This is a genomic window from Variovorax sp. UC74_104, from assembly GCF_044055375.1.
Lineage (GTDB): Bacteria > Pseudomonadota > Gammaproteobacteria > Burkholderiales > Burkholderiaceae_C > Variovorax.
On the sequence record NZ_CP171978.1, the window covers coordinates 3150246 to 3258658 of the forward strand.

Sequence of the window (108413 nt, forward strand, 5' to 3'; positions counted from 1 at the left end):
GAAGCAGCCTTGGGACTACTACAAGGTGGTCCAGAAGCTGAAGGGCGAAGAGGTCTTCACGACCAAAGCCGAAAGCAAGTGCGCGTTATGGAAGTAACCCCCCAGGCTGCGCGCACTGCGTGTCGCTTCGCCAACCCCCCTTTGCAAGGGGGGCGGGCCGGCCGCTTCGGGCGGCCGTGCGCGGCGGCCCCCGCGAAAAAGAAGAAACGGCCAGTGGTGTCCTGAACTTTCTATGAACATTTCCCTTCCCGCCCTGTTGAGCCAGCTCCTCCTGGGGCTGGTCAACGGCTCCTTCTACGCCATCCTGAGCCTCGGGCTGGCGGTGATCTTCGGCCTGCTCAACGTCATCAACTTCGCGCACGGCGCGCTGTTCATGCTCGGCGCCGTCCTGACGTGGATGGCCATGGAGTATCTCGGCGTCAACTACTGGGTGATGCTGATCGCGGCGCCCATCGTCATCGGCATCTTCGGCGTGCTCATCGAGCGGCTGCTGCTGCGCTGGATCTACAAGCTCGACCACCTCTACGGCCTGCTGCTCACGCTGGGCCTCACGCTGCTGATCGAGGGCGTGTTCCGCTCGGTCTACGGCGTTTCGGGCCTGCCCTACGACGCACCCGACGCGCTGTCGAGCGCCACCGACCTGGGCTTCATGGTGCTGCCCAACTACCGCGCCTGGGTGGTGGTGGCGTCGCTGGTGGTGTGCTTCGCCACCTGGTACGTGATCGAGAAGACGCGCCTGGGCGCCTACCTGCGCGCCGGCACCGAGAATCCGCGGCTCGTGGAAGCTTTCGGCGTCAACGTGCCGCTGATGATCACGCTGACCTACGCCTTCGGTTGCGCGCTCGCCGCCTTCGCAGGCGTGCTGGCCGCGCCGGTCATCCAGGTGTCGCCGCTGATGGGGCAGAACCTCATCATCGTGGTGTTCGCCGTGGTCGTGATCGGCGGCATGGGCTCGATCATGGGGGCCATCCTCACGGGCCTCGGACTCGGGGTGATCGAAGGGCTCACCAAGGTTTTCTATCCGGAGGCATCCTCCACTGTCGTGTTCGTGATCATGGTCATCGTGCTGCTCATCCGTCCGGCCGGCCTGTTCGGCAAAGAGAAATAAGGCGAGCGGCATGAACACGAAAAAAATCTCCACCGTCGTCTACGCGCTGCTGCTGCTCGCACTCGTCTTGGCCCCGTTCTTCGGCGCCTATCCGGTGTTCGTGATGAAGCTGATGTGCTTCGCTCTCTTCGCGGCTGCGTTCAACCTGCTGCTGGGCTTTACCGGGCTGCTTTCCTTCGGGCATGCGGCCTTCCTTGGCGGTTCTGCCTACGTGGCGGGCCACGCGATCAAGGTCTGGGGCCTCACGCCCGAGCTGGGCCTGATCGCGGGCACGCTCACCGGCGCCTTGCTCGGCTGGGTCTTCGGCGTGCTGGCCATCCGCCGCCAGGGCATCTACTTCGCGATGATCACGCTGGCGCTCGCGCAGATGATGTTCTTCGTCGCGCTGCAGGCCAAGTTCACCGGCGGCGAGGACGGCCTGCAGGGCGTGCCGCGCGGCAAGCTCTTCGGCGTGATCGACCTGTCGAACGACCTCACGATGTACTACGTCGCGCTGGTCGTCGTCGTCGCGGCCTTCCTGCTGATCGTGCGCACCATCCATTCGCCGTTCGGCCAGGTGCTCAAGGGCATCAAGGAGAACGAGCCGCGCGCGCTGTCGCTGGGCTACGACGTGAGCCGCTTCAAGCTGCTGGCCTTCGTGATCTCGGCGGCGCTGTCGGGCCTGGCCGGCTCGCTCAAGACGCTGGTGCTCGGTTTCGCCACGCTGTCGGACGTGCACTGGACGGCATCCGGCCAGGTCATCCTGATGACGCTGGTGGGCGGCCTCGGCACGCTCTCGGGTCCGCTGGTGGGCTCGGCGGTGGTGGTGCTGCTGGAGAACAAGATCGGCGAACTCGGCAACTTCCTCGCACGCATCACCACGGTGGAGTGGTTCAACACGCTGGGCGAGTCGGTGACCATGGTCACGGGCCTGATCTTCGTGATCTGCGTGCTGGCCTTCCGCAAGGGGATCATGGGCGAGATCATCGCGTTCATCGACCGGCGACGGGCGAAGTAGGCAGGCGCGGACAAGCAGAAAGAAAAAGGGAGCCCGTCGGCTCCCTTTTCATTTGAGGCTCTGCAGGCCTGCGCCTCAGCAGTTGCCCTTCTTGGCCTGGCCGGGCGGGCAGAAATCGCCGCGGTCGCGATCGTGGCCGTGCCGGTGATCGCGCTCGTAGCGGTCGTGGCGGCGGTCTTCTTCCCACTCGCGCTCGCGGCGTGCCTCACGGCGGGCTTCGCGGCGCCAGTCGCCGTCGTTCCAGCGCCAGCCGCCGCGGTCCTCGATCCAGCGGCCCGGTGCATACACGTAGCCCGCGCGCGCCGGCTGCCAGCCGCCCGCATGCCATGCATAGGCCCGGCCGTCCCAGACCCAGCGGCCCGGCACCCAGACGAAGCCGCCGCGGGGCGGGGGCAGGGGCTCGTAGCGCGGCGGGGGTGGGGCCGTCATCACCAGCCCGGGCACGTTGATGTTGACGGAGACCTGCGCGGTGGCGGCAAGGGGGATCGTGAGAATGGAGAGCGCGCCGGCCGCGGCCAGCATTGCGATTCGGGTTTTCATGGGGGCTCCTCTGAGTCGGTTGATTATTTATGGGAAATTTTCCCAACGCATGTAGGCGGTGTTCGGTTGTCAGCCCCGGACCGAGGTGACAACAGTTACAGCTTCAGCGGCGCCGCGTAGCCGGTCATCTCGAGATAGCCGCGCCCGACGCGACGCCCCTGCGCATCGATCAGGTCGCTCACGCCCTCCCAGTACACGCCGCCGGTGGAGCCGCGGCTGTCCAGTTCCTGGTCGTCGAGCAGGGCGCGCACCTCGAAGCTGCCGGCGGGCGTCTGTACGCGCCAGCGGGTCGGGTACTTCGCCTGCGTGCGCGGGCTGTTCCAGGTCTCGAGGGCTCCGAAGCGCACTTCCTCGTTCCTGAAGATGCGCGCCGCGTCATCGCGCGGCCGGAACGAGCCGCCGGCCCACAGCGCGCTGCCGTCGCTGCGCCGAAGGTGAAAGGCGGTGAGGGCGCTGCCGTCGTCGAGGTTCATGCCGATCCAGTCCCAGCCCACGGCCTCGGGGTGCATCAGCGCCTCGCTCCATTCGTGGTCGAGCCAGGCGGTGCCGGCGATGTCCAGGGCCTGTCCCTTGAGCGTGAGCCTGCCCTGCGCCTTGAGCTGCGGCTCGCTGTAGTAGTAGCTGGCCTGCGATTCTTCCGGCCCCTTGCGCGAGAGCCCGGCATTGCCCTGCAGCAGCACCGGCTGCGTGGGCGTGAAGCGCAGATCGAGTGCGAACTCGCCCGCCGGAATGCGTGCGACATAGATGCCGTTCTGGCGCGCCAGAGACCAGTCGCGGATGCGCACGTCGGTGTCGGCCACCGAGGCCTCCGCCACGCCGAAGCCCGCGCGCGCGATGCGCTGGTCGTGCAGCAGCACGCGGCCTTGGAGGTCGGTGACGGCCGCGTGTGCAAACACCAGATGCTTCGCCGCGAAGGCCGATCGCATGCCCTGCGTGGCCTCGACGCGCGAACGGAAGAAGGTGAGCTGGTAGCCGAATTCGCGCCCGGCCGACGTCTTCGCATGGCCGGTGATGTACCACCACTCGGTGCGCAGGTCGGGATGGCTGCCGAAATCGCGCGGGAACTCCAGGCGGCGTTCGGGCAATGCCCACGCGGCCAGCGGGCCCGACGCGAGCGCGGCGAGCAGCAGGCTTCGGCGCGAAAGGGAGAAGGAGAAAGGTGCTTGCTGCATGGGTTCCAGTTCAAGAGTCGGGCCTTGCACGAATACGGTCATCGGCCTACCAGTCTTCCTTCACAGCCAGCACCACATCCTTGCCTGCTGCGGCGCGGCCGGCCAGCCAGGCAGTGATGGTCCCTGCCGCCACCACCGCGCCGCACAGCACCAGCAGGCGCGCCCATGGCACCAGCAAGTCCATGCTCCAGTGGAAGCTCTGCGGATTCACCACCTTCACGAGCACCACCGACACGGCCAGGCCGAGGCCCAGCCCCGCCACGGCGCCGATCGCGGTCCATGCCGCGCCTTCGCCCGCCACCACCGCCAGCACCTGCCGCCGCGTGAAGCCCAGGTGCGCGAGCAGCCCGAACTCCTTGCGCCGCGCGAGCACCTGCGCGCTGAAGCTGGCCGCGATGCCGAACAGGCCGATGGCGATGGCCACCGCCTGCAGCCAGTAGGTGACGGCGAAGCTGCGGTCGAAGATGCGTAGCGAGGTCGTGCGGATCTGGCCCACCGAGGCGATCTCCACCGATCCGGCCGAGCCGTCGTCCTGGCGCGCGGCGAGTTCGTGCACAGAGGCCTGGACGGCACCCTCCGATGCGCCGGGCGCGAGCCACAGCGCGACGTCGCTCACGTTGCGCTCGCCGGTGATGCGCTCGTAGTCGCGTGCGTCCATGGTGATGGCGCCGAACTGCCGCGCGTAGTCGCGCCACACGCCGGCCACGAAGAACGACGCCCGGGCGTTGCCCATCGCGCCCGACAGCGGCGCGAACGTCGTGCCCGGCTTCGCGCCGTAGAGCTCCACCATCGGCTCGCTCACGTAGATGCCGATTTGTCCATCCGGCACGGCAAGCGCGCTGCCCACGAGCGGCAGCGACTGCGCGGCGCCGCCTTCGAGGCTGCGCGCGATCAGCGTCACTGCGGGCCGCGTCGCATCCAGCTGCAGCGACTGCGTGCGCAGCGTGCCGGTGCGCGCCACGCCGGGCAACTGCGCCAGCGACTGCACGAAGGCAGGGGAGAAGGTCGCGGTGTCGGTGCTGCTGGCGCCGCCGCTGTTGCCGCCGCGGCCGCCCGAGGTGGCGCGCACGTACAGGTCGGCAGGCAGCACCACGTCGAGCCATTGCGTCACCGAATCGCGAAAGCTCGCGACCATCACCGTGAGCGCGACGGCAAGGCTCAGGCTCGCGACCACGCCGCTGACGGCCACGGCCGCCGTGCCGCGCATGCGCCGCGCGCGCTCCACCGCCAGCATCGGCAGCACGCGCCGCGCGAACAGCGGCGCGACGCGGTCGTACACCAGCGCGATCAGCCAGGGCAGGGCGGTGATGCCGCCCACCAGCAGGCAAGCCACCGAGAGATAGGCCGCCACCGGAATGCCGCCGATGGCGGGCAGCCTGGCCAGCACCGCGCCCAGGGCGATCAGTCCCAGCGCGAGCCAGTGGCCATTGCCCTGCGTGGGCGCCGCGCCAAGGCCCTTGAGCGTCTGCGCCTCGGGCAGCGCCTGCGCCGCGCGGGCGGGCCACCAGCCGCCGACCAGCGCGGCCACCACGCCGAGCCCGCCATAGAGCAGGGCAGCGCCGGCGCTCCAGTGCAGCGTGGGCGCCACGCCCTCGAAATACCCGCCGCCCAGGTCACCGCCCAGCACGCGCAGTGCGAAGGCCGCCAGCGCCGTGCCCAGCGCGAGGCCGGCCACGCTGCCGATCAGGCCCAGCACCAGCGACTCGGCCAGCACCAGCCGCAGCCGTTCGCGCGGCGTGAGGCCGAGCACGCCGAGCAGCGCGAACTGCTGCGCCCGCTTGGCCACGCTGAGGGCCAGCACCGAGAACACCAGGAATGCGCCGGTGAACAGGGCTACCAGCGCCAGCACCGTGAGGTTCACGCGGTAGGCGCGCGAGAGGTTGCTCACGCGCTGCGCCGCATCGCCGGGCTCGGCGAACTGCACGCCCGTGGGCCAGTCGGGCGACTTCTGCAGCGAGGCCATGAAGGCGGCCCGGTCGGTGCCGGGCGCGAGCCGCAGGTCGATGCGGCTCAACTGGCCGATGCGGCCGAAGAGTTCCTGCGCCGCCGCGATGTCCATCACCGCCAGGGCCTTGCCGCCCGCAGCCACGTGGCCATCCACCGTGAGCGAGTGCCAGGCGTCGCCGCTGCGCAGTTGCACTGTCTCCGTGGCGCCTTCGCCGGGTGCCTGCGCAGGCAGTCCCAGCGCGTCGCGTGCCGCGAGGTTGAGGAACACGCGGCCGGGCGCGAAGAGCGCGAAGCGGTCGGCGCCCGCGGCCACCTGCGGCATCAGCGCGGGGGCGATGGTCGGCAGCACCAGTGCGTCGATGCCGATCACGCGGATCGGCACCTGCCGCTCGCCGGCCAGCGCCAGTCCCTGGAACTCGAACACCGGGCTCGCGAGCGCCACCTGCGGATGCCGGGCCAGCCGCGCGAACACCGCTTCGTCGAAGCCGCCCTGCACGGCGCGCACTTCCAGATCGGGCTCGCCGTTGACCGAGCGCACCGCGCTGGAGAATTCGTCGAGCGCCGAGGCGTTGATCAGCTGCACGGAGAAGGCCAGCGCAACGCCGAGCATCACGGCCAGCACGGCCGCCGCGTTGCGCCAGGGATGGTGGCGGAGTTCCTGCCAGGAGAAGGTGCCGAGCAATGCGCGCATCGGGCCATTGTCGTCGCGGCGCGCGGGGGCATGGCACGATGGCGCTCTTCGAACGCTGAGGAATCCGACGATGCGGCTCATGCCCCATGCCTTGCCGTACCGCTCCTGGCTCGCGGGCTGGCTTCTCGTCCCCTTGCTGGCCGGCAATGCCGTCGCGCAGCTGCAGCCGCCGCAACAGCAGCAACAGCCCCTGACGCTGGCGAGCGACCCGGGCGTCCTGGCCAGGGCCGCGCTCGGCGCGGAACGCGGCACGCTGGTGGTGGGCACGCTGCGCAACGGGCAGGCCGCCTACGGCGCGGCCTACAACCCCGAGCCGCCTTCGGCCCCGCGCGCCATCGCATCGGGGAGCGCGGAGCAGCCGATGTTCGAGATCGGCTCCGTCACCAAGGTGTTCACCGGCCTGCTGCTCGCGCAGGCGGTGCAGCGCGGCGACCTGAAGCTGGACGACACGGTGGGCAAGCTGCTCGCCGGCAAGGTCGACGGCCTTTCGCCCGCGGTGGCCTCGGTCACGCTGCGCCAGCTCGTCACGCACACCGGCTGCATGCCGGTGATGGCCGATGGCGTGACCGGCGGCGCGCCGCTCGTCGAGCAGTTCCACTCCTTCGACAAGCCCATGTTCTGGGCCGCGCTCGCGCGCATCAGGCTCACGGCCGCGGCGCCGCCCTGCGAAGGCGCGTACAGCAACTTCGGCATGGCGCTGCTCGGGCAGCTGCTCGCCGAGCACTACGACACCTCGTGGGGCGAGCTGGTGCGCGCGCGCATCACCGAGCCGCTGGGCATGAATGACACCGTCATCACGCTGGGCGACAAGGCCTCGCGCATGGCCCCGGCCTTCGCGGGCGACCGCCGCCAGCCGCTGTTCGACATGCAGGCCTACGCGCCGGCCAGCGCGCTGCGTTCCACGGCGGCCGACATGATGACCTTCAGCCGCGCCATCCTCGCGGGCGCCAGCGGGCCGCTGGGCCCGGCCGCCGCGCGCGTGCTCACGCCGCTGGCGCGCTACGAGGGCGCAGAGATCGGCTATGCGGTGATGGTGCGCGGGCCCGAAGGCGGCCGTCGCACCTACTACCACGCAGGCGTCACCCAGGGCTACCGCACGCTATGGCTGCTCGCGCCCGACACCGGCGAGGCGCTGGTCGTGCTCAGCAGCAATGCGCACGCGCCGATGCAGACGGTGATGCTGGCCATCGGCAAGAGCCGCTATCCGGTGCCGACCGCGGAAGTGCCCATCGATCCGAAGCGGCTCGACGAATACAGGGGCGAATACCGCGTGACGCGCACCCAGTCGCTGAACTTCACCGTGCGCAGCGGCCGGCTGCTGGTGCGCGAGACAGGGCGCGGCTACAACGCGCTCACGCCCACGGGCACCGATCGCTTTGCCGTGACCGCCATCGGCGCGCAGGTCATGTTCAGGCGCGATGCGGCGAACGCGGTGATCGGGGTGTCGCTGGCGCAGGGGGGCAGCCAGCTCGATGCGCGCCGGGTGAGCGACGCGGCCGCCGTACAGCAGGAGTAGCTGAACTCAGGGCGTCGTCCCCCGCGCACGTTCGACGCGAAGCAATCCGCTGAAGTCGCGCAGCCTCAGAGCCGGTCCGACATCGCGTGCAGGTACGCACGCACGGCCGCGTTGGAGCTCAGCCCGATGGCGCGATCGAATGCCTGGCGCGCCGCGGAGCGTGCGCCACCGGTTGCGAGCAGGTGGGCGCGCGCCGCCCAGTACGGCTGATAGTTCGCCACGTCCTGCGCGGGAATTGCTTCGAGCGCACGTAGGCCGACCTCGGGACCGCGCGCGTTCGCGAGCGCGCAGGCGAGACTGACCTGTGCGCCGATGCTGCTGCGCAGTGCCAGCAGTCCTTCGTAGAGTGACACCAGCGCTTCGGGCGGCACCGGCGCGCCGACGCGGCGTTCGCAGTGGGCCGACTGGATCGCAGCTTCTAGCTGGTAGGCGCCGAGCGACTTCATTTCGGACGCGCGGCGCAGGCAGAGCTCGGCCTCGGCGAGCAGGTCGGGGTTCCAGCGCAACGGGTCCTGCTGATCGAGCGGCACGTAGGCGCCGGTGTCGCTGCGGCGCGCGGGCATGCGGGCCTCGCAGAAGAGCATCAGCGCCAGCAGGCCCAGCGGCTCGGGCTCGGCGGGCATCAGGCTGCAGAGGATGCGGCACAGGTCGATGGCTTCGGTGGTGAGGCCGCGCGGCAGGGCGTCGGCACCGTCGATGTCGTCCCAGCCGGTGCCGTAGGCGGCATAGATGCCGTCGAGCACATCCTGCAGCCGCTGCGGCAGGTCGCGCGCCTGCGGGTATTCGAAGGGAATGCCGGCCGCGCGGATGCGGGCCTTGGCGCGCACCAGCCGCTGGCCGAGGGTGGAAGGCGCGGTGAGGAAGGCGCCGGCCATGCGCGCCGCGTCGAGGCCGAGCACGGTCTGCAGCATGAGCGGCGCGCGCGCCGCCGCGTCGATGGCCGGATGCGCGCACACGAACAGCAGGCGCAGCCGCTCGTCGGGAATGGCGCTGCTGCCATCGGCGGCGTCGTCGACTTCGCCGGCGAGCAGCAGCAAGGTCTGGGTGGCCTGGTCCTGCACGCGGGTGTGGCGCCAGGCGTCGAGCTTGCGGTGCCGCGCCACGCTCAGCAGCCAGGCATCGGGCTGGTCGGGAATGCCGTCGGAGGGCCAGCGCTCGAGCGCCCGTGAGAAGGCGTCTGCGAGGGCGTCTTCCGATGCGGCGATGTCATGGGTGCGCGCCGAGAGAATGGCCAGCAGCCGGCCATACGATTCGCGCGCCGCCCGTTCGGCGGCCCTGTGAACCGCCGGATCGCTCATGCAGCAGCAGCCAGTGCCGTGGCCACGAAGACGGGCCGCACCTCCACCCCGCCACTGGTCGCGCAGGGCGCACGCGCGGCCCATTCGAGTGCGGCGTCGAGGTCGGGCACGTCGATCACGAAGTAGCCGCCGAGCTGCTCCTTGGTGTCGGCGAAAGGGCCGTCCTGCACCTGGCGCCGGTCGCCGCGCACGCGCAGCGTGGTGCCGGTCATGGGCGGAAAGAGGCCGTGGCCGCCGAGCGAGATGCCCGACTGGCGCACCGCGTCGGCATACGCGACCCAGCTGGCCCGGTAGGCCTGCGCGGATGCGTCTTCGCGTTGCTCGAATTCGGACGCGGGCTGATAGAACATCAACATGTACTGCATGGTGTCTCTCCGTCAAAGGAAAAGCTTGCTGAGCAGGATCGCTCACCACAATGACGGCCAGCCGGCGAGCATTTCGACACGGGCTTCGTGCCGAGCAGAACATTTTTTACGCGAAAGCCTCCCGCTGCAACGGTGCCTGCACCGAAGCGGAAAGTTCTCGGCCAGCCTTCAGGCGGCCTCTGCCCGTGCCGAGGGGGCGAACAGGGTTTCCATCTCGTTGCGCAGCCTGTAGGCGGCAGTGGTGGTGTCGATGGTCACGTCGGCCCAGCTCAGGCTCTGGCCCTTCTTCACCGGGCGCACCAGCCTGACGTTGTGCGCCAGCCCCAGTGGCAGGCCGCCCAGGCGCAGCGAGCGCTCGGCCGGCAGCAGCTTGCCCCAGACGGTGTAGCCGCCTTCGCCGTCGAGCATCTCGCCGGCGGCCAGGTCGCGCTTGGCTGTGGCGACCACGTCGGCGTTCCAGCAGGTGGCCACGCCGGTGGGCTCGCCGCGCAGCGCCACGCTGGCCACCGACATGCCGACTTCGAGCCCGATCAGGTGCCAGCGCTTATAGAGCGTGAAGTAGCGCCCGCTCGGGTCGGTGTGGGCGTTGTACTCCTCGAAGCAGTTCTTGATGTAGTCGGTCTCGGCCTCGACCGTGACCCACACGCCCATGCGGATGTCGTACGGGATCTTCCGACCGTCGGGTTCGAGCGAGGAAATCACCTCGACCATGCCCTTGCGCTCCAGCACGCCGCCTTCGCTCTTCGGCCGCGTGACGAAGGGAATGTCCTCCACGCTCGCGGGCGGGTAGAGCAGGCCGTCCGAGGGCACCGTGAGCCCGGTGGCGTTGGCCACCGCCGAGCTTTCGATCGAAGGCTTGGAGCCGTCGAGGAAGCTGTTGAACATCTTCGGGTTGAGCCCGCCGCGCCTGGCCTGCTCGGGCGTGAGGCCGTAGTTGCCCGCACACCGTCTCCGGCGTGGATTCGGTGAAGTGCGGCAGCCACTTGTGGCCGCGCCCGGCCGCCACCACCGGGAAGCCGCAGGTGCGCGCCCAGTCGACCAGGTCGCAGATCAGCGCGGGCTGGTCGCCGAAGGCCAGCGAATAGACCACGCCGGCCTGCAGGGCCTTGCGCGCGAGCAGCGGGCCGCAGAAGGCGTCTGCCTCCACGGTCACGTTCACCAAGTGCTTGCCGTGCGCGAAGGCGTCGAGACAGTGGTCCACCGCCGCGATGGGGTTGCCGGTGCACTCGACCACGATGTCGATGGAGGGCTCGCGCGTCACGGCCTGCCACTCGTCGGTGATCCAGGTGGTGCCCTGCTTCAGCGCCTCCTGCACCGAGGCGGCGGCGGCGCGGCCGGGCTCCCAGCCCACGCGCTCGAGGTTGACGCGGGCCGCGTCCGGCGACAAGTCGGCGATCGCCACCAATTGCACGCCGGGCGTGCGGGGAATCTGCGCGAGGTACATCGAGCCGAACTTGCCGGCGCCGATCAGGCCGATGCGGATGGGGCGGCCTTCGGCGGCGCGCTGCTGCAGGCGGGCGTGGAGGCTCATGTCGTTCAGGCCTCCACCGTGTCGAGCACGTCGGGCGAGGTGCGCAGGGCGCTTTGGGGCAGGCCGTTCTTCCACGGCACATCCACCGGGTAGGGATTCAGCAGGCAGTCGTCGGGCAGCAGCTCGATGGGCGTGAAGTCGCGGTGCGCGATGTACTCGGGCCGTTTGTGGCGGCGGATGTGGTTGCTGACGGCGCACAGGCTCAGGTACACCGCCACGCGGTTGAAGGGCGAGAGGTTGCTGCCAGAGGCATGCACCAGGCAGCTGTGGAACAGGATCATCGAGCCCGCCGGGCCCTTGGGCGAGACGATGCCGCCCTGCCTGCCGCCGGCGCGCTCCACCAGCTGGCGGATCAGGTCGTTGTCGACGGTCCACAGCGGGTAGCTGGTGGTGGTGAGGTCGTGCTTCGCGTCGACCACGCCCTTGCGGTGGCTGCCCGGGATGAACATCAGCGGGCCGTTGTGCTCGTTCACGTCGTCGAGAAAGATCGCGACGTTCATCGCGCGCTCGGTGGGCATCAGGTCGTCGTTGAGCCAGGTGCCGTAGTCCTGGTGCCACTGCCACACATCGCCTTCGAAGGCCATCTTCCCGTTGATCTTGAACTGGTGCATGTAGACCTCCTCGCCGAAGAGATCGACCACCGGCTCGACCATGCGCGGGTGGCGCGCGAGCCGTGCGAAGGGCTCGCTCACGAGGTGCGCGGCGAAGTTCGTGCGCACGGCATCGGAGCCTTTCTCGCGCACGTTGAAGGCCTCGCGCTTCGCGTAGAGATCGGGCACCGCGTCGGTCAGCACCTTGGTTTCTTCGGCCGAGAAGTGGCCGGGGAAGAACAGATAGCCGTCGCGCTCAAACTGCGCGCGCTGCTCGGGGGTGAGCTTCATGCCTTGTCTCCTTTTTGCCTGGGGGTGATGGCGGTGTCGGCGGATGCGGCACGTGCCAGCAGCCGCTCGCTCGAATGCCTCGCTGGCCCGCGAGACGTGTTCCTCGCTCAGGCGCGCGGCGCGGTCGGCGTTGCCTGCCGCGATGGCTTCGGCGATGGCCTCGTGCTCGTCCCACAGCGTCTCGCGCTGCGGCTCGGCCTGCAGCACCGCGCCCATCGCGCGGCGCAGGTGGCGCCAGTGCGGATCGGCGCTCTGTGCGATCAGCGGATTGCCCGACGCTTCGTAGATGGCCTGGTGGAAGGCCACGTCGGCATCGATCATGGCTTCCACGTTGCGCCCGCGCGCGGCGCGCCGGCCGCGCTCGATGAGCTTGGGGTCGATGCGAAAGCGCTGTCGCGCCGCCAGCCGTGCGGCCAGGGCATCGAGCGCACCGCGCACCTGGTAGACCTTCCGCATCGCCTCCGCTTCCAATGGAGCCACCAGCACGCCGCGGCCGGGCGCGTCGAGCACGAAGCCGTCCTTCTTCAGCAGGCGCAGCGCCTGTAGCACCGGCTGGCGCGACACCGAGAGGCGCTGCGCGATGTCTTCCTGCGTGATGCGCTCGCCGGGTGCGAGCGTGCCGCTGCTGATGGCGCCGAGCAGGGCGCGGTAGACCTGGTCGACGAGGTCGGGCGCGACCTCGATGCTGACGAGCTGGGCGGGCATGGTTGTCTCCTTGCGCCGGGTTTTTTGAACTCTGTATACAGAGTACGAAGTTCGGGGCTGCCGCGGGTAGCGGGTTTTTACCCATCGGGGCTGCAAAAGACCGGAAGCCGCCGCTAAGCTCGACCCCATGCAACTACCTACCTACGACGACGTCATCGCCGCGGCCGCGCGGCTCGAAGGCCACGCCCACCGCACGCCGGTGCTGCGCTCCACCACCGCCAACGAGCGCTGGGGTGCCGAGTTCTTCTTCAAGTGCGAGAACTTCCAGCGCATGGGCGCCTTCAAGTTCCGTGGCGCCTTCAACGCGCTTTCGAAGTTCGATGCCACTCAGCGCAAGGGCGGCGTGATCGCCTTCTCGTCGGGCAACCATGCGCAGGCCATCGCGCTGTCGGCGCGCCTGCTGCAGATGCCCGCCGTCATCGTGATGCCCAAGGACGCGCCGGCCGCCAAGGTCGCGGCCACCAAGGGCTACGGCGCCGAGGTCGTGATGTACGACCGCTTCACCGAGGACCGCGAGGCTCTGACCAGGAAGCTCGCGCAGGAGCGCGGCATGACGATGATCCCGCCCTACGACCACCCCGACGTGCTCACCGGCCAGGGCACCGCGGTGAAGGAGCTGATCGAGGAAACCGGCCCGCTCGACCATCTGTTCGTGTGCCTGGGGGGCGGCGGGCTGCTCTCGGGCTCGGCGCTGTCGGCGCGCGCGCTGTCGCCGCAGTGCAAGGTCTACGGCGTGGAGCCCGAGGCCGGCAACGACGGCCAGCAGTCGTTCCGCGCGGGGAAGATCGTGCACATCGAAACCCCGAAGACCATCGCCGACGGCGCGCAGACGCAGCACCTGGGCGAATACACCTTTGGCATCATCCGCCGCGACGTGGACGACATCTTCACCGTCACAGACGAGCAGCTCGTCGAAGCGATGCGCTTCTTCGCCGAGCGCATGAAGATGGTGGTGGAGCCCACCGGCTGCCTCGCCTTCGCGGGTGCGATCGCGGCGGGCAAGGCCATCGCAGGCCAGCGCGTGGGCGTGCTGATCAGCGGCGGCAACGTCGACCTGTCGCGCTTCGCGGCGCTGATCGCGCCGCAGTAGTCAAGCCTCAGGCGCGGATACCGCCGGCCGTCAGATGCAGCAGGCGGTCCCGCGCGGGCCGCCGCGCTTTCGGAGTGCGTCACCAGTACCAGCGACGCACCGTGCTCGCGGGTCTGGCCGATGAGCAGTTCCATCACCTTCGCCGCGGTGGTCGGGTCGAGGTTGCCCGTGGGTTCGTCGGCCAGCAGCAGGGCGGGGCGATGCACCAGTGCACGCGCAATGGCCACGCGCTGCAGCTGCCCGCCCGAGAGCGTCTGCGGCAGCCGCGCACCCATGCCGGGCAGGCCCACCGCCTCGAGCATGTGCGCAATGCGCTCTTCGTTCTCCTTCTGCTGCCCCAGCAGCATCAGCGGCAGCGCCACGTTCTGCGCCACGTCCAGGTGCGGCAGCACGTGGAAGGCCTGGAATACGAAGCCGACGTGGCGCCGCCGCCAGAGCGCGCAGGCCTCGCCGTCGAGCGCGCCGATGTCGGTGCCGTCGTGCGTCACCGTGCCCTGGTCCCAGCTGTCGAGGCCGGCCATGCAGTTGAGCAGTGTGGATTTGCCCACGCCCGATTCGCCCACGATGGCGACGAACTCGCCGGGCTCGACGGTGAGCGTCACGTTCTCGAAGACAGGCGCATCGCCGTAGTGCTTGCCGAGGTTTGAAATGCGAAGCGTCATCTGGGAGCGACGGCCTTTGCCATGAGTTGAACGGCGGCCTGCACCGCATCGGGTGCGTCGCAGGCGATCACGGTGCGCTGCGGCATGCTGCGCAGCCAGGTGATCTGCCGCTTGGCGAGCTGGCGCGTGGCGGCGATGCCACGCTCGCGCAGGTCGGCCATGGCCCTTGCGTCGGGCGCCGCGCTGCCGGCTGCATCGAGCGTTTCCCAGGCCTGCCGGTAGCCGACGCAGCGCATCGAGGGCAGGTCGGTCGAAAGATCGCCGCGCGCACGCAGGCCGCGCACCTCGTCGAGGAAACCGGCGGCGAGCATGGCGTCGAATCGCTCGGCGATGCGGCCGTGGAGCCATGCGCGGTCGGTGGGTTCGAGCGAGAACAGCGCGCCGCCGTCGACCGCGTTAGCTGTCTTGTTGTCCCTCGCGTGAAAACTCGACAGCGGCTGACCACTGCTTTCCCACACTTCGAGCGCGCGCTGGATGCGCTGGCTGTCCTGCGGCGCGAGCCGAGCGGCAGTGACCGGATCGACCTGCGCGAGCCGCGCATGCATGGCGGGCCAGCCCAGCGCGGCTGCGTCGGCGTCGATTCGCGCGCGCACGGCGGCGTCGGCCGCGGGCATGGCGTCGATGCCGTCGAACAGCGCCTTGAAATACAGCATGGTGCCGCCCACCAGCAGCGGCAGCGCGCCGCGCGAGCGGATCTCATCGATGAGCCGCGTCGCATCGGCCACGAAAGCGGCGGCGCTGTAGCTCTCGCGCGGATCGAGGATGTCGATCAGGTGGTGCGGCACGGCGGCCTGCTCGGCGGCAGTGGGCTTGGCGGTGCCGATGTCCATGCCGCGGTAGACCAGCGCCGAATCGACCGAGACGATCTCCACCGGCAGCAGGCGCGCGAGCGCCAGCGCAGCGGCCGTCTTGCCCGAGGCGGTCGGGCCTGCGAGTGCGACGTAGCGCGGGGGATTCGAGCGGGGAGCGGCGTCGGGAGATGCCGCCGTGGCGGCCTTTGCGGCCTTCGTGGCCGCTTCGGAACTGGGAGACATGGTGCGCCGAGCGTAGCAAATGGCGCGAGCCCGGCCGAATGCCGGGGCTTGGTGGCGTGGCCCCGGGTCAGATCGCCGAGGGCACCGGCTGCTCCAGCTTGCCGCTCACGTCCTGCGGGGTGAGCGTGCCGCCGGCCGTCGGCGGCGCCAGGCGCGGTGTCGGCCGCTGCACGCCGGCGTTGCTGGCGACCATGTTCTCCGGCTTCATGCGGAAAAGCTGCGTCAGCGCCGCGCGGTACTGCGCCTCGCCGATGGAGTTGGTGTTGTGGTGCGAGCCGCCCTCGACCAGCACGAACATCTTCGGCACGGTGGCCGCGTCGTACAGCTTGCGGCCCAGCGTCGGGTTGATGAGGCTGTCGGCGGTGCCGTGCACCACCAGCAGCGGCGCTCCGATGTCCTTGACCTTGTTGATCGCCTCGAAGCGCTGCGTGATGAGCGGACTGAAAGGCAGCCAGCCCCACTTGAAGCCGCTGACCACGTCGGCGATGGAGGTGAAGGTGCTCTCCACGATGGTGCCGCTCTCGTCGTTGACGTGCGCCGCCAGGTCGATGCCGATGGCGCCGCCCAGCGAGTGGCCGAAGATGTAACGGTGCTGCTTCGGGTGGCGCGCGGCCAGCCAGGTCCAGGCGGCGCGGGCGTCCTCGCGGGCCGATTCCTCCGAGGGCAGGCCCTTGGAGCTCTTCCCGAAGCCGCGGTAGTCGATGGCCAGGACGGAAAAGCCCAGCTCGTGCATGCGCTGGATGCGCGGTGCCGAGCCGGCCACGTTGTAGCGGGCTCCATGCAGGTACAGCAGCACCGGCGTGGCGGTGGTCTCGGGCGCGCCGCCCAGCCACAGGCCGTGCAGCCGCGCCGGCTCGCCGGTAATGGAGGACTGGAAGTCGATCCAGACGTCCTCCATGCCCTGGGTCATGGAGGCGGTGTTGCCCCAGCTGCGGTCGCTGGGCTGGAAGATCCATTCGCGCTGCTGCTCGTCGAGCGTCGAGCAACCGGCGGCGAGCAGGGCACACAGCGAGAGGACAGACGCGAGGAGGGTCCAGCGTTTCATCATGGGGTTGAGGGACAGCGAAGTCGGCTCGAAAGTTCACCTGCTTTCACCTTGATGCGCCGACACAGCATCAAGGTAACTCCCCGAAACAGCGCTCAACCGGCGCTTTACAGAACACATGCAACGTATGTGCCCACGCTTCCGCCGACTGAGGAAAACCCTAGAAAAAAGACCTAAAAAGTCCGAAAACCGCTGATTGGCCCCGTCAACCCCGTTTATCGGCCACGCATGAAGAGCGAGTCGAGCTCGCGCACCGAAAGCTGGCGCCAGGTCGGCCGGCCGTGGTTGCACTGGTCCGAACGCTCCGTTTCCTCCATCTGGCGCAGGAGGGCGTTCATTTCGTCGATGGTGAGCTTGCGGTTGGCCCGCACCGCACCGTGGCAGGCCATGGTGGACAGCAGCTCGTTCTGGGCGCGCTGCACGACGGTGCTCGCGTCGTGCTGGCCCAGCTCGGCGAGCACGCTGCGCGCCAGTTCGACCGGATCGCCGTCCGCCAGCGTTCCGGGCACGGCGCGCACCGCGAGCGTGCGTGCCGAGAAGGGCGTGATTTCCAGGCCCAGCGTCGGCAGCACCTCTGCACAGGCTTCGGCTGTGGCCACCTCCTGCGGCGTGGCCGCGAAAGTGGCCGGAATCAGCAGCGGCTGGCTGGTGATGGCTTTGCCGTCGAGCTGGGTCTTCAGGCGCTCGTAGACGATGCGCTCGTGCGCCGCGTGCATGTCGACGATCACCAGGCCCTGGCTGTTCTCGGCCAGGATGTAGATGCCCTGCAACTGGGCCAACGCGCGGCCGAGCGGCCAGGCTTCGTCGTTGGTGGCGATGGATTGCGCACCGGCGTTCGGCGCCAGGGGCAGGCCGGCCGGCGCCTGGAAGCCTGCCGGGGCCGCGCTCGCGGCGGGCCAGGGCGGCGGCGCGGCGGGCTCCGCCGCGTGCAGCGGAACCTGATCGCCGCTGCGCTGGGGCCACATGGCCTCGAAGTCGCCGGTGCCACGCTGCTCGCGCGGCGTGAAATCCATGGCCGGCTGGGCCCAGCCGGCGTTCGACGGCAGGGGCGCCGGCTTGAAGAAAGGCTGCGGCGCGCCAGGTGGCGCTACCGCGTCGCCGGCACGCGGTGCCGCCAGCGCGTCTTCCACGGCGTGGCGCACCGCCTGGTGCACCTCGCGTCCGTCGCGAAAGCGCACTTCGATCTTGGTCGGGTGCACGTTCACGTCGACCCGCGACGGATCGATCTCGAGGTACAGCGCATAGACGGGCTGGCGATGGCCGTGCAGCACGTCTTCGTAGGCGCTGCGCACCGCATGCGACAGCACCTTGTCGCGCACGAAGCGGCCGTTGACGTAGAAGAACTGCTGGTCGCCGCGCGAGCGCGCCGCGTCTGGGATGCCCGCGCGGCCGACCACGCGCACCGGGCCGCCTTCGCGGTCGACCGCCACGCTCTGCGCCACGAACTCGTCGCTCAGCGCATCGGCCAGCCGCTGCTCGCGCGTGGAGGCGGCGCGCCATTGCTCGACCAGCTTGCCGTCGTGCCAGATCGAGAAGCCCACCTCGGGCCGCGCCAGCGCATGGCGGCGCACCGCCTCGATGCAATGGGCCAGCTCGGTGGCGTCGGTCTTCAGGAACTTGCGGCGCGCCGGCGTCGCGAAGAACAGCTCGCGCACCTCGACCGTGGTGCCGGTGGAGCGCGCCACCGGCCGCAGCTCGCCGGTGCGCCCGTCGAGCGCGAAGGCGGTGTCGGCACCGGCGAAGCGCGAAAGAATGCTGAGTTCGGCAATCGAATTGATGGCCGCCAGCGCCTCGCCGCGAAAGCCCATCGTGCCGACCGTCTCCAGGTCGACGAGGCTGGCGATCTTGCTGGTGGCGTGGCGCCGCAGCGCCACGGTGAGTTCTTCGCGCGGAATGCCCAGGCCGTCGTCTTCCACCGAGATCAGCCGCACGCCGCCCGAGGCCAGCCGCACCGTGATCTGGCTCGCGCCCGCATCGAGCGCGTTGTCCAGCAGCTCTCGCACCACCGAGGCCGGACGCTCGACGACTTCACCGGCGGCGATCTGGCTGATCAGCTCGTCGGGGAGTTCGCGGATGGGGCGGCGTTCGGCGGGGGTGATGGAGGTGGGGAGGGCGCTCACCGGGGCATTCTAAAAGCGCGGGTTCCGGGGCGTCGGCTCAGGGCTGCTGCAACTGCTTGAACATGACGTACGCATCCACGAAACCATGCCGTGGATGCCTGAACGCCCCAGGCAGCGTGCCGACGATCGCGAAGCCCATCTTGCGCCACAGGCGCACAGCGGCTTCGTTGGTGGACACCACGAAGTTGAATTGCATCGCGCGAAAGCCCATGCGCAGGGCCTCCTGCTGCGAGTGTTCGCACAGCGCCGATGCCACGCCCATGCCGCGCGCCGCATCGGACACCACGTAACCGCAATTGCTTACGTGCGAGCCCTGGCCGGGCTGGTTGGGGCGGATGACGTAGGTGCCAAGCACCATGCCCTCGTCGTTGCAGGCGACGAAAGTTGCCGTGGGTACTTTCATCCACGAGTCGCGCGCCTGCTCTTCGGTCACGTCGGGGGGATAGGTGTAGGTATCTCCGCGGCGAAAGGTCGGCTCGAGCACCGACCAGATGGCGGGCCAGTCAAGCTCGGTGGCGGCGCGTATGTGCAGCATGGGGTGATTCACGAGGGCGTGGGGGCGAGCAAGGATAATCCGCGGCCATGGAAATCATCAGCTTTCTCGTCGACTTCATCCTTCACGTCGACAAACACCTCGAGGCCTTCGTCATTGCCTACGGCCCCTGGGTCTATGCCTTGCTGTTCCTCATCGTCTTCGTGGAAACCGGCGCGGTGGTGATGCCGTTCCTGCCCGGCGACTCTTTGCTCTTCATCGTTGGCGCGCTGTGCGGCGCGGGGCTCATGAACTATCCGCTCGCCTGCGCAATACTGATCGCGGCGGCGATCCTGGGCGACCAGTGCAACTACTCCATCGGCCGCTACTTCGGGCCGAAGGTGTTCCAGTGGGAGAACTCCCGCTTCTTCAACCGCAAGGCCTTCGACCAGGCCCATTCGTTCTACGAGCGCTACGGCGGCATCACGATCATCCTCGCGCGCTTCATGCCCTTCATTCGCACCTTCGCGCCCTTCGTGGCGGGCGTGGCCGAGATGAGCCGCGCGAAGTTCACGATGTTCAACGTGGTGGGTGCATTGATCTGGGTGCTCGGCATCGCCACCGCCGGCTACTTCTTCGGCAACCTGCCGTTCGTGCGCCAGCATCTCGACAAGATCATCTGGGCGCTGATCTTCGTGCCGGGGCTCCTGGCCATCTATGGTGCCTGGAAAGCCTCCAAGGCCGAGAAGGCGCGCGAGGCGCAGCAGGCTTCGCAGGCCTGATCTTCCGATCTCATCAAGCAACGAAAAAGCGCGCCCCAGGCGCGCTTTTTCATTCAGGCCCGTTCAGCGTTCAGGCCGCATCCCGGATGCCTCAGTAGTTCGGGCCGTTGCCCGGGTAGTAGCCGCTGCCACGCGGATAGCGCTGCTGGTTGTAGTAGTTGCGCTCGTCGGCGTTGCGGCCGACCTGGTTGCCGATGATGCCGCCGATGGCCGCGCCACCCACCGTGCTCGCGGTGTTACCGCCAATGGCATTGCCCACCAGCGCGCCGCCCACCGCGCCCACGCCGGTGCCGAGGTTCTGGTTGGGGCCGCTCGCGCAACCCGCGATCGTCAGGGCCGAAGTGGCTGCAGCAGCAGCGATCCAGAGACGTGTGTTCATGATGTCCACCTTTCGAGGAAGTGATGCTTCATCATCACCAACAGGCGGGCCCATGCCGTGTAGGAACCTGCCGCACGTGCCTGTGCGCTCTCCTGGGGCGTCCGGCGTGGGACAGGAGTGCACGCTTTGGCTTTACACGGAAAGCCAAGGCGTGGAAACGTGGAACTACAGCTGCCTGCTGCGCGCCAGCGGCGGGTTCTGCGCGAAGTAGCGCTGGATGCCGCGCATCAGCGCATCGGCCAGGTTCTCCTGGTAGTCCACGCGGCGCAGATTCGCTTCTTCTTCCGGATTGCTGATAAAGGCGGTTTCCACCAGCACGCTCGGAATGTCGGGCGCCTTCAGCACCGCGAAGCCGGCCTGTTCGACCTGGCCCTTGTGCAGCCGCGCGCCGATGCCCTTGATCTCGCCGAGCATCGCGCCGCCGAGCTTCAGGCTGTCGTTGATCTGCGCGGTGGTGCTCATGTCGAGCAGCGCGCGCTGCACCTGGGCCTCGTGATTGCCCACGTTCACGCCACCGACGCGGTCGGCGTCGTTCTCCTTGTTGGCGAGCCAGCGCGCGGCGCTGCTGGAAGCGCCGCTCTGGCTCAGCGCGAACACGCTGGCGCCGCGCGCGGCGGGGGTGGTGAAGGCGTCGGCGTGGATGCTCACGAACAGGTCGGCCTGCACGCGTCGCGCCTTCTGCACGCGCACGCCCAGCGGCACGAAGAAGTCGGCGTCGCGCGTGAGGAAGGCGCGCATCGGGCTGCCATTCACACTGCTCGCGTTGATGCGCTGGCGCAGGCGGTGTGCCACCTGCAGCACGATGTCTTTCTCGCGCGTGCCGTTGGGGCCGATGGCACCGGGGTCTTCGCCGCCGTGGCCGGGGTCGAGCGCCACGATGATGATGCGGTCGGTGCGATTGGCCGTGGCGGCAACCGGTGGTGGGGGCGGCGCGGACGGTGTAGGGGGCCTGGCGGGCGCGGCGGCCACCACGGGAGGCGGTGGCGGCGTCAGGGGCCTGTCGCCGCCGGCCGCTGCGGCGGGAGGCGGCGATTGCGGGCCGGGCCGCATCGACTGCTGCGCCATCAGGTCGCCCAGCGGGTCCGTGGCCGGCGCAGGCGCGGTTGCCGGCGGTGCAATGGCGACCGCGGAGCCGCCACCCGAGGTGCGCGGCGCATCGCGCAGGCGCTCGGCGATCAGCGCCTCCATCGGGTCCACCGCCTGCTCGGGGTAGAGGTCGAGCACCAGCCGGTGCTTGTACGCGGCCACCGGCGCGAGCGAGAACACCTGCGGCACCACGGCCTGCTTCAGGTCGAACACGATGCGCACCACCTTCGGCGCGTTCTGCCCGACGCGCAGGCCGTTGATGAACGGGTCGCCCGGCTTGATCTTGCCGACGAGTTCGCGCAGTTCGGGGTTGAGGTCGATGCCCTCGATGTCGACCGCGAGCCGCGGGGGGCTGCCCACCACGAGCTGCTGCGAGTTGAGGCGTGCGTCGGATTCGATGGTCACGCGCGTGTAGTCGGCGGCGGGCCACACGCGCACTGCGAGGATGCTGGCTCCGCGCGCGATCTGGTGCACGCCGAGCATCAGCGCGATGCTGCCGCCCTGCAGCAGTACGCGCCGTTTGAGGCCGCCCGCCTTCATGCGGCGATGCGCGCCAGCAGATCGCTGCCGCGAGCGGTGTTCGCGAGGAGGGTCACGCTGCGTGTGTCGTCAGTCATTGCTTCTATTTTAATAGCGAGGTCGGCAATTGGCGTACGGCCCGCGGCGTTGTCCGGCCATTCGGCCAGCTTGAGGCCCGGTCCCGCGAAGATGTCGCGGAAGCCGGCGTCGTCCCATTCGCGCGGATCGGCGAAGCGATAGAAGTCGAAATGGAAGATCTGCAGCCCGTCGGGCGCCTCGTGGGGCTCGACCACCGCGTAGGTGGGGCTCTTGATGCGTCCGGAGATGCCGAGGGCGCGAAGCAGGTGGCGTACGAAAGTGGTCTTGCCGGCGCCGAGGTCGCCATGCAGTTCGATGAAGGCGTTGCTCAATGCGGGCGCCGAGGCCAGCTTCTGCGCGAATGCTTCGGTGTCGGCTTCGCTGCACCAGCGCAGGCTGCGGGTGCTCTTGTGCGTTTCTACAATCGGCAAGTGATCGTCAGCCATCCACTCGTTGTTCGTATTCAGGCCTTGGCCCGGGAACTCGGATTCTCCCAAATCGGAATCGCGGGCGTCGATCTATCGAGCGCCGAGGCCGGTCTGATGCAATGGCTGGCCCATGGGTTCCATGGCGAGATGCAATACATGGAAACGCACGGCACGCGCCGCGCGCGTCCTGCCGAGCTGGTGCCGGGCACGGTGAGCGTGATCACCGCGCGCATGGACTACCTGCCGCGCAGCACCGAGCCCGAATGGCAGGCCATCGAGTTCGATCGGCTCAAGCGGCCCGGCGAGGCCATCGTCTCGGTCTACGCACGGGGCCGCGACTATCACAAGGTGCTGCGCAACCGTCTGGCGAAGCTGGCCGAGCGTATCGCCGAGGAGGTCGGCCCCTTCGGCCACCGCGCCTTCACCGATTCGGCCCCCGTGCTCGAGGCCGAGCTGGCCTCCCGCAGCGGTCAGGGCTGGCGCGGCAAGCACACGCTGGTGCTCGACCGCGACGCGGGCTCGATGTTCTTCCTGGGCGAGATCTACGTCGACATGGAACTGCCGCCCAGCGAGCCCGTCACCGCGCACTGCGGCAGCTGCAGCGCCTGCATCGACGTGTGCCCGACGCAGGCCATCGTGGCGCCGAAGAGGCTGGATGCACGCCGCTGCATCTCGTACCTCACCATCGAGCATGGCGGGTCGATTCCGCTGGAGCTGCGCCCGCTGATGGCCAACCGCATCTACGGCTGCGACGACTGCCAGCTGATCTGCCCCTGGAACAAGTTCGCCAAGAAGAGCACGCTGCCCGATTTCGACGCGCGCGAGGAACTCACCGGCCGCACGCTGGCCGACCTGTTCGCATGGACCGAGCAGGATTTCCTTCGCCGCACCGAAGGCAGTCCGATCCGCCGCATCGGCCATGAACGCTGGCTGCGCAACATCGCGGTGGCGCTGGGCAATGCGGTGCGTTCGGGCGAGGGCGGTGCGAAGCAAGCGCTGGCGACGCGTGCCGAGCACCCGAGCGAGCTGGTGCGCGAGCACGTCGCCTGGGGTCTCGCGCAGGACCCCGCGAACTGAGGCTTCAGGCCGGCAGGATCTCGCGCACGCGCTCCCACGGCCGGCACATCAGCGTGCCGCGAGGCGACACCACGATGGGCCGCTGCAGCAGGATCGGGTGCTCCACGATGAAGTCGAAGATCTGGTCGTCGGTCCATTTCGGATCGGCGATGTTCAGCTCCTCGTAGGGCGCTTCCTTGGTGCGCAGCAGGTCGCGCGCGCCCATGCCCATGGCCTTGGAGAGCTCGCGCAGCTTCTTCTTCGAGGGCGGTGTTTCAAGATAGAGAACGATCTCGGGCTCCACGCCGCTTTCGCGGATCAACGACAGCACGTTGCGAGACGTGCTGCAGTTGGGCTTGTGGTAGATCGTCATCGGGTAGGCGGTGGTGGGGGTTCGTGCGGTCATGGTGCCGATGATAGAAAACAGGCGCCGCTCAGCTTTCCTGCGCGTCCATCGAGAACGGGAAGCGCGCCGCCCAGAACTCCGCCAGGCGCGGGTCGGCATCCACGCGGCGCACCACCCGAGCCATGCGCGGCGCCACGCGGTAGAAGCGCCTGCGGCGCGGCGTCCAGCGCGACACCACGGTCACGTACAGGTCGAGCATGCTGCTCTTGTCGCCCAGCAGGTAGGGCGCGGGCTCGTCGATCTGCGAATCCATCAGCTGCCAGCAATGCGCGATGCGCTCGGCGGTGCGTTCGAGCATCGCCGGCTGCGCGGCGGGGTCGGGCACGAGGCGCGAAGGCTCGTCGCGCACCCAGAACATCGAATAGATGGCGGCCGGCAGGTAGACCATCCAGCGCAGGTAGCGCGCACGCAGCGGGTCGTCGGACGCGGGGCAGAGTTGGGCCTCGGGATAGCGGTCGCCCAGCCAGATCAGGATGGCTGCGCTCTCGGTCATCACCTCGCCCGAAGGCAGCACGAGCGCCGGCACCTGCCGCATCGGGTTGACGCCGGCGACCCGCTCGCGCTCGGCCTCGCCCTCCCAGGGGGCGATGTCGATGGCCTCCACCTGCGCGCCGATCAGCGTGAGCGCGGCGTGGATGGGCGTGGCGCCCGAGCCGGGCGCGCCGTAGAGGGTGTAGCGGTCTTCGCGGGCGGAGGCGGATGAGGTACTCATCCGCGCAGGTTACGCAGGCCCGCTGCCGCTGTCACGTAGGTCAGGCGGCCAGAAGCGCGTCCACCTTCTTCAGGCCTTCGAGCGTCTTGAAGCAGGCCTCGGCGACTTCGGTGCCCTTGACCGCGAAGTGGCGGTGGAAGTACTTGCGGTGCTCCACGTGCTCGTGGAAGTGGTGGGGCGTGAGCACGGCCGAGAAGATCGGCACGTCGGTTTCCAGCTGCAGCGACATCAGCGTGCTGACCACCGTGTTCGCCACGAACTCGTGGCGGTAGATGCCGCCGTCGACCACCAGCGCGCAGCCGATGATGGCCGCGTACTTGCCCGAGTTGGCAAGGCGCTTGGCGTGCAGCGGGATCTCGAAGGCGCCCGGCACGTCGAAGATGTCGATGAGATCGCGCGCCACGCCGAGGCGGTCCATCTCCTCGAGGAAGGCGTCGCGCGCCTGGTGGACGATGTCGGAATGCCACTGCGCCTCGACGAATGCGATGCGCGTGCCGCGTGGCGAACCCGACGCGGTGACGGCGGAAAGGGGAAGGTCGTTGATCTGACTCATGGTTTGCCTCTGAGAAAGCAGGTTTCCTGAATCAGGGCGCACGAAACCGCAAGGCAGCTCGCGCGCGGGCCAAAACCGGACGCGCGGGCAGACCCGCATTTCGCGCTCTCTTTCATCCGGACTGTGACCGTCGGCTTCGGAATCGCACCGAATCTGCTGACCCCGAAGCTCGTTGCAAGCTCCGGGCGCTCGCGGGCTTGTGCGGCTTTTCCTTTCGGAAGACGCCGCCATCACCGCCGGTGGGGAGTTTCACCCCGCCCTGAGAACGCTTGCCGCCCGGCGAACCGCGCGGCGGGGGCGATTCTAGGCGGCGCCTGCCGCACGAGCCTGTCGCCCCTGCGCCAGACCTTCACCCGGCCGGGGATTTTCTTCAGAAGCGATACGTGGCCGCCGCAGTCACGGTACGGCGCTGGCCGTAGAAGCAGTCGCCGCGCGCCAGGCAGGTGGTGAGCTGCACCTTGTCGGTCAGGTTGCCCACGTTGAGCGACAGGCGCAGCGGGCCGTTGTCCCAGGCGAACATCGCGTCCAGCAGGGTGACCGCAGGCACCGGGTTGGCGTCCATGCCGTCGTACGACTTGCCGATGTAGCGCACGCCGCCGCCCACCGAGAAGCCAGGCACGCCGCCGATGGAGAAGCGCCGCATCAGCCAGGCCGAGGCCGTGTGCTTCGGCACGCCCGAGATGCGCTTGCCCAGGTCGGTGCCGGTGCTGCGCGAGACGCGCGCGTCGGTGTAGGCGTAGGAGGCGACCCAGTCCCAGTCGCGGCCGATGCTGCCCTTGTATTCGAGCTCCAACCCCTTCACGTGTACCTCGCCCAGCTGCACGCTGTTGAGCGGGTTGGTCGGGTCGGTGGTCTTGCGGTTGGTGTCGCGCAGGTCGTACACCGCCGCCATGAACGAGGTGCGCTGGCCTTCGGGCTCCCACTTCACGCCGGCTTCCCACTGCTTGCCGCGCTGGGGCTTGAAGGGCGTGTTGTTCACGTCCACGCCGCCCAGTGGCAGGAACGACTCGGCATAGCTCAGGTACGGAGCCCAGCCGCCGTCGGCCAGGTACACGAGGCCGGCGCGCTTGGTAGTGGCCTTGTCGTCGACCGCTGCGGCGGGGCGGCCCTCGGTGTCGGTGGTGGCCTTGTCGTGGCGCAGGCCCAGCAGGCCGATCCAGCGGCCGTACTTGACCTGGTCCTGCAGGTAGACGCCGGCCTGCTTCTGCAGCACCGCGGGCTGCCGCGTGAGGAAGGTGGGCGCCGTGTAGTTGCCGTACACCGGTGCATACACGTCGAGCGCGCCCGCGCGGCCGCGGCCGGTGAGCTGCGAGGTCTCGTTGCGTTGGAAGTCCGCGCCGACCAGCAGCGTGTGCTCCACCGCGCCGGTCTTGAAGTGCGCCTCGGCCTGGTTGTCGAGCAGCAGCATCTTGCCGCCGTTGAGCTGCACGATCAGGTCGCGCTCGATGGTGCGCTGGTCGGCATTGAACACCGGCCGTGCCGGGCGCCCCGTGAGCCGGTTGGCAGTGAAGCTGGTGTACGAGGAGTTGTAGACCACCTTGCTCTCGGTCGAGCGCAGGTTCTGCCTGAAGGTCCAGGTGTCGTTGAAGCGGTGGCTGAACAGGTAGCCCAGCGAGGTGTTGCGCGTGTCGTAGCGGTCGAAGCCCGGCTCGCCGGTGAAGGTCGAGGTGGGAATCTGGCCGTACAGCGACGGCAGCAGCGTGCCCTGCCACGGGAAGAAGCCGATCAGCGAGCCGCTCTTGTCCTTCTGATAGAGCGCCTGCAGCGTGAGCGAGGTGTCTGCGCTCGGGCGCCAGGTGAGCGAGGGCGCGAGCAGGATGCGGTCGTCGGGCACGTGGTCGACCTGCGTGCCGCTGTCGCGGTTGACGGCCACCAGGCGGTAGAGCCACTTGCCTTCGGTGTCCAGCGGCCCGGTGAAATCGGCCGCGACCTGCTTGCGGTTGTGGCTGCCCAGCTGCACCTGCACCTCGCGCTGCAGCTCGGCCTGCGGGCGCTTCGACACCAGGTTCAGCACGCCGCCGATGCCCCCTTGCCCGTAGAGCACGGAAGAGGGCCCGCGCAGCAGCTCGACCCGCTCCAGCATGTACGGATCGGCGCGCGTGGTGTTGTAGGTGCCGTAGCTGCGCTGCAGCCCGTCGAGGTACTGGATGGCGTCGCCGCCGCGCACCTTGAACGAATCGACGCGGCTGTCGAAGTAGCTCGACACCACGCCGGCCGTGTAGTTGGTGGTCTCGCGCAGCGTGAGCGCGCTCTGCGCTTCCATCTGGTCGCGCGTGACCACCGAGATGGCCTGCGGCGTTTCGATCAGCGGCGTGTCGGTCTTGGTGGCGGTGCCGCCGCGCCTGGCGACGAAGCCGGTTACGGGGCCGGTCGCGCTTTCGACCGATTCACCGGTCACGGTGATGGTCGGCAGGGCCTTGCGGGTCTCGGCGGATTCGTCTTTTTCCTCGGCGTAGGCCGGTATGGCGGCGCCCAGCGCCATGGCGGTTGCCGCGAGCGTGGCGCGGCGGGTATGCGTGATGCGCCAAGTGGGGCGCCAAGCCGGGCGCCGATGCTTCTTCGATGTCATGTGCAGCTTCTCCTGTGTCCTGCGTTTGGGGGGAGTGGCTGCGGCGCGCGCCGAGTGCGGGCGCGCCATGGCTTCTCGTCTCTGATCCGGTTGATTCCGTCGATCCGGACGAGCGCAAACCGGCGGCTCGCTTCGGGCTGGCGGCCGGTGTGTTTTGTGGGTTCTAGTTGCGTCGTCGCGGGCAGCCGTTGCGGCTGCGGTCTTCGTTCCTTCGAAGACGGCTTGCGCGCCCGTTGCGGGCGGCTGGCTGAGCGGGCGGATTATAGGAAGAAAGGCATCAGCGCCCGGCGAGAAACTGCGTCATGCGCTGCAGTTCTTCGTCGAGCGCTGCGCGAAAGGCCGCATCGCGCGGCTTCCTGTCGGCGAAGCCGAAGGCCGGCTGCAGCTTGCCTTCCGGCGCGCTCACGTTGGCCCAGCCGATCACGCGGTCGTGCCACAGCATCGGCAGCGCGTAGTAGCCGAACTGGCGCTTCGGCGCGGGCGTGTAGGCCTCGAACTTGTAGGTCCAGCCCCAGAGCAGCTCGAAGCGGCGGCGGTCCCACACGACAGGGTCGAAGGGCGCGAGCAGGCGCACCGCGTCGTCGGGCGCGTGGCGGCGCGAGGCCGGGTTCTCGTCGGCGGGCCAGAACCAGGTGGTGCCGTCGATGCTGCAGCTGGCGAGCTCCTCGCGCGCGATGCGCAGCGCGGCCTGCGTCTGCGCCGAGAGATGCGGCGCACCGTAGCCGAGCAGGCGCACGAGGTAAGTGAGGCTCGATGCAGGCAGCGGCGCGTACTTGCGCACCACCAGTTCGATGAGCGCCGCCGCACGGCGTGCGCGGCCGGCGGGGCTGTCGTCCGCGGGCTCGTGCGTTACCGCCTCGTAGACGCGCGTGCCGCTGTCGCGGCGCACCACGCGCAGCATGCCGCGGTAGTGCATGCCGTCGAGCAGATGCGTGGTCGCGTTGCTGGAGCCGCCCCAGTAGTTCTTGACGCGGCCGTGCGCGAAATGCTGCTCGACCTGGCGCGGATGCACCGGGCCGTGCTCCTGCACGTAGGCGAGCACGTCGGCCGCCTTGCGCCGCGTATCGGCGTTCCATGCTTGCTTGGCCTCGCGCGGATGCATCAGTGCCAGATGCTCGCGCGGCAGGAAGCCGTAGTTGACGAGGCAGTCTTCCTCGACCGCGAGGCGCGTGTAGCGGCTTTCGAGATCGCCCGCGCGGTAGTCCTTCACGCGATGGCGCAGGGTCAGGTCTTGTGCTCGTGCGGGAGCGCGGATCGGATCGGCCTGCACGAAGCCTAGCTGGCGGATCGCGGCGGGTAGCGTTGTGGGCTTGAAGAGGGTGCGCGCGACTGCGTAGCGGCGCAGGTCGTCGAGGGTCGGGGCAGGCATCGGCGGATTGCAGCACAGGCGGGGCGGTTTCGCTTTGCTGGGTTTGTTTGTTGGCGCTGTTGTTCGGGGCTTGCTCACGCCGACGGGGTACCTTGCTCCGCGAATGTCCCCCGGCCTTCGGCCTCCTCCTTTATTTCGCTGCGCAAGGCACCCCATCGGCGTGAGCGTTCTGCGCTGCTGCGGCATGGGCTCACGGGGGCTCGCGCACTGCGCATTGCGGAAGCTGCATTTGTTGGCAGTCTCGGCGACTTCCTGCTGAGCGGAGCGGTGTCTTGCAGGGTTCTTCTCTAGAGTGAATGCCCCTGTCACTCAACACCCCGCCAAGGGGTGCAGAAAGGCGCCACCCACTCAAGTCACCCAGATGTTCGAAGGCTGCTTGCCTCGCGGCAGGTCGTCGGTGCGAAAGCAGCGATGCAGATGCGAGGTATCAAAAGGCGACGGCCAGGGTGTTACTAGCACCCCGACCGTCTAACCAAGTTCGTGCAACACCTTGGAAGGACCGCACAAAAATGGCTACCAAGACTATAGCCCGGCCTCGCACGCCGGTAGCTTCCGCAGAAACCGCCCAACAAGACCCGGCGGATCTTCTTGAAAACACCCTCACTCAGCTCGAAGCCCTCCTGTGGGTCTGCCATGGTGAAGAGATCGACTGGTGCAGCGGGGATGGGCCTCGGCAACTGAACAATCTGCTTTGGCTTGCGGCCGAGATGGCGCGCAAGGCGGGGGGAGTTGTTTCAGGTGAGCGAGAAGGCGCGGCGTGGGACGCCTGAGACCGGCGAGTAGCGGTCGGTCTGCGGGCCGCGGATTTCGCGGCCTGCGTGAAGGCTTCCTGGAGTGAGAGGCCCAGAGCCTGGCCCGCCCGAATGGCCGAGAGCAGGCGCAGGTCGGATTCGGTGAACTCCAGGTAAGGCCGAGACGCGCCGGCTGGCCCTGTGCGCGGCGACAGCAGGCCTTCGCGCAGTTAGTGCCTGACGGTCGTCTGCCTGACTCCTCGCGGCGCGCGAATCTCGACTGGCCACTCGGCAACGTGCAAGGCGCAGTCGTCCACGACGCCTTCGATCATGTCGCCAAGAAGTGGGGGCTACCGCTTCGGGCCTTCGTGCCATCTTGCGGCGAAGCGCCGACGACTGGACAGAAGCGGCGCGCGTGACGTTGAGAGTCAGTCGAAGGCAGCGGACCTCGACCTGCATTAACGCCAACTAGGGTCTCGACGAACGTTCCTCGAAGATCGGCCCCGATTTTCCGGCTGTAGATTTAAGCTGCGCGTCGGCGAGTTCTCCAAGATTTCTTATAGCCCCTTCCAAGCGCGGGTCGCCGAGATGCCCGTAGTTGATGCGCAGGTGCCGGGTGTATCGGCGGTCGGCTGAAAACAAATGGCCCGGCGCTACGCCTATGCCGAGCTGAAGAGCGTCCTGGTGCAGTGCGAGCGAGTCGACGCCTTCTGGCAGCGCGAGCCACAGGAAATAGCCACCCTCGGGGCGCGTGACCCGCGTTCCAGTCGGAAAGTATCGTTCGATAAGTCGCAAGCATGCAGCCTGCTGGCGGCTGAGCGAATGTCGCAGGGCGCGCAGGTGACGATCAAAACTCCTGTGTTGGAGGTACTCCTGCAACGCCAGTTGCGAGGGGAGTGCCGTCGCCAGCGAGCTCATCAACTTGTTCCGACCCAAAGTGGCTGCAAAGCGACCGCCCGCTACCCAACCGATGCGATATCCGGGTGCCAGGGATTTCGAGAAGGAACTGCAGTGCAGCACCCAGCCAGCCCGGTCCCAGGCCTTGGCTGGTGGCGGTCTCCGAGCCCCATGCGCGAGTTCGCCATACACGTCGTCTTCGATCAGCGGTATGGCGCGGGTGGTGAGCATGCTGACCAGTTGCTCCTTGGCTGCGTCGCTCATGGTGCAGCCCATTGGATTCTGGAAGGTCGGCATGAACCAGCAGGCCTTCACCGGATGCTGGTCGATCACGCGAGCAAGAGAGCTGAGATCTACGCCTGTACGCGGGTGGGTCTCGACCTCGACCGCGCGAAGACCTCGCCGTTCCAGTGCCTGCAACGCACCATAAAAGGTTGGCGTTTCGATCGCCACGACGTCGCCCGGTTGCGTCACCGATTCGAGTGCAAGATTGAGGGCCTCCATCGCCCCGCTGGTGATGACCAGTTCAGACGCAGGAACATCCATTCCGACGCTGCCGTAACGCAGGGAGATCTGATGGCGTAGTTGGGCGTTTCCTGGCGACAAATCTTCGACGGTCTGCCAGGGATCCATCCGCTTGAGCGCTCGCGTCAGGCCGGCGGCAAGTTGTTCGAAGGGAAACAGCTCTGGCGACGGAAAGGCCGAGCCCAGCGGGACCATGTCGCGCTCGCGAGCCTGCGCAAGGACCTGAAAGACAAGCGACGAGACGTCGACCGGCATGGACCGGAGGACAGGCTCGCTGGCGGCGAGTTCATTGGTCGGCATTTCCGCCCCTGCTCGAACGAAGTATCCGGACCGCTGCCGCGCTTCGACAAGCCCTTGCGCCTCCAGCAGGTAGTAGGCAGAGAACACGGTGGACGCGCTGATGCCCATTTGCGACTTCAGTTCGCGCACGGAGGGAAGGCGATCGTTCGCCTTCAGGCTGCCCGCGCGAATACGCTGGGCGATGTTGTCGGCAAGCTTCTCGTAGCGGTTCATGGGCATCTCTTTCTGATACGGGCGTTCTGGACCGCTCCTGAGATTGTCGTATCAGACGTCGGCCTGCCCGACACGACTACCGGCCTCCTTGCATCTGATACGGAGATTTTCAGCTGATCTGGTTCTATACGTATCAGCCTGCAAGATGAACACTCGACAGCACGATGAGAGTGCTTCTGTGTGCAGGCGGACTGCTCCGCCTTTCGACGCGTCTTGCAGACGCCCATTTAGCTGACCGCTACCGTTCGTTGGATTGATTAATCAACCAATTAATTAATCTTTCCGTTTCTTCATCGGTCTATTGAGCTACTCGCCGCACTCGGGCATTTCTCGGTCTGTCACCTGATGTCTTTTCAATCATGAATTCAATCCCTATCTCTTTTGTTATTTTTAAGGTTCTCGTGCTCAGCGTGGGCATGTATTTGGCCGTCAAGTGGCATTACGAACGGGGACAGAAGTACAAGAATCAAAAGACAGCTGCAGTGGTCCTGACATCCATCCAGGTGGGCTCGGCGTTCGTCGCTTCTGCGTTCCTCGTGCTCTTCCTCACCTTTGAGTTTTGCAATTGGATAGGTCTGGATCTGACCATGCGGTGATTGGAGGTTTACGGTCGATAGCCTGAATACGGTGCGACAAACGGCTCGATCCGCTGGATTGCTGAGCTATCGAAGGTGCCATCTGCCAGAACATAAGTGAAGCAGTGGCCTTGGTGCAGCAAGAAAACTGCTGCACTTGGTGGCAGGGTCAAAGATGCGCCGAGGCCACGATGCGCCGGGCATAGTCGCTCAGTTCGGCCATTCGCCGTGACTGGCGCAAAGCTTGGGTATCAGCAAACACGGGCATGAGCGGTCAGTCGCATTAGTAGTTGACGCGCGCGAGATCGAAGCGTCGTGCAGCGATACCCGCAGCGAAGTAAGGACGAGGGCGAAGCCCGGGGGGACATTCGCGGAGAGGCGTACCCGTGGCCTGTGCACTCGCCCTGAACAACGCGAGCACAGAGCAGTGTTAGACAGCCTGCTTGTGCCGCTCGATGCAGACGTCCAGCGTCTCATCCCCAGGCCGCTGCCACCAGTCGAGGTTCGAAAAAATCTCCACCTCGCTGAACCCTGCAAAGCCCGCGTCTTCCGCCCACCCGCGGATCTTTTTCAGCTCGACCACGCCATCGCCCATCATCCCGCGGTCACTCAGCAGATCGCGCGTAGGCGTGAGCCAGTCGCAGACGTGATACGCCAGCAGGCGCTCGCGGCCGGCGCGGACGATCTGCTGCTGCAGTTTCGGGTCCCACCACACGTGGTAGATGTCCAGGGCCACGCCGAGCATGCCGCTCCTGCCCGCGTCGAGTTCGTCGCACAGGTCGAGCGCATGTTCGAGCGTGTTGATGCACGCGCGGTCGGCCGCCTGCATCGGGTGCAGGGGCTCGATGGCGAGCGGCATGCCGACCTCGCGGGCGTATTCGAGCGAGGCGGCGATGCCGTCGCGCACTTCATTGCGGGCGCGGCCGATGTCCTTGTAGGCGGCCTTGCCTTCGAGCGCGCCGGGCAGGGCGCCGACCACCAGCACGAGGCAGGGAGCGTCGAGCGTCTTCGCCTCGTCGATGGCGCGGCGGTTGTCGTCGAGCGCGGCCTTCAGGCCGGCCGCATCGGGCGAGGGGAAGAAGCCGCCGCGGCAATAGCCAGAGAGGCCGATGCCGTGCGCCTTCAGCTGCTTCGCAACCTTGTCGAGGCCGACCGCCGCGACCTGGTCGCGCCAGGGGCTGATCGCGCGGATGCCGCGCTCGGCGCACTGGTCGATGATGCGGTCCAGCGGCACCTCGGCGCCCGACTGCTTGCGCACCGTGGCGGTGTTGATCGAGAGCCAGTCGTGGTTCTGCGAGAAGTCGCGCATGCTCGTCTTCAGCCTTCCACGCCGTGCAAAGCCAGCAGCGTCTTCATGCGCTGCACCGCCAGCTCGGGCTGCTCCAGCAGGTTGGCCGCGTCGGCCAGCCTGAAGAGTTCCGCGAAGTGCTGCAGCGAGCGCGTGCTCTGCTGGCCGCCGACCATCGTGAAGTGCTTCTGGTGGCCATTCAGCCACGCCATGAACACCACGCCGGTCTTGTAGAAGCGCGTGGGCGCGGCAAAGATGTGGCGCGACAGCGGCACCGTGGGGCCGAGGATGTCGTGGAACTTCTTTTCGTTGCCTCGCGCCAGCGCACCCAGGGCTGCGCTGGCCGCCGGCGCGATCGCGTCGAAGATGCCCAGCAGCGCATCGCTCTTGCCGTGCGTGGGTTCGCTGCCGACGCCGTCGCCCGCGATCAGCTCGGCGTAGTTGAAGTCGTCGCCGGTGTACATGCGCACGCCCGGCGGCAGGCGGCGGCGCATCGCGATCTCCTTGTCCTTGTCGAGCAGGGAGATCTTGATGCCGTCTACCTTGTCGGGGTGGGCGGCGATGATGCCCAGTGCCGTGTCCATAGCCGCATCGGCGTTCTTGGTGCCCCAGTAGCCCGCCAGCGCAGGATCGAACATGTCGCCCAGCCAATGCAGCACCACCGGCTGCTTCGCCTGGCTCAGGATGCGGTCGTACACGCGCTCGTAGTCGGCGGGGCTCTTCGCCACGCGGGCCAGCGCGCGGCTGGCCATGACGATCAGCTTGCCGCCGAGCGCCTCGATGGCGGCCATCTGCTCCTCGTAGCCGCGAATCACGTCGTCGACGCTCTTCACGCTGTCGATGTCCAGGTGGTCGGTGCCGCAACCCGAGGCGACCAGCGCGCCGGGCACGTCCTTCGCTGCGTCGAGCGAGCGGCGGATCAGCTCCAGCGAGGTGGGCCAGTCGAGGCCCATGCCGCGCTGCGCGGTGTCCATGGCCTCGGCCACGCCCAGGCCCAGCGAGAACAGGTGGCGGCGGTAGGCGATGGTGGTGTCCCAGTCGACCGCGCACTGCAGCCACGGGTCGATGGCGGCCGTCGGGTCGGCCACCACGTGGGCGGCCGAGTAGGCGATGCGGTTGAACTTGACGCCCGCATCGGGCTTCACCGGCGCGATGCCGCGCAGCGCGTAGGGTGCGAGCGTGCCGCTGGCGGTGGGGAGGTTCAGCGAAAGAGCCATGTCAGACTTTCAGCGTGGGCACGTCGACCCAGCGGCGGTCCTTCCACGACTCGAGCGCGGCCTCGACCAGCTGCACGCCCTTGGCGCCTTCGGGCAGCGTCCACTTGTAGGGCGCGTCTTCCACCACGTGGCGGATGAAATGCTCCCACTGGATCTTGAAGCCGTTGTCATACACCTGCGAGTCCGGAATCTCCTGCCACTGGTCGAAGAAGTTCATGGTCTGCTTCTCGTCGGGGTTCCATACCGGGCGCGGCGTGGCCACGCGCGACTGGGCGCGGCAGCTCGAAAGGCCCGCCACGGCCGAGCCGTCGGTGCCGTCGACGTGGAACGTCACCAGGTCGTCGCGGCGCACGCGCGTGACCCAGCTCATGTTGATCTGCGCGATGACTGGCTCGCCGTTGTGGCCGGTGAGTTCGCATGTGGCGTAGGCGGCGTCGTCGGCGGTGGCCTCGTAGGGCTTGCCGGCCTCGTCCCAGCGCGTCGGGATGTGGGTGGTGCCCAGGCAGCTCACCGACTTCACTTCGCCGAACAGGTTGTCGAGCACGTAGCGCCAGTGGCACATCATGTCCAGGATCATCCCGCCGCCGTCTTCCTTGCGGTAGTTCCAGCTCGGGCGCTGGATGGGCTGCAGGTCGCCCTCGAACACCCAGTAGCCGAACTCCAGGCGCACGCTGAGCATGCGGCCGAAGAAGCCGGCGCGGCGCAGCATGTCGAGCTTGCGCAGGCCGGGCAGGAAGAGCTTGTCCTGCACGGCGCCGTGCTTCAGGCCTTGGGTCTTCGTGGCTTCCTCGGCAAGGCGGGCGATCTCGACCGCCTCGTTGAGGTTGGTGGCGATGGGCTTCTCGCAGTAGACGTGCTTGCCGGCGCGGATGGCCTTGGCCAGCAGGGCGGGGCGCATCTGCGTGGTGCCGGCGTCGAAGAAGATGGTGTCGTCCTTGTTCTCCAGCGCCTTGTCGAGGTCGGTGCCCCAGCGCGGGATGTTGTGCGCCTTGGCGAGCGCTTCCATCTTCTCGGCGTTGCGGCCGATGAGGATCGGGTCGGGCATGACCTTGTCGCCGTTCGACAGCGTGACGCCGCCCTGGGCGCGGATGGCGCAGATCGAGCGGATCAGATGCTGGTTCATGCCCATGCGCCCGGTGACGCCGTGCATGATGATTCCTAGACGTTGGGTGGCCATCGTTTTCTTCCTTGGGTGCGAGAGATTGGTGCGGGCTGGACGCGCGCTTCAGTAGACGGAACGCATCGCGTCCCACGAGATGCCTGCGCCTGGCTTGCCGGTGGCGAAGCCGGGCGCGGCGTTGAGCGAGGACAGGTCGAGCTGCCCTTCGCGGATGGCGAGGCGCACTGCGCCGTCGCTGGTTTCGTAGAGCCCGGGGTGGGCGCGCAGCAGCGCCTGCTGCTCGGCCTCGGGCGCCGCCGCCAGGCCGTTGACGTAGTGGTGGCCGTTGCGCTCGACGTGCGAAAGGCCGAGCCAGGCGACGAGTGCCAGGTCCTGCTGCACGCCGATGCCGGCCTGCATGGTCAGGTCTTCGCCGGAGAGAAAGTAGCGCGGCTTCTCGAGCGCGGCATTCCACTGCGCGCAGCGCGCGGCATTGATCACCGACTTGTAGAAGCCCTTGCAGCTCTTGCTCGACACGCCGGTGTAGCCCAGTGCGCGAGCCTGCACGAAGGCGTCGAGCGAGGCGTCCGATTCGTCGATGAGCAGCGGAATGCGCTTGCCCAATGACACGTCGCGCTGCAGTGCCGCATCGCGGCGAATCGGCTGTTCGACGAACACCGTCTTCTGCGCGAGCTTCCACAGCGTAGGAGTGGAAAGCATGCGGTCGAGGAAGGTGGCGAAGTCGTCGGCATCCGCGTACTGCTCGTTGCCGTCGAGCGTGACCAACTGCGCCTGGCCGTCGATCACGCGGGCGATGCGCTGGAGCCGGTCGATGTCCTGCGCGGTGTTGCCGCACAGCTTGAGCTTGAAGTGGGTGTGGCCGTAGCGCTGTACGGCGGCCTGCAGAGTTGTGGGCAAGCCATCGGAGGGAGCGTCGGGCGAGGCGTCGTACTCGTCGATGGCGTCCGCCAGACCGACCGTGTGGCGCGCGGCGATGCGGCTGCGCGGTGACTGCTTCGCCAGGAAGGCCGGCATGTCGAAGCCTGCGAGGTCGTCGGCCAGGCCGCTGCCGGCGATGTCGATGCCGCAGAGGTTGCCGCTCATCGCCGCCGCGAAGCTCGTGCCGCTGTGCAGGCACAGCGCATCGAGCAGGGCGCGGTCGATCAGCGCCGGGCCGTAGCTCGCCACCAGCGGCTGCAGGCCCTTGGCCCTGGCGCGCGACTGCAGCGCGGCGTAGTTGGAGGCGAAGTGCGTCCAGGCGGTCTGCGCATCGGGCTCGGCGGTGTAGGCCTCGCGGGCGTCGCGCAGCGCGAAGCGCAGCTGCTCGAAGTTCTGCTCGTTGTTGAGTGCCGGGTTCTTGTCGAACCACTTCGGAATCATCATCTCCGCCGCACAGCCCTCGGCCGTGCGGCCGTCGGCGAAGCGGATGCGCGCCTTCACATAGACCTGCGGGCAGGCCGTGACGGTGGCGGCGCCGAAGCGGAAGGGCAGCCGCAGCGCCACGTTGCGCTCGGCGAAGCGGATCTCCTCGACGTGAAAGCGGATCGCGTCCATGGCCTGCATCTGCTCTTCAGTGGTCCAGGATGCCTTGCGAGTAGAAATGCGCGCGCACCAGCTTCGTGTAGGCGCCGAACTCCGGCGAGGCCATCACGTCGAGCGTGCGCGGGCGCGGCAGGTCGATGTCGTACACGGCGGCAATGGAGCCGGGGCGCTCGCTCATCACCATCACGCGGTCCGACAGGAAGATGGCTTCTGGAATGCTGTGGGTGATGAGCATCACCGTCTTCTTCGACGTCATCCAGATGCGCTGCAGCTCCAGGTTCATCTTTTCGCGCGTCATCGCGTCGAGCGCGCCGAAGGGCTCGTCCATCAACAGCACCGAGGGGTCGTGCAGCAGGGCGCGGCAGATCGACGCGCGCTGCTGCATGCCGCCCGAGAGCTGCCACGGGTACTTCTTCTCGAAGCCCTTGAGGCCGGTCATCTCCATCAGCTCGCGGGCGCGCGCCCTGGCCGACTCCATCGGCATGTGGCGCATCTCCGCCTGCAGCAGGATGTTGTCTTCCACGCTGCGCCAGGGCAGCAGCACCGCGCTCTGGAACACGATGCCCACGTCCTTCTGCGGGCCCTTGATCGGGTGGCCTGCCAGCGTGAGGCTGCCGCCGCTGATGGGCAGCAGGCCCGCCACCATCTTCAGCAGCGTGCTCTTGCCGCAGCCCGAAGGGCCGACGACGGAGACGAACTCGCCTTCCTTGATGGCGAAGTCGAGCGGCTTGAGCGACTCGACCGGGCCGTCCTTGCTGGGGTAGATCTTCGAGACGCCGCGCGCTTCGATCAGGTTGACTTGGGACATGGAATGCGTGAGAGGTGACTGCTGCGGAAGGCGCGCGGATTCAGGAGAGAGGGAAGGTCAGGGCAGGAAGTCGAGGGTCACATAGTCTTCGGGCTTGCCGCGCGTGGCGGCATCCATGCCACCGTACTGCACCAGCAGGTCGAGCGAGTCGTTGACGTTCTTCATCTGCACGCGGAAGGGACGCTGGTTGGCGGTCTCCTTCGTGTGATAGAGCGCCACGCTCTGCTTCATGCCCACGATGAGCGTGTCGCGCACGCCGGCCTTGGGGTTGGCCTTGAGCATCGCGTCGACCGCGGCCTCGGGGCTCTTCTCGGCGGCTTCGGCGGCCTTGGTGGAGGCGCGCATGAAGCGCTTCACCAGGTCGGGGTTCTCGGTCAGCAGGTTCTTGTTGGTGATGATGCCGGAGCTGATCTGGTTCACGCCAGAGTCTGCGAAGCGGATCGGCGTGACCGGCTTGCCGGTGGTGTCCTGCAGCTTGATGGCCTGGTCCATCACGTAGCCGAGCAGCAGGTCGGCCTGGCCGTTGATCACCGCATTGAGCTTGGTCTGCGCGTCGCCCGAGACGGTCTTGATCTGGTCGGGCTTGATGTCGTTCATCTTCAGGAAGAGCGGCCACATCTGCGACATCGAGTCGCCCGGTGTCACCGCCACGGTCTTGCCGATGATGTCCTTCGGCGTCTTGATGTTCTTCTCGGTGAAGCCCATCACCGACATCGGGCTCACCTGGAACAGCACGCCGGTCGACTTCAGCGGCGCGCCCTTGGCGGCGGCCTTGATCATGGTCGTGACGTCGATGTAGCCGAAGGTCGCCGACTTGGCGGCAACAGCTTGCGCCGTGACTGCGGAGCCGCGGCCTTCCTGGATGTCGAGGTCGATGCCTTCCTCGGCGTAGAAGCCCTTTTCCTTGCCCAGGAAGAAGGGCGCGTGCTCGCTGTACAGGTACCAGTTGAGCATCAGCGTGACCTTGTCCTTGGGCTTGTCGCCCTGGGCGTGCGCCGGGGCGACGGCGAAGGTGGCGAGCGCGGCTGCTGCGAGCAGCGTGGGGAGCAGTTTCTTCATGGTGTTGTCTCCGGGAGTTGTTGGCTTTTGCGAAGGAACTCGGTGAACTCAATGCGTGTGGCGCTGCGATGCGTGCCACGGAATCATCACGCGCTCGACCAGGTCGACGGCGACGAAAAGAATGACGCCGATGCTCGACAGCACCACCAGCGCGGCGAACATCAGAGGCAGGTCGAAGTTGCCGTTGGCCACCTGCAGCACGTAGCCGATGCCCGAGTTGGAGCCGACGAACTCGCCGACCACGGCGCCCACCACCGCCAGCGTGACCGACACCTTCAGCCCGCTGAAGATCTGGGGCAGCGCCTGCGGCAGGCTGATCTTGAAGAAGGTCTGCAGCCGGCTCGCGCCCATCGAGCGCGACAGGTCGAGCATGTCGGGCTCCACCGACTTGAAGCCCATCACCGTGGACACCACCACCGGAAAGAAGCCCAGCAGGAAGGCGCTGATCACCTTCGGGAAGATGCCGAAGCCGAACCACACCACGAAGAGCGGCGCGATCGCCACCTTGGGAATGCTCTGCGAGAACACCAGCAGCGGATAGACGTACGACTCGACGACGCGCGAGTAGGCGATGACCATCGCGATCGGAATGCCGATCAGGATGGTCAGCCCGAAGCCGCCGAGCGTGGCGAGCGTGGTCTTCCAGCTCTCAGCGAGCAGGCGCGGCCATTCGGCCACGAGCTGCTTCACGACCTCCCACGGCGGGGGAATGAGGTACGCCGGAATCTTGAACAGGCGGATCGCCAGGTCCCACAGCACCAGCAGCAACAGGATCAGGATGAAGGGGCGCAGGGCCGGGGAGAGCAGGAGCTTGCGGAACATGGCGGGAGCCGGGGCTTTCAGGAGGAGCGTTCGGGATGGCTTGCGTTGCTTACTGTTGGACCGAGAGGCCGGCGGCCTTCACGAGCTGAGCGTTGCTCGCGATCTCTTCCTTGATGTAGGCGTCGAACTGCTCGGGCTTGAGCGTCCACGGGTCGACGCCCAGCTTGGCGAAGCGCTCCTTCACCTCGGGTGTGGCCAGTGCCTTCGCCACCTCGGCGTGCAGGCGCTCGACGACGTCGCGCGGCGTCTTGGCCGGCGCCATCATTCCGATCCAGAAGTTGAACTCCGAGCCGGGCACGCCGGCTTCGCTGGTGGTGGGCACGTCGGGCAACGCAGCCGCGCGTTTGGGCGAGCCCACGGCCAGCGCCAGCAGCTGGCCTTCCTTGATCTGGCCGATGACCGGCGCGATGGGCGAAAAGTAGTAGTCGACGCGGCCCGAAAGCACCTCGGTCACGGCCTCGCCCGATCCCTTGAAGGGGATGTTGGTGGCATCGATCTTGGCGGCCATCTTGAACTTCTCGGCATTCAGGTGCGTGGCGCTGCCCTGGCCGGCCGAGGCGAAGTTCATGCTGCCGGGCTTGGCGCGCGCCGCGGCCAGCAACTGCGGCAGCGTCTTGATGTTCTTGCTCGGCGAGATCACCAGCGCATTGGGCAGCGAAGAGATCGGCGTGACGCCAGCGAAGTCGTGCACCGTGTCGAACGGCAGCTTGGCGAAGGTGGAGGGGCTCACCGTGTGCGACGACGAATGGATCATCACCGTGTAGCCGTCCGGCGCCGCCGCGGCCACGGCCTGCTGGCCGATGGTGCCGCTGGCACCGCCGCGGTTGTCGATCACCAGCGTCTGGCCCATGCTGGCGCTCATCTTGTCGGTGATCGCGCGGGCAATGATGTCCGTGGTGCTGCCCGCCGCAAAGGGAACGATCACGCGGATCGGCTTGTTCGGATAACCGTTCTGCGCCGCCGCCAGCCCCGGCAGCAGCGCCGCGATGCAGGTCAGCGAGGCAAGGACGGTGGTGCGTGCGGTGCTGCTGGCAATGAACTTCATGAATGTCTCCGCGCGGTCGGGCCGCATTCTTGGAATCGATCAATTCACCATTGAGTGAATTATTGATTGTAGGAACGGCCGCGCGGGAGCGTCAACGGGCGCTCCCTAGTGAATACCCGCAGGAGGAGGTTCAGTGGTTTTCGGGCGCAACTGCGCCGTTCACGACCGTTGGAACCGGCGCGGCCCAAGGCCAGGAACACCGTGGAACCGGCTTTGTCGGGCCACCGGTGTCGCCCCCGGTAGGGGGTGGCGAAGCGACACGAAGTGCGCGAGCCTGGGGGCGAACCTATTTCAGGACGTAGCCCAGGACCAGGTCGGTCATGTGCGAGAGGCGCTGCGCCATCGCCTTGGGTGCACGCAGGTCGCGGCCGAAGATGGCCGAGAGCGTGTGGTTGTTCGAGAGATAGAAGTAGCAGAGCGAGGCGATGGAGATGTAGAGCTGCACCGGATCCACGCCTGCACGGAACAGGTCGTCGCGGCGGCCGCGTTCCAGCACCGTGTCGAGCAGTTGAACCAGCGGCGAGTTCATCTCCTGGATGCGGTCCGAGCGTTTCAGGTGCGCCGCACAGTGCAGGTTTTCGCTGTTGAGCAGCGTGATGAATTCCGGGTGCTCGAGGTAGTAGTTCCAGGTGAACGACACCAGCTGGCGAATCGCCTCCACGGGGTCGATCTCTTCGAGGTGAAGGCGCTGCTCGGCTTCGCGGATGTCCGCATAGACGCGCTCCAGCACCGCGAGGAACAGGTCGTCCTTGCTGCCGAAGTAGTAGTAGATGAGGCGCTTGTTGAGGCCTGCGCGCTCGGCGATGCTGTCCATGCGCGCGCCAGCGAGCCCGCGTGAGGAGAACTCGTCGCGCGCCGATGCGAGGATGGCCAGCTGCGACCTGTCCGCATCGCGCGAGCGGGGTTCGATCGCTTCGATCGCGATGTCGGGCGTGGGGTCCTTGGGGGCCTTCATGGCGCGAATTTAACTGGTTGGGGAATTAACGCAAGGCGTCTGGAGCGGGCGCACATAATTGCCGGAGACATTCGTAGCGAGGTTTTTCTTCACATGAGTACATCACAACCCGCGGGCCACCTGATCGTGGAATGCCTGGTCGAACAGGGCATGGAGATCGCATTCGGCGTGCCCGGCGAGAGCTTCCTGGCGGTGCTCGACGGCTTCCACGCCTACCGCGACCGCGCGCGCTTCGTCGTCAACAGGCAGGAGGGCGGCGCCGCCTTCATGGCCGAGGCGCACGGCAAGCTCACGGGACGGCCGGGCGTGTGCTTCGTCACCCGCGGTCCGGGCGCGACCAATGCGTCGATCGGCGTGCACAACGCCTTCCAGGACTCCACGCCGATGGTGCTGTTCGTAGGCGACGTCGGCAGCGACTTCCGCGACCGCGAGGCCTTCCAGGAAGTCGACTACGCCAGCTTCTTCGGCCCGAGCACCAAGGGCTTCGCCAAGCGCGTGGAGCGTATCGACGACGCGAACCGCATTCCCGAATACATCGCGCGCGCCTTCGCCACCGCGATGAACGGCCGGCCGGGGCCGGTGGTGCTGGTGCTGCCGGAAGACATGCTGCGCAGCGAGACCACCGCGCGTCCGCTGGCGCGCGTGGAGGCGGTGGAGCCCTGGAGCGATCCGGGCGCGCTGCGCACCCTGCGCGAGCTGCTGCTGAAGTCGCAGCGCCCGCTGGTGATTGCCGGCGGCGGCGGCTGGACGGCGCAGGCCGCGCAGGCGCTGCAGCGCTTCGCCGAGAACTGGCGCCTGCCGGTGGCGAATGCCTTCCGCTTCCAGGACACCTTCGACAACCACCATCCGCAGTACGCGGGCGACGTCGGCATCGCCATCAATCCGAAGCTCGCGCAGCGCGTGAAGGACGCCGACCTGATCCTCGCCATCGGCCCGCGCCTCGGCGAGATGACCACCAGCGGCTACACGCTGCTGGAGGCGCCCAAGGCGAAGCAGACGCTGGTGCACATCCACGCGAGCGCCGAGGAGCTCAACCGCGTCTACCAGGCCGATCTGGCGATCAACGCCGGCATGAGCGCGGCTGCGCGCAGCCTGGAAGTGCTGAGCGCGCCGCCGACGCTGCCGTGGGAAGAATGGACGCTGCAGGCCCATGCCGACTACGAAGCCAACCTCGTACCCCAGCCGCTGGCCGGCATGCCCGCCGAAACGCCGCGGGGTTCGGTCGACATGGCGCAAGTGGTCGCGCTGCTGCAGAAGCATCTGCCGGCGGACGCGGCCATCACCAACGGCGCGGGCAACTTCGCGAGCTGGGTGCATCGCTACTTCCGCTACAGCGGCCTGGCCAAGGGCGCGAAGACGCAACTAGCGCCGACCAGCGGGGCGATGGGCTATGGCGTGCCGGCGGGTATCGCGGCCAACCTGGCGACGGGGCGCGTGGCCTTCACGATCGCCGGCGACGGCGATTTCCTGATGACGGGGCAGGAGCTCGCAACGGCTTCGCAGCACGGCGGCAAGAGCATCATCGTGCTGCTCAACAACGGCATGTTCGGCACGATCCGCATGCACCAGGAGCGTGAGTACCCCGAACGCACCAGCGGCACGGCGCTGCGCAACCCCGACTTCTGCGGGCTTGCGCGCGCCTACGGCTACGCGGCCGAACGGGTAACGGAGACGGCGCAGTTCGAGGCGGCGCTGCTGCGCGCGCTGGAGGCCGAGACCGGCACGCTGATCGAGATTCCGCTCGACCCCGAGGTCATCACCACGCGCGGCACGCTGTCGTCGATCACGCGCTCGGCGAAGCAGGCGCAGGGCTGAGCGCGGCGCGATGGCGGGCCACCTCCGCGCGCAGGAACGGCGAGCGCAGTTCGAACACGTCGAACAGGCCGAGCGCGTCGAGGGTGGGGATCAGCGAGGCGAAATCCTGCTCGGCGGCCTGCCGCTCTGCCGCGGATGTGGCGGCGTCCTCGAGGATGCGCGCGTTGGCGAGGAAGGCTGCGACCGATCCCTTGCGCAGTGCGCGGCCGTTGATGGTGGTGAAGTCTTCGCCGTCGGGGAGTACGTCCTGGGCTTTCATGGAGGCTGTTCCTTGGTTGGAGTTGAGAGGGTTTCGATGCTAGGCAGCGCCGCTCCTTCGGGCTTGCGGGGCAGGGCCAATCGATACCTCCGGCGGGCCACCCATGGCTGAACGGACGCCCGCGACGCTGTGGATCAACGCCTACGAGGCGGCGCGCGTCACCGGCTATCACTCGCACGAGACCGGACAGCTGTTCGCCTTGCGCGAGGGGCTTCAGGTCATCGAGACGCCGTCGGGCCGCTGGGTGCAGCCGCCGGGGTGGATCGGCTGGATCGCGCCGCGCTGCGCCCATGCGGCTCAGACCTTCGGCGCCACCGCGGGCTGGAGCCTGCACATCGATGCAATGACGGCACAGGCGTTGCCGGGCGTGCCGCACGTGTTCGCGGCGACGCCGCTGGTGCGTGCGCTGGTGGATCGGCTGACGGGCATGGATGCATCCGAGCCCCTGCTGGAGCCCCGCCGTGCGCGTCTGGTGGGCGTGCTTGTCGACGAACTCGCCGCGAGCGGCGTGGTATCACTGCACCTGCCGATGCCGCAGGACAGGCGCCTCGCTTCGATGGCAGCCGCGCTGGCCGACGATCCCGCCTTGCCGGATGGCATCGACGAATGGGCTGCTCGCATCGGCATGGCGCGAAGGACGCTCACCCGCCGCTTCGCCGCGGAGACGGGACTGAGCTTCGCACAGTGGCGCCAGCAGGCGCGGTTGCTGAAGGCCGTCGAACTGCTGAGCCTGGCGGAGCCCGTGACGGCAGTGGCATTGACGGTGGGCTACAACTCGGTGAGCGCCTTCATCGAGGCCTTCCGCAAGCACTTCGGCCGTACGCCGGCACGCTTCTTCGAGGAGGGCGTGGCCTTGCCGCAGGCGAAAAAAAAGCCCGCTTGAAGCGGGCTTTCCGATTCAGGAGCTCGAGGCCCCTGAGCGCTTACTTGACGTGCTTGCCGATCAGCGCTGCCAGTTCGAACATCGAGACCTGGGCCTTGCCGAAGATTTCCTTCAGCTTGGCGTCGGCGTTGATGTTGCGCTTGTTGGCCTTGTCCTGAAGGTTGTTCTTCTTGATGTAGTCCCACAGCTTGCTCACGACAGCGGTGCGCGGCAGCGGCGTGGAGCCGACGACGGCGGCCAGTGCCGGGCTGGGGGTCAGTGCCTTCATGAACGCGGCGTTGGGCGTGCGCTTCTTGGCGGGAGCGGCCTTCTTTGCGGGGGCCTTCTTTGCAGGAGCTGCCTTCTTGGCCGGTGCGGCCTTCTTTGCAGGAGCCGCCTTCTTGGCCGGTGCAGCCTTCTTTGCCGGAGCCGCAGCCTTCTTTGCAGGAGCGGCCTTCTTTGCCGGAGCTTTCTTGGCCGGAGCCTTCTTTGCAGTTGCCATGGTTGATTTCCTTTTTTGGTTGAAACAGTCACCAATGAAAAACTTGCGTCTCCAGTGGCAATGCGGATGCTAAAGGAGAAAAAACGCGTTTCCAAGGGAAAAAGCGCTTTTTTCATTGGGAGTTGTTGTTTTTTCAGAGGGGAGAAGGCCACTTCTTCACGTTCGGCGCCCGGGCCACGTGGCGAGCACCACGCCGACGAGAGCGACGACGAACGCAATCAGCTGTGGGGAAGAGAGGTTTTCGCCGAGCACGAGCACGCCCACGAGGGCTGCGCTCACCGGCAGCAGCACGGTGAAAACACCCGCTTGTGCGGCTGGTACGTTGCGAAGTCCGGTCATCCACAGCCACACGGTCCAGATGCTCGCGGCGAGCGCGTAGGCCACCAGCAGCGCCCAGGTGCCGAAGCGCACGGCGGTGAAGTCGAACTGCAGCGCGAACCAGATGCCGAATGGCATCGACAGGACGAAGCCCCAGAGGTTGATGAGCGAGGCGATGCGCTTCGGGCCGAGGCGCCCTGTGAGCGACTTGCCGATCACGGCGTAGGCCGTCTCGCAGAGCACCGCGCAGAACACGAGCAGGTTGCCGAGCCAGGGCATCGAAGCGGCAGAAGCGGCAGAAGCGGAAGCGGCGGCAGGCGACGCCGGTGCGTGCGCAGGCGACAGCGCGAGCAGCCCGATGCCGAGCGCCGCGCAGGCGATCGCCAGCCCGATGCGCACCGTGATGCGCTCGCGCAGGAAGAGCCAGCTGGCGACGGCAACGCAGGCGGGAATCGACGCCATGATCACGCCCGCCGACACCGCGCTCGTGAGGCTCACGCCGAAGAGCATGCAGATCGAGAACATGAAGTTGCCGAGGAACGACTCCAGGAACACCAGCCAGCGGGTGCGCGAGGTCATCGGCGGCTCGTCGGGTGCCCGCTTGAGCCAGTGCGGCATGGCCAGCGCCGCGATGCCGAAGCGCAGCCAGGCGAGCAGCAGCACCGGAAAGGCGGCGACGAGGGGCTTGGAGAGGGCGACGTAGCCGCCGACGAGCGACATGCTCAGGGCCAGGCAGCCATAGGCCACGAGGCGGCCTGATGCGTGGGCAGGGGAGTTCAATAGACTGAAGTGTTGTTGTTGCGAAGGAAGGAAGCGGTTTCGATGATGCCCCACGTTTTTGTTTACGGCACGCTGCGCCGCGGCGGGCGCAACGACATCGCGCGCTACCGGCCCGAGCCCTTGCTGGTGGGTGAGGCGGAGATCGCCGGCACGCTCTACGACTTCGGCGCCTATCCCGGCGTCGTGCTCGGTGGCGCGGGGCGGGTGAAGGGCGAGGTCTACGTCGTCGAGCCGGCGGTAGAGGAGGCGCTCGACGTGCTGGAAGAAGTGGCGGACGACGACTTGGGCGAATACATCAGGCGTCGTGTGCGTGTGAGCGTGGAGGGGCAGTGGATCGATTGCCTGGTCTACGAGATCCACCCGGCGCGCATCGCAAGCCGCCGCGTGATCGAAAGCGGCGACTGGATTGCTCATGCGGCGCTGGGAGGGGCATCGTTTTCACAACCGAAAGACTGATTGCGCATTGCGAAATTAAAGGCTGCTGCGCCGCAATATTTTTTCTCGATATGAGAAAAATAATTTTGCATTGAGGAATATCGCGGTAACTTGTTGATTTTGTTGATTGATAAATATGTCTTCTATAAGACATAAGAGTCCGACAGGGAGTTACAGTAACTCCACGGCCGCAGCGCCCAACCTTCAACCAACCTCACGGAGTGACCATGCCCCAGACCCTCACAGAACAACTGAGCCGCGAACAGCAGATCGCCGCACTCGAGAAAGAATGGGCCACCGACCCCCGCTGGAAGGGCGTCAAGCGCGGCTACAGCGCAGCCGACGTCGTGCGCCTGCGCGGTTCATTCCCCATCGAGCACACGCTGGCCAAGCGCGGTGCCGAGAAGCTCTGGGACAAGATCAACGGCGGCGCCAAGAAGGGCTACGTGAACGCTTTCGGCGCGATCTCCGCCGGCCAGGCGATGCAGCAGGCCAAGGCCGGCCTCGAGGCCGTGTACCTGTCGGGCTGGCAGGTCGCCGCCGACGGCAACACCTCCGAGACGATGTACCCCGACCAGTCGCTCTACGCCTACGACTCGGTGCCGACGATGGTCCGTCGCATCAACAACACCTTCCGCCGCGCTGATGAAATCCAGTGGGGCCGTGGCATCAACCCGGGCGACAAGGAGTTCATCGACTACTTCCTGCCCATCGTGGCCGACGCGGAAGCCGGTTTCGGCGGCGTGCTCAACGCCTTCGAGCTGATGAAGAACATGATCACCGCCGGTGCCGCCGGCGTGCACTTCGAAGACCAGCTGGCTGCCGTGAAGAAGTGCGGCCACATGGGCGGCAAGGTGCTCGTGCCGACGCAGGAAGCCTGCGAGAAGCTGATCGCCGCGCGCTTCGCTGCCGACGTGCTGGGCGTGCCCACCATCGTCCTGGCCCGCACCGATGCCGAAGCCGCGAACCTGATCACGTCCGACCACGACGCCAACGACAAGCCGTTCCTGACCGGTGAACGCACGCAAGAGGGCTTCTACCGCGTCAAGAACGGCCTGGAGCAGGCCATCAGCCGCGGCGTGGCCTACGCACCGTACGCCGACTTGGTGTGGTGCGAGACCGGCGTGCCGGACATCGGCTTCGCCCGCGAATTCGCGCAGGCCGTGCACGCCGCCTGCCCGGGCAAGCTGCTGTCGTACAACTGCTCGCCTTCCTTCAACTGGAAGAAGAACCTCGACGACAAGCAGATCGCCTCGTTCCAGGAAGACCTGTCGGCGCTGGGCTACAAGTACCAGTTCATCACGCTGGCCGGCATCCACGTCAACTGGTTCAACACCTTCCAGTTCGCCCATGCATACGCTCGCGGCGAAGGCATGAAGCACTACGTGAACATGGTCCAGGAACCCGAGTTCGCCGCGCGCGACAAGGGCTACACCTTCGTGTCGCACCAGCAGGAAGTGGGCGCGGGCTACTTCGACGACGTGACTACCGTGATCCAGGGCGGCTCTTCCAGCGTGAAGGCGCTGTCGGGCTCGACCGAGGAAGAACAGTTCCACTGATCCGACGGACAGTTTTCGCTGTCACTTTCAGCCCGGCCCTGTGCCGGGCTTTTTTGTTGCGGCCGCAATGAGGTCGGGCTTCGAGCCGCACTTCGCTCCAATGGGCGCTGGACGCATCCCGGGCGTGCAGCGGCTAGAATCGCAGACTCTGCACTCCAACAAGAGCGAGAAAGGCACCTTGGTTATGACACCGCGAACTACCCCGCAAGGTTTCAGCGGCTTTTTCTTCACCGAAGGAAAAGGCCGGTAGCCCGCGCTCGCTGGTTTTCGCCAGCTACACAACCAAGCAAAGCGCGGTCATCCACCGCGCTTTTTTGTTTTTTCTCCCCCGAGGTTTTCCCAAAATGATCCAGATCACGCTCCCCGACAACTCGCGCCGCGAGTTCCCTGGCCCGGTCTCGGTGGCCGAAGTCGCCCAGTCCATCGGTCCCGGCCTGGCCAAGATGACGGTGGCCGGCAAGGTCGACGGCAGGCTCGTCGATGCCAGCGACGTCATCGACCATGACGCGAAGCTGCAGATCATCACGCCCAAGGACGAAGAGGGCCTGGAGATCATCCGCCACTCGACGGCTCACTTGGTCGGCCACGCGGTGAAGCAGCTCTACCCGACGGCCAAGATGGTGATCGGGCCCGTGATCGACGAGGGCTTCTACTACGACATCGCCTACGAGCGCCCGTTCACGCCCGAGGACATGGCCGCCATCGAGGGGCGCATGCGCGAGCTGATCGCGCAGGACTACGACGTGATCAAGAAGATGACGCCGCGCGCCGAGGTCATCGAGGTCTTCAAGTCGCGCGGCGAGGACTACAAGCTGCGCCTGGTCGAGGACATGCCCGACGAGCAGGCCATGGGCCTGTACTACCACCAGGAATACGTCGACATGTGCCGCGGCCCGCACGTGCCGAACACGCGCTTCCTGAAGGTCTTCAAGCTCACGAAGCTGGCCGGCGCCTACTGGCGCGGAGACGCCAAGAACGAGCAGCTGCAGCGCATCTACGGCACGGCCTGGGCCGACAAGAAGCAGCTCGACCAGTACATCCAGCGCATCGAGGAAGCCGAGAAGCGCGACCACCGCCGGCTTGGCAAGGAACTCGACCTGTTCCACATCGACGAAGTGGCGCCTGGCGTGGTGTTCTGGCACCCGAAGGGCTGGGCCATCTGGCAGGCGGTCGAGCAGTACATGCGAGCCATCTACCGCGACACGGGCTACTGGGAAGTGAAGGGGCCGCAGATCCTCGACAAGAGCCTTTGGGAGAAGACGGGCCACTGGCAGAACTATCGCGACAACATGTTCACGACGGAGTCGGAGAAGCGCGAGTACGCGCTCAAGCCGATGAACTGCCCGGGCCACGTGCTCATCTTCAAGAGCGACCTGCGCAGCTACCGCGACCTGCCGCTGCGCTACGGCGAGTTCGGCCAGTGCCACCGCAACGAGCCCAGCGGCGCGCTGCACGGCATCATGCGCGTGCGCGGCTTCACGCAGGACGACGGGCACATCTTCTGCACGGAAGACCAGATCCTCGACGAGTGCATTGCGTACACGGCGCAGCTGCAGAAGGTCTACGCCGACTTCGGCTTCACGGACATCCTCTACAAGGTCGCGACGCGGCCGGAGAACCGCGTCGGCTCCGACGAGCTGTGGGACAAGGCCGAGCATGCGGTGATGGAATCGCTGCGCCGCTCCGGCGTCGACTTCGTCATCGCGCCGGGCGACGGTGCCTTCTATGGCCCGAAGATCGAGTACACGCTGCGCGACGCCATCGGCCGCCAGTGGCAGTGCGGCACGATGCAGGTCGACTTCAACACGGCCGAGCGACTTGGCGGCGAATACGTGACGGAATCGAGCGGCCGCGCGCACCCCGTGATGCTGCATCGCGCGATCGTCGGCAGCCTGGAGCGCTTCATCGGCATGCTGATCGAACACCACTCCGGCGCACTGCCTGCGTGGCTCGCTCCGGTGCAGGTTGCGGTGCTGAATATCAGCGAAGGGCAGGCCGATTACGCCTCGGAAGTTGCGAAAGCGCTGCAAAATCAAGGGCTTAGGGTCCAGCTTGACCTGCACAACGAAAAGATTACGTATAAAATACGGAAGCATTCGTTGCGAAAGCTCCCTTACATCGTTGTCGTGGGCGACAAGGAAAAGGAAGCTGGTGCCGTCGCAGTGCGCGCCCGGGGCAATCAAGACCTCGGTGCAATGTCCCTCGAATCGTTCGTGCAACGGCTCGTCCAGGATGTTGCCGACAAGCGTTGATTTGTCTTCGGAAAACCCCATATGTTTCCTTGCCAAATCGTGCCGCTTGTCCGCGAGGGCTGAGCGGCGTTCGCTACAGATTTTGTAGCAAATTTTGAAGGATCCTGACCATCGCTACTGCATTCCGCGACCGCCGCCACCGCGAGGAACGCCAACACCGCCTGAACCGGGAAATCATGGCCCCGGAAGTCCGCCTGATCGGCCCGGATAACGAGCAATTGGGTGTCGTGAGTCTTGCCGAGGCTCTACGCCTTGCCGGTGAGCAGGACGTGGATCTGGTGGAGGTCGTTGCGGCGGCCAACCCGCCGGTGTGTCGCCTGATCGAGTACGGCAAGTTCAAGTACCACGAGCAGAAGAAGGCGGCCGAGGCGAAGTCGAAGCAGAAGGTCATCGAGGTCAAGGAAATCAAGTTCCGGCCCGGTACCGACGATGGCGACTACAACATCAAGATGCGCAACATCCGGCGCTTCCTCGATGACGGCGACAAATGCAAGATCACGCTGCGCTTCCGTGGCCGCGAGATCACGCACCAGGAGCTGGGTCTGGCACTGCTGCAGCGCATTCGCGACGAGCTGGGCGACACGATCATCGTCGAGCAGTTCCCGAAGCTCGAAGGCCGGCAGATGATCATGATGATCGCGCCGGGCCGCAAGAAGCCCGGTGGCGGTGGGCAGAAACCGGCAGCGGATGCCGGCACCGCTCCGGCAGCGACGCCCGCCACGGCCTGACAGGGCCGAAGGCTGGAGCCGCGGTAGAGAGGTTTTGAAGGGATTTCGCCTTTGCCCGCGTTTCGCAAGAAGTGCAGGCAGGGGCGGGATGAAGAAGTGTCTCGGGGCCAACAAGTCCGTGGAGCATCCATGGCGCCTCACGAGCACAAACTAAAGGAGCATTCACATGCCCAAAATGAAGACCAAGAGCAGCGCGAAAAAACGTTTCCGCGTTCGTCCCGGTGGCACCGTCAAGCGCGGTCAAGCCTTCAAGCGTCACATCCTGACCAAGAAGACCACCAAGAACAAGCGTCACCTGCGTGGTGCAGTCGCAGTGCATGAAACCAACATGGTTTCTGTCGCCGCCATGCTGCCCGGCCGTGGCATCTAACTCAGACGAACAAGGAGTACACACATGCCTCGCGTCAAACGTGGTGTAACGGCTCGCGCCCGCCACAAGAAAGTTCTCGCACTCGCCAAGGGTTTCCGCGGTCGCCGCGGCAATGTCTTCCGCGTCGCCAAACAGGCGGTGATGAAGGCAGGCCAATACGCCTACCGTGACCGCCGTACCAAGAAGCGCGTGTTCCGTCAGCTGTGGATCGCGCGTATCAACGCCGCCTCGCGTGAACTGGGCCTGACCTACAGCCAGTTCGCCAACGGCATCCGCAAGGCCGGTATCGAGATCGACCGCAAGATGCTTGCGGACATCGCCGTGCACGACAAGGCCGCTTTTGCCGGCATCGTGGAGCAGGTCAAGGCCAAGCTGGCTGCTTGATTCTGCACAGCAGGGCGCTGCCTCCGGGCAGCTTCCTGCGCCCACGGCTCAAGGGCTGGCGCTTGAAAAGGCTCCAGCTCTTTTTTATTTCCCCTCGAAGATTTTTGTTGCTATGAACGAGTTGGACTCCCTGGTCGACACCGCACGTGCCGCCTTCGCCGAAGCGAAGACACCCGCCGAGCTCGAAAACGCCAAGGCCCAGTTCCTGGGCAAGTCGGGCCGCATCACCGAGCTGATGAAGGGCATGGCCGCGCTGAGTGTCGAAGAGAAGAAGTCCCGCGGCGCCGCCATCAACGTCGCCAAGCAAGCCATCGAAGCCGCGCTGACCGACCGCCGCCAGCAGCTGGCCGACGAAGAACTCTCGCTGCAACTGCGTGCCGAGGCGCTCGACGTGAGCCTGCCCGGCCGCCGCCGCATTTCCGGCGGACTGCATCCCGTGAGCCGCACCCTGGAGCGCATCGAGGAGATCTTCTCCAGCATGGGCTTCGACGTGGCCGACGGCCCCGAGATCGAGAGCGACTGGCACAGCTTCACCTCGCTCAACAACCCGCCGAACCATCCTGCGCGCTCGATGCAGGACACCTTCTACGTCGACCTGAACGGCGACGACGGCATCCCCTACAACCTGCGCCCGCACACCAGCCCGATGCAGGTGCGCTATGCGCATCAGCACATCAAGAAGTACGCCGCCGAGTTCGCGGCTGCCGCGGCCGACACCACCGGCACCGTGAAGGCGCCCGAGATCCGCGTGATCGCCCCCGGCCGCACCTACCGCGTCGACAGCGACGCCACCCATTCGCCGATGTTCCACCAGTGCGAAGGCCTGTGGCTCGGCGAGAACGTGAGCTTCAAGGACCTGAAGGTCGTCTTCACCGACTTCTGCCGCACCTTCTTCGAGCGCGACGATCTCGTGCTGCGCTTCCGCCCGAGCTTCTTCCCGTTCACCGAGCCGAGCGCCGAGATCGACATCCAGTTCGCGAGCGGCCCCCTGGCCGGCCGCTGGCTGGAGGTGTCTGGCTCGGGCCAGGTGCACCCGAACGTGGTGCGCAACATGGGCCTCGACCCGGAGCGCTACATCGGCTTCGCCTTCGGCATGGGCCCCGACCGGCTCACGATGCTGCGCTACGGCGTGAACGACCTGCGCCTCTTCTTCGACGGCGACCTGCGTTTTCTCTCGCAGTTCCAGTAAGCACCCCATCACAGAAAAAACCAGATCGAGATCGAAGAGATGCAATTCCCGGAATCCTGGCTGCGCGAGTTCTGCAACCCGCCCATCGACAGCGCCACGTTGGCCGAAACGCTCACCATGGGCGGTTTCGAGGTCGAGGAGCGCCGACCGGTGGCGCCGCCTTTCACGCGCATCGTGGTCGGCGAAATCAAGGAAGCGGTGCAGCACCCGAACGCCGATCGCCTGCGCGTGTGCCAGGTCGACGCAGGGCAGGGCGCCCTGCTGAACATCGTGTGCGGCGCGCCCAATGCGCGCGTCGGCATCAAGGTGCCGTGCGCGCTGGTCGGCGCCGAACTGCCGCCGGGTGAAGACGGCAAGCCCTTCCTCATCAAGCTCGGCAAGCTGCGCGGCGTGGAAAGCCAGGGCATGCTGTGCTCGGCGCGCGAACTGCAGCTGAGCGAAGACCACGGCGGCCTGCTCGAGCTCGACGCCGACGCGCCCATCGGCGCCGACGTGCGCGAGGTGCTCAAGCTCGACGACATGCTGCTCACGCTGAAGCTCACGCCCAACCTGGCGCACGGCCTCAGCGTCTACGGCGTCGCGCGCGAGCTGGCCGCGCTCACGGGCGCGCCGCTCAAGACGCCCGACATCGCACCTGTCGCCACTTCGTTCGCCGACGTGCTGCCGGTGAAGGTCGAGGCGCCAGAGCTCTGCGGCCGCTTCTCGGGCCGCATCGTGCGCGGCGTGAACACCAAGGTCGCGACGCCCCCCTGGATGGTCGAGCGCCTGGCGCGCTGCGGCCAGCGCAGCGTGACGCCGCTGGTCGACATCTCGAACTACGTGATGTTCGAATACGGCCAGCCCAGCCACATTTTCGACCTCGACAAGATCCACGGCGGCCTCACGGTGCGCTGGGGCAAGCCGGGCGAGCAGCTCAAGCTGCTCAATGGCAACACGATCACCGTGGACGACAAGGTCGGCGTGATCGCCGACGACCGAGAGGTGGAGTCGCTCGCCGGCATCATGGGCGGCGACGCCACCTCGGTGTCCGACGACACGCGCAACATCTACGTCGAAGCCGCCTTCTGGTGGCCCGAGGCCGTGCAGGGCCGCTCGCGCCGTTTCAACTTCTCGACCGACGCCGGCCATCGCTACGAGCGCGGTGTCGACCCGAGCCGCACCGTCCAGATCATCGAGCGCATCACGCAGCTGATCACCGAGATCTGCGGCGGCCAGGCCGGCCGCATGGACGACCAGACGCTGAGCGTGCCCGAGGCCGTGCCCGTTACGCTGCGCGTGGCGCGTGCATCGCGCGTGATCGGCATGCCGCTGACGCAGGCCCAATGCGCCGAAGCGCTGAACCGCCTCGGCTTTGCGATCACCGAGGGCGAGGGCACGCTGACCGTGACCCCGCCGCCGCACCGCTTCGACCTGCTGATCGAGGAAGACCTGATCGAAGAGGTCGCGCGCCTGATCGGCTTCAACAACCTGCCGACCACCGCGCCGCTCGCGCCCATCACCGCGCGCGTGCGTCCCGAGGCGCAGCGCAGCCGATTCGCGGTTCGCCGCAGCATCGCCGCGCTGGGTTACCAGGAAACGATCAACTTCAGCTTCGTCGAGGCGCACTGGGAACAGGACCTGGCGGGCAACGCCAATCCGGTGAAGCTGCTGAACCCCATCGCCAGCCAGATGAGCGTGATGCGCTCCTCGCTGATGGGTTCGCTGCTGCAGGTGCTCAAGTTCAACCTCGACCGCAAGGCGCCGCGCGTGCGCGTGTTCGAGCTGGGCCGCGTGTTCATGCGCGACGACGGCGTCGTCACCACCGACAGCACCGTGCGCGGCGTGAACCAGCCGATGCGCGTGGCGGGCCTCGCATGGGGCGACGCCGACGAGGCGCGCTGGGACGGCAAGCCGCAGCGCATCGACTTCTACGACGTGAAGGGCGACGTCGAGGCGCTGCTCGCCCCGCTGCAGCCGACCTTCGAGGCGGCCGAGCATCCGGCCCTGCACCCCGGGCCGCTCGGCGCGCGTGCTCGTCGACGGCAAGGCCATCGGCTTCGTCGGCGAACTGCACCCGCGCTGGCGCCAGAAGTGGGACTTCGCGCAGGCGCCCGTGCTGTTCGAACTCGACCTCGATGCAGTCACCGCACGCCCCGTGCCCGTGGCGCAGCCAGTGCCCAAGCACCAGGCCGTCGAGCGCGACATCGCCGTGGTGGTGGCCGAGGCCGTCACGCACGACGCGCTGATGCAGACCATTCGCTCCACCGCGGCGGCCAAGGGCTTGCTGCGCGACGCGACGCTGTTCGACATCTACCGTCCGCAGCCGCTGCGCGAGGGTGCGGTGGCCGCGCCCGGCGCGCTGGCGCAGGGCGAGAAGAGCATGGCGGTGCGCCTGAGCTTCCAGAGCGACAGCGCCACGCTGACGGATGAGCAGGTCGAGCCCGCCGTCCGCGCGATCGTCGAACAACTGGGCGCCAAACTCGGCGGCCGCTTGAGGGGGTGATGAGAATGAACGCTGCCGAATTCACGCTCGAGGCTCTGGAAACGCCTGCGCTCACCAAGGCGCATCTCGCCGACCTGCTGTTCGAGCAGATCGGCCTGAACAAGCGTGAGTCCAAGGACATGGTCGAGGCCTTCTTCGAACTCGTGGCCAACAGCCTCATCGAAGGCACGGACGTGAAGATCTCGGGCTTCGGCAACTTCCAGATCCGCGTGAAGGCGCCCCGGCCCGGGCGCAATCCGCGCACGGGCGAGGCGATTCCGATCGGCGAGCGGCGCGTGGCGACGTTCCATGCGAGCGCCAAGCTCAAGGAACAGATTCACGGAAGCATCGACCAGGGCAACACCTCCGAAGTCGAATGGAGCCTCGGTTCCGAATAAGTGCTTGGTGCTGCGCGGCTGCGTGGAGTAATCTCTGAGGTTTCCCGCGCACAGTCTTGATTTCAATGGAGAAAACGCTCCCTCCGATTCCCGTCAAACGCTACTTCACCATCGGTGAGGTCGGCGAGCTCTGTGGCGTCAAGCCGCACGTGCTGCGTTATTGGGAGCAGGAGTTCACGCAGCTGCGCCCGATGAAGCGGCGCGGCAACCGCCGCTACTACCAGCACCACGAGGTGCTCATGATTCGCCGCATCCGCGATCTGCTCTACGACCAGGGTTTCACGATCAGCGGCGCGCGCAACAAGCTGCAGGAACTCGTGCAGGGCGAGCGCGACCGCCGCAAGGCAGGCGAGGTGCCGCTCGAAGGCGTGGAGGCCATCGAGATCGACCAGGAAGAATTCGACGCCGCCATCATCGAGGATTCGCCCGCGTCAGCGGCCGTGCAGACGGCCGATCTGTCGCAGCTGCTGCACCTTCGGCGCGAACTATTTGAAATTCGTGAGCTGCTGACCGTCGGACGCTGAATTTCAGAGGCTATAATCGAGAGCTTCGGTGTGTGGCGCAGCCTGGTAGCGCACTTGCATGGGGTGCAAGGGGTCGAAGGTTCGAATCCTTTCACACCGACCAAAGTCAGTAGATGAAACAACGGCTTACGCTCAAAAGGCGTAAGCCGTTTTTCTTTGTGGCCGCAGAGCTTGTTGCGCCCTTGGTTTCAGCGCTCAAAAAAAAGCTCACCCGAGGGTGAGCTGAAGGACCCCGTTCTCGCATGGGGTCGGAGGGAGGAGCCCGCCGCAGGGGGCGGGCGAATCGATGATCGCGGCCAATCTGGGAGACATCGAGGACGAGTTCTCGAATTCGGGGCTCTCGCGCATGGATGCCGAAGAAATGCGGATAGCTCGGAATTAGTTCCTTTGTTTGCGCTGCCTTCGCGCCTATCCTTCGCGCCCACATGAATGCCGCACAGCAACTGCAACTCCTCGTCGACCTGCCCGATGGCTGGTCCAGCCGCATCGACATCAAGCGCACCACCAGCGGCCGTTACGCGGGCGTTGCCGAACTGAACCTGCGCGGGCTCAAGTACGGCGTGCTGGTCTTCATGCAGCAGCCCACGCTGGAAGCCGCGCTGCAGCGCGTGCGGCTGCGGGCGAGCCAGTTCGCCCGGGAGCGGCTCGCTCCGCTCGACATGTCTTCGGCGAGCCTGGCAAGGTCGAGCTGATTCCCCGCGCCGCGGGGGCGATGGTTGGAGTTCGCTATCCCGCGGATGAGGATTCCCAACCCACGAAGCGCCCTTTCCGGGGCACCATCAGGCGTCATACCCGAACAAGGAGCACGCCATGAAAGCATTCAGGAAACTCGTCGGCGGCGCGATCTCCGTCGCTGGCGCCGTGGTGCTTGTCGCCCAGCATCTGTAGGCGACTGTCGATCAACCGAAGGTGAACGCGTAGGCCTGCGCGCCCGCGTCCAGGAACTCGATCTCGAAGAGGCGGTCCTTCTCGTTCGCGGTCTGGCGCACCAGCTGATAGAGGCGCTGCCCGTCGATGACGCCGTTGCCCTGCGCATCGGTATCGGTGCCATGGTCCGCGAGCGGCGGCGCACCGTCGATCCGCACCCTGAAGCGCACCGGCTTTCCATCGGCCGCGGGCCCGAGCACCAGGTGGAGGTCACGCGCATGGAAGCGATAGGCGATGCGGCCGTTGGGCTGCACCAGCACTGCGCGCTCGCGCTCGACTTTCCATTCGCCAGCCAGCGTCCACTGATTGGTACGCAGCGCTGAAACACCGGAATAGACCCGCGCGCGGTCGTTCGAAATGCCGCCGGGCGAGGCGAAGTTGAACGCCTGCTCGTAGCCGAGGTAGGTCTCGCCAGAGAGGGCCGGCTCTGCGGCTGCCGCAGCCTGCGTGCCCTTGCCTTCGGGCGAGACAATCCCCGCCGATGCGACGGGCCGACCGGCCTCCGCCAGCAGTTGCTGGATGGCCTGCTCCGACTTCGCATACTTTCCCTCGCCGAACTGGTGGTGCCGGACGCGCCCCTGCGCATCGACGAGATAGAAGGCCGGCCAGTACTGGTTGCCGAAGGCGCGCCAGATCGCGTAGTCGCTGTCGACAGCCACCGGAAAGCCGATGCCGAGGTCCTTCACCGCGCGGCGCACGTTGGCCGATTGCTTCTCGAACGCGAACTCCGGCGTGTGCACGCCCACCACCACCAGCCCGGCGTCCTTGTACTTCTCGGCCCACGCGCGAACGTAGGGCAGGGTGCGCAGGCAGTTGATGCAGGAGTAGGTCCAGAAATCGACCAGCACCACCTTGCCGCGCAGGGCTTCGGGCGTGAGCGGTGGGGAGTTGATCCATTCGACGGCACCGGCCAGCGAAGGGAGCCCGCCTTCATCCGGCAGCTTCGGCAGGGGCGTCGTCGGAAAGGACTGGGCGGACACGGGCATCAGTCCTTCCGAGGCGGCGGAAGCCTGCGGCTGCGGCGCCGGCGCTGGCGCCGACACGTCGAGCCTGTTCACGAGCGCCTGCTCCAGCGCCGATGTGGTTCCCGCCGACAGACGACTCAGCAGCCCCGTGTCCAGCCCCGACGCGATCGCGCCCACTCCCACGAGCACCGCCACGCCGGCCACGCGGCGCATCCATTCACCCGCGTGCAGCGACCCCTTCATCGCTGAGAAGACCCGGCCGCCGAAAAGCAGCGCAGCCGCCAGCGAGGTGCACGCGCCCGCCGCATAAGCCAGCAGCAGCAGCGAGGTGCCGACGCTCGCGCCATTGAGCGCCGCACCCGTCAGGATCAGCCCGAGGATCGGCCCCGCGCAGGGTGCCCAAAGCAGCCCGGTGCCGACGCCCAGCAGCAGCGGCGAGAACACGGACGCCTTTCCCGGCGCCGGCTCGGACAGCCGCAGCCCGAGCGCCACCAGCGGGCGGCTCATCCGATCTGCAACCGACGGGAACAGCAGCGTCACGCCGAACACCGCCAGCAGCGCAATCGCGGCGCTGCGTCCGTATTCGTTGAGCGTCACGACCCAGCCGCCGCCCACCGCCGCCAGCGTGGCGATGGCCGAGAACGCCAGCGCCATGCCCAGTAGCATCGGCAGGCCGTGCGAGCGGAAGGGCCTGTCGGCGCGCGCGAATACGAAGGGGAGCACGGGCAGGATGCACGGGCTCAGGATGGTGAGCACGCCTCCGAGGTAGGCAACGATGAGGAGCAGCATGGTCGGGTCCTGTCGGTGAGTGGCTGAAAGGGAAAAGTGAAGGGCGAGCGGGGTCCTCGCGGTCTCGCGATGCGAGCCGCTCCTGCTTGGGTCGACGAGTTGGTGGGTGGGTGGGTTGGTGAGTTGGTGGATGAGGCGGCCGGCTCAGTCCGGTGGCGCGGCTGTGTGGGTGGCCATGGTCAGCCGGGCTTCCAGCCCACCTTCCTCCCGGTTGCGCAGCGTGAGCTCCGCGCCCATCGCCGTCGCCAGCTGCTGCGCGATGGCCAGGCCCAGTCCGGTGCCGCCGGTGTTGCGGTTGCGCGAGCCCTCCACGCGGTAGAAAGGCTTGAGCACGTTCTCCAACTGGTCGGGCGGAATGCCGGGCCCGTTGTCGACCACCGCCAGCGTCAGCCGGTGGCCGCCAGCATCGGCACTGGCGTGCACCTGCAACCGCACGTCGGTGCCGAACTTCAGCGCGTTGTCGATCAGGTTCGCCAGGATGCGTCGCAGCGCGTTCGGCCGGGTCACCATGGGCTCGCCCACGCGGCCTTCGAGCAGCACCTGCTGGCCCGCATCCTCGTAGTCGGCCACCATGCTCTCGAACAGCGCGTCGGCGTCGATGCGGCGAGGCGGCTCGGTGGCGCCGTGCAGGGTGCGCGCGTAGGTCACGCCTTCGCGCACCAGGGTGTGCATGGCGTCGAGGTCCTGGCGGAACTTGTCGCGGTCATGGCCGTCGTCCATCAGGTCGGTGCGCAGCCGCATGCGGGTGATGGGCGTCTGCAGGTCGTGCGAGATGGCCGCGAGGATCTCGACCCGCTCGGCCATGTAGCCGGCGATGCGCTTCTGCATTGCGTTGAACGCGCGCGCAGCGTGCTGCACCTCGGTCGGGCCTTCCTCGGCGAGCTGCCGGCCCTTCAGATCGGGGCCCAGTTCGTCGGCCGCGTCGGCCAACTGCGCCAGTGGCCGCGTGACCAGCCGCACCGCGTACCAGGCGCACACGGCCAGCACCAGCAGCTGTACCCACAGCAGCCACATCACCCAGCTCGACACCGGCATGTCCACGCGCCGCGCATGCACCACCACCGAGGAGCCGTCCGACATCCGCACCTGGATCTGCAGGCCCTGCGGCGGATTGCTCACCTGGCCGACCTTGACGATCTCGAAGGGGCGCATCGCGTCAATGATGGCATTGGCAAACTGCTGGGACAGCGGCGTGTCGGGCGGTATGCCCTCCGCGCTGCCGCCAAGCACGAAGTGGTAGTTGCGCCGCTCCAGCCGCGCCAGCCAGCCCTCGCGCTCGGCGGCGGGCAGCCGGTCGAGGATGGCGACCGAGCTGGCGATGTCGCGCTCGATGCCGATCATCATCAGCTCGCGCATCGCGATGCCGCGCTCGTAGCGGATGGCCATGAAGGTCAGCAGCTGCGCGATGGCCAGCCCGACCACGATGATCAGCGTGACGCGCGAGAACAGCGTGCGCGGCAGCAGCCGGTGCAGGCCCGGGGGCGGGGCGGCCGGGGCGAGGTCGTCGGAAAGGCTTGCGGATGTGGGCATGGGCTGGTTTATAGACCGGTCCCGCGCCGCGGCGCGCCGCTTTGTATTCCAGTGTGTTCGGTAGCGCGGCCCGACATACAACATTACCCGTCGCCACCCCGTCCGCCCCGCCGGCGCCGGCTCGGGCGGGCGGGCCGTGCGCGAGCAACATAGTGTGGTCGCCCCGCCCGCCGGATACACGGGCATACAAACCGCCCGTTCCGGCGCCGGCAAGGGCTACATTGCGTCTACCCGCCGCGCCAGCGGGCGCATCACCGTACAGCCATGAACATTCCCAAGACTTCCGACCACATCCTCATCGTCGACGACGACCGGGAGATCCGCGAACTGCTCGGCACCTACCTGGTCAAGAACGGCCTGCGCGTCGTGACGGTGCCCACGGGGCGGCACATGCGCGCGGCGCTGGAGGAGTCGGGGCCCTTCGACCTCATCATCCTCGACCTGATGCTGCCCGGCGAAGACGGCCTCACGCTGTGCCGCGACCTGCGCACGGGCAAGTACAAGGCCACGCCCATCCTCATGCTCACCGCGCGCAGCGAGGAGGCCGACCGCATCCTCGGCCTGGAGATGGGCGCCGACGACTATCTGGCCAAGCCTTTCTCCGCACGCGAGCTGCTCGCGCGCATCCGCTCGGTGCTGCGCCGCACGCGCATGCTGCCGCCGAACATGCGTTCCACCGAGTCGGCCTCGAAGCTGGCGTTCGGCGACTGGCAGGTCGACACCACCGCGCGCACCCTGATCGACGACAGCGGCGTGATGGTGGCGCTCAGCGGGGCGGAGTACCGGCTGCTGATGGTGTTCCTCGACCATCCGCAGAAGGTGCTGAACCGCGACCAGCTGCTGAGCCTCACGCAGGGCCGCGAGGCCGAACTCTTCGAGCGCTCGATCGACCTGCTGGTGAGCCGCCTGCGCCAGCGGCTGCGGGACGATGCGCGCGAGCCGCGGTACATCAAGACGGTGCGCAGCGAGGGCTATGTCTTCTCGTCGGCCGTTGAAGCCCTGGACTGAGGCCGCAGCCGCGGGCCTACACTCGCGAAATGATCAAGCCACTGTTCCTCCCGTCGGGCGCGCTGTCGCTTCTTCTGGTCACTGCATGCGCGCAGCCTGAACCTCCACCGCCTTTGCCGCCGCGGGTCGGCATGGCGAATCCGGCTTCGGTCTACTGCAACAGCCTTGGGGGCAAGACCCTCATGAGGTCGAACGACAAGGGGCAGTACGGCGTTTGCCAGCTTCCGGATGGCCGGCAGATCGAGGAATGGGAGCTCTACCGCCGGGATCATCCGGCGAAGTAGGGCGGCTTCACTTCGAGGGCTTGCGCGAACTTGCGCGCGAGCCTTCCTGCTGCCTGGAAGAGATGCACAGGCAGTTCACCGGGTTGCGGATTTCGTGCGCGACGCCGCCTGCGAAGAAGAGCAGGGCGAGCCAGAGTTTCTTCATTCCTTTTGCTCCGTGTGTGGTTCGTGAGTGGCTGTCGGGGGGGCGTGCGAATGACACCGGGTACTCCCCTCCGCGAATGTCCCCCGGGCCTGCGGCCCTCCTCCTTTATTTCGCTGCGGGGAGCACCCGGTGCCATTCGCACATGGGCGCTCCGCTTGTGCCGGCAGTTTGACTGCCGCGCTCGTCGATCACGACGATGGGGTGCCTTGCGCAGCGAAATAAAGGAGGAGGCCGAAGGCCGGGGGACATTCGCGGAGCAAGGTACCCCGTCGGCGTGATCGCGCCCTGAAACAGCAGCGGTGTTTCAGGTCCCAGCAGGCGCAGGCTCGGCCAGCAGCGCCTGGATCTTTTTCTCGGTAGTGCCGTAGCTGCCCTCGCCGAAGTGCGAGTAGACGATCTTCCCCTGCTTGTCGATCAGGTACACCGCAGGCCAGTACTGGTTCCTGAACGCCTTCCAGGTGCCGTAGCTGTTGTCCTGCGCCACGGCATGCTTGATCTGCAGGCGCTCGATCGCGTCCTTCACGTTCTTCGTCGACTTCTCGTATGCGAACTCCGGCGTATGCACGCCGACGACCACCAGGCCCTTGTCCTTGTACTTCTGGTTCCAGTCCTTCACGTACGGAAGGTGGTTGAGACAGTTGATGCAGGTGTAGGTCCAGAAATCGACCAGCACGACCTTGCCATGCAGCTCGCTCAGCTTGAGCGGCTGCGAGTTCAGCCAGTTGTCGATGTTCTGGAATTCGGGCGCCGCGACGGCTTCCGAAGCAGGTATGTCACCGCCGAACGGCGAAGGCGCCGCGAAGGTCAGCGTGAGCGCAGCCGCCGAGGCGGCGATGGCGACTGCGAAGTAGAGGGCGGAAGAGCGAAAGCGCATGGCGGTTCCTTCGGAAGAGTGACGGGCGTTCGTCTGTGAACGGAGCCGATTCTTCGCCAGGCTGCCTGTGCGTTGAGCGGATTGCGTATGCTTCTGTATCTGCGGGGCGCAGGCCGCACATTACGTTTCACACCCAGTAGGGCACGAGCGTCAATCGACCCTGATGTTGCGCGAGCGGACCAGCGCGCTCACTCGAGAAGTCTCTTGCTGCACGAACTTCGCGAAAGCCTCTGGCGTGGTGCCCGCCGGCTCCAGGCCCAGCTGCAGCAGCTTCTGCCGAACGGCAGGATCGTTGACCGCGGCCTGCACCGCCTTGCCGAGCTTCTGCACGATGTCGGCCGGCGTGCCCTTGGGCAGGAACACGCCGTTCCACTCGACCACGTTGTAGCCGGGCAGGCCCGACTCGGCGAGCGTCGGCACATCGGGCAGCCCCGGCACGCGCTTGCTGGAGCTCACGCCCAGCGCGCGCAGCTTGCCGCTCTTCACATAACTCAGCGTCGAGGCCACGTTGCCGAAGTAGGCCGACACCTGCTCGCCCATCACGTCGGTCAGCGCGGGCGCGCCGCCCTTGTAGGGCACGTGCATCAGGTTGATCTTCGCCTGCTCGTTCAGCGCCTCGCCCGCCAGGTGCGAGCCGGTGCCGCCGCCCGCCGAAGCGAAGCTCAGCTTGCCGGGGTTCTTGCGTGCGTAGTCGATGAACTCCGGCACCGTCTTGTAGGGAGCGGTCGCGGGCACGACGAGGATCTGCGGCGCCGTGGCCACCAGCGATACGGGAATGAAGTCCTTCGCCGCGTCGAAAGGCAGCTTGCGCAGCGACGGGTTCACCGAGAACGCAGAGGCGTCGTAAAGCACGGTGTAGCCGTCGGCCGCCGCCTTGGCGACGTTGTCGGCGCCGATCACGCCGCCGGCGCCGGGCCTGTTGTCGATCACGATCTGCTGGCCCAGGGCGGTGCTCATCTGCTGCGCGACGATGCGCGCCGTGTTGTCGGCGCCGCCGCCGGCCGCATAAGGCACGACCATGCGGATCGGCTTGTCGGGCCAGGCGGCCCAGCCCAGCAGGGGAGCGGCGCAGGCGGCCAGGGTGGCGATGGATTTCAGGAGTCGCTTCTTCATCTCGATGTCTTGGGTCTTGTGGTTCATTGAAAGTCGTAGAGCCGCGCGGGGTTGTCGACGAGCACGCGGCGGCGTGCGGCCTCATCGGGCAACCATTCGCCCAGCAGGTCGAAGAGCTGCGCGTCGTCGGGCTTGGCCGTGCGTTCGGTCGGATGGGGCCAGTCGCTGCCCCACACGACGCGCTCGGGCGCCTGCTGCGCCCAGGCACGCGCGATTTGGATGGTGTCGGCGTAGCCGCCCTCGGCGCCGGCTGCGGAGTCGAGGTAGGCCCCCGAGAGCTTGATCCAGGTGCGACCGTTGTCGAGCAGCCGGCTCACCACGCGGTACGCGGGGTGCGCGAGCCCGTCCGGCTGAGGTAGCCGCGCGAGGTGGTCGAAGACCACCGTGCAGGGCAGCCGATCGAGCAGCGCCGAGTGCGCAGCGATCTGGTCGGCGCTCCAGTGCAGTTGCACGTGCCAGCCGAGCGCGTGAACGCGATGGGCCAGCGGCTCGACCATGGAGAAGTCCGTCGCCGCGTTCGCCGATGTGTACAGCGTGAAGCGGATACCGCGGATGCCGCCTTCGTGCAGATGCTTCAGCTCGGCATCGCTCACCTCGGGCCGCACCACCGCCACGCCGCGCGTGCGATGCGCGCCCAGCGCCTGGATGGCAGCCAGCGTCACGCTGTTGTCGGTGCCGTGCACGCGCGGCTGCACGACCACCGTGCGCTGCGTGCCGGTGCGCTGCTGCAGCAGGCGGTAGTCGTCGGCGGTGGCGTGGTCGAGCATGGCATCGGGCGAGCCGTGCATCGGGAAGCGGCGGTCGTACACGTGGATGTGCGCGTCGCATGCGCCTTCGGGCGCCGCGATGGAGGGCTTGCGCGTGCCCGCGCTGTGGGGCACGGCGATCTCGTCGACCATGGCTCAGTCGCCCGCGCTTCGCTTGGCCAGCACGGCGGCCGTGTGCTGCCCCAGCGTGGGCGCTGCGAAGGGCTCGGGCCCGGGCGTGCGGCCGAAGCGCACCGGGCGGGTGAAGCCCCGGTACGAGCCCAGCGTGGGGTGCGCAATGTTCGCGACCATGTCCTCGGCCAGCACCTGCTCGTTGTCGAACATGTCTTCCACGGTGCGCGCGGCGGAGCAGGGCACTTCCTCGCCGAAGATCTCTTCCCATTCGAGCGCGGTGCGCCCGGCCAGCGCGGCGCGCAGCTTCGGCACGATCTCGGCCGCGTGCTGCGCGCGCTTGCGCACCGAGTCGTAGCGCTCGTCATCAGCGAGCTCCGGCAACCCGACCTTGGCGCACAGCGCCTGCCAGAAGTGCGGCGTGTTGGCCGAGATGTAGATGTGCCCCTCGCGCGTCGGGTGAATGCCGGTGATGCCGCCGGAGCGCATGTCGCGCCCCACGTCCTTGGGCTCGCCCTCGGCCCATACCATGCGCGCCGACTGCATCGTGAGCGCCGAGCGCAGCAGCGACACGCCCACGAACTGGCCTTCGCCGCTCTTCTCGCGCTCGTACAGCGCCGAGGCGACGCCCGCGGCCACCAGCGCGGCCGCGTAGTAGTCGACCACCGAGCCATAGATGATCTCGGGCGGCTCGCCGCGCTTGCCCTGCAGCGCGCACATGCCGGTCATGGTCTGCAGCACCTGGTCGTAGCCGGCCTTCTCGCGCAGCGGACCGGTCTCGCCGTAGCCGGTGACGGCGCAGTAGATGAGCCGCGGGTTCACCGCCTTCAGCTGCTCGTAGGCGATGCCCAGCCGCGGCGGCACGCTGGGCCTGAAGTTGTGCACCAGCACATCGGCGCCGCGCACCAGTTCCATCAGCGCAGCCAGGTCTTCGGGGTTCTTCAGGTCGAGCATCGCGCCCAGCTTGCTGCGGTTCACGCCGATGAACGCGCGGCTCTCGGCTTCCAGCGTCGAGGGGTACTTGCGCAGGTTGTCGCCGGCGGGCGGTTCGATCTTGATGACTTCCGCACCCTGGTCGGCCAGCAGCGAGCAGCCGTACGGGCCCGCGATGTAGGCGCTCAGGTCGAGCACGCGCAGGCCGCTCAGCGGCCCGGCGGGGCCCTGGCGCCCTGGCAGGCGCGTGTCCTCGGGGGCGGTATGGCTCATGGGCTTTCTCTTTCCTTGTTCAGTCTGCGGTGATGTTCTGTTGCTTCGCCAGCTTCTTCCAGCGCTCCACGTCCTCGGCGATGACGGTGCCGAACTGCGCCGGCGTGAGCGGCGTGGCGATGGCGCCTTCGCGCAGGAAGTTGGCCGCGATCTCGGGCTTCGACAGGATCTGGTTGACCGCGCCGTTCAGCTTCGCGATCACGTCGGCCGGCGTGCCCACCGGGGCCAGGAGCCCCCACCAGAGCTCGAACTCGTAGCCGGGCACGGCGGTGGAAATGGGTGTGAGGTCGGGTGCGATGGGGCTCGGCTTCAGGCTCGTGATGCCCACCGCGCGCAGCTTGCCGGCGCGCACCATCGGCAGCAGCGAGGGGCCGCTGGAGATCAGCAGCTGCGTCTGGTTGCCCACGAGGTCGGTCACCGCCGGGCCCATGCCCTTGTACGGGATGTGTGCGATCTGCAGGTCGCCCACCTTGGCCTTGAGAAGCTCGGTGCCGAACTGGTTGACGCTGCCCGAGCCGGATGATGCGTAGTTGTACTGGCCCGGCTTCGCCTTGATGGCGGCGATCAGCTCGGCCGGCGTCCTGGCAGGGAACTCGTTGTTGACCGCGACGATGAACGGCCCCTTGGCGAACATCGCCACCGGCGCGAGGCCCTTGACCGGGTCGAAGGGCAGCTTCGACTGCACTGCGGCGTTGGTCGTCATGCTCGAAGACACGGCCACCAGCGTGTAGCCGTCGGGCGTTGCCTTGGCCACCTGGCCCGTGCCGGTGTTGCCGCTGGCGCCCGGGCGGTTGTCGATGATGACCGGCTGCTTGAGCTGGTCGCCCAGCTCCTTGGCCACCTGCCGCGCGAAGGTGTCGTTCGAGCCGCCGGCCGGGTAGGGCACGACGATGGTGATGGGCCTGGAAGGGTAGGCGGCCTGCGCGAGCGCGGTGCCGCTCAGCGCGGCAAGCACGAGCGCTGTGGCTGCGGCGAGCGCGCGCGGGCGAAGGAACGAGGAAATACGCATCTGTCTTGTCTCCGGTTTTCTTATGGATGGGGAAGCAGGGTCAGCCCGGTATCAAGCCGAGGCTGCGCGCGCTCTCGACGATGGCGCGCGCGCGGATCACGAAGGGGATGTCGATCATCTTTCCGTCGACCACGTAGGCTCCGACGCCCTTGGCATCGGCCTCGCGCGCCGCCTCGACCACCTTGCGGGCATGCGCGATCTCCTCGTCGGTCGGGCGGAACACCTCGTTGGCGATGGCGATCTGGCTCGGGTGGATGCAGGTCTTGCCGAGAAAGCCGAGGTCGCGCGCCAGCTTGGCCTCTGCGCGAAAGCCCTCGGCGTCGCGGATGTCGGCGAAGGCGCTGTCGTAGGCATACAGACCCGCTTCGCCGGCCGCGATGCGCACCGCGAACATCGCATGGCGGATCGCCGAAGGCTCGCGCCGCGCGATGCCCAGCGGCTCGAACAGGTCGCCCAGCCCCAGCTGCAGGCCCGCCACGCGCGGATGCCCCAGCGCGAGTTCGGCGGCCATGCGCAGGGCGGCGGGCGTCTCGATGTTCAGCAGCAGGCCGATGGGCGCCTGCACGCCGTTGGCCCGCTCCGCGCGCTCGATGGCTTCGGCGGCCGCGCGCACGTGCGCGGGGCTCTGCGGCTTGGGCAGGTTGATCAGGTGCACGCCGGTGCGCGCGACCGCAGCGATGTCGCGCTCGAAGTGCGGCGTGTCCATGGCGTTGACGCGCACGATCAGCGTCTTGCGCGACGAGGCGGCCTCGCCGCTTTCGAGGAACCTGCGCACGGTCTCGCGCGCCTCGTCCTTGCGCGGCTCGGACACGGCGTCTTCCAGGTCGAGGCTGATGGCGTCCGCCTCGCCAGCGAGCGCCTTGGCGAACAGCTCGGGGCGGGTGCCGGGAACGAAGAGTTTGCTTCTCATGAGGGCAGTGTCGGCAGTTCATGAGAAGAGAAAAACAGCTGTTTGCTGCGATCACATCGCAGAAAATCTATCTTCATGGAAACGGCCTACCTGCAAAGCTTTCTTCTGGTGGTGGAATCGGGCTCGATGTCCGAGGCCGCTCGCCGGCTCGACCTGACGCCCGGCGCGGTGGCGCAGCAGATCCGCGCGCTGGAGCGCGAGTTCAAGGCGCCGCTGCTCGCGCGTGCCGGCCGCACGGTGCAGCCCACCGAGGCCGGGCACCGGCTGGTGCAACGGGCGCGCACGCTGCTGTGCGAGGTGAGCGACATCAAGGCGCTGGTGGGCAGCGAGGCTGCGGGCGGCGAGCTGGTCGTCGGCACCATCAACACGGCCATGCACAGCCTGCTGCCGGACATCCTCGCGCGCTTCGTGAAGACGCATCCGGGCGCCAAGGTGTTCCTGCAGTCGGGCACCACCGCCGCGCTCTACAAGGCGATGCAGCAGGGCGAGCTCGACGCGGCCGTGTGCCTGTATCCGCCGTTCGCGCTTGCCAAGACCTTCGACTGGGCGCTGCTGCGCGAGGAGCCGCTGGTGCTGCTCGCACCCAGCCGCCTCGCGCGGCGCGACCCGCACGAGCTGCTGCGCACCTCGCCGCTGATCCGCTACGACCGCAACCTCGGCGGCGGCAAGCAGGCCGACCGCTACCTGCGCGCCGCCGGCATCGTGCCGCAGGAGCGCTTCGAGCTCAGCTCGCTGCTGGCCATCGCGATGATGGTGGACAGGGGCCTGGGCGTCTCGGTCGTGCCCGACATCGCCTCGCCGCTGCTCGACGGGCAGCGCATCGCGAAGATCCCGCTGCCACTGCCTTCGGAGACGCGGCGCTTCGGCATCCTGTGGATGCGGTCATCGCCGCGGCTGAGGCTGATCCATGGTTTCGTCGAAAGCGCGGGACTGGTCACTGCTGCAAAGGGCGAGGGCGGCGGTTCCCGCAAGCGCTAGCGTCGAGGCTTTTGTACCCCTAACGGCCGCCCCTGAAACAGCGCGAGTGCGACGTCGAAGCTGCGGCTCGCCCCGATCGCGACCGCACCCGTGACCGCCAGCATCGCCGCCATGTGCACCCCGACAGCCGCGAAAGCCAGCGCCAGCGAGCCCGACGCCGTGATCTCCCGGGCCGCCGGCGCTTCGCTCATGCACAGCGGGATCAGCGCCGGCACCAGCATCAGCCCGGCGCCGTGGGCCGTGGACATCATGAAGGACCAGAGTGCGAGCCTGGCATGGCCGGTCTTCTTTCCGTGCCACAGGTGATGCACGACCACGGCGACGAGCAGCGCGCCCGCTGCCCATTGCAGGGCGATGCGATCCATCGAGGGAGCGAACACCACGGCGCCAGCCACGAGCGCGACGGATGCGGCGTGCCCGAGGGCGATCGGCACCAGTGCCTGCAGCACCCGCGACCGGTCGCCCGACCGGAGGCCGCAGGCGGCCGCAAAGGCCCAGCCGGTGACGGGGTTCAGCCCGTGAAGAGCGCCCACCCCCGCGACCGCCAGCCAGGGCCAGAGGCTTGCCATGATGTCGTCGCCTTCACGCGCCCGGAGTGCCGCTTGTGCTTCAGGCGTGCTTGTCGTGGCAGCACGCGCCGATGGCCGGTGCCTGCGCCTGCTGCTCGTAGCGGTCGTGGTGGCGCACCCATTCCATCTTGTAGGGCACCTCGCGTTCGTCGCGGCCCTTGGGCATGAGGTCCATCAGGTTGTAGGCGCCCATCATCACTTCCACGCCGCGGCCGTAGGTCGAGTAGGTGTGGAACACCTCGCCGGCTTCGTTCTTGTAGAACGCGCTGATGCCGGGCGCCTCGTCGTGCGGGAAGGGCAGCTTGCCGTAGTTGTAGTAGACCTCGCCGGTGGCCAGCTCCTCGGGCGTGAAGCTGACGTGGAAGTCGAGGTTGAAGTCGCTGTCGTGCGACGACACCCAGCCGAAGCGCCAGCCCATGCGTTCGCGGAACTGCATGATGCGTGCGAGCGGCGCGCGCGATACGGCCACCAGCGTGATGTCGCGGTGCGCGAGGTGCACGTTCATGCCGTCGGTGTGGTCGGCCATGAAGGAGCAGCTCTGGCAGCCTTGCTCCCAGTCGGGCCCGAGCATGAAGTGCTGCACCAGCAGCTGGCTGCGTCCCTCGAAGAGATCGGCGAGCGTGCGCTGGCCGTCGGGCGTGTCGAAGAGGTAGCTCTTGCGCACGCGCTCCCACGGCAGCGCGCGACGCTCCCGCGCGATCTGGTCGCGCAAGTGCGTCAGCTCCTTCTCGCGCGCCAGGAATGCCTTGCGTTCGGCAAGCCATTGCTCGCTGGAAACGACGCGATGGTTCGTCATGGTTTCGGTGTTCATGGTGTCTCCTGCGTCAATGCTGGCGGGTGGTGGCGGGGCGGCGCACGGCGCGGACCTTGCCGCTCGCGCCGCCGCCTGCGTAGAAGAGATCGGCTCCGTCGGACTCCAGCCCGCTCACGCCCGCGCCGCGCGGCATTTCGAGCCGCTCCAGCACGGCGCCGGTCTTCGGGTCGATGCGGCGGATGTCGCTTTCCTCCGCCTCCCAGGTGCCGTGCCAGAGTTCGCCGTCGACCCAGGTCACGCCGGTGACGAAGCGGTTCGACTCGATGGTGCGCACGACCGCGCCGGTCTCGGGGTCGACCTGGTGGATCTTGCGGTCGCGGTACTGCCCGACCCACAGGCTGCCCTCGGCCCAGGTGAGGCCCGAGTCGTAGCCGTTGCCCGGCGCCGGGATCGACGCCAGCACCTTGCCGGTGGCGGGGTCGATCTTGTCGATGCGCGACTCCGCGATCTGGTAGATGTGCTTGCCGTCGAAGGCGGTGCCGGCGTCGCAGGGCACATCGAGTGTCTGGCTGGTCTCGCCGCTGGCCGGATCGAAGGCCACCAGCTTCGCGCCGGTGGCGGCCCAGACGCGGTGGCCGTCATGCGTCACGCCGTGGACCTGGCCGGCACCGCCGAACGGGCCGTATTCGCGCACGATCTCGGCGGCGCGTACCGTGGGATTGCTCTTGCCTGTCTTGCTGCTCATCGTTGGCTCCTTGTATGAAGCGCCTCGAAACCGGCGCCTGGAGACAACTCTATTCAATCGGCAGTGCGGCGGGGAGTAACAAGATCGTCGTGAATCCCGCCAGCGGCGGCGCGAGCCACTTCTGCGCGCGTGCCTTGCCGATGGAGCGCACGCGGTTCTCCGCCTCCAGTTCCACCAGCGCGCGCTGCACCGTGCGCTGGCTGGCCCCGAGCGCCAGCGCAAGCGCCGAGGTGGACCAGGCCGCGCCGTCGGACAGCAGCGCCACCAGCGAAGCCTGGTCGCCGTCGATGGGCGGTGCGAGCACGGCAACGCCGCGCCCGTCGTTCGGCCTGAGCACGAAGCCGCGCGGCGTGGCCTCGATGCCGGCCAGCCCGGCGGCGAGCGCGCGCAGCCGGCCGATCTCCACGCGCAGGCGCGCGCGGTGCGTCTCGTCGGGGTGGCGCGTGCGGAATGCGCTTTCGATCAAGGCCTCGCGATCCACGTCGCCGGGCCATGCCTGCGCGAGCGAGCGCGCCAGCGAGAACAGCACCGGCCTGCGGGCGAGCGGGCGCCATGCATCGCCGGCACCCAGGCCACGGCGGCACGCGTCGACCACCAGCGTGTCGGAGTCGAGGAGGATGGCCACCTCGTCCAGGCGCAGGGGCTGTTCGCCGGCCGCGTCGATCCGGCGGGCCGCGGGGCGGTCGAATGCCGCCAGTGCCTCGTTCACCTCGGCCAGCAGGGCGGGCACGCGGGCGCGGGCCGCGGCCTCGTGCGCGCGCGAAAGCGCCGCGCGGGCGGGAGCGATGCGCAGCGAGCGAAGCGCCAGCTCGGCCGTGGCCAGCTCGGAAACCGCCGCCAGCGATGCGGGCAGGCCGCGCGCATCGAGATGCGCGAGCGCGGCTTGCGCCTCGCCAAGGCGGCCGAGCAGCAGCAGCCGGCGCGCCGCGATCAGCCGGGCCTGCAGTGCGTTGGCATGGTCCTCGTGCGCTTCCAGCGCGGCTGCGGCGGCCGACAGCGAACGCGGCGAGCCGCCCAGGTCGCGCATCGCCAGGGCCACCTCGGCCTCCGCGACGATGCAGCGGGCGCGCGAGTGCTCTTCATGCGCGCCGAAGCCGCGCGCGGCGCGCCGCAGCAGCTCGCGCGCCCGCGGATGCTCGCCGAGCTGCGCCATCGCGATGCCGCGCAGGGCCAGTGCCGGCGGGTCGTCGCGCAGCGCGACCCGCTTGAGGGCACCGAGTGCGTCGCCCGCGGCAAGGGCGCGGGCGGAGGCGGCGATGAGGGAGTCCATGGCGACAGGTTACCCTGGCGCCGTGCCTCCCCTGCGGCCCTAGCTGCCTGCGCTGCCTTCGGGCAGCTTCGCGATCACCTTGATCTCGAACTGGAAGCCGTAGAGCCATGTCACGCCGACGCCCGTCAGCGTGGGGTGCGGCGGGCCGCCCCAGTGTTCGGACACCACCTTCCAGATCGTCTCGAAGTTCGATTCGGGGTCGACGATGAAGACCGTTGCGTCGATCACGTCGTCGAAGGTGCAGCCCGCGGCCGACAGGATCGCATCGAGGTTCTGGAATGCCAGGCGCACCTGGGCTTCGAGGTCGGGCTCGGGCGAGCCGTCGGGGCGGCTGCCTACCTGCCCCGAGACGAACAGGAAACCGTTGGACCGGATGGCCGGCGAATAGCGGTTCTTCTCATAGAGGGCCTGGCGGCCGGGGGGAAAGACGACGTCGCGTGGAGTCATGGATGGATTGCCTTCTCGATTGCCTGGTTCATTGCTTCCTGGAGCGGATCGGGGCCGATCCGCCGTTGCGATGAAGGGACTTTAGGCAGCCGCGAGGCCCGGATAAACAGGCAAGGCCAACAATCACTGTTTGCACAGGCCAAACAATCGGGGGCAGACATGGACCGTTTCGATGCGATGCAGGCCTTCGCGCGCGTGGTGGAGGCGGGCAGCTTCACCAAGGCGGCGCAGACACTGCACATGAGCAAGACCAGCGTGACGCAGCTGGTGCAGCAGCTGGAGGCCAGGCTGCGCGTGAAGCTGCTCAACCGCACCACGCGCAAGGTCAACGTCACGGCCGACGGGGCGGCGTACTACGAGCGGGTGGTGCGCCTGCTGGCCGACATGGACGATGCCGAGACCAGCCTGTCCGCCGCGTCCGCATCGCCGAGAGGACGGCTGCGGGTGGACGTGCCGAGCCCGCTGGCCCGCCACATCCTGGTGCCGGCGCTGCCCGCGTTCCACGAGCGCTATCCCGACATCCAGCTCGACATGGGCGTGAGCGACCGCGCGGTGGACCTGATCGGCGAGAACGTCGATTGCGTGGTGCGCGGCGGCCAGCTCACGGACCAGTCCCTGATCGCGCGCCATGTGGGCGACCTGCAGCTCGGCGTGCATGCGGCGCCGGGCTACCTGGCGCGGGCCGGCGTGCCCTCTCACCCACGGGAGCTCGAGGACACGCATCACCGCATCGTGGGTTTCCTGTGGTCGCGCACCGGCAGGAACCTCCCGTACACCATGCATCGCGATGTGGAGAGCCTGACCGTGCACGGGCGCCACGTGCTCTCGGTGGACGACGGCAATGCCTACCTGGCGGCGGGCCTGGCCGGGCTCGGGGTCCTCTGGCTGCCGGACTACATGTCCCGCGCGCACGTGGCAAGCGGCGAACTCGTGCCCCTGTTCGAGGGCTGGCGGCTCGACCCGATGCCGCTGTACATCGCCTTCCCGGCGAAGCGGCACGTCAGCGCCAAGCTGCGCCTGTTCATCGACTGGGTTGCCGGATTGATGGAGTTGCACGTACCTGTGGCGACCCGGCCGCCCGTTTCGGCCACGCGCCCGAGCAGTAGAGCGCCCACGCGATGAAGACGGGCTGGAACAGCGGCCGGATCCAGAAGTACCAGGCGCCGAACTCCAGACCCTGCACCGTCTGCCCCTTGAGCGCCACATTGATGTTCGCGGCGACCACGCAGGCCAGCATCACCGAGAGCCAGATGCCGGCCTGTTTCTGCAGGTTCGGCAGGCCGAGGCGTTCGTAGACCGGCACGGGGACCAGCAGCCCCAGCCCTCCGGCCAGCTCCGCCGCGCCGGTCAGGTAGACCCAGGCCAGCGCATGCTGGGCGAGGGCGTCGGGGATCATCGGCGCATAGCGCGTCGATGCGCTCACGAAGTGGTCGACGCCGGTGAACATGAAGCCCAGGCCCATGCCCCAGCGCATTGCTCCGCGCAGGTCGAGAGGCCGCTTCAGCAGGCGCGAAACCGCCCAGGCGACCGCGCCGAATGAACAGATGAAAAGGAGAAAGCTCATGATGCGTGCTCGGTGTTTACAATGGAAACATTATCGGATTGCGTTGTTTCCACTGTCAACATCAGGGCATCGAGCATGAGCACCTCCTATCACCATGGCGACCTGAAAGCCGTTCTTCTCGCATATGCCCGCGAGCAGATGGAGCGCGACAGCCTCGACGGCCTGTCGATGCGCGAGATGGCCAAGGCCGTCGGGGTCTCGCATACCGCTGCGTACCGCCATTTCGAGGACAAGCGCGCGCTGATGGAAGCCGTGGCGCTGCAGGGCTTCGAGGAGATGCTGGCCGGCTGCGAAGCGGCGATAGCGGACGCTCTTCCCGCCGGATCGCGGTCGCGGCTCAAGGCGTGCGGCCGCGCCTATGTGGGCTTCGGTCTGAAGTCGCCGCGGCTGCTGGTCCACATGTTCGGCGCGGTCTCGCAGGCGCGATCGAACGAGGGGCTGGTGCAGGCCGGGGCGCGGCTCTTCGACCTGCTGCTGGGGCTGGTCGGCGAGGGCCAGGCCGACGGCAGCTTCCGCCAGGGCGACGCGCGACAGCTTTCGCACACCTGCTGGGCCATGGTGCATGGTCTCTCGACCCTGCTCGGCGTGGGCGTGCTGCGCGCGCCCACGGCCGAGCTAGAGGCCCTGCATCTCAGCGCGGAGCAAGCCCTGGATGTGCTGCTCGACGGAATGGCGGCGGGCAATTAGGCGGCTACGCCACCTTCGGTTCGGGGAGGATCGAAGTCAATGCGAAGTCGACCAGGTGCAGCCAGGTCGCCTCCAGGCCCATGATGTTGTGGTGGTCGGAGGCGGGAACGGTCTGCACGCTGACCGGCGTGGGCCATGCGGCAATGAGCTTCTGCGAACGCTCCGGCAGCACCACGTCGTCGGTCTCGGCCAGCAGCACCTGGGTTTTCGCCGCGACTTCCTTGCAGTGTTCGAGCGAGTTGAACTGGTGGCGCAGCAGCAGCGAAAGCGGCACGAGCGGAAAGCGCTTCTTCGCCACTTCCAGCATCGAGTCGTAGGGTGTCACCAGCTGCAGGCTCGCGAAGTCCTGCCGCGCCACGAGCTGGATGGCCACGCCCGTGCCCAGGCTGCGCCCCACCACGTGCAGCCGCGCATGCGGAAAGGCCTTGCGCAGGTGCCGGGCGAACTGGCAGGCGTCCTGCACCGAGGCGATTTCCGAAGGGTGCCCCTGCGAATCGGCCACGCCGCGGTAGTTGACCGCAGCGAAGCCGAAGCCCTCGGGCAGCCAGTGCAGCGTCCGGGCGGTGGCGCGAACGTCCTCGCCGCGGCCGGCGAAGTAGATGAAGAGGTCCTGCAGCGCCTCTTCGCCCTGCGGGTGGTAGACATAGCCGCGCACCATGCCGCCCGGCACGGTGTGGGAGTAGGTCGAGAAATCGTCGGAGAGCGGAACGACCGGCAGCTTGCGGGCGTTGAAGAGGATGTGCCCCTGGCGCGCGGCGAGAAGCGTCCAGTACGCGGCGATGCTTCCGATCGCGGCGGCCGAGGCGGACAGGGCGATGCGGGCGGCTTTGTTGGATGGCAAATTGGGCTCCGGGGGAGAAAGGCTGGCGCCTAGTTTCGCCGCTTTCTCCCGCCGGGGGCCTTGGCGGTCTCTTTCTAGCGGGCAGCGATCAGGTGCATGGGGCTGAAGGCGAGGCCCGCAGTCGGCTCCTCGGCCGTGCGTTGGTGTTCCAGCCTGAACCTGCCCACGATCTGCGAGAGACTGCCCGCCTGCTCCTGCAGCGACTGGGCGGCAGCCGAGGCCTGCTCGACCAGCGCGGCGTTCTGCTGCGTGGTCTGGTCCATCTGCGTGACGGCCTGGTTGATCTGCTCGATGCCCGAGGTCTGCTCCTGGCTCGCGGCGCTGATCTCGCCCATGATGTCCGTCACCCGCTTCACGCTGCCGACAATCTCCTCCATGGTGCGGCCCGCGTCGGCCACCTGGCGGCTGCCTTCCTCGACCTTCTCGACCGAGTCGCCGATCAGCGACTTGATTTCCTTGGCCGCCGCGGCCGAGCGCTGCGCGAGGCTGCGCACTTCCGACGCCACCACCGCGAAGCCGCGCCCCTGGTCGCCCGCGCGGGCCGCCTCGACGGCCGCATTGAGCGCGAGGATGTTGGTCTGGAACGCGATGCCGTCGATCACGCCGATGATGTCCACGATCTTCTTCGAGGAGGCATTGATCGAGCCCATGGTCTCGACCACCTGGAACACCACGTTGCCGCCGCGTGCAGCCACTTCGGATGCCGAGGTGGCCAGCTGGTTGGCCTGGCGTGCGTTGTCCGCGTTCTGCTTGACCGTCGAGGTCAGTTCCTCGAGCGATGCGGCCGTCTGCTCCAGCGAACTGGCCTGCTCCTCGGTGCGCGAGGACAGGTCCTGGTTGCCCACCGCGATCTGCGAGCTGGCCGTCGACACGCTCGCCACCACGCCGTGCACCTGCGCGAGCGAACCCTGCAGGGCGTCGCGCATCTGGTCGAGGGCGCGCAGCAGGTTGCCGGTTTCGTCGCCGGCGTAGCTGGCCTGGGCCTTGCCCGTCAGGTCCATGGCGGCGATCGACTGGGCCATGCTCTCGGCGCTGCGCAGCGGCCGGGTGATGCTGCGGGCCAGCTGCCATGCAAGCAGGGCGCCCAGCGCCAGGCTCACGGCGGAACACACGACGAGCAGCGTGCTGGTCTGCGCACGCAGGTTGTTGGCGCGGGCGGCGGCGGCATCGAGCTGCTCGCGCTGCATGTCCACCACCTGCTGCACGCCCGCGATGTAGCTCACCGAGGTGGGCTGGAACTGGGAGTCGAAGACGCGGTTGGCGCCTTCGAGGTCGCCGGCCAGCTTGAGCTTGCTCACTTCCTCGCGCGCGCCCAGGTAGGCCTTGCGCAGGCCCGCGATCTTCTCCAGCAGGGCGCGTTCGTCCGGCTTGGCCAGCTTCTCCTCGATGAACTTCTGCAGCTCGTTGGTGTTCTTGATCGACGCCGCCGAGGCCGGCGCGAAATAGTCGACCAGGCTGGGGTCGCTGCTCTTGGCGATGGCTGCGGCCCGCTGCACGCCGGCGGTGGTGTAGCGCAGCCAGTCGGAGCCGGCGCGCTCGATCTTCAGGTTGTTCTCGATCATGGCGTCTATCTCGCGGCTGAGCTGCTGCAGCTTCCATACCGCGGCGGCGCTGGTGGCCAGGAAAAGCGCCAGGATGATGCCCAGCACGATGGCCAGGCGCTTGCCGATTGAGACGTTGCTCAGGAACATGGTCGAACTCCGGAAACCAGGAATGAGAGGACGAAAGGCGACCGTCGGGTCGCCCTTCATCGCTGGTTATCGGTTGTTCAAATGAAAACTTTAGAAAACTTCTTGAAGTTTTCCGCCGGGTCCCTCGGCTGCCGCCGGGCCCCGGTTCAGATCTTCAGCGGCGGGAACGACTTGACCAGGTCGTCCAGCGCCTTGATCTGCGTGAGGAAGGGCTCCAGCCTGTCCAGCGGCAGGGCGCTCGGGCCGTCGCACTTGGCCTGGGCTGGATCCGGGTGGGCTTCGAGGAAGAGGCCGGCCAGGCCGACCGCCATGCCGGCGCGCGCCAGGTCGGCCACCTGCTCGCGGCGGCCGCCCGAGGCGGCGGCGCCGGCCTCGCGCTGCTGCAGCGCGTGGGTCACGTCGAAGATGATGGGCAGGTTCTGCGACACCTTCTTCATCACGCCGAAGCCCAGCATGTCGACCACGAGGTTGTCGTAGCCGAAGCAGGTGCCGCGGTCGCAAAGAATCAGCTTGTCGTTGCCGGCTTCCTTGAACTTCTCGACGATGTTGAGCACCTGCGAGGGACTCAGGAACTGGGGCTTCTTGATGTTGATGACGCGGCCGGTCTTGGCCAGCGCCACCACCAGGTCGGTCTGCCGCGCCAGGAAGGCGGGCAGCTGCAGCACGTCGACCACCTCGGCGACCGGGGCGGCCTGGGCGATCTCATGCACGTCGGTGAGCACCGGGACGCCGAAGCCGTCCTTCACGGCCTGCAGGATCCTCAGGCCTTCGTCGAGGCCGGGGCCGCGGTAGGAGTGGATGGAGGAGCGGTTGGCCTTGTCGAAGCTGCCCTTGAACACATAGGGAATGCCCAGCTTCTGCGTGACGCGCACGTATTCCTCGGCGCTGCGCAGGGCGAGGTCCTTCGACTCGAGGACGTTGACGCCGCCGAAGAGGACGAAGGGGGCCTCGTTGCTGGTGGCGACTTGGGGGGTGATGGTGACGGTGGACAAGGTTTTCTCCTGACGGGGTGCTTCGGTGCAGGAGCCTATTGTCGTTCCGCCGGCTCGGGAGGGTCTCAGCCGCCGGGCGTCACCGTCAGGTAGAAGGGCGTGAGCGTGCCCGCCACCGGCCGCAGCAGCTTCAGCAGCAGCGGCTTTCCGTAGCCTTCGCCCGCCAGCCGCTTGAGCAGGTCGGACAACTGGGCCAGCGGCACCCCGTCGCAGCCGACGAGGATGTCGCCGCTGCGCAGCCCGTCGCGCGCGGCGGCCGAGCCGGCCACCACCTCGACCACCCGCACGCCCGTGGCCACCGGCCATTCGTTCTCGCGCACCCAGCGCCGGGGCAGGGCCACCGCCGCGCACTGCACGCCGAGCTTGCCGCGCCGCACGGCGCCGTGCCGCATCAGCTCACCGGCCACCCAGCGGGCGGTGTCGATGGCTACCGCGAAGCTCAGGCCTTGCGCCGATGGGATCACCGCCGTGTTCACGCCGATCACCTGCGCGGCGCTGTCCAGCAGCGGCCCGCCCGAGTTGCCGGGGTTGAGCGCCACGTCGGTCTGGATCACGTCCTCGATCATCCGCCCGCCGCGCGAAGGCAGGCTGCGGCCCAGCGCGCTCACGATGCCGGCGGTCACGGTGAAGTCGAAGCCCAGCGGATTACCCACCGCCACCGCCAGCTGGCCCGGCTGCAGCGCGGCCGAGCTGCCCAGCGGCAGGAAGGCGCTGGGGTGCGATTCGATGCGCAGCACGGCGATGTCGGTGGAGGCGTCGATGCCGACCAGCCGCGCCGTGCTCTCGGTGCCGTCGGCGAAGGCGGCGCGCAGCTCGGTCGCGCCCTCGACCACGTGGGCGTTGGTGATCGTGAAGCCGTCGGGGGTGAACAGGAAGCCCGAGCCGCTGCCCTGGGCGCCCGGGCCGCCGCCGCGCTGCGCGGCCTTGCGGACCTTGATGTGGGCGACCGCCGCGCTGGCGGTGTGGGCCACCTGGGTGACGGTGGCCGAGTAGGAGTCGAGGATGAATTCGTCGCGCGCGCCCATGGGAGTACCTCTTCTTTCAGTCGGCGGAACCTGAAGGAAATGGCGGTGCGCGCCCGGTTTTCAACCCGGCGCGCCGGCGTTCACGAAGCCTTCAGCGAAGGCTCAGCGATTCTTCAGCGGGCCTGCCGACACTGGGCTTCCCGAAAACAACACCCACACCACGGGCACACCAGCTTGAAGCACTTCATTCTCCTGATCGCCGTCGCCACGCTCGCGGCCGGCTGCGGCCACGATCGGCACCGCCACGACAGGGACCGCGACCGCAACGGCATTCCCGACCGCTACGAGCGCAACCGCGACAGCGACCGGGACGGTATCCCCGACCGCTACGACCGGCGGCCGTACGATCCGCGCAGCTACTGATCGCCCAGGGCGATCACGGGGCCTTCGGCCGCGACGACGGCTCCCAGGAATCGGGCGTGGTCGCCACCAGCGACTTGAAGTCCTTCCACGGCCGCGCGCCCGGGATGGTGCGCCCGCCGACGATCAGCCCCTTGGCGAACACCACCATGCGCTCGCGCAGGTAGGCGCGGTCGGATTCGGGCCAGGTCTCGATGGAGTGCGGCCCGCGTGCGAGCACGATCTCCTTCAGGCCGCGGATGCGGTTGTAGGCGGCCACCGTGCCTTCGAGCGTTTCGGCGCGGTCCCACAGGCCCTTGCCGAAGAAGGCGGCGGGCCAGCGGTCCATGCCCGCGAGCGTGGAGGAGTTGGGATAGAACACGATGTGATGCTCGGCCGCCATCCCGCCCAGGAAGAGGTTGCGGTCGGCCAGGTCGGGCGAATCGCCCACGTAGCCCGCGCCGCTCGCGAAAGACGACAGCAGCAGCGCGCCGCGGATGTTGCGCAGGCCCTTGGGCGGCGTGCAGTTGGGCTGGGGCATGTCGAAGCTGCACTGGGCCACGTAGTTCTTCGTCATCGCCCAGGCGGTGGACATCGAGCCGCGCGAATAGCCGCCGAGCACCAGCGGTATCTCGCTGGCCGGCATGCCCGCCAGCAGCCGGCCCCGCGTGGCTTCGCCTTCCAGCACCTCGCCCCTGGGCGTGAGGATGCGCAGGCCGCGCCCGGTCTCCAGCGCCGTGAGCGCGCGGAACACGTCCTCGCCTTGCTCCAGCGTGTTGGTGTCGCTGAAGCCGCCCGACAGCCCCTCGCCGCGCCGGTCGTAAGCCAGCACGTCGAAGCCGGCCTGGTTCAGCGCATACAGGTTCTCGCGCCACCAGCGCTGGCCCATGGTCTCGGTGGTCGCGTTGGGGAAGTTCACCGGCACGGTCCTGCCGGTCTTCTGGTCGAGGCGGTACGCAACCTCGTCGGGATGCTGGATGGCCGTGAGCTGCCCGCCGCCGCCCGGCGCCATGACGACCAGCGCGCGCGTCTTCCTGCCCTTGCCGTCGTCCACGCCCGCGCCCTCGATGTACCAGCCGCGCAGCTTGATGTCGCCGGTCATCTTCAGGTCGATGCGCTCGAAGGTGTCGCGCGGCGCGGTGAACTCCACCACGTAGGTGCGCGCGTCGGCCTCGGCGATGCCTTCGCGGTACAGCGCCTTGGCGAAGAAGGCTGGGCGGCGGATCTGCCTGAGGTCGACGTTGCCATCGGGGTCGATGCGTCCGGACGGATCGACAACCCCGGTCGAGCGCGTGGCGCGCTCCTTGTTGGGCGGCAGCCAGCGCTGCATCTGCGCGTCGATGCGCTTGAAGCAGGCCGGGTCTTCCTTGCAGGCGCGCCAGCGGGCCTTGAGCTTGTCGTCGGTGAACTCGCTGATGTAGTAGTTGCCGCCCGCGTAGCCGGCGGGCGGCCGGTTGGCGTTCATCAGCACCGGCACGCAGACCTTGGGGCCCCTGGCGTTCTTCGGATCCTGCGGCAGAAGGTAGCCGTCCATCATCGCGTTGCGGTCGGTGCCGACCCAGGCGGTGCAGTCGGTGGGCGGCGCGGTGGTCACCGCAGCCTGGCGCTGCGCCTCGCTGGGGCCGCCGCATGCGCCGAGCTGGAGGGCGAGGGCGGCGGCGGCAAGGCCGGACGCGACGGTTCGGAGACGAACCCGGACGGGGCGCGTCGTGATGGTCGCGGTCGTTGCCGCCATTGCGTTCAGCGGATCGGGATTGCCGGTGGAAAGAGAAAAGTGCATGCAGCGAGGCGCGAATCTGGAGGCCCCGATCTTCGCCGCATCGACGCGCGGAAAACGAAGCCATGGCCGTTTCAGGGTGAAAGCGTGCGCCTCGATTCATGTAGGACGTTTCCTGCACGCGCACGCGCTGCTTTCCACACCCGGTGACCATGCGAGGCGCGCCCAATGCCGCCAATCCGCAAGGAAACGAACAGACACCGCAGACACAAGGAGACAAGAGAGATGACGAATTTCGAAGGCATCTACTGCTTCGACACCGCGAGCGTGCGCTTCGCCTTCTATCCCGACGGCCCCGCCGGCCCCCGCGTGCTCGCGCAGATCTCCGAGGAAACGCTGCATGACGAATTCGGCGTGCGAGCGATCGGCGAACAGCTGCTCGGTGCCTGCCAGGAGCACTTCCACACCATAGAGCCCGCGGCCGTTGCGCGCTACCGGGCCAGGCCGGGCCGCGCCATCACGCTCACCATCGCGGACTTCGGCCTCCACGCCTGAAGAATCGCGGCCGATGCGCGGGCTGCCGCGCCATGCACGAGCCCCTTTCCGACACGGGCACGAGGCCAGGGCCTTGGCCGGGGCCTCCGTCACCCCGGCAGATTGGCATCAGGTCAGAACAGAACAGCGCCCCGGCTACGACGCGCCAGGAGGCGTGCGATGCCGAATTTCACTCTGCAGCGCGCGCTGCCCGGACGAAAGCGCCAGTTCGTAGCTTTCCGCGGGCTCGAAGGCCGTGCGCAGCACGCGCGGATGCGTGCCCTGGTCGTCGGTTTCGAGCAGCTGCCAGACGTATGCACCCGGCAGCGGCTCCTCGATGGTGAGTTCGATGGGATGTGTCATGGCGCCACCTTGGCGCGGCGCGCGGGTTCTGTCTGTAGGCCCGGAACGACGTTGGGGCTGCGTATCGCGGCCTCTTTTGGAAAACAAGCAAGCAAAGGACCCATGCCATGGAAACCACACCGCCCGCATTCGACGAACGCCTCGTCACGTTCAGCTATCGCGGCCGGCTGTTCCTGTGCCGCGCCGAGCGGCTCGACGACCAGACCTACAGGCCCGTCGTGATCTGCCGCACGCCCTCGGCGGGCGAGGACGACATCGAACTGCCCGCCGACACCGACAACGCCTCCTACGGCACCGAGGCCGAGGCGCTGCGCCATGCGGAGCAGCAGGCCATGCGATGGGTGCACGACAGAACGGAAGGAGCCTAGGGGCAGGCCTGAGCGGGCCGGCTTCAGGTTTCCGCTTCCTCAGGTTTCCGCTTCCTGTTGCGCGGCTTGAGCAGGGGCGCTGCCCGCCGTCATGTGCCGCAGCAATGGCTGCCGCGCCAGCACCTCTTCGAACGGCCCGTGGTCGAGCACATGGCCGGCCTCCATCAGCACCACCGTGTCGAAACGCTCGAGCAGGCTCAGCCGGTGCACCGACGCGATCAGGCAGGCATCGGGGAACGCGCCGGCGATGCGCTCCAGCACGCGCGCCTCGGTGTTGGCGTCGAGCGCGCTGGTCGGCTCGTCGAGCAGCAGCAGCGAGCTGCCCTGTGCGGTGAGCACGCCGCGCGCGAGGCACAGCCGCTGGCGCTGGCCGCCTGAAAGATTGAAGCCGCGCTCCGAAACGGCGGTGTCCAGGTCGCCGCCGGTCGCCTTCAGCACTTCGTCGAAAGTGCTGGTGTGCAGCGCGGCATGCAGCAGCGCGTCGTCGTGCGGCTGCCCGAAGGCGAGGTTCTCGCGCACGCTGGCTTCGAAGAGTTCCGTTTCCTGCGGGATCAGCGTGGCCAGCCGGCGCAGCCGCGCCCAGTCGGCGGGCTGGCCGTCGAGCAGCAGCGTGCCGCTGCCGGGTGCGTAGAGCCCGGCCAGCACGCGCAGTAGCGTGCTCTTGCCGCCGCCGCTCGGGCCGACGAGGGCGATGCGTTGGCCGCGCCGCAGCGTCAGTGCCACGTCATGCAGGCCGCTGCGCACGGTGGGCTCGGCGATGCCGGCTTCGTCGACCGGCGCGCCGCGCGGTGCGTAGCGCCATTGCAGCGCCTCGATGTGCAGCTGCCGCCAGCTCGCGTCGGCCTCTACCCGCTCGTGCGCCGGCACCTGCCCGGGCGGCGTGGCCAGCGCCTCCTTGTCCGAGGGCGCCTGCCAGATCGGCCCGGCGCTGCCGTAGTCGGTGTGCATGCGCGCGAAGAAGCTGAAGTTGGCGGCCACCGAGGTGACCACGCCGGCGGCCTGCTGCGCGTACTGGTGGATCATGAACACGGCGCCCAGCATCACGACCTGCCGCGGCGCGCGGGCCTGCCACACGTAGATCACCACCAGCCCCCAGGTCAGCGCCAGCCCCATCAGGTCGACCGCGAACCACTTGCCCTCGTTCAGCACCACGGCGCGCTTCAGCGGCAGCGAAATGGCGGCCATGCGGCGGCGCAGCAGCAGGCGCGAGGCACCCTGCAGGCGCAGGCCGATCACGGTCGAGGCGTTGCCCAGGAAGTCGAGCAGGGCGGCCACGTAGCGGCGGTCGGCGTCGTTCTCGGCGCGCGCGAGCTTCATGAGCGCGCGGTCGATGCGCACGATGACCAGGCCGATCAGCACATAGCCCGCGAGCGCGGTCATGCCGCTGGTGCGCGACAGCAGCGCCAGTGCCACCAGCGGCCCGACGAAGTTGACGACGTTGGTGAGCCAGATGAACTGGTTCTGCGCGAAATCCGACAGCGCGCGGCTGGCCTGGTGCACGCGGTGCTGCAGCTCGCCCGAGTGGTGCCCCTCGTGCCAGGCCAGCGGCGCGGCGGCGATGCGCGCATACAGCTGGTCGGCCAGCGCCTCGCGCACCTTCACGCCCACGTTGCGCTCGAGGATGCGGCCCGGCCCGTGCAGCGCCCAGGCGCCCACGTACACGCCGGCCAGCGCCGCGATCCAGCGGCCGGCCGTGCCGAGCTCGCCGCGCTGCAGGGCGTTGATGGCCTGGCCCGCGAGGTAGGGCAGCGCGAGGCGGATCAGCTGCGAGGCCGCGAGTAGCGCGGTGGCCGACAGCAGCTGCGCACGCGCGCCGGCCGCGAAGTGCCACAGCGCCGCATAGAGCTGGCGCACGGCGGCGCCGGGGCTCGTGCCTTTCGTGCCCTTCGTGCTCTTCTTCTCAGTCTTCTCTTCGTCGATGGCCTGCATGCGTGTCAGCCCGCCTTGCGGAACGTGAGGTTGATGCGCACGGGGCCCAGCAGCGGATGCGGCTCGTCCTTCAGCGGCAGCACGCCGTGGTAGCGCAGCCGGTCCTCGCCGCCCCAGACCACCGCGTCGCCGTGCGCCAGCGGCACCCGCGCGGCCTTGTCGGCGCGCGCATGGCCGCCGAACAGGAACACGGCCGGCATGCCCAGCGACACCGAGACGATGGGCGCGCCGTAGTCGCGCTCGTCCTTGTCCTGGTGCAGCGACAGCCGCGCGCCGGGTGCGTAGCGGTTGACCAGGCAGGCGTCGGGCGCGAAGCCGTCGAAGCCGGCCGCCGAAGCCGCTTCGCGCGCCAGCCGGGAAAGCGCTTCGGGCATGGCGGGCCAGGGCCTGCCGCTGTCGGGATCGGTGGCGCTGTAGCGGTAGCCGCGCCGGTCGCTGGTCCAGCCGAGCGCGCCGCAGTTGGTGAGCGCGACCGACATGGTGAAGCCGCCGGGCGTGACCAGGTGGCGGAACGGCGCCTGCGCTTCCACGGCACGGATGGCGGACAGCAGCTCGTCGACGAAAGGCAGTGCGAAGCCGGGCAGCACGAAGGCGGCCGTGCCCAGCGGCTCGCGCGCCGCGCGGGGCGGGTCGTCGAACAGGGCGAGGGTGGTTGCCGCCGCGGGCCGGCCGCGGCTGCCCGTGTTCCTGGAGTTCGTCGTCATCCTGTTCATGCACCCCGATCTTGCCCAAAAGCCAAAGCCGCCTCGCGGGCTCGTCCGGCGGCGGTGGGCCCGGGCCTCCCATGTTCGCGTGATGCCCTCTGGCTCCCCAGCCTTTACCCTCGTCACCCCTCTGGCCAAGAGTAGTTCTTAGGGTTTAAATTCCAAAAAATACGCATTCAATGGGTGACGGTGAATCCATCATGGACGGTGCTCGACTCGCTCTCAGCGTTCCGGAAGGCTGGACGGGCTGGATCGAGCTCATGCGTACGCCCAGCGGCACCTATGCCGGCATCGCCGAACTGAGCTTCAGCGGCATTCCGCGCTGTGCGCTCGTCATCACCCAGCAGCTGTCGTGGGACGCGGCGGTCGAACGGGCCACGCTGCGGGCCGATCATTTCGTCAGGCAATGGGCGCCGTCGCGCCGCGCCTGACCGGGTCTTGAATCTCGTGCGGCGGCGCAGCACATGCGCCGGGCTCGTGGTAGAAACCGCGAGCCTTTTCCAGGCCTTTCCCCGGGCCACGCCCGACCCACGACCCCAAACCACGCGCCGCCATCCATGCCGAATTCCCGCCGCCGGACAGCCGACAAACCGCATGTCCGATGGCTGGCGTGGCTGCTGCTCGGCATCGCGGCGCTTTTCATGGCGGGCTGCGCCGGCCTGCCGACGGAAGTGCAGCGCAAGCCCTCGACCGCCATTGCCGATGGCCCCGACACCACGCTCGGCCGCCTGGTGAAGGCGGCGGCGCCGCCCGGCGAGCCGCTGAGCGGGTTCCGGCTGCTGCCGATGCCGCAGTTCTCGCTGCACGCGCGCATCGAGCTCGCGCGCCGGGCACAGCGCTCCATCGACGTGCAGTACTACCTCGTGCAGAACGACGAGACCGGCCGCTACCTGCTGCGCGCCCTGCGCGACGCGGCCGACCGGGGCGTGCGCGTGCGGCTGCTGGTGGACGACCTCTACACCGCCGGCGCCGACCCGCTGTTCACCAGCTTCGCGTCGCACCCCAACGTGGAGGTGCGGCTCTTCAACCCCTTTCCCGCCGGGCGCGACCGCCTGGGCACGCGCTGGGCATGGTCGATCCTGGACTTCGACCGCGTGCACCGCCGCATGCACAACAAGCTCTACGTGGTGGACAACACCATCGGCGTGATGGGCGGGCGCAACATGGCCAACGAGTACTTCCTGCGCGACGGGGGCTCGAACTTCATCGACATCGACACGCTGGTGGCCGGCGAGGTGGTGCCCAGGCTGTCGTCGCTGTTCGACATGTACTGGAACAGCCAGTACGTCTACCCCATCGAGTCGCTGGTGCCGCCCACCGGCGAGACGCCCCGGCAGCTGCGCGAGCGCTTCGACCGCCTCACCACCGGGCCTGAAGAGCTGCATCCCGAGGAGCCCGGCTCCACCGACCTGCTGGGCAACAACCCACTGGCCAGGGATCTTGCCGCAGGCGAGCTGAAGCTGGTATGGGCGCGCGCCGAGGCATACGCCGATCCGCCCGCCAAGGCGCTGGGCCAGACCGACGAGGCGCGCGGCCTTCCGGCCGACGAGTCGAAGGACAGCGTGCTCTACAACGTGCGGCGCTACCTGCGCGGCGCCGAGAACGAGATCATGCAGACCACGCCTTACCTGATCCCGGGGCGCGGCGGCATGGAAACCATCCGCCTCGTGCGCGGCAACGGCGTGAGCTACACCATCGTCACCAATTCGCTGGCGGCCACCGACGAGTCGCTGGTGCACATCGGCTACCGCCGCTATCGCTCGCAGATGCTGCGCCTGGGCGTGGAGCTTTACGAGCTGAGCCCCAAGCGGGTGGAGCAGACGAAGCGCTTCGGCATGTACGGCTCGGCCAGCGGCCGGCTGCACGGCAAGTCGGCGGTGATCGACCGCAAGATCGTCTTCATCGGCTCGATGAACTTCGACCCGCGCTCGATGCTGCACAACACCGAGGTCGGCATCTTCATCTTCAGCCCGCAGATCGCGCAGCAGCTCACCAGCCTGATCGGCTTCATACGACTGGACGGCGCCTACCAGCTCCAGCTGGGCCCGACGGGCGCCATCGAGTGGGTGAGCCCGGCCTCGGGCGACGCGGCCGACACCATCCTGCACCGGGAGCCCGAAACGGACTTCTGGTCGAGGTGGAAGCTGGAATTGCTCGCACCGCTGGTACCCGAGAGCCTGCTTTAGGGCCTGTTCACACTATTTCCGGGGTCGCGTTGGCGCTCGAAGGGGCGCCTCGCAGCCGGCCCGGTGGTGCACGCCAACCCTGCGGGAAGGGCAGCCAGGGCGCGCCACTCGGCGTTGCGCTCCTAGCGTGTGCGCATGCACACGCGTCGTCCCGCGCCTTGATTGGCCCGCCCTGGCTGCCCTTCGCGACCCCGGAAATAGTGCGAACAGGCCCCAGGCGGGCGCAGCCCGCATCCTCAAAACAGAGGATGGTCGGCAGGAGGGGGCTCCAGAAGAATCGCACCGCTCGTGTTACGAGTTGATTCTTTTGTTTGCTCCTTCACTAGACAAGACCATCCATGAAAACAAACTTCCCGACCTCCGCGGCCTCCGGCCAGTCCTTCTTCAAGACGACGCGCTGCGCGTGCGCCGTGGCGCTGCTGATCTCGCTCGGCGCCTGTGGCGGGGGTGGGGGCGGCGGCGGCGGTGGTTTTGCCGGCTTCCCTGCCTCCGGCAACCCGCCCGCGAGCAACCCGCCGGCCAGCAACCCGCCCGCGAGCGACCAACCGGCGGCGCCTGTTACGTTTTCGGGCACGGCGGCCTCGGGCCTGCCGCTGGTGGGTACCGTCACCGTCAAGGACGCCAAGGGCGCGAGCAAGACCGTGCCGCTGGTCGACGGCAAGTACACAGTCGACGTGAGCGGCATGACCGCGCCCTTCGTCTTCCGCGCCGAGGGCACGGTGGCTGGCGAGCGCACGGTGATCCATTCGGCCGCCACCGCGGCCGACGTCAACGGCAACATCAACATCACGCCGCTGACCGACCTGGTGGTGGCCAACATCGCCGGCCGGCTGGCCTCGCAGTATTTCGACGGCGGCGAGTTCGCCTCGCTCTCGGCCGAAGAGCTCAAGGCCGAGAGCGACGCGCTGAAGGCCAAGCTGCTGCCGGTGCTGCAGGCGATGGGCGTGGACGCCAGCATCGACCTGCTGCGCACTGCTTTCACGCCGCTGTCCAGCGCGCTGGACAAGGCGCTCGACGTGCTGCGCGTGAGCGTCGACCCGGCCACCAACGTGGCGACCATCACCAACATCGTCACCCAGCAGCAGATTGCCGACGACCTGGCCGTGAAGGCAGCGGCCGAGCCCGCCGCCACGCCGATGAGCGGCTCCGGCATGGACACGGCGGCCGACGACGTCGTGGCCATCCGCAAGGTGCTCTCGGACTTCGTGGGCAAGTTCGCTACCGGGCTGCCTGCGCCGTCGCAGCTGCTGTCGCTGATGACCGACGGCACCAATCCCGTCACCGGCACCTACGGCTTCAGGTTCTCCGACCTCTCGGCCTCGCAGTTCGCCAACGAGACGGCGACCGACACCAGCCTCATCGGCGCCAGCTTCACCGACGTGGTGATCCGGCGCATCAACTACACCATCGACGCGAACAACACGAGCCCGCGCGCCTTCGTCGAATTCACCCACAAGGACAAGAACGGCATCGCCTTCAGCAACACGCAGGGCATGCAGATCGTGAAGGGCACCGACGGCGCATGGCGCCTGCGCGGCGACGGGCGCGTGCTGGACATCAACCCGCACGTCCACGCCACCAAGGAGAAGGCGACGGGTTGCGTAAGCAGCTCGCTGCAGTTCGAGATCCAGGACATGAACACCGCCAACAGCGCCACCGTGGCGTCGGTGGTCGTCACCGGGCCGGGGCTGCCCCCGGGCGGCCTGCGCCACTCGCGTCCGTCGGGCGGCGGCGCATGGCCCATCGATGGCAGCCCGAACTTCAACTACTACTACCTGACGACGAACTGCAACGGCCGGCAGAACGCAGGCCTGAGCGACAGCGCGATCGCGGCGCTCCCCGCCACGCCCGAGTACACCTTCACCGCCTACGAGAGCGACGGCACGACGGTGGCCAAGATCAGCGGCTTCGACATCGTCTACAAGCACCGCTTCCATGGCCGCCCTCTGACGCTGGCGGAAGCCGCCGCAGTCAGCTACCCGGACTACACGACCACGCCGGCCCTGGCCTCCTACGTTGGCGGCAGCGACTTCTCGATCAGCGCGACCGGGCTGGACCCCGCCTTCGCGGCGCAGTTCTTCCTGAAACTGATCGCCGGCTCGTCGGCCGGCGCGGAAGACCGGGCCGACGTGGCGCCGTCGGCCACGGGCACGGCATCGAAGAGCTTCAACCTGCCGGCGCAGGGCTCGGTGTCCTTCCGCGACATGTTCGTCAGCACCTACGACAGCAGCTGGCGCGAGATCGTGCTGCGCGACACCAACGCCGTGCTGCCGTGACGCGGGCGAAGGGCACGGTATTCAGCGCTCCCCAGAAAGCCAAAAGCCCCCGAAAAGGGGGCTTTTTTATTGGCGGCGAGCGTGGCCGCCAGCCGCTACTGCATCAGCCGGCCGCTGAGATACGGCTCGGGATCGACCGGGCTGCCGTTCTTGCGGATCTCGAAGCGCAGCTTCACGCGGTCGGCGTTGCTGCGGCCCATCTCGGCGATCCTGTCGCCCTGGCGGACGACGGCGTTCTCCTTCACGAGGATGGTCTGCACGTGCGCATAGGCCGTGAGGAAGGTCTCGTTGTGCTTCACGATGACCATGTTGCCGTAGGCCGGCAGTTCGCCGCCCACGTACACCACGCGGCCGTCGGCCGAGGCGACGACCGGGTCGCCGAGGTTGCCGGCGATGTCGATGCCCTTGACGCGGTCGCCGTCGAAGCGGGCAATGGTCGGGCCGTTCGCGGGGCGGATGAACAATGCCGCCGGACGCTGCTGAACCGGCGGTCTGGCCGCCGGGGGCTCCGGCCAGGGCTTGTTGAGGTCGACCGTGGAGCAGGCCGCGAGGCCCGCGGCGAGCAGCGCCATGGCGCCGGTGCGTAAAACTAAAGTCTGAAGGTGCATGGGCTCTGTTCGAACGGGTTCGTTGCGGAGGGTTCCTGCAAACCGGCGCGCCCCGGGGCGCGCCAAGCGGGCGATGCTAGCAAACCGCCGCGCCGGCGCTGCGCGAAAGAGCAACCGGCTGTGAAGAGGACATTGGCCGCCGGCTACTTGAGCGGGATCGGCGTGCCGCGGTCGATGGGCACCGCCGTCACGCTGTTCTTGGGCGAGCCGTCGATCAGCAGGTCGGAGTAGGTCAGGTAGACCAGCGTGTTGCGCTTGGCGTCCACCATGCGCACCACCCGCAGGCGCTTGAAGAGCACCGACAGCCGCTCGCTGTAGACCTCTTCGCGCTTGGGCAGCGGCTGCGTGATGCTCACCGGGCCGACCTGGCGGCAGGCGATGGAGGCTTCGGCCTTGTCCTCGGCCACGCCGAACGCGCCGGCCAGCCCGCCGGTCTTGGCGCGCGAGACGTAGCAGGTCACGCCGTTGACCTTGGGGTCGTCGTAGGCCTCGATCACGATCTTGTGGTCGGGGCCGATGAGCTTGAAGGCGGTGTCGACGTCGCCCACGGTTTCCGCCCTGGCCGCCGCTGCCGCGAATGCGAAGCCGAGGCTGGCGCCGCACAGGAGGGTGGCGCGAAGTTTCTTGTTCATGGATCTGGTCAGACGATGCTGAGTTCGTGCACGCGGTCGAAGCTGCCGCGCCGCCGGTCGGCGAAGTAGTGCTCGAGCGTTTCGCGCACCGTGCGGAAGGCGATCTCTTCCCAGGGAATCTCTTCCTCGGTGAAGAGCCGCGCCTCGATGGTCTCGTGGCCCGGGTCGAACTTGTCGTCGAGCAGGCGCGCGCGGTAGAACAGGTGCACCTGTCCCACGCGCACCACGCTGATCACCGAGAACAGGCCCTCGAGCTCGAAGTTCGCGCCGGCCTCCTCGTCGGTCTCGCGGGCCGCGCCCTGGGCGGTGGTCTCTTCGAGCTCCATGAAGCCGGCCGGCAGCGTCCACTTGCCCCAGCGCGGCTCGATGTTGCGCTTGCACAGCAGCACCTTGTCGCCCAGCACGGGGATGGTGCCGACCACGTTCAGCGGGTTCTCGTAGTGGATGGTGTGGCAGGCCGGGCAGACGGCGCGCTGCTTGGTGTCGCCGTCGTCCGGCACGCGGTAGACCACCGCGGTGCCGCAGTTCTTGCAATGCTTGATGGGTACGCGCAGGAGCATGAAACCGACCGCCGTCCTTCAGACGACCTTGACGGTCAGCTTGGGCAGGCCCGCGACCTCGCCCACGAGCGTGTCGCCGGCCACCACGGCCGCCACGCCCTCGGGCGTACCGGTGTAGATCAGGTCGCCGGGCTGCAGCTCCCAGGCCGCCGACAGGTGCTCGATGGTCTCGGCCACGTTCCAGATCAGCTTGCTCACGTTGCTGCGCTGGCGGTCGGTGCCGTTGACCTGCAGCGAGATCTCGGCCTTCTCGGCGTCGCCGGCCTGCGCCACGGGCACGATGGGGCCGATGGGCGCGCTCTGCTCGAAGCCCTTGCCGATGTCCCAGGGGCGGCCCTGCTTCTTCATGTCGTTCTGCAGGTCGCGGCGCGTCATGTCGAGGCCGACCGCGTAGCCGTAGATGTGCTTGTGGGCGTCGGCCGCGGCGATGTTCTTGCCGCCGGTGCCAATGGCGACCACGAGCTCGATCTCGTGGTGCAGGTTCTTGGTGAGCGAGGGGTAGGCCATGGTGCCGGTCTGGCCAGCATCGACCACCACCAGCGCGTCGGCGGGCTTCATGAAGAAGAAGGGCGGTTCGCGGCCGGTGAAACCCATTTCCTTGGCGTGATCTTCGTAATTGCGGCCCACGCAGTAGATGCGGTGCACCGGAAAGCGGGCTGACTGGCCGGCCACCGGCACCGAAACGGCGGCGGGCGGGGCGAAGACGAACTCGGAAGCCATGGAGACGTGTCCTTTTTTCAGGGAAGCCAAGCGGGAAACCGGCAGTGTGCCAGAGGCGGGAGGCCCACAATAGACGGCCCGCGCGGCGTATTTCTTCTCCATTCCCCTCATTTCCCACCATGCCCATCCGATTCGGCAAGGCCGGCAAGGCCAACGCGCTCAACGAACTAGGCCGCCGGCTCGACGAGGAAGGCGACCAGGACGGTGCGCTGCAAGCCTATGCGCAGGCCGGCGCCGTGCTGCCGAACTGGTCGGCCCCCTGGTACAACATCGGCCTCATCCACAAGTACCGCGGCGAGTGGGCCGCCTCGCTGCAGGCCAACGCCCGTGCCGTGCAGTGCGACCCGCGCAACGAAGGCGCGATCTGGAACCTGGGCATCGCGGCCACCGCCCTGGGCGACTGGGCCGCGGCACGCAGCGCCTGGCGGCAGTACGGCATCGCGGTGCCCGAGGGCGAGGGGCCGGTCGATCTCTTCATCGGGCTCACGCCCATCCGCGTGCATGGACTCGAAGCCAGCGAGGTTGTCTGGGCCGACCGCATCGACCCGGCGCGCGCCATCCTGCGCAACGTGCCCACGCCCGACTGCGGCCACCGCTACGGCGACCTCGTGCTGCACGACGGCGCGGCCAACGGCTACCGCCTGCGGGGCGAGCGCGAGGTGCCGGTGTTCGACGCGCTGGAGCTCATTGCGCCTTCGGACTATTCGACCTACGAAGTCACCGTCGAGGATGCGACCAGGGAAGACATCGACGCGCTGGTGACGCGCTTCGAGGCCGCCGACGCCAGCGCCGAGAACTGGACCACCAGCATGCAGATGCTCTGCCGCGCCTGCTCCGAGGGGCGCCCCTACGGCGAGGGCCGGCACAACCACGGCGAGGGCGAGGAGCCCGGCACCCTGGGGCCATGGCGCATCGGCATCGCCGCCCGCGAGGAAGAGGCCGCGCGCCGCATCCTCGGCGAGTGGCGCGAGGCCGTCGCCGCCACCTCGCCGAAGGCCGCGCTGCTGGGCTTGCGCTGCGTGCTGGCGGCTATAGCCCGCTCCTGACGCTGCGTTTCGGAGGGAGCGCTATGCTTGCCGGATCATGAAGCTGCACAACTATTTCCGCTCCTCCGCCTCGTTCCGCGTGCGCATCGCCCTCAACCTGAAGGGCCTCGATTTCGAATACATCCCGGTGCACATCGCGCGCGGCGATCACCGCACCGGCCCCTACGCCGCCATCTCCGCCGACAGGCTGGTGCCGCTGCTCGAAGACGGCGGCGAGCGCTTCTCGCAGTCCATGGCCATCATCGAGTACCTCGACGAAACGCATCCCGAGCCCGCGCTGCTGCCGCGCGACCCGGTGGCCCGCGCCCACGTGCGCGCGCTGGCGCAGTCGATTGCCTGCGAGATCCATCCGCTGAACAACCTGCGCGTGCTCAAGTACCTCGTGAAGGACCTGAAGCTCGACGAGGAAGCCAAGAACGCCTGGTACCGCCACTGGGTGCGCGACGGTCTGATGGCCTTCGAGCGCCAGCTCGCGCAATACCCCGCCGGCACCTACTGCTGGGGCGACACGCCGACGCTGGCCGACTGCTGCCTGGTGCCGCAGATCTTCAACGGCCGCCGCTTCGACTGCGACTTCAGCGGCCTGCCGCGCACCATGGCTGCCTTCGACGCCTGCATGGAGCACGAGGCCTTCCAGCGCGCGCAGCCCTCGCGGGCCCCCGACGCGGAAGCCTGAAGCCGATGGATGCAAGCTGGCTCGTGCCCGAGTGGCCTGCGCCGCCGAACGTGCGGGCCGTGTGCACCACGCGCGAGGGCGGCGTCTCGCAAGGGCGCTACGAGAGCCTGAACCTCGGCGACCACGTGGGCGACGAGCCCACGCACGTGGCGGAGAACCGCAACCGTTTGCGCGCTGCCATCGGGGCTCGTCCGGTCTTTCTGCAGCAGGTGCACGGCACGGGCGTGGTCGAGCTCGATGCCGCCTCTAGCGCCGTGAACGACGGCACGGCTGCGGACGGCTGTACCGCGACCACGGCAGGCGTGGCCTGCACGATCATGGTGGCCGATTGCCTGCCGGTGCTCTTCACCGACGAAGCCGGGCATCGCGTGGCGGCGGCGCATGCGGGTTGGCGCGGGCTGGCCGGCGGTGTGCTGGAGCAGACGGCGAGGTCGTTCGATCGCGCTTCAGGAGTCATCGCCTGGCTGGGGCCGTGCATCGGTCCGAAGGCTTTCGAGGTGGGGTCGGAGGTCAAGGCTGCCTTCGAGGCGCATGCGCCCGAGGCGGCATCCTGCTTCCGGCCCGCGCCTGCTCCCGGCAAATGGCTCGCCGACCTGCCCGGGCTGGCACGCCAGCGGCTGCGCGCGGCGGGCGTGGAGTCGATCCATGGCAACGACGGCAGCGACCCGTGGTGCACCGTCGGCAACCCGTCACGGTTCTTTTCTCACCGGCGCGACGGCATCAGCGGGCGCTTCGCCGCCCTGGTCTGGAAGGTCTGACCCCGTCGTTCCGGTCGGCTGCCGTGCTTCTTCGGCGGCTGCTCGCCGCGCGGCTTCCTGCGCCTCGAGTTCACGCTGCCTGATGGCGCGCCGCCGCGCGGGAGTGCCCATCAGGTAAACCACCAGTGCGACCGGCGCCAAACCGTACAAAAGAAATGTGAAGATGGCGCCCAGCACGGTGCCGGTGGTGTTGGTGGCCTCGGCCACGGCCATCATCAAGGCGACATACAACCAACCGATGACGATCAGATGGACAAACACGGAAAGTTTCAGCTGGTAAGTGGTGGGGGTAGCGTTGTGAGCGCCCTTTGAATGCAGCATACTCAAAACACGCAAGCCATCCGTACCGTTTCAGGCGAGGACCAGGAGACATGATGAAGCAACAAGCAGCGGGGGCCGATGCGTTCGCGCCCTTCCAGCAGGCACTTTCGGAAGGGTGGAGCAAGGCGCTGGAGTCGTTCCAGCAGTCCGCCGCGCAAGGGGCTTCGGCCTTCAACGTCGGCGGCACGCCCCTATGGGAGCTGCCGCAGGGCATGAAGATGCCCGAGCTGCCCCGTTTCTCCATCGATCCCGAAAAACTCCAGTCCATCCAGCAGCAATACCTCGCCGAGGCCACCGAGCTCTGGCGACAAGGCTTCGACGCCAAGCCCGAGGGCGACAAGCGCTTCGCTGGAGACGCCTGGGGCCACAATCCCCTGTCGGCCTTCTCCGCGGCCGTGTACCTGCTCAACGGCCGCACCATGCTGAGCATGGCCGAGGCCATCGAGGCCGACGAAAAAACCAAGGCGCGCCTGCGCTTCGCCGTCGAGCAATGGATGGCCGCCTCGGCGCCCAGCAATTCGCTGGCCTTCAATGCGGAGGCGCAGAAGAAGGCCATCGACACGCAGGGCGAGAGCATCGCCAAGGGCATCCAGAACCTGCTGCACGACGTGAAGCAGGGACACCTCAGCATGACCGACGAGAGCGCCTTCGAAGTGGGACGCAACGTGGCCACCACCGAGGGCGCCGTGGTGTTCGAGAACGAGTTCTTCCAGCTGCTCGAATACAAGCCGCTCACGCCCAAGGTGTACGAGCGGCCCTTCCTGCTGGTGCCTCCCTGCATCAACAAGTTCTACATCCTCGACCTGCAGCCCGAGAACTCGCTGATCCGCTATGCGAACGAGCAGGGCCACCGCGTGTTCGTGGTGAGCTGGCGCAACCCCGACGAGTCGATGGGCAAGGCCACCTGGGACGACTACATCGAGAACGCCGCCATCAAGGCGATCCACACGGTGCAGGAGATCAGCGGAAGCAAGCAGATCAACACGCTGGGCTTCTGCGTGGGCGGCACCATCCTGAGCACCGCGCTGGCCGTACTCGCGGCGCGCGGCGAGAAGCCGGCTGCCTCGGTCACGCTGCTGACCACTTTTCTCGACTTCAGCGACACCGGCATCCTCGACATCTTCGTGGACGAGCAGATGGTGCAGTACCGCGAGATGCAGTTGGGCAAGGGCGGCCTGCTGCCCGGCGGCGACTTGGCCTCGACCTTCAGCTTCCTGCGGCCCAACGACCTGGTGTGGAACTACGTGGTCGGCAATTACCTCAAGGGCGAGACCCCGCCGCCCTTCGACCTGCTGTACTGGAACAGCGACGCCACCAACCTGCCGGGCCCGTTCTACGCCTGGTACCTGCGCAACACGTACCACGAGAACAAGCTGGCCAAGCCGAATGCGCTCACCGTGTGCGGCGAGAAGATCGACCTCGGGCGCATCGACATCCCGGCCTACATCTACGGCTCGCGCGAGGACCACATCGTGCCCATCGGCGGCGCCTACGCCTCCACGCAGCTGCTGCCTGGCAAGAAGCGCTTCGTGATGGGAGCGTCGGGCCACATCGCCGGCGTGATCAACCCGCCCGCCAAGAAGAAGCGCAGCCACTGGATCCGCGAGGACGGCAAGTTTCCCAAGACCCAGACCGAATGGCTGGCCGGCGCGCAGGAACACCCGGGCAGCTGGTGGACCGACTGGGCACAATGGCTCAAGGGGCACGCGGGCAAGCAGATCCCCGCTCCCAAGGCGTACGGCAACGGCAGGGCCTACAAGGCCATCGAGCCGGCACCGGGGCGCTACGTCAAGGCAAAGGCATAAGCTTGGCGGAGTACGGCACGGCGGCAAGACCGTAGCAGCAGAGTTTCAAATCACTTCAACGGAGAACCTCATGGAAGACATCGTCATCGTTTCGGCAGCCCGCACGGCAGTCGGCAAGTTCGGCGGCTCGCTCGCCGGCATTCCGGCCACGGAGCTGGGTGCGATCGTGATCAAGGAAGTGATTGCGCGCGCCAACCTCACGGCAGAGCAGGTCGGCGAGGCCATCATGGGCCAGGTGCTGGCGGCCGGCGCGGGCCAGAATCCCGCGCGCCAGGCATGGCTGAAGAGCGGCGGCGCCAAGGAAACCCCGGCGCTGACCATCAACGCCGTGTGCGGCTCGGGCCTGAAGGCCGTGATGCTGGCGGCCCAGGCCGTGGCCACTGGCGACAGCGAGATCGTCATTGCCGGCGGCCAGGAGAACATGAGCGCCGCGCCGCACGTGCTGCCCAACTCGCGCAACGGCCAGCGCATGGGCGACTGGAAGATGGTCGACACCATGATCGTCGACGGCCTGTGGGACGTCTACAACCAGTACCACATGGGCATCACCGCCGAGAACGTCGCCAAGAAGTACGGCATCGACCGTTCCGCGCAGGACGAACTGGCGCTGGGCAGCCAGACCAAGGCGGCCGCCGCGCAGGACGCCGGCAAGTTCAAGGACGAGATCGTCGGCGTGAGCATTCCGCAGAAGAAGGGCGACCCGGTCGTCTTCAACACCGACGAGTTCATCAACCGCAAGACCAGCGCCGAAGGCCTGGCCGGCCTGCGCCCCGCCTTCGACAAGGCCGGCGGCGTGACCGCGGGCAATGCCTCGGGCCTGAACGACGGCGCCGCCGCCGTGATGGTCATGACCGCCAAGAAGGCCGCAGCCCTGGGCCTGAAGCCGCTGGGCCGCATCGCCAGCTACGCCACCGCAGGCCTCGACCCCGCCATCATGGGCATGGGCCCCGTGCCCGCATCGACCAAGGCGCTGCAGCGTGCCGGCTGGAAGGCCGCCGACCTCGACCTGCTCGAGATCAACGAAGCCTTCGCCGCGCAGGCCTGTGCGGTGAACAAGGAAATGGGCTGGGACATCAACAAGGTGAACGTCAACGGCGGCGCCATCGCCATCGGCCACCCCATCGGCGCATCGGGCTGCCGCATTCTGGTGACGCTGCTGCATGAGATGCAGCGCCAGAACGCCAAGAAGGGCATTGCCTCGCTGTGCATCGGCGGGGGCATGGGCGTGGCGCTCACCATCGAACGCTGAGCGGCGTTCCTTCGCTCCGATGACGGCGTCCGGTGCGCCGTTGTCGCCGGCTCAGCGTGCCATCGCCATCGACGGCCGCTGCGCCATCGCCGCGCGCCAGCGCAGCAGCTCGGGGTGCTGCTCCCCGGGCTTGACCCGCACCACGCGGGCGAAATCCACCGCCACCACGGCGGTGATGTCGGCAATGCTGAAGCGGTCGGTGGCGATGAAGTCGCGGCCGGCCAGACGCTCGTTCAGCGTGTCGAAGAAATGCTGGATCCGTGCGAGCCCGCGCTGGGCGAGCTCGGGAATCTGCGCGTAGTTGACCGGGCCGGGCAGCGCGCGGTCGGCCATCGCCGGCGAACTGTTGCGCAGCGTCTCGGCGATGGCGAGCAATCCTTCGAATTCGATGCGCCAGTTCCAGCTGGCGATCTCGGCTTTTTCGCGCGGCGTGACGCCCATCAGCGGCGGCTGCGGATAGCGCGCCTCCGCCCAGGCCGCGATGGCGGCGTTGTCGGTTAGCAGCAGGCCGTCTTCCTCGTCGGTGCGCAAGGCAGGCACGGTGCACTGCGGATTGATCGCGCGGTAGGCCTCGCCCATCTGCTCACCACGGACTAGGTCGACCTGCACGGTCTCGTGCGAAATGCCCTTCTCGGCAAGCAGGATGCGCGCGCGCCGCGGGCTGGGGGCGGTGGCGCAGTCGTAGAGAATGATCATCGTCGGTTCAACTCCAGGAACTCATCGCATGAATGGCACGACAGCCTACACGCCGCCCACCGTCTGGTCATGGAACAAGGAGAGCGGCGGCCGCTTCGCGAACATCAACCGCCCGATCTCGGGTGCTACGCACGAGAAGGAACTGCCGGTCGGAAAGCATCCGCTGCAACTCTATTCGCTCGCCACGCCCAACGGCGTGAAAGTGACGGTGATGCTCGAGGAACTGCTGGCACTGGGCCACGCGGGCGCCGAGTACGACGCCTGGCTGATCCGCATCAACGACGGCGACCAGTTCGGCAGCGGCTTCGTGGCGGTGAACCCGAATTCGAAGATTCCCGCGCTGATGGACCGCAGCGGCGACAAGCCGATCCGCGTGTTCGAGTCGGGCTCGATCCTGCAATACCTGGCCGAGAAGTTCGGCAATGCCTTCCTGCCGACCGAGCGGGCGGCACGGGCCGAGTGCCTGTCGTGGCTGTTCTGGCAGATGGGCAGCGCGCCGTACCTGGGCGGCGGTTTCGGCCATTTCTATGCCTACGCACCCACGAAGATCGAATACGCCATCGACCGCTTCGCGATGGAAACCAAGCGCCAGCTCGACGTGCTCGACCGCCGCCTGGCCGAAAGCCGCTACCTCGCGGGCGACGAATACACCATCGCCGACATGGCCGTCTGGCCCTGGTACGGCACGCTGGCCAAGGGGCAGCTCTACGAGGCGGGTGAGTTCCTGCAGGTGGGCGAATACAAGAACGTGCTGCGCTGGACCGACGAGATCGCCCAGCGCCCGGCCGTGCAGCGCGGCCGCATGGTCAACCGCACCTGGGGCCAGCCGACAAGCCAGCTGCACGAGCGCCACGACGCGGCCGACTTCGACACGCGCACCCAGGACAAGCTGCAGGCGCCGACCTGAGCGAGGCGCAGCACCCCGCCACCCACACAGCCGGAGCAACGACGATGAGCGACAAGATCCTGGTCTTCTACGGCTCCTACCGCTCCGACCGCATGGGCGTGCGCCTGGCCGACTTCATCGTCGCCGGCCTGCGCGAGCGCGGCGACGACGCGGAGTTGATCGACGCGAAGCAGGTCGACCTGCCCATGCTCGACCGCATGTACAAGGAGTACCCCAAGGGCAGCGCTCCCGCCGCGATGGAGGCGCTGGCAGAGAAGATCCGCTCGGCCGATGCCTTCGTCTTCGTCACCGGCGAATACAACTGGGGCCCGCAGCCGGGCCTGAAGAACCTCACCGACCACTTCCTGGAAGAGTGGTTCTGGCGCCCCGCGGCCATCGCGAGCTACTCGGCGGGGCGCTTCTCGGGCGTGCGCTCGGGCACGGTGTGGCATTCGATCCTGTCGGAGATGGGCATGGTCGTGGTGTCGAGCACGCTGGCCGTCGGGCCGATCTCGCAGACGCTGGATGCGGCCGGCGAGCCAACGGGCCCGGCGGGCGAGTCGCTGCAGCGCGCCTTCGGCCGCTTTGCCGACGACCTGGCCTGGTGGACCGAGGCGGCGCGTGCGCAGAGGGCGCGCAAGGCGCCGCCTTATTGATCGCGCACGCCCTGCGGCGAGCGCGCACAGAGCAGCTTGTTCACCGCCCAAAATTTGGGCAGTTTAACTATTCCCTTTATAAAACAACGACTTACATTGCTTTTACAACGCTCCTCATGAGTTATCCCCAAAGTTGTGCACTGAAAATGGGGAAGAAGCCGGCTTTTCCACATTCCCGTCGCAAGTGACTGACCTGACGGTGTTTTCCGTTCACGGGAATCCGTGAAAAATTCAATCGAAAGGCTGTTCCAAGGCCCGGCGGGGCGGTTTTGGCGGCCAAGGTTGTTCACCGCCCAAAATTTGAGCAAACTAAGGAATACCCTTATAAAACAATAACTTGCATTCGTTTTACAAGGCTCCTCATGAGTTACCCCCAAAGTTGCCCACAGAAAATGGGGACGGAGCGAGTTGTTCAGCAATCGCGCGCAAGTTGCTGTTTTTGCGGTGCCCGCCTCAGCTTTACGTGGGAGCCTGCTGCTCGGCGTAGTGCCGGCATAGCGTGTCGACCAGCGCCTGCGCGTAGATCGGCAGCGCCGCGCGGTCGCGCACGAGCAGGTAGCGCTCCCGCACGCACCAGGCGTCGTCGAGGTCGATCAGCGCGAGCTGCATGCTTTCCTGGTTGCGCCGGGCAGCCGACTCGGGCACCACGCCGATGCCCACCCCGTTGCCGATCATCCGGCACATGGCGTCGAAGCTGCCGAGCTGGATGCGCAGCTTCTGCCGCTTGCCCAGGTTGTCGGTGATCTGCGAAAGAAAGGTCTGCAGCGTGCTGCCTTGCTGCATGCCGATGGCGTCTTCGTCGAGCGTCTCGGCGAAGGAAATCTTCTTGCGCTTGGCGAAGCGGTGCTTGCGCGAGGTGGCGAGCACCAGCCGGTCGGTGCTGAAGTGGATGGCCTCCAGCCCCAGCGTGTCGACCCGGCCGGCGACGATGCCGATGTCGGCGCGGCCGTCGAGCACGCCGCGCGGGATCTGAGCATTCGGTTTTTCCTGAAGGTCGACGTTGATGCGCGGGTTGCGCGCCAGGAAGCCCGGCAGGATCTCGGGCAGGAAGTCGGTCACCGCCGTGGTGTTGGCGAACACGCGCAGGTGGCCGCGCAGGCCGCCGCCGTATTCGAGCAGGTCGGCTCGCAGCTGCTCCGTCTGGTGCAGCACAAGGCGCGCGTGGTGCAGGAAGGCTTCGCCCGGCGGCAGCAGCCGTACGCCGCGAGCCTCGCGCTGCAGCAGCTGCAGCCCGGCCTGGGTTTCGAGGGCCTTGATGCGCGCGCTGGCGGCGGCGAGCGACATGTGCTGGCGCTCGGCGGCCCGTGTGAGGTTGCCGAGTTCGGCCGTGGCGACGAAGAGGCGCAGGTCGGTGAGGTCGAAGAGCATGCCGCGATGGTAGGGGCCGGCATGGCGCGAGCCTTCGGCATTGCAGAAGGCTGGGTTCCGAAATCGCAGATTGCGCGCGAGGGTGGGGCGGCCGACCATGCGGGCCATGGAGACAAGACACACCAAATTCCGCGCATGGGCGCTGCTGTCGCTGGCAGCCCCGCTCGCGCTTGCGGCGGGCTCCGCGCTCGCGCAAACCTATCCCTCCCGCCCTATCACGCTCGTCGTGCCCCAGGCGGCCGGCGGCACCAACGACATCGTCGGCCGCCTCGTCGGCCAGAAGCTCGGCGAGATGATGAACAACGCCAGCGTGGTGGTCGACAACCGCCCCGGCGCGGGCGGCAACATCGGCACGCAACTCGTGGCCAAGGGCCCGAAGGACGGCTACACGCTGCTCATGACCATCAGCAGCAGCCAGGCGATCAACCCGGCGCTCTACAAGAACCCGGGCTTCGATCCCGAGCGCGACTTCAAACCCGTGGGCCTCATCGGCGCGGTGCCCAACGTGCTGCTGGTCAATCCGTCGTTCCCGGCGAAGAACCTCGCCGAGTTCCTGAAGCTCGCACGGGCGAAGGGCGCGAACTACCAGTACGCCTCGGCCGGCAACGGCACGCTCAACCACCTGCTCGGCGAAATGCTCAACAGCATGGCCGGCATCTCGATGCAGCACGTGCCGTACAAGGGTGTGGCGCCGGCTCTCAACGACGTGCTGGGCGGGCAGCTGCCCATCGTGTTCGCGAGCCTGCCTTCGGCGCTGCCGCACATCAAGGCCGGCAAGCTGCGCGCGCTGGCCGTCAGCGGCGAGAAGCGCTCGCCCGTGCTGCCCGACGTGCCCGCCATCGCCGAGGCCGTGCCCGGCTACAACGGCACGCTGTGGATCGGCCTGTTCGCCCCTGCCGGCGTGCCGCCCGATGTGCTCGCCACGCTGCAGGACGCCACGCGCAAGGCGCTGGCCTCGAAGGACCTGCGCGACAAGCTCGACCAGCAGGGCGTGGAGATCGCAGCGCCGACCACCCCCGAACAGTTCTCCGCGCTGCTGCACGACGACCTCGCCAAGTGGGCGCGGATCGTCAAGGCCTCCGGCGCCGCGGTCGACTGAACGACGAAGAAACCCATGAGCGACAACACACAGACTTCATCTCCCGCGATCGACAGCGAAGCGCTGGCCAGGCTGCAGGCCTGGCAGGGCCGCAGCGAGACGCTGGCCGACGACATCACCGCCGCGCCCGTGCGCGCTCTCTCCGCCACGCTCGACCGCGACGATCCGTTGCCGGCAGCCGGCACGCGCCTGCCCGAGCTGTGGCACTGGCTCTATTTCCTGCCGCACCACCGCCAGTCGGAGATCGGCGAGGACGGCCATGCCAGGCGCGGCGGCTTCCTGCCGCCCGTGCCGCTGCCGCGCCGCATGTGGGCGGGCGGGCGGCTCGCGTGGGAGCCGGGCAATCCGCTGCAGGTGGGCGACAGGGCGGAGCGCACCTCGCGCATCGTCTCGGTCACGCACAAGGCGGGCCGTACCGGCGAACTCGTGTTCGTGCTGGTGCGCCACGAGGTACGCAACGAACGCGGCCTCGCGCTCACCGAGGAGCACGACATCGTCTACCGCGCCGCAGCGCAGCCTGGCGAGGCCGGCCCGCCGCCCACGCCCGCCCCGAAGGACGCCGCCTTCAGCCGCGACATCGTGCCCGACGACGTGCTGCTCTTCCGCTACTCCGCGCTCACCTTCAACGGCCACCGCATCCACTACGACCGCCGGTACGTCACGCAGGTCGAGGGCTATCCGGGCCTGATCGTGCACGGGCCGCTGATCGCGACGCTGCTGGTCGATCTGCTGCGCCGCAACGTGCCGGGCGCGCAGCTCGTACGCTTCGAGTTCCGCGCGGTGCGGCCGACCTTCGATATCGCGCCGTTCCGCGTACATGGCAAGCCGGGCGCCGACGGAAAGACGTTCGATTTGTGGGGCGAGGACGCCGACGGCTGGCTCACGATGCAGGCGACAGCCATGCTCGCCTGATCCGGAGAGAAAAGACAAATGACAAGACCCCTGGACGGCATCACCGTCATCTCGCTCGAGCACGCCATCGCCGCGCCGTTCTGCACGCGCCAGCTCGCCGACCTCGGCGCGCGCGTCATCAAGGTGGAGCGCCCCGGCGCGGGCGATTTCGCGCGCGCCTACGACGCCCGCGTGAGCGGCGAGGCCTCGCACTTCGTGTGGGTGAACCGCTCGAAGGAGAGCCTCACGCTCGACCTCAAGCAGCCCGCCGCGCTGGCGGTGCTGCAGGAGCTGCTGGCCGACGCTGACGTGCTGGTGCAGAACCTCGCACCTGGCGCCGCCGCGCGCATGGGGCTGGGCGCGCAGACGCTGCAGGAAAAGCACCCGAGGCTCATCGTCTGCGACATCTCGGGCTACGGCGAGGACGGCCCGTACCGCGACAAGAAGGCCTACGACCTGCTGATCCAGAGCGAGGCGGGCTTTCTCTCGGTGACGGGCACGCCCGAGGAGCCCTGCAAGTCGGGCAACTCCATCGCCGACATCGCCGCTGGCATGTATGCGTACACCGGCATCCTCGCGGCGCTGCTCCAGCGCGGCAAGACCGGCAAGGGTTCGCACATCGACGTGTCGATGCTCGAGGCGCTGGCCGAGTGGATGGGCTACCCGATGTACTACGCCTACGACGGCGCTTCGCCGCCGCCGCGCAGCGCCGCCTCGCACGCGACCATCTACCCCTACGGCCCGTTCCCCGCGGGCGACGGCGGCACCGTGATGCTGGGCCTTCAGAACGAGCGCGAATGGCGCACCTTCTGCGAGAAGGTGCTGCTGCAGGCGGGGCTGGCCGCCGACCCGCGCTTCGACAGCAACGCGCGCCGCAACGAGAACCGCGAGGCGCTGCGCTCGATCATCGTGGAGACCTTCGGCGCGCTGAGCACGACCCAGGTGTTGGAGCGGCTCGACACCGCGCAGATCGCCAACGCCCGCATGAACGACATGGCGGGCCTCTGGGCTCATCCGCAACTGCAGGCGCGCGAGCGCTGGCGGCAGGTCGGCTCGCCCGCGGGCGACATCCCGGCGTTGCTGCCGGCGGGTCGCCAGAGCGCCTTCGACTACCGCATGGACCCGATCCCGGCCGTCGGCGAGCACACCGACGCGATCCTGCGCAGCCTCGGACGTAGCGAGGCCGACATCGCGGCGCTGCGCGAAGCGGGGGCGGTGTGAGCGCGCCGCCGCTTTCGCTGGCGCGCGCCTTTCTCTTCGTGCCTGCCGACCGGCCGGAGCGTCATGCGCGTGCGCTGGCCACGGGGGCGGGCGGCGTGATCGTCGATTTGGAAGACGCCGTCGCGCCCGAGCGCAAGGTGCAGGCGCGCGAGCAACTGGCAGCTTCGTTCGCCGCGCTGCCCGCCGAAGACCGGCGACGGCTGCTGGTGCGCATCAACGCGGCCGGCACGCCGTGGCATGACGACGATTGCGCGCAGGTCGGAGCGCTCGCTGCGCAGGGCCTGATCGCCGGCATCGTGCTGCCGAAGGCGGAACGCGCGGCCGATCTCTCCCGGCTGGCCACCGCGGCAGGCCCCTCGGCCGTACTGGTGCCGCTGATCGAATCGGCCGCCGGCCTCACCGCCGTCGACGAGCTCGCCACCAGCCCGCAGGTCCTGCGCCTGGCCTTCGGCAACCTCGATTTCCAGGCCGACCTGGGCCTGGCCTGCGATGCCGACGAGGTCGAGCTGGTGCCGGTGCGCCTCGCACTGCTGCTGGCATCGCGCCGCGCCGGCCTTGCCGCGCCCATCGACGGGGTTACGCCCGACTGGCGAGACGCCGCCCGGCTGGCGGCCGACACCGCGCGCGCCCGGCGCGGCGGCTTCGGCGCCAAGCTGTGCATCCACCCCGACCAGGTCGCGCCTGTGCATGCGGGGCTCGGCCCCACGGCGCAGGAGCTGGCGTGGGCTCGCCGCGTGGTCGAGGCCATCCAAGCGGCCGGCGGCGGCGTCGTGAGCCTCGACGGGCGCATGGTCGATGCGCCGGTGGTGCGGCTGGCCAAGCGCCTGCTCGCACTCGAACACACCTGACGACCGGACCAGAGAACAACCAAAGGAGACAAGAAAGTGAAAGCAACGAAGAAGACCTGGAAACTCAAGACCCTGATCGCCGCCTCGGCGGGCGCCTGCCTGCTCGCCTTGCAGGCGCCGGCATCGGCGCAGGCCGCATGGCCCGACAAGCCGGTGACGATGGTCGTGCCGTACTCGGCCGGCGGCCCGACCGACGTGGTGGCGCGTATGCTGGCCATTCCCATGGGCAAGTCGCTGGGCCAGCCGGTGATCGTGGAGAACACCGTGGGCGCGGGCGGCACCATCGCCCCCGCGCGGGTGGCCAAGGCGGCGCCCAATGGCTACACCATCCTGATCCACCACATGGGCATGGCCACCGCGCCGGCGCTCTACAAGAAGCTCAACTACGACCCGGTGAAGGACTTCGAGTACGTCGGCCAGGTGCTGGACGTGCCGATGACGCTGCTCTCGCGCAAGGACTTTCCCGCCAGCAACTACCAGGAGCTGCTGGCCTACGTGAAGGCCAACAAGGACAAAGTGACGCTGGCCAATGCGGGCGTGGGGGCGGTGTCGCAGCTGTGCGGGCTGCTGTTCATGAACCAGATCGGAGTGCAGCTGACGACCGTGCCCTACAAGGGTGCGGGGCCGGCGCTCAACGACCTGATGGGCGGGCAGGTCGACCTGCTGTGCGACCAGACCACGCAGACCGCGCCGGTCATCAAGGACGGCAACCGGGTGAAGGTGTTCGGCGTGACCACGCCGCAGCGGCTGTCGAGCCTGCCGAACATCCCGACGCTGGACGAGCAAGGCCTCAAGGGCTTCGACGTGCGGGTGTGGCACGGCATCTATGCGCCCAAGGGCACGCCGCCCGCGGTGATCGAGAAGCTCAACGCTGCCCTGCGCGCGGGGCTGCAGGACGACATGGTGAAGAGCCGCCTGGCCGAGCTCAGCTCGGAGATCGTGCCGGTGGACAAGCAGACGCCCGAGAGCCTGCGCACGCACCTTGCGGCGGAGGTCGGCAAGTGGGGCAAGGTGATCCGCGCTGCTGGCGTGCAGGCGGACTGAGCTTCTCAGTCGACGGGCTGTGCGCGCAGCGTCTCGTCGAACAGGGCGAGCAGGTGGCGCGCGAACAGGTCCATGTTCGCGGGCCGGTCGGCATTGCCGGTCTCGACGGTGCGGCTCACGGTGACGGGGCCGACGAGCGCCAGGCATACGCGCCCGGGCACGTCGCCGTACGGGCTGGGCGAAGGCCCGGCCGCGCCGCTTTCGGCGATGCCCCAGGTCGCGTGGTGGGTGTCGCGCACCCGGCCGGCGACGAGCAGGGCGTACGGTTCGGTCTCGCCGCGCAGGCCGGTCATGTCTTCGGCGGTCAGGTTCAGCAATGCCCGGCCGGCGCGCCTCGAATAGACGACCGCGCCGCCCTTGAAATAGGCCGAGGCGCCCGCGATGGCGAGCAGGGCGGCCGACACCAACCCGCCCGCCGAGGACTCGACCACCGCCACGGTCTGGCCGCGTGCGCGCAGCGCTTCGCCGACACGTTCCGCGAGCACCGGCAGCGGCTCGGGGAGGGCGGGCGCGCTCATCGGGCCTGGAAGCGCGGACCGGGCCGCTTCACGTAGGCCGGCGCGCGCTCGTGGCTCGCGGTGCTGCCGTAGATGGTGTCCGCGGGGTAGTACTCGGACTGCAGCTGTACCTTGGCGGCGGCTTCCTCGCCCGCGGTGTGGGCGATGTAGGCCAGCATCAGGTCGGTACCG

General features: G+C 67.9%; 107 protein-coding genes, 1 tRNA gene, 4 pseudogenes and 1 riboswitch (2 of these 113 cut by a window edge). Of the genes and pseudogenes, 46 read left to right on the forward strand and 66 right to left on the reverse strand.

Translation table 11 applies throughout. The features are described 5' to 3' along the window. The 3 genes from ACHMXA_RS14645 to ACHMXA_RS14655 all read left to right on the forward strand — a co-directional run. Positions 1–97, forward strand: the 3' portion of a protein-coding gene (locus ACHMXA_RS14645; RefSeq protein ID WP_395321130.1) for an ABC transporter substrate-binding protein. 1100 nt of this gene lie to the left of the window's left edge; 97 of the gene's 1197 nt are visible here — the last part of the coding sequence; its start codon lies off the left edge, out of view; the stop codon is at positions 95–97. Positions 98–232: 135 nt separating this feature from the next. After that, a complete protein-coding gene (locus ACHMXA_RS14650; protein ID WP_176667387.1) occupies positions 233–1108 on the forward strand; it encodes a branched-chain amino acid ABC transporter permease in 876 nt (291 codons plus the stop codon). Between the two features lie 10 nt (positions 1109–1118). Beyond that, positions 1119–2105, forward strand: coding sequence for a branched-chain amino acid ABC transporter permease (locus ACHMXA_RS14655; RefSeq protein WP_176667388.1), 987 nt, complete (start codon positions 1119–1121; stop codon positions 2103–2105). Positions 2106–2180: 75 nt separating this feature from the next. Here ACHMXA_RS14655 and ACHMXA_RS14660 read toward each other — a convergent pair whose 3' ends face one another. From ACHMXA_RS14660 to ACHMXA_RS14670, 3 genes are all read right to left on the reverse strand, one after another. After that, positions 2181–2645, reverse strand: coding sequence for a YXWGXW repeat-containing protein (locus ACHMXA_RS14660; protein ID WP_176667389.1), 465 nt, complete (start codon positions 2643–2645; stop codon positions 2181–2183). 95 nt (positions 2646–2740) lie between these two features. After that, entirely contained in the window at positions 2741–3817 is a 1077-nt protein-coding gene (locus ACHMXA_RS14665) for a lipocalin-like domain-containing protein (protein ID WP_176667390.1), read from the reverse strand. Between the two features lie 46 nt (positions 3818–3863). Further along, positions 3864–6455 (reverse strand): FtsX-like permease family protein, encoded by a 2592-nt coding sequence (locus ACHMXA_RS14670; RefSeq protein WP_176667391.1) that lies wholly within the window; start codon positions 6453–6455, stop codon positions 3864–3866. Positions 6456–6525: 70 nt separating this feature from the next. Between ACHMXA_RS14670 and ACHMXA_RS14675 the strand changes: the two genes are divergently transcribed. Further along, positions 6526–7971 (forward strand): serine hydrolase, encoded by a 1446-nt coding sequence (locus ACHMXA_RS14675; RefSeq protein ID WP_176667392.1) that lies wholly within the window; start codon positions 6526–6528, stop codon positions 7969–7971. 65 nt (positions 7972–8036) lie between these two features. Here ACHMXA_RS14675 and ACHMXA_RS14680 read toward each other — a convergent pair whose 3' ends face one another. The 5 genes and pseudogenes from ACHMXA_RS14680 to ACHMXA_RS14700 all read right to left on the reverse strand — a co-directional run bounded on the left by ACHMXA_RS14680 (position 8037) and on the right by ACHMXA_RS14700 (position 12751). After that, positions 8037–9269, reverse strand: coding sequence for an RNA polymerase sigma factor (locus ACHMXA_RS14680; RefSeq protein ID WP_176667393.1), 1233 nt, complete (start codon positions 9267–9269; stop codon positions 8037–8039). Next, positions 9266–9634, reverse strand: coding sequence for a YciI family protein (locus tag ACHMXA_RS14685; RefSeq protein WP_176667394.1), 369 nt, complete (start codon positions 9632–9634; stop codon positions 9266–9268). The genes ACHMXA_RS14680 and ACHMXA_RS14685 overlap by 4 nt, the downstream gene beginning before the upstream one ends. A gap of 168 nt (positions 9635–9802) precedes the next feature. After that, a pseudogene (locus ACHMXA_RS14690) lies at positions 9803–11165 on the reverse strand (NAD(P)H-dependent oxidoreductase). Between the two features lie 5 nt (positions 11166–11170). After that, positions 11171–12046 (reverse strand): phytanoyl-CoA dioxygenase family protein, encoded by an 876-nt coding sequence (locus ACHMXA_RS14695; protein WP_176667396.1) that lies wholly within the window; start codon positions 12044–12046, stop codon positions 11171–11173. After that, a pseudogene (locus ACHMXA_RS14700) lies at positions 12043–12751 on the reverse strand (GntR family transcriptional regulator). The gene ACHMXA_RS14695 and the pseudogene ACHMXA_RS14700 overlap by 4 nt, the downstream one beginning before the upstream one ends. Positions 12752–12878: 127 nt before the next feature. Here ACHMXA_RS14700 and ACHMXA_RS14705 point away from each other — a divergent pair. Next, the gene (locus tag ACHMXA_RS14705) at positions 12879–13841 is read left to right on the forward strand and encodes a threo-3-hydroxy-L-aspartate ammonia-lyase (protein WP_395321133.1); all 963 of its coding nucleotides are present in this window, start codon (positions 12879–12881) and stop codon (positions 13839–13841) included. A 7-nt stretch (positions 13842–13848) separates the two neighbouring features. Here the strand turns inward: ACHMXA_RS14705 and ACHMXA_RS14710 are convergent. The 5 genes and pseudogenes from ACHMXA_RS14710 to ACHMXA_RS14730 form a co-directional block, all read right to left on the reverse strand. Next, positions 13849–14503 (reverse strand): annotated as a pseudogene (locus ACHMXA_RS14710) (ABC transporter ATP-binding protein). Continuing rightward, positions 14500–15537, reverse strand: coding sequence for a tRNA (adenosine(37)-N6)-dimethylallyltransferase MiaA (miaA, locus tag ACHMXA_RS14715; protein ID WP_395321134.1), 1038 nt, complete (start codon positions 15535–15537; stop codon positions 14500–14502). Before miaA ends, ACHMXA_RS14710 begins: the two are co-directional and overlap by 4 nt. 67 nt (positions 15538–15604) lie before the next feature. Then, positions 15605–16585 (reverse strand): alpha/beta hydrolase, encoded by a 981-nt coding sequence (locus ACHMXA_RS14720; protein WP_176667401.1) that lies wholly within the window; start codon positions 16583–16585, stop codon positions 15605–15607. A 212-nt stretch (positions 16586–16797) separates the two neighbouring features. Further along, positions 16798–18702 (reverse strand): DNA mismatch repair endonuclease MutL, encoded by a 1905-nt coding sequence (mutL, locus tag ACHMXA_RS14725; RefSeq protein WP_395321135.1) that lies wholly within the window; start codon positions 18700–18702, stop codon positions 16798–16800. Positions 18703–18739: 37 nt separating this feature from the next. Continuing rightward, positions 18740–19237 carry a GNAT family N-acetyltransferase gene (locus ACHMXA_RS14730; protein ID WP_395321137.1) on the reverse strand — a complete coding sequence of 166 codons (498 nt, stop codon included), beginning with the start codon at positions 19235–19237 and terminating at the stop codon, positions 18740–18742. Positions 19238–19284: 47 nt separating this feature from the next. On the opposite strand from ACHMXA_RS14730, the gene ACHMXA_RS14735 reads away from it, so the two are divergent. Beyond that, the gene (locus ACHMXA_RS14735; RefSeq protein WP_176667404.1) at positions 19285–19956 is read left to right on the forward strand and encodes a DedA family protein; all 672 of its coding nucleotides are present in this window, start codon (positions 19285–19287) and stop codon (positions 19954–19956) included. A gap of 91 nt (positions 19957–20047) precedes the next feature. On the opposite strand, the gene ACHMXA_RS14740 is transcribed toward ACHMXA_RS14735, so the two are convergent. The 3 genes from ACHMXA_RS14740 to tsaE all read right to left on the reverse strand — a co-directional run bounded on the left by ACHMXA_RS14740 (position 20048) and on the right by tsaE (position 22464). Further along, positions 20048–20335: a glycine zipper domain-containing protein gene (locus ACHMXA_RS14740; protein ID WP_176667405.1), complete on the reverse strand. Its 288-nt coding sequence runs from the start codon at positions 20333–20335 to the stop codon at positions 20048–20050. A gap of 165 nt (positions 20336–20500) precedes the next feature. Further along, entirely contained in the window at positions 20501–21961 is a 1461-nt protein-coding gene (locus ACHMXA_RS14745) for an N-acetylmuramoyl-L-alanine amidase (RefSeq protein WP_395321140.1), read from the reverse strand. Beyond that, positions 21958–22464: a tRNA (adenosine(37)-N6)-threonylcarbamoyltransferase complex ATPase subunit type 1 TsaE gene (tsaE, locus tag ACHMXA_RS14750; RefSeq protein WP_132750631.1), complete on the reverse strand. Its 507-nt coding sequence runs from the start codon at positions 22462–22464 to the stop codon at positions 21958–21960. The genes ACHMXA_RS14745 and tsaE overlap by 4 nt, the downstream gene beginning before the upstream one ends. On the opposite strand from tsaE, the gene queG reads away from it, so the two are divergent. Continuing rightward, positions 22450–23523 carry a tRNA epoxyqueuosine(34) reductase QueG gene (gene queG / locus ACHMXA_RS14755; RefSeq protein ID WP_395321142.1) on the forward strand — a complete coding sequence of 358 codons (1074 nt, stop codon included), beginning with the start codon at positions 22450–22452 and terminating at the stop codon, positions 23521–23523. The two genes, tsaE and queG, sit on opposite strands and share 15 nt — an antisense overlap. Before the next feature lie 4 nt (positions 23524–23527). On the opposite strand, the gene arsC is transcribed toward queG, so the two are convergent. The 5 genes from arsC to ACHMXA_RS14780 form a co-directional block, all read right to left on the reverse strand. Beyond that, complete coding sequence (gene arsC, locus ACHMXA_RS14760) at positions 23528–23908, reverse strand: arsenate reductase (glutaredoxin) (RefSeq protein WP_019653340.1); 381 nt, start codon at positions 23906–23908, stop codon at positions 23528–23530. A 28-nt stretch (positions 23909–23936) separates the two neighbouring features. Then, positions 23937–24620, reverse strand: a complete 684-nt coding sequence (locus tag ACHMXA_RS14765) for a glutathione S-transferase family protein (RefSeq protein WP_395321144.1) — start codon at positions 24618–24620, stop codon at positions 23937–23939. Between the two features lie 40 nt (positions 24621–24660). After that, entirely contained in the window at positions 24661–25173 is a 513-nt protein-coding gene (locus tag ACHMXA_RS14770; protein ID WP_176667411.1) for a 6,7-dimethyl-8-ribityllumazine synthase, read from the reverse strand. A gap of 100 nt (positions 25174–25273) precedes the next feature. Further along, positions 25274–25444, reverse strand: a riboswitch (FMN riboswitch). 99 nt (positions 25445–25543) lie between these two features. Continuing rightward, the gene (locus tag ACHMXA_RS14775) at positions 25544–27742 is read right to left on the reverse strand and encodes a TonB-dependent siderophore receptor (RefSeq protein WP_395321146.1); all 2199 of its coding nucleotides are present in this window, start codon (positions 27740–27742) and stop codon (positions 25544–25546) included. 277 nt (positions 27743–28019) lie between these two features. Next, positions 28020–29111, reverse strand: a complete 1092-nt coding sequence (locus tag ACHMXA_RS14780; RefSeq protein WP_395321148.1) for a DNA glycosylase AlkZ-like family protein — start codon at positions 29109–29111, stop codon at positions 28020–28022. Positions 29112–29620: 509 nt separating this feature from the next. Between ACHMXA_RS14780 and ACHMXA_RS14785 the strand changes: the two genes are divergently transcribed. Further along, a complete protein-coding gene (locus ACHMXA_RS14785) occupies positions 29621–29881 on the forward strand; it encodes a hypothetical protein (protein ID WP_395321150.1) in 261 nt (86 codons plus the stop codon). 429 nt (positions 29882–30310) lie between these two features. On the opposite strand, the gene ACHMXA_RS14790 is transcribed toward ACHMXA_RS14785, so the two are convergent. Further along, a complete protein-coding gene (locus ACHMXA_RS14790) occupies positions 30311–31777 on the reverse strand; it encodes a PLP-dependent aminotransferase family protein (RefSeq protein WP_395321152.1) in 1467 nt (488 codons plus the stop codon). 359 nt (positions 31778–32136) lie between these two features. On the opposite strand from ACHMXA_RS14790, the gene ACHMXA_RS14795 reads away from it, so the two are divergent. Beyond that, complete coding sequence (locus ACHMXA_RS14795; RefSeq protein WP_176667416.1) at positions 32137–32373, forward strand: hypothetical protein; 237 nt, start codon at positions 32137–32139, stop codon at positions 32371–32373. 409 nt (positions 32374–32782) lie between these two features. Here ACHMXA_RS14795 and ACHMXA_RS14800 read toward each other — a convergent pair whose 3' ends face one another. The 9 genes from ACHMXA_RS14800 to ACHMXA_RS14840 form a co-directional block, all read right to left on the reverse strand. Continuing rightward, positions 32783–33661, reverse strand: a complete 879-nt coding sequence (locus ACHMXA_RS14800; RefSeq protein ID WP_176667417.1) for a sugar phosphate isomerase/epimerase — start codon at positions 33659–33661, stop codon at positions 32783–32785. Positions 33662–33669: 8 nt separating this feature from the next. Then, positions 33670–34857 carry a dihydrodipicolinate synthase family protein gene (locus tag ACHMXA_RS14805; RefSeq protein WP_176667418.1) on the reverse strand — a complete coding sequence of 396 codons (1188 nt, stop codon included), beginning with the start codon at positions 34855–34857 and terminating at the stop codon, positions 33670–33672. A 1-nt stretch (position 34858) separates the two neighbouring features. Continuing rightward, positions 34859–36034 carry a Gfo/Idh/MocA family protein gene (locus tag ACHMXA_RS14810; RefSeq protein ID WP_176667419.1) on the reverse strand — a complete coding sequence of 392 codons (1176 nt, stop codon included), beginning with the start codon at positions 36032–36034 and terminating at the stop codon, positions 34859–34861. 48 nt (positions 36035–36082) lie between these two features. Further along, positions 36083–37519 (reverse strand): enolase C-terminal domain-like protein, encoded by a 1437-nt coding sequence (locus ACHMXA_RS14815; protein ID WP_395321154.1) that lies wholly within the window; start codon positions 37517–37519, stop codon positions 36083–36085. A gap of 7 nt (positions 37520–37526) precedes the next feature. Continuing rightward, entirely contained in the window at positions 37527–38306 is a 780-nt protein-coding gene (locus ACHMXA_RS14820) for an ABC transporter ATP-binding protein (protein ID WP_176667421.1), read from the reverse strand. Positions 38307–38363: 57 nt separating this feature from the next. Beyond that, positions 38364–39365 (reverse strand): ABC transporter substrate-binding protein, encoded by a 1002-nt coding sequence (locus tag ACHMXA_RS14825; RefSeq protein WP_176667422.1) that lies wholly within the window; start codon positions 39363–39365, stop codon positions 38364–38366. 48 nt (positions 39366–39413) lie between these two features. After that, positions 39414–40187 carry an ABC transporter permease gene (locus ACHMXA_RS14830; RefSeq protein ID WP_176667423.1) on the reverse strand — a complete coding sequence of 258 codons (774 nt, stop codon included), beginning with the start codon at positions 40185–40187 and terminating at the stop codon, positions 39414–39416. A gap of 49 nt (positions 40188–40236) precedes the next feature. Continuing rightward, complete coding sequence (locus ACHMXA_RS14835; RefSeq protein WP_395321157.1) at positions 40237–41232, reverse strand: tripartite tricarboxylate transporter substrate binding protein; 996 nt, start codon at positions 41230–41232, stop codon at positions 40237–40239. A gap of 286 nt (positions 41233–41518) precedes the next feature. Continuing rightward, positions 41519–42187, reverse strand: a complete 669-nt coding sequence (locus tag ACHMXA_RS14840; RefSeq protein WP_176667425.1) for a TetR/AcrR family transcriptional regulator — start codon at positions 42185–42187, stop codon at positions 41519–41521. A gap of 93 nt (positions 42188–42280) precedes the next feature. Here ACHMXA_RS14840 and ACHMXA_RS14845 point away from each other — a divergent pair, with 93 nt between their 5' ends. Continuing rightward, the gene (locus ACHMXA_RS14845; protein ID WP_176667426.1) at positions 42281–44002 is read left to right on the forward strand and encodes a thiamine pyrophosphate-binding protein; all 1722 of its coding nucleotides are present in this window, start codon (positions 42281–42283) and stop codon (positions 44000–44002) included. On the opposite strand, the gene ACHMXA_RS14850 is transcribed toward ACHMXA_RS14845, so the two are convergent. Beyond that, on the reverse strand, positions 43971–44261 hold the full coding sequence (locus ACHMXA_RS14850; RefSeq protein WP_176667427.1) for a hypothetical protein: 291 nt from the start codon (positions 44259–44261) through the stop codon (positions 43971–43973). The genes ACHMXA_RS14845 and ACHMXA_RS14850 overlap by 32 nt on opposite strands. A 103-nt stretch (positions 44262–44364) precedes the next feature. On the opposite strand from ACHMXA_RS14850, the gene ACHMXA_RS14855 reads away from it, so the two are divergent. After that, entirely contained in the window at positions 44365–45144 is a 780-nt protein-coding gene (locus ACHMXA_RS14855; RefSeq protein WP_176667428.1) for a helix-turn-helix domain-containing protein, read from the forward strand. A 40-nt stretch (positions 45145–45184) separates the two neighbouring features. Here ACHMXA_RS14855 and ACHMXA_RS14860 read toward each other — a convergent pair whose 3' ends face one another. Together ACHMXA_RS14860 and ACHMXA_RS14865 are read right to left on the reverse strand one after the other, a co-directional pair. After that, positions 45185–45625, reverse strand: coding sequence for an SWIB/MDM2 domain-containing protein (locus tag ACHMXA_RS14860; protein ID WP_176656515.1), 441 nt, complete (start codon positions 45623–45625; stop codon positions 45185–45187). Positions 45626–45781: 156 nt separating this feature from the next. Then, positions 45782–46723, reverse strand: coding sequence for a DMT family transporter (locus ACHMXA_RS14865; protein ID WP_176667429.1), 942 nt, complete (start codon positions 46721–46723; stop codon positions 45782–45784). 42 nt (positions 46724–46765) lie between these two features. Here ACHMXA_RS14865 and ACHMXA_RS14870 point away from each other — a divergent pair, with 42 nt between their 5' ends. The 12 genes and pseudogenes from ACHMXA_RS14870 to ACHMXA_RS14925 all read left to right on the forward strand — a co-directional run bounded on the left by ACHMXA_RS14870 (position 46766) and on the right by ACHMXA_RS14925 (position 57715). Beyond that, on the forward strand, positions 46766–47179 hold the full coding sequence (locus ACHMXA_RS14870; RefSeq protein ID WP_176667430.1) for a gamma-glutamylcyclotransferase: 414 nt from the start codon (positions 46766–46768) through the stop codon (positions 47177–47179). A gap of 206 nt (positions 47180–47385) precedes the next feature. Further along, positions 47386–48717: an isocitrate lyase gene (gene aceA / locus ACHMXA_RS14875; protein ID WP_176667431.1), complete on the forward strand. Its 1332-nt coding sequence runs from the start codon at positions 47386–47388 to the stop codon at positions 48715–48717. Between the two features lie 344 nt (positions 48718–49061). Continuing rightward, positions 49062–50969: a threonine--tRNA ligase gene (thrS, locus tag ACHMXA_RS14880; RefSeq protein WP_395321161.1), complete on the forward strand. Its 1908-nt coding sequence runs from the start codon at positions 49062–49064 to the stop codon at positions 50967–50969. A gap of 101 nt (positions 50970–51070) precedes the next feature. Continuing rightward, positions 51071–51697, forward strand: a complete 627-nt coding sequence (gene infC / locus ACHMXA_RS14885) for a translation initiation factor IF-3 (protein WP_176667606.1) — start codon at positions 51071–51073, stop codon at positions 51695–51697. 166 nt (positions 51698–51863) lie between these two features. Further along, a complete protein-coding gene (gene rpmI / locus ACHMXA_RS14890; protein ID WP_007832497.1) occupies positions 51864–52067 on the forward strand; it encodes a 50S ribosomal protein L35 in 204 nt (67 codons plus the stop codon). A 24-nt stretch (positions 52068–52091) separates the two neighbouring features. After that, positions 52092–52451, forward strand: coding sequence for a 50S ribosomal protein L20 (rplT, locus tag ACHMXA_RS14895; protein ID WP_007832499.1), 360 nt, complete (start codon positions 52092–52094; stop codon positions 52449–52451). A gap of 112 nt (positions 52452–52563) precedes the next feature. Then, the gene (gene pheS / locus ACHMXA_RS14900) at positions 52564–53640 is read left to right on the forward strand and encodes a phenylalanine--tRNA ligase subunit alpha (RefSeq protein ID WP_093202106.1); all 1077 of its coding nucleotides are present in this window, start codon (positions 52564–52566) and stop codon (positions 53638–53640) included. A 39-nt stretch (positions 53641–53679) separates the two neighbouring features. Beyond that, positions 53680–56122: pseudogene (gene pheT / locus ACHMXA_RS14905) on the forward strand (phenylalanine--tRNA ligase subunit beta). 5 nt (positions 56123–56127) lie between these two features. Further along, positions 56128–56499 carry an integration host factor subunit alpha gene (locus ACHMXA_RS14910; RefSeq protein ID WP_176667607.1) on the forward strand — a complete coding sequence of 124 codons (372 nt, stop codon included), beginning with the start codon at positions 56128–56130 and terminating at the stop codon, positions 56497–56499. 65 nt (positions 56500–56564) lie between these two features. Next, on the forward strand, positions 56565–57023 hold the full coding sequence (locus ACHMXA_RS14915; protein WP_176667434.1) for a MerR family transcriptional regulator: 459 nt from the start codon (positions 56565–56567) through the stop codon (positions 57021–57023). 26 nt (positions 57024–57049) lie between these two features. Next, positions 57050–57126 (forward strand) — tRNA-Pro (locus tag ACHMXA_RS14920). 322 nt (positions 57127–57448) lie between these two features. Beyond that, on the forward strand, positions 57449–57715 hold the full coding sequence (locus tag ACHMXA_RS14925; protein WP_176667435.1) for a hypothetical protein: 267 nt from the start codon (positions 57449–57451) through the stop codon (positions 57713–57715). Between the two features lie 207 nt (positions 57716–57922). On the opposite strand, the gene ACHMXA_RS14930 is transcribed toward ACHMXA_RS14925, so the two are convergent. Then, on the reverse strand, positions 57923–59704 hold the full coding sequence (locus ACHMXA_RS14930) for a cytochrome c biogenesis protein DipZ (protein WP_176667436.1): 1782 nt from the start codon (positions 59702–59704) through the stop codon (positions 57923–57925). 144 nt (positions 59705–59848) lie between these two features. Further along, the gene (locus ACHMXA_RS14935) at positions 59849–61234 is read right to left on the reverse strand and encodes an ATP-binding protein (RefSeq protein ID WP_176667437.1); all 1386 of its coding nucleotides are present in this window, start codon (positions 61232–61234) and stop codon (positions 59849–59851) included. 264 nt (positions 61235–61498) lie between these two features. Between ACHMXA_RS14935 and ACHMXA_RS14940 the strand changes: the two genes are divergently transcribed. Continuing rightward, a complete protein-coding gene (locus tag ACHMXA_RS14940; protein WP_176667438.1) occupies positions 61499–62242 on the forward strand; it encodes a response regulator in 744 nt (247 codons plus the stop codon). A gap of 29 nt (positions 62243–62271) precedes the next feature. Further along, a complete protein-coding gene (locus ACHMXA_RS14945; protein ID WP_176667439.1) occupies positions 62272–62526 on the forward strand; it encodes a DUF333 domain-containing protein in 255 nt (84 codons plus the stop codon). A 7-nt stretch (positions 62527–62533) separates the two neighbouring features. Here ACHMXA_RS14945 and ACHMXA_RS14950 read toward each other — a convergent pair whose 3' ends face one another. From ACHMXA_RS14950 to ACHMXA_RS14980, 7 genes are all read right to left on the reverse strand, one after another. Next, positions 62534–62671, reverse strand: coding sequence for a hypothetical protein (locus ACHMXA_RS14950; RefSeq protein WP_176667440.1), 138 nt, complete (start codon positions 62669–62671; stop codon positions 62534–62536). A 304-nt stretch (positions 62672–62975) separates the two neighbouring features. Beyond that, entirely contained in the window at positions 62976–63545 is a 570-nt protein-coding gene (locus tag ACHMXA_RS14955) for a thioredoxin family protein (RefSeq protein WP_176667441.1), read from the reverse strand. Between the two features lie 150 nt (positions 63546–63695). Continuing rightward, positions 63696–64658 (reverse strand): Bug family tripartite tricarboxylate transporter substrate binding protein, encoded by a 963-nt coding sequence (locus tag ACHMXA_RS14960; RefSeq protein ID WP_395321168.1) that lies wholly within the window; start codon positions 64656–64658, stop codon positions 63696–63698. A gap of 23 nt (positions 64659–64681) precedes the next feature. After that, complete coding sequence (locus tag ACHMXA_RS14965) at positions 64682–65557, reverse strand: amidohydrolase (RefSeq protein ID WP_176667443.1); 876 nt, start codon at positions 65555–65557, stop codon at positions 64682–64684. 3 nt (positions 65558–65560) lie between these two features. After that, positions 65561–66742 carry a CoA transferase gene (locus ACHMXA_RS14970; RefSeq protein WP_176667444.1) on the reverse strand — a complete coding sequence of 394 codons (1182 nt, stop codon included), beginning with the start codon at positions 66740–66742 and terminating at the stop codon, positions 65561–65563. A gap of 19 nt (positions 66743–66761) precedes the next feature. Next, on the reverse strand, positions 66762–67751 hold the full coding sequence (locus ACHMXA_RS14975) for a tripartite tricarboxylate transporter substrate binding protein (RefSeq protein ID WP_176667445.1): 990 nt from the start codon (positions 67749–67751) through the stop codon (positions 66762–66764). Between the two features lie 40 nt (positions 67752–67791). Then, positions 67792–68661 carry a CoA ester lyase gene (locus tag ACHMXA_RS14980; protein WP_176667446.1) on the reverse strand — a complete coding sequence of 290 codons (870 nt, stop codon included), beginning with the start codon at positions 68659–68661 and terminating at the stop codon, positions 67792–67794. 75 nt (positions 68662–68736) lie between these two features. Between ACHMXA_RS14980 and ACHMXA_RS14985 the strand changes: the two genes are divergently transcribed. Then, positions 68737–69639 carry a LysR family transcriptional regulator gene (locus ACHMXA_RS14985; protein ID WP_395321171.1) on the forward strand — a complete coding sequence of 301 codons (903 nt, stop codon included), beginning with the start codon at positions 68737–68739 and terminating at the stop codon, positions 69637–69639. On the opposite strand, the gene ACHMXA_RS14990 is transcribed toward ACHMXA_RS14985, so the two are convergent. Genes ACHMXA_RS14990 through ACHMXA_RS15010 form a run of 5 tightly spaced genes read right to left on the reverse strand, consistent with a single transcriptional unit; the run spans position 69636 to position 73424 of the window. After that, positions 69636–70208 carry a hypothetical protein gene (locus tag ACHMXA_RS14990; protein WP_176667448.1) on the reverse strand — a complete coding sequence of 191 codons (573 nt, stop codon included), beginning with the start codon at positions 70206–70208 and terminating at the stop codon, positions 69636–69638. The two genes, ACHMXA_RS14985 and ACHMXA_RS14990, sit on opposite strands and share 4 nt — an antisense overlap. Before the next feature lie 40 nt (positions 70209–70248). Further along, the gene (locus tag ACHMXA_RS14995) at positions 70249–71019 is read right to left on the reverse strand and encodes a thioredoxin family protein (RefSeq protein WP_176667449.1); all 771 of its coding nucleotides are present in this window, start codon (positions 71017–71019) and stop codon (positions 70249–70251) included. A gap of 13 nt (positions 71020–71032) precedes the next feature. After that, a complete protein-coding gene (locus tag ACHMXA_RS15000; protein WP_176667450.1) occupies positions 71033–71707 on the reverse strand; it encodes a DUF6923 family protein in 675 nt (224 codons plus the stop codon). A 49-nt stretch (positions 71708–71756) separates the two neighbouring features. After that, positions 71757–72977 carry a helix-turn-helix domain-containing protein gene (locus ACHMXA_RS15005; RefSeq protein ID WP_176667451.1) on the reverse strand — a complete coding sequence of 407 codons (1221 nt, stop codon included), beginning with the start codon at positions 72975–72977 and terminating at the stop codon, positions 71757–71759. Between the two features lie 39 nt (positions 72978–73016). Beyond that, complete coding sequence (locus ACHMXA_RS15010; RefSeq protein ID WP_176667452.1) at positions 73017–73424, reverse strand: RidA family protein; 408 nt, start codon at positions 73422–73424, stop codon at positions 73017–73019. 159 nt (positions 73425–73583) lie between these two features. Here ACHMXA_RS15010 and ACHMXA_RS15015 point away from each other — a divergent pair, with 159 nt between their 5' ends. Then, positions 73584–74546, forward strand: a complete 963-nt coding sequence (locus tag ACHMXA_RS15015) for a LysR family transcriptional regulator (RefSeq protein ID WP_176667453.1) — start codon at positions 73584–73586, stop codon at positions 74544–74546. Here ACHMXA_RS15015 and ACHMXA_RS15020 read toward each other — a convergent pair. Beyond that, positions 74446–74988, reverse strand: a complete 543-nt coding sequence (locus ACHMXA_RS15020) for a hypothetical protein (protein WP_176667454.1) — start codon at positions 74986–74988, stop codon at positions 74446–74448. The two genes, ACHMXA_RS15015 and ACHMXA_RS15020, sit on opposite strands and share 101 nt — an antisense overlap. A gap of 75 nt (positions 74989–75063) precedes the next feature. Here ACHMXA_RS15020 and ACHMXA_RS15025 point away from each other — a divergent pair, with 75 nt between their 5' ends. Next, on the forward strand, positions 75064–75675 hold the full coding sequence (locus ACHMXA_RS15025) for a TetR/AcrR family transcriptional regulator (RefSeq protein WP_176667455.1): 612 nt from the start codon (positions 75064–75066) through the stop codon (positions 75673–75675). 4 nt (positions 75676–75679) lie between these two features. On the opposite strand, the gene ACHMXA_RS15030 is transcribed toward ACHMXA_RS15025, so the two are convergent. The 4 genes from ACHMXA_RS15030 to ACHMXA_RS15045 form a co-directional block, all read right to left on the reverse strand. Then, a complete protein-coding gene (locus ACHMXA_RS15030; RefSeq protein ID WP_176667456.1) occupies positions 75680–76516 on the reverse strand; it encodes an alpha/beta hydrolase in 837 nt (278 codons plus the stop codon). A 74-nt stretch (positions 76517–76590) separates the two neighbouring features. Beyond that, the gene (locus ACHMXA_RS15035) at positions 76591–78207 is read right to left on the reverse strand and encodes a methyl-accepting chemotaxis protein (RefSeq protein WP_395321174.1); all 1617 of its coding nucleotides are present in this window, start codon (positions 78205–78207) and stop codon (positions 76591–76593) included. Between the two features lie 146 nt (positions 78208–78353). Then, positions 78354–79199, reverse strand: a complete 846-nt coding sequence (kdsA, locus tag ACHMXA_RS15040) for a 3-deoxy-8-phosphooctulonate synthase (protein ID WP_176667457.1) — start codon at positions 79197–79199, stop codon at positions 78354–78356. A gap of 65 nt (positions 79200–79264) precedes the next feature. Then, positions 79265–80224 carry a S1C family serine protease gene (locus ACHMXA_RS15045; protein ID WP_176667458.1) on the reverse strand — a complete coding sequence of 320 codons (960 nt, stop codon included), beginning with the start codon at positions 80222–80224 and terminating at the stop codon, positions 79265–79267. Positions 80225–80398: 174 nt separating this feature from the next. Here ACHMXA_RS15045 and ACHMXA_RS15050 point away from each other — a divergent pair, with 174 nt between their 5' ends. Beyond that, complete coding sequence (locus ACHMXA_RS15050) at positions 80399–80587, forward strand: hypothetical protein (RefSeq protein ID WP_176667459.1); 189 nt, start codon at positions 80399–80401, stop codon at positions 80585–80587. A 13-nt stretch (positions 80588–80600) separates the two neighbouring features. Here the strand turns inward: ACHMXA_RS15050 and ACHMXA_RS15055 are convergent, their stop codons facing one another. Further along, positions 80601–82298 (reverse strand): hypothetical protein, encoded by a 1698-nt coding sequence (locus tag ACHMXA_RS15055; protein ID WP_395321176.1) that lies wholly within the window; start codon positions 82296–82298, stop codon positions 80601–80603. 267 nt (positions 82299–82565) lie between these two features. Here ACHMXA_RS15055 and ACHMXA_RS15060 point away from each other — a divergent pair, with 267 nt between their 5' ends. Then, positions 82566–82835 carry a hypothetical protein gene (locus ACHMXA_RS15060; RefSeq protein ID WP_176667460.1) on the forward strand — a complete coding sequence of 90 codons (270 nt, stop codon included), beginning with the start codon at positions 82566–82568 and terminating at the stop codon, positions 82833–82835. A 135-nt stretch (positions 82836–82970) separates the two neighbouring features. On the opposite strand, the gene ACHMXA_RS15065 is transcribed toward ACHMXA_RS15060, so the two are convergent. Then, positions 82971–83177, reverse strand: coding sequence for a hypothetical protein (locus ACHMXA_RS15065; protein ID WP_176667461.1), 207 nt, complete (start codon positions 83175–83177; stop codon positions 82971–82973). Positions 83178–83284: 107 nt separating this feature from the next. On the opposite strand from ACHMXA_RS15065, the gene ACHMXA_RS15070 reads away from it, so the two are divergent. Continuing rightward, positions 83285–83545, forward strand: a complete 261-nt coding sequence (locus tag ACHMXA_RS15070) for a hypothetical protein (protein ID WP_395315725.1) — start codon at positions 83285–83287, stop codon at positions 83543–83545. Between the two features lie 39 nt (positions 83546–83584). Here the strand turns inward: ACHMXA_RS15070 and ACHMXA_RS15075 are convergent, their stop codons facing one another. Beyond that, a complete protein-coding gene (locus ACHMXA_RS15075) occupies positions 83585–85474 on the reverse strand; it encodes an ABC transporter ATP-binding protein (protein WP_395315726.1) in 1890 nt (629 codons plus the stop codon). Positions 85475–85479: 5 nt separating this feature from the next. After that, positions 85480–86178, reverse strand: coding sequence for a DNA oxidative demethylase AlkB (alkB, locus tag ACHMXA_RS15080; RefSeq protein ID WP_395315727.1), 699 nt, complete (start codon positions 86176–86178; stop codon positions 85480–85482). A 200-nt stretch (positions 86179–86378) separates the two neighbouring features. Here alkB and ACHMXA_RS15085 point away from each other — a divergent pair, with 200 nt between their 5' ends. From ACHMXA_RS15085 to ACHMXA_RS15095, 3 genes are all read left to right on the forward strand, one after another. Then, entirely contained in the window at positions 86379–86609 is a 231-nt protein-coding gene (locus tag ACHMXA_RS15085; protein WP_256099158.1) for a hypothetical protein, read from the forward strand. 126 nt (positions 86610–86735) lie between these two features. Then, the gene (locus ACHMXA_RS15090; RefSeq protein ID WP_395315728.1) at positions 86736–88364 is read left to right on the forward strand and encodes a phospholipase D family protein; all 1629 of its coding nucleotides are present in this window, start codon (positions 86736–86738) and stop codon (positions 88362–88364) included. 338 nt (positions 88365–88702) lie between these two features. Beyond that, entirely contained in the window at positions 88703–90640 is a 1938-nt protein-coding gene (locus ACHMXA_RS15095; protein WP_395315729.1) for a hypothetical protein, read from the forward strand. Positions 90641–90735: 95 nt separating this feature from the next. Here ACHMXA_RS15095 and ACHMXA_RS15100 read toward each other — a convergent pair whose 3' ends face one another. From ACHMXA_RS15100 to ACHMXA_RS15115, 4 genes are all read right to left on the reverse strand, one after another. Beyond that, the gene (locus tag ACHMXA_RS15100) at positions 90736–91212 is read right to left on the reverse strand and encodes a murein hydrolase activator EnvC (protein WP_371132253.1); all 477 of its coding nucleotides are present in this window, start codon (positions 91210–91212) and stop codon (positions 90736–90738) included. 179 nt (positions 91213–91391) lie between these two features. After that, entirely contained in the window at positions 91392–91880 is a 489-nt protein-coding gene (locus ACHMXA_RS15105) for a CreA family protein (protein ID WP_176667468.1), read from the reverse strand. Between the two features lie 8 nt (positions 91881–91888). Then, a complete protein-coding gene (locus ACHMXA_RS15110; protein WP_176667469.1) occupies positions 91889–92440 on the reverse strand; it encodes an NUDIX hydrolase in 552 nt (183 codons plus the stop codon). Between the two features lie 18 nt (positions 92441–92458). Continuing rightward, entirely contained in the window at positions 92459–93160 is a 702-nt protein-coding gene (locus ACHMXA_RS15115) for a fumarylacetoacetate hydrolase family protein (protein ID WP_176667470.1), read from the reverse strand. 119 nt (positions 93161–93279) lie between these two features. On the opposite strand from ACHMXA_RS15115, the gene ACHMXA_RS15120 reads away from it, so the two are divergent. From ACHMXA_RS15120 to pgeF, 3 genes are read left to right on the forward strand one after another with little or no spacing between them, the layout of a single operon-like run. After that, entirely contained in the window at positions 93280–94206 is a 927-nt protein-coding gene (locus ACHMXA_RS15120; RefSeq protein WP_176667471.1) for a tetratricopeptide repeat protein, read from the forward strand. A gap of 37 nt (positions 94207–94243) precedes the next feature. Next, entirely contained in the window at positions 94244–94882 is a 639-nt protein-coding gene (gene maiA / locus ACHMXA_RS15125) for a maleylacetoacetate isomerase (RefSeq protein ID WP_176667472.1), read from the forward strand. Between the two features lie 5 nt (positions 94883–94887). Then, on the forward strand, positions 94888–95640 hold the full coding sequence (gene pgeF, locus ACHMXA_RS15130; RefSeq protein ID WP_176667473.1) for a peptidoglycan editing factor PgeF: 753 nt from the start codon (positions 94888–94890) through the stop codon (positions 95638–95640). On the opposite strand, the gene ACHMXA_RS15135 is transcribed toward pgeF, so the two are convergent. Beyond that, the gene (locus ACHMXA_RS15135) at positions 95572–95961 is read right to left on the reverse strand and encodes a hypothetical protein (RefSeq protein ID WP_176667610.1); all 390 of its coding nucleotides are present in this window, start codon (positions 95959–95961) and stop codon (positions 95572–95574) included. The two genes, pgeF and ACHMXA_RS15135, sit on opposite strands and share 69 nt — an antisense overlap. Positions 95962–96014: 53 nt before the next feature. Between ACHMXA_RS15135 and phaC the strand changes: the two genes are divergently transcribed. Next, positions 96015–97766, forward strand: coding sequence for a class I poly(R)-hydroxyalkanoic acid synthase (gene phaC, locus ACHMXA_RS15140; RefSeq protein WP_176667474.1), 1752 nt, complete (start codon positions 96015–96017; stop codon positions 97764–97766). 70 nt (positions 97767–97836) lie between these two features. Then, positions 97837–99015: an acetyl-CoA C-acetyltransferase gene (locus ACHMXA_RS15145; RefSeq protein WP_176667475.1), complete on the forward strand. Its 1179-nt coding sequence runs from the start codon at positions 97837–97839 to the stop codon at positions 99013–99015. Between the two features lie 51 nt (positions 99016–99066). Here the strand turns inward: ACHMXA_RS15145 and ACHMXA_RS15150 are convergent, their stop codons facing one another. After that, the gene (locus ACHMXA_RS15150) at positions 99067–99711 is read right to left on the reverse strand and encodes a glutathione S-transferase family protein (RefSeq protein ID WP_176667476.1); all 645 of its coding nucleotides are present in this window, start codon (positions 99709–99711) and stop codon (positions 99067–99069) included. 28 nt (positions 99712–99739) lie between these two features. Between ACHMXA_RS15150 and yghU the strand changes: the two genes are divergently transcribed. Next, entirely contained in the window at positions 99740–100618 is an 879-nt protein-coding gene (gene yghU, locus ACHMXA_RS15155) for a glutathione-dependent disulfide-bond oxidoreductase (protein WP_176667477.1), read from the forward strand. A gap of 44 nt (positions 100619–100662) precedes the next feature. After that, entirely contained in the window at positions 100663–101253 is a 591-nt protein-coding gene (locus ACHMXA_RS15160) for an NADPH-dependent FMN reductase (protein ID WP_176667478.1), read from the forward strand. A 459-nt stretch (positions 101254–101712) separates the two neighbouring features. Here ACHMXA_RS15160 and ACHMXA_RS15165 read toward each other — a convergent pair whose 3' ends face one another. Next, positions 101713–102621, reverse strand: a complete 909-nt coding sequence (locus tag ACHMXA_RS15165) for a LysR family transcriptional regulator (protein ID WP_176667479.1) — start codon at positions 102619–102621, stop codon at positions 101713–101715. A 106-nt stretch (positions 102622–102727) separates the two neighbouring features. Between ACHMXA_RS15165 and ACHMXA_RS15170 the strand changes: the two genes are divergently transcribed. From ACHMXA_RS15170 to ACHMXA_RS15190, 5 genes are read left to right on the forward strand one after another with little or no spacing between them, the layout of a single operon-like run. Next, positions 102728–103720, forward strand: a complete 993-nt coding sequence (locus ACHMXA_RS15170; RefSeq protein WP_176667480.1) for a tripartite tricarboxylate transporter substrate binding protein — start codon at positions 102728–102730, stop codon at positions 103718–103720. Between the two features lie 15 nt (positions 103721–103735). After that, a complete protein-coding gene (locus tag ACHMXA_RS15175) occupies positions 103736–104632 on the forward strand; it encodes a MaoC family dehydratase N-terminal domain-containing protein (protein ID WP_176667481.1) in 897 nt (298 codons plus the stop codon). An 18-nt stretch (positions 104633–104650) separates the two neighbouring features. After that, complete coding sequence (locus tag ACHMXA_RS15180; RefSeq protein ID WP_176667482.1) at positions 104651–105832, forward strand: CaiB/BaiF CoA-transferase family protein; 1182 nt, start codon at positions 104651–104653, stop codon at positions 105830–105832. Then, a complete protein-coding gene (locus ACHMXA_RS15185; RefSeq protein WP_176667483.1) occupies positions 105829–106680 on the forward strand; it encodes a CoA ester lyase in 852 nt (283 codons plus the stop codon). The genes ACHMXA_RS15180 and ACHMXA_RS15185 overlap by 4 nt, the downstream gene beginning before the upstream one ends. Before the next feature lie 36 nt (positions 106681–106716). Continuing rightward, a complete protein-coding gene (locus tag ACHMXA_RS15190) occupies positions 106717–107724 on the forward strand; it encodes a tripartite tricarboxylate transporter substrate binding protein BugD (protein WP_176667484.1) in 1008 nt (335 codons plus the stop codon). 5 nt (positions 107725–107729) lie between these two features. On the opposite strand, the gene ACHMXA_RS15195 is transcribed toward ACHMXA_RS15190, so the two are convergent. Together ACHMXA_RS15195 and ACHMXA_RS15200 are read right to left on the reverse strand one after the other, a co-directional pair. Next, positions 107730–108242, reverse strand: coding sequence for a CinA family protein (locus tag ACHMXA_RS15195; RefSeq protein WP_176667485.1), 513 nt, complete (start codon positions 108240–108242; stop codon positions 107730–107732). Continuing rightward, on the reverse strand, positions 108239–108413 hold the final stretch of the coding sequence (locus ACHMXA_RS15200; protein WP_176667486.1) for a DJ-1/PfpI family protein. The gene runs 473 nt beyond the window's last position; the window shows 175 of its 648 coding nt (coding positions 474–648); its start codon lies beyond the right edge, outside the window; its stop codon occupies positions 108239–108241. The genes ACHMXA_RS15195 and ACHMXA_RS15200 overlap by 4 nt, the downstream gene beginning before the upstream one ends.

Excerpts from the sequence above, each read along its gene's own strand:
- ACHMXA_RS14650 (WP_176667387.1), top strand. The coding sequence starts at position 233 with ATGAACATTTCCCTTCCCGCCCTGTTGAGCCAGCTCCTCCTGGGGCTG.
- ACHMXA_RS14655 (WP_176667388.1), top strand. The coding sequence starts at position 1,119 with ATGAACACGAAAAAAATCTCCACCGTCGTCTACGCGCTGCTGCTGCTC.
- ACHMXA_RS14660 (WP_176667389.1), bottom strand. The coding sequence starts at position 2,645 with ATGAAAACCCGAATCGCAATGCTGGCCGCGGCCGGCGCGCTCTCCATT.
- ACHMXA_RS14665 (WP_176667390.1), bottom strand. The coding sequence starts at position 3,817 with ATGCAGCAAGCACCTTTCTCCTTCTCCCTTTCGCGCCGAAGCCTGCTG.
- ACHMXA_RS14670 (WP_176667391.1), bottom strand. The coding sequence starts at position 6,455 with ATGCGCGCATTGCTCGGCACCTTCTCCTGGCAGGAACTCCGCCACCAT.
- ACHMXA_RS14675 (WP_176667392.1), top strand. The coding sequence starts at position 6,526 with ATGCGGCTCATGCCCCATGCCTTGCCGTACCGCTCCTGGCTCGCGGGC.
- ACHMXA_RS14680 (WP_176667393.1), bottom strand. The coding sequence starts at position 9,269 with ATGAGCGATCCGGCGGTTCACAGGGCCGCCGAACGGGCGGCGCGCGAA.
- ACHMXA_RS14685 (WP_176667394.1), bottom strand. The coding sequence starts at position 9,634 with ATGCAGTACATGTTGATGTTCTATCAGCCCGCGTCCGAATTCGAGCAA.
- ACHMXA_RS14695 (WP_176667396.1), bottom strand. The coding sequence starts at position 12,046 with ATGAAGCTCACCCCCGAGCAGCGCGCGCAGTTTGAGCGCGACGGCTAT.
- ACHMXA_RS14705 (WP_395321133.1), top strand. The coding sequence starts at position 12,879 with ATGCAACTACCTACCTACGACGACGTCATCGCCGCGGCCGCGCGGCTC.
- miaA (WP_395321134.1), bottom strand. The coding sequence starts at position 15,537 with ATGTCTCCCAGTTCCGAAGCGGCCACGAAGGCCGCAAAGGCCGCCACG.
- ACHMXA_RS14720 (WP_176667401.1), bottom strand. The coding sequence starts at position 16,585 with ATGATGAAACGCTGGACCCTCCTCGCGTCTGTCCTCTCGCTGTGTGCC.
- ACHMXA_RS14730 (WP_395321137.1), bottom strand. The coding sequence starts at position 19,237 with ATGCTGCACATACGCGCCGCCACCGAGCTTGACTGGCCCGCCATCTGG.
- ACHMXA_RS14735 (WP_176667404.1), top strand. The coding sequence starts at position 19,285 with ATGGAAATCATCAGCTTTCTCGTCGACTTCATCCTTCACGTCGACAAA.
- ACHMXA_RS14740 (WP_176667405.1), bottom strand. The coding sequence starts at position 20,335 with ATGAACACACGTCTCTGGATCGCTGCTGCTGCAGCCACTTCGGCCCTG.
- ACHMXA_RS14745 (WP_395321140.1), bottom strand. The coding sequence starts at position 21,961 with ATGAAGGCGGGCGGCCTCAAACGGCGCGTACTGCTGCAGGGCGGCAGC.
- tsaE (WP_132750631.1), bottom strand. The coding sequence starts at position 22,464 with ATGGCTGACGATCACTTGCCGATTGTAGAAACGCACAAGAGCACCCGC.
- arsC (WP_019653340.1), bottom strand. The coding sequence starts at position 23,908 with ATGACCGCACGAACCCCCACCACCGCCTACCCGATGACGATCTACCAC.
- ACHMXA_RS14765 (WP_395321144.1), bottom strand. The coding sequence starts at position 24,620 with ATGAGTACCTCATCCGCCTCCGCCCGCGAAGACCGCTACACCCTCTAC.
- ACHMXA_RS14770 (WP_176667411.1), bottom strand. The coding sequence starts at position 25,173 with ATGAGTCAGATCAACGACCTTCCCCTTTCCGCCGTCACCGCGTCGGGT.
- ACHMXA_RS14775 (WP_395321146.1), bottom strand. The coding sequence starts at position 27,742 with ATGACATCGAAGAAGCATCGGCGCCCGGCTTGGCGCCCCACTTGGCGC.
- ACHMXA_RS14780 (WP_395321148.1), bottom strand. The coding sequence starts at position 29,111 with ATGCCTGCCCCGACCCTCGACGACCTGCGCCGCTACGCAGTCGCGCGC.
- ACHMXA_RS14785 (WP_395321150.1), top strand. The coding sequence starts at position 29,621 with ATGGCTACCAAGACTATAGCCCGGCCTCGCACGCCGGTAGCTTCCGCA.
- ACHMXA_RS14790 (WP_395321152.1), bottom strand. The coding sequence starts at position 31,777 with ATGAACCGCTACGAGAAGCTTGCCGACAACATCGCCCAGCGTATTCGC.
- ACHMXA_RS14795 (WP_176667416.1), top strand. The coding sequence starts at position 32,137 with ATGAATTCAATCCCTATCTCTTTTGTTATTTTTAAGGTTCTCGTGCTC.
- ACHMXA_RS14800 (WP_176667417.1), bottom strand. The coding sequence starts at position 33,661 with ATGCGCGACTTCTCGCAGAACCACGACTGGCTCTCGATCAACACCGCC.
- ACHMXA_RS14805 (WP_176667418.1), bottom strand. The coding sequence starts at position 34,857 with ATGGCTCTTTCGCTGAACCTCCCCACCGCCAGCGGCACGCTCGCACCC.
- ACHMXA_RS14810 (WP_176667419.1), bottom strand. The coding sequence starts at position 36,034 with ATGGCCACCCAACGTCTAGGAATCATCATGCACGGCGTCACCGGGCGC.
- ACHMXA_RS14815 (WP_395321154.1), bottom strand. The coding sequence starts at position 37,519 with ATGCAGGCCATGGACGCGATCCGCTTTCACGTCGAGGAGATCCGCTTC.
- ACHMXA_RS14820 (WP_176667421.1), bottom strand. The coding sequence starts at position 38,306 with ATGTCCCAAGTCAACCTGATCGAAGCGCGCGGCGTCTCGAAGATCTAC.
- ACHMXA_RS14825 (WP_176667422.1), bottom strand. The coding sequence starts at position 39,365 with ATGAAGAAACTGCTCCCCACGCTGCTCGCAGCAGCCGCGCTCGCCACC.
- ACHMXA_RS14830 (WP_176667423.1), bottom strand. The coding sequence starts at position 40,187 with ATGTTCCGCAAGCTCCTGCTCTCCCCGGCCCTGCGCCCCTTCATCCTG.
- ACHMXA_RS14835 (WP_395321157.1), bottom strand. The coding sequence starts at position 41,232 with ATGAAGTTCATTGCCAGCAGCACCGCACGCACCACCGTCCTTGCCTCG.
- ACHMXA_RS14840 (WP_176667425.1), bottom strand. The coding sequence starts at position 42,187 with ATGAAGGCCCCCAAGGACCCCACGCCCGACATCGCGATCGAAGCGATC.
- ACHMXA_RS14845 (WP_176667426.1), top strand. The coding sequence starts at position 42,281 with ATGAGTACATCACAACCCGCGGGCCACCTGATCGTGGAATGCCTGGTC.
- ACHMXA_RS14850 (WP_176667427.1), bottom strand. The coding sequence starts at position 44,261 with ATGAAAGCCCAGGACGTACTCCCCGACGGCGAAGACTTCACCACCATC.
- ACHMXA_RS14855 (WP_176667428.1), top strand. The coding sequence starts at position 44,365 with ATGGCTGAACGGACGCCCGCGACGCTGTGGATCAACGCCTACGAGGCG.
- ACHMXA_RS14860 (WP_176656515.1), bottom strand. The coding sequence starts at position 45,625 with ATGGCAACTGCAAAGAAGGCTCCGGCCAAGAAAGCTCCGGCAAAGAAG.
- ACHMXA_RS14870 (WP_176667430.1), top strand. The coding sequence starts at position 46,766 with ATGATGCCCCACGTTTTTGTTTACGGCACGCTGCGCCGCGGCGGGCGC.
- aceA (WP_176667431.1), top strand. The coding sequence starts at position 47,386 with ATGCCCCAGACCCTCACAGAACAACTGAGCCGCGAACAGCAGATCGCC.
- thrS (WP_395321161.1), top strand. The coding sequence starts at position 49,062 with ATGATCCAGATCACGCTCCCCGACAACTCGCGCCGCGAGTTCCCTGGC.
- rpmI (WP_007832497.1), top strand. The coding sequence starts at position 51,864 with ATGCCCAAAATGAAGACCAAGAGCAGCGCGAAAAAACGTTTCCGCGTT.
- rplT (WP_007832499.1), top strand. The coding sequence starts at position 52,092 with ATGCCTCGCGTCAAACGTGGTGTAACGGCTCGCGCCCGCCACAAGAAA.
- pheS (WP_093202106.1), top strand. The coding sequence starts at position 52,564 with ATGAACGAGTTGGACTCCCTGGTCGACACCGCACGTGCCGCCTTCGCC.
- ACHMXA_RS14910 (WP_176667607.1), top strand. The coding sequence starts at position 56,128 with ATGAACGCTGCCGAATTCACGCTCGAGGCTCTGGAAACGCCTGCGCTC.
- ACHMXA_RS14915 (WP_176667434.1), top strand. The coding sequence starts at position 56,565 with ATGGAGAAAACGCTCCCTCCGATTCCCGTCAAACGCTACTTCACCATC.
- ACHMXA_RS14925 (WP_176667435.1), top strand. The coding sequence starts at position 57,449 with ATGAATGCCGCACAGCAACTGCAACTCCTCGTCGACCTGCCCGATGGC.
- ACHMXA_RS14930 (WP_176667436.1), bottom strand. The coding sequence starts at position 59,704 with ATGCTGCTCCTCATCGTTGCCTACCTCGGAGGCGTGCTCACCATCCTG.
- ACHMXA_RS14935 (WP_176667437.1), bottom strand. The coding sequence starts at position 61,234 with ATGCCCACATCCGCAAGCCTTTCCGACGACCTCGCCCCGGCCGCCCCG.
- ACHMXA_RS14940 (WP_176667438.1), top strand. The coding sequence starts at position 61,499 with ATGAACATTCCCAAGACTTCCGACCACATCCTCATCGTCGACGACGAC.
- ACHMXA_RS14945 (WP_176667439.1), top strand. The coding sequence starts at position 62,272 with ATGATCAAGCCACTGTTCCTCCCGTCGGGCGCGCTGTCGCTTCTTCTG.
- ACHMXA_RS14950 (WP_176667440.1), bottom strand. The coding sequence starts at position 62,671 with ATGAAGAAACTCTGGCTCGCCCTGCTCTTCTTCGCAGGCGGCGTCGCG.
- ACHMXA_RS14955 (WP_176667441.1), bottom strand. The coding sequence starts at position 63,545 with ATGCGCTTTCGCTCTTCCGCCCTCTACTTCGCAGTCGCCATCGCCGCC.
- ACHMXA_RS14960 (WP_395321168.1), bottom strand. The coding sequence starts at position 64,658 with ATGAAGAAGCGACTCCTGAAATCCATCGCCACCCTGGCCGCCTGCGCC.
- ACHMXA_RS14965 (WP_176667443.1), bottom strand. The coding sequence starts at position 65,557 with ATGGTCGACGAGATCGCCGTGCCCCACAGCGCGGGCACGCGCAAGCCC.
- ACHMXA_RS14970 (WP_176667444.1), bottom strand. The coding sequence starts at position 66,742 with ATGAGCCATACCGCCCCCGAGGACACGCGCCTGCCAGGGCGCCAGGGC.
- ACHMXA_RS14975 (WP_176667445.1), bottom strand. The coding sequence starts at position 67,751 with ATGCGTATTTCCTCGTTCCTTCGCCCGCGCGCGCTCGCCGCAGCCACA.
- ACHMXA_RS14980 (WP_176667446.1), bottom strand. The coding sequence starts at position 68,661 with ATGAGAAGCAAACTCTTCGTTCCCGGCACCCGCCCCGAGCTGTTCGCC.
- ACHMXA_RS14985 (WP_395321171.1), top strand. The coding sequence starts at position 68,737 with ATGGAAACGGCCTACCTGCAAAGCTTTCTTCTGGTGGTGGAATCGGGC.
- ACHMXA_RS14990 (WP_176667448.1), bottom strand. The coding sequence starts at position 70,208 with ATGGCAAGCCTCTGGCCCTGGCTGGCGGTCGCGGGGGTGGGCGCTCTT.
- ACHMXA_RS14995 (WP_176667449.1), bottom strand. The coding sequence starts at position 71,019 with ATGAACACCGAAACCATGACGAACCATCGCGTCGTTTCCAGCGAGCAA.
- ACHMXA_RS15000 (WP_176667450.1), bottom strand. The coding sequence starts at position 71,707 with ATGAGCAGCAAGACAGGCAAGAGCAATCCCACGGTACGCGCCGCCGAG.
- ACHMXA_RS15005 (WP_176667451.1), bottom strand. The coding sequence starts at position 72,977 with ATGGACTCCCTCATCGCCGCCTCCGCCCGCGCCCTTGCCGCGGGCGAC.
- ACHMXA_RS15010 (WP_176667452.1), bottom strand. The coding sequence starts at position 73,424 with ATGACTCCACGCGACGTCGTCTTTCCCCCCGGCCGCCAGGCCCTCTAT.
- ACHMXA_RS15015 (WP_176667453.1), top strand. The coding sequence starts at position 73,584 with ATGGACCGTTTCGATGCGATGCAGGCCTTCGCGCGCGTGGTGGAGGCG.
- ACHMXA_RS15020 (WP_176667454.1), bottom strand. The coding sequence starts at position 74,988 with ATGAGCTTTCTCCTTTTCATCTGTTCATTCGGCGCGGTCGCCTGGGCG.
- ACHMXA_RS15025 (WP_176667455.1), top strand. The coding sequence starts at position 75,064 with ATGAGCACCTCCTATCACCATGGCGACCTGAAAGCCGTTCTTCTCGCA.
- ACHMXA_RS15035 (WP_395321174.1), bottom strand. The coding sequence starts at position 78,207 with ATGTTCCTGAGCAACGTCTCAATCGGCAAGCGCCTGGCCATCGTGCTG.
- ACHMXA_RS15045 (WP_176667458.1), bottom strand. The coding sequence starts at position 80,224 with ATGGGCGCGCGCGACGAATTCATCCTCGACTCCTACTCGGCCACCGTC.
- ACHMXA_RS15055 (WP_395321176.1), bottom strand. The coding sequence starts at position 82,298 with ATGGCGGCAACGACCGCGACCATCACGACGCGCCCCGTCCGGGTTCGT.
- ACHMXA_RS15060 (WP_176667460.1), top strand. The coding sequence starts at position 82,566 with ATGACGAATTTCGAAGGCATCTACTGCTTCGACACCGCGAGCGTGCGC.
- ACHMXA_RS15065 (WP_176667461.1), bottom strand. The coding sequence starts at position 83,177 with ATGACACATCCCATCGAACTCACCATCGAGGAGCCGCTGCCGGGTGCA.
- ACHMXA_RS15070 (WP_395315725.1), top strand. The coding sequence starts at position 83,285 with ATGGAAACCACACCGCCCGCATTCGACGAACGCCTCGTCACGTTCAGC.
- ACHMXA_RS15075 (WP_395315726.1), bottom strand. The coding sequence starts at position 85,474 with ATGCAGGCCATCGACGAAGAGAAGACTGAGAAGAAGAGCACGAAGGGC.
- alkB (WP_395315727.1), bottom strand. The coding sequence starts at position 86,178 with ATGACGACGAACTCCAGGAACACGGGCAGCCGCGGCCGGCCCGCGGCG.
- ACHMXA_RS15085 (WP_256099158.1), top strand. The coding sequence starts at position 86,379 with ATGGACGGTGCTCGACTCGCTCTCAGCGTTCCGGAAGGCTGGACGGGC.
- ACHMXA_RS15090 (WP_395315728.1), top strand. The coding sequence starts at position 86,736 with ATGCCGAATTCCCGCCGCCGGACAGCCGACAAACCGCATGTCCGATGG.
- ACHMXA_RS15095 (WP_395315729.1), top strand. The coding sequence starts at position 88,703 with ATGAAAACAAACTTCCCGACCTCCGCGGCCTCCGGCCAGTCCTTCTTC.
- ACHMXA_RS15100 (WP_371132253.1), bottom strand. The coding sequence starts at position 91,212 with ATGGCGCTGCTCGCCGCGGGCCTCGCGGCCTGCTCCACGGTCGACCTC.
- ACHMXA_RS15105 (WP_176667468.1), bottom strand. The coding sequence starts at position 91,880 with ATGAACAAGAAACTTCGCGCCACCCTCCTGTGCGGCGCCAGCCTCGGC.
- ACHMXA_RS15110 (WP_176667469.1), bottom strand. The coding sequence starts at position 92,440 with ATGCTCCTGCGCGTACCCATCAAGCATTGCAAGAACTGCGGCACCGCG.
- ACHMXA_RS15115 (WP_176667470.1), bottom strand. The coding sequence starts at position 93,160 with ATGGCTTCCGAGTTCGTCTTCGCCCCGCCCGCCGCCGTTTCGGTGCCG.
- ACHMXA_RS15120 (WP_176667471.1), top strand. The coding sequence starts at position 93,280 with ATGCCCATCCGATTCGGCAAGGCCGGCAAGGCCAACGCGCTCAACGAA.
- maiA (WP_176667472.1), top strand. The coding sequence starts at position 94,244 with ATGAAGCTGCACAACTATTTCCGCTCCTCCGCCTCGTTCCGCGTGCGC.
- pgeF (WP_176667473.1), top strand. The coding sequence starts at position 94,888 with ATGGATGCAAGCTGGCTCGTGCCCGAGTGGCCTGCGCCGCCGAACGTG.
- ACHMXA_RS15135 (WP_176667610.1), bottom strand. The coding sequence starts at position 95,961 with ATGCTGCATTCAAAGGGCGCTCACAACGCTACCCCCACCACTTACCAG.
- phaC (WP_176667474.1), top strand. The coding sequence starts at position 96,015 with ATGAAGCAACAAGCAGCGGGGGCCGATGCGTTCGCGCCCTTCCAGCAG.
- ACHMXA_RS15145 (WP_176667475.1), top strand. The coding sequence starts at position 97,837 with ATGGAAGACATCGTCATCGTTTCGGCAGCCCGCACGGCAGTCGGCAAG.
- ACHMXA_RS15150 (WP_176667476.1), bottom strand. The coding sequence starts at position 99,711 with ATGATCATTCTCTACGACTGCGCCACCGCCCCCAGCCCGCGGCGCGCG.
- yghU (WP_176667477.1), top strand. The coding sequence starts at position 99,740 with ATGAATGGCACGACAGCCTACACGCCGCCCACCGTCTGGTCATGGAAC.
- ACHMXA_RS15160 (WP_176667478.1), top strand. The coding sequence starts at position 100,663 with ATGAGCGACAAGATCCTGGTCTTCTACGGCTCCTACCGCTCCGACCGC.
- ACHMXA_RS15165 (WP_176667479.1), bottom strand. The coding sequence starts at position 102,621 with ATGCTCTTCGACCTCACCGACCTGCGCCTCTTCGTCGCCACGGCCGAA.
- ACHMXA_RS15170 (WP_176667480.1), top strand. The coding sequence starts at position 102,728 with ATGGAGACAAGACACACCAAATTCCGCGCATGGGCGCTGCTGTCGCTG.
- ACHMXA_RS15175 (WP_176667481.1), top strand. The coding sequence starts at position 103,736 with ATGAGCGACAACACACAGACTTCATCTCCCGCGATCGACAGCGAAGCG.
- ACHMXA_RS15180 (WP_176667482.1), top strand. The coding sequence starts at position 104,651 with ATGACAAGACCCCTGGACGGCATCACCGTCATCTCGCTCGAGCACGCC.
- ACHMXA_RS15195 (WP_176667485.1), bottom strand. The coding sequence starts at position 108,242 with ATGAGCGCGCCCGCCCTCCCCGAGCCGCTGCCGGTGCTCGCGGAACGT.